Here is a 107,196-nt window from a genome sequence, read left to right as displayed (position 1 = left end):
CCTCCGCCATCGCCTTCACCCTCGGCGGGCTGCTCCCGCTGCTGGCGATCCTGCTGCCGCCGGCGACCTGGCGCGTCCCGGTCTGCGTGGTCGCGGTCCTGATCGCNCTCGGGATCGCCGGCTGGGCCGGCGCCCGCCTCGGCGGCGCCGCCCCGCTCAAGGCGATGCTGCGCGTCGTCATCGGCGGCGGCCTCGGACTCGCCGTCACCTACGGCATCGGCATCGCCCTCGGCACCGCCGTCGGCTGAGCCGACGCGGACGGGGCCGCCGACGCAGCACCGTCGTAGCCGGGACGCAACACCGGCACGATGGGATCCCGGGGTCCTCCTCGCCGAGAGTCGGGAGTCCCCCGTGACCGACGCCGTGACCGACGCCGTGACCGACGCCCCCGCCCCGGCCGACCTGGTCGTCGCCGGTGCCGATCTCGTGGTCCTCTGCGACGACGCCGGCCGCGAACTCCCGGGCGGCTGGGTCGCGATCACCGGGGGCACCGTCACCGGCGTCGGGACCGGCCCGCCCCCACCCGCGGTCGAGACCCTCGACGCCACGGGCTGCCTGGTGACGCCCGGCCTGGTGAACACGCACCACCACCTCTACCAGAACCTCACGCGGAGCCACGGGCCCGCGATCCGCGGCGGCCTGTTCGCCTGGCTCACCACGCTCTACCCGCTGTGGGCGGGTCTCGACGAGGAGGCGTCCTACCTCGCCGCCCGCGTCGGGCTCGCCGAGCTGGCCCTCGGCGGGTGCACGACCACCACCGACCACCTCTACGTGGCCCCGGCCGGCGGCGGGGACCTCTGGGCGGCCGAGATCCTCGCCGCGCGCGAGGCGGGGATGCGGTTCCACCCCACCCGCGGCTCCATGACCCGCTCGGTCGACGACGGCGGGTTGCCACCGCGCTCGGTGGTGCAGGACGACGACGCCGTGCTCGCCGACTCCGAGCGCCTCGTCGCGGCCCACCACGACCCCTCCCCCGGGTCGATGTGCCGGGTCGCGCTCGCGCCGTGCTCGCCGTTCAGCGTCTCCCCCGAGCTCATGACCCGGACCGCGGAGCTCGCCGAGCGGCTCGACGTCCGCCTCCACACCCACCTCGCCGAGGACGCCGACGAGGACGCCTACTGCCTCGAGACGTTCGGGCGCCGCCCGGTGGAGCACTTCGAGGAGGTGGGCTGGCTCGGCGACCGCAGCTGGGTCGCGCACTGCCTGTTCCCCTCCGACGACGAGATCGCCCGGCTCGGCGCGGCCGGGACCGGCGTCGCCCACTGCCCGTCGTCGAACGCCGTCCTCGGGAACGCCCGGATCTGCCCGGTGCCCGACCTGCGGGCGGCGGGCGCCCCGGTCGGGCTCGGGTGCGACGGCTCGGCGTCGAACGACGCGGCGTCGCTGTGGCTGGAGGCGCGGCAGGCCCTGCTCGTCGGCCGGCTCCGGGCCGGTCCCGCCGCGATGAGCGCCCGGGACGTGCTCACCCTGGCGACGCGCGACGGGGCCCGCTGCCTGGGGCGGGCCGGGGAGATCGGGCAGCTCACCGTGGGCGCGGCGGCCGACCTCGTGGTCTGGCCGCGGACCGGCCTCGCATACGCGGGCGCGCTGACCGACCCGGTGGAGGCCTGGCTGCGGTGCGGCCCGACCGCCGCCCGCGACACCGTCGTCGCGGGCCGCTTCGTGGTGCGCGACTCCCGGCCGGTCGCCACCGATCTCGACGACGTCCTGGTGCGCCACCGCCGGGCGGCGGAGCGCATCCAGGGCGTCGGCTGAGCGGCGCGGTCCGAGCGGCGCCGCGTCTCAGGCCCGGTGGCGGGCCACGCCGTCCTCGGACTCCCGCGCGGCGGGCGCCGTTGCCCCCTCGTCGGGCGGCGTGCCCCCGGTGACCGCGCCGGCCTGCACCGCCTCCTCCACGGCCCCCGCGCGGCGGGGGAAGTTCGGCAGCCAGTGGTTGAACACGAGGTTCAGCACGAACACCACGATGACCGTCGAGGTGATGGAGGACCCGAAGATCACCTGGAAGTCGGACGAGAAGTGCTGGTAGAACTTCGGCTGGATCGTCGGGATCAGGCCGATCGAGAACGACACGGCGATGATCAGCAGGTTGTGGTTGTTCGGCCCGCCGAAGGTCACCTTGTGCAGGGTCTGGATGCCGACCGCGGTGACCATCGCGAACATCACCGTGGCCGCGCCGCCCACCACCGGTCCGGGCAGCGCCGCCACCACCGCGCCGACCTTGGGCACCAGGCCGAGGATCACGAGCCCCACGCCGCAGACCGTGACCACCCACCGGCTGCGGACGTTCGTCATGCTCACCAGGCCGACGTTCTCCGCGTAGGCGGTGTCGGGGAACGAGTTCATGAAGCCCGCGAGGAAGGCCGACAGCCCGTCCACGGCGAGGCCGCGGGCGAGGTCGTTCGGGCGGAGGTCGCGGCCGGTCAGCTCACCCACTGCGAGCATGTCGGCGGTCGACTCGACGTAGGTCACCAGCATGACGATGCACATCGAGATGATCGCCGCGGCGGCGAACTTCGGGGGCCCGAAGTGGAACGGCGGGGCGATCCCGAACCAGCCGCTGGAGCCGACCGAGGAGAAGTCGACCAGGCTCATCGGGATGGCGATGATCGTGCCCAGGACGATCGCGATGAGGACCGAGGTCTGGCCCAGGAAGCCCCGCAGGAACCGGGCGAACACCACGATCATGAGCACGACCACGCCGGCGAGCACGATGTGCGAGACCTGGCCGGCGTCGGGGTTGGTGACCATCGCGACCGAGCCGTCGGAGCCGAGGAACGGCTGGCCCGCTGCGTTCAGCTGGGGGATCTGCGGGGTGAAGGTGGAGGTCTTGTCGCCCGCGATGAGCCCGATGTTGGCCCCGATCAGCGAGAGCCCGATCATGGCGATGACCGTCCCCGTCACCAGCGGCGGGAAGTACCGGATCACCATCGAGAACGGCTTCGCGATGATGAGCCCGAAGACGCCGGCGATGATCATCGCGCCGTAGACGTAGGGCAGGCCGTCCCGGCCGCCGTACGAGTTGGCGATGATGATCATCGGGTTGAGGACCGTGAAGGTGGCCCCGGCGACCACGGGCAGCTTCACGCCGAGGATCCGTCCGATGCCGGCGGACTGGATGATCGAGGCGATCCCGCACACCAGCAGGTCCGCGCTGACGAGGATCGCGATGTCGGACTCGTCGAGCCCGACCGCCGGACCGACGATCAGGGGCACCGCGATCGCCCCGGCGTACATGATGAACAGGTGCTGCAGTCCGAGGACGAGCAGCCGTGGCAGCGGCAGCAGCTCGTCCACCGGGTGGACCGGTGGGGTCGCCGGGTCGTCGGTCCGGGTGGGTGAGGCCATGTCGTCTCCCGGTCGCGCCTGAGCACCCGGGTGGTCGGGTGCGCGGACCCCGAACATGACGAGGTGCTGTGACGGCCGTGAGGCGGGCGTGTGTCGAGCGGGGCAGATGTTGCGATCACCGCGCCGATTCGCCGTATTCGTCCGATTCTCGGGTCAGGACGTCGCGCGTGTGCGCGTCGGCCGGGACGAACGATTCGATCGACAGTTCGTCGAGGGTGACGTCGAAGGCCGCGCCGAAATGCGTGATGGTCGAATGGAAGTGCAGGTCGCCGTACTCCGGGTGCCCGAGGTGCAGCGGCAGCATGAGCTGCGCGGCGCGGTCGAGCACCCGTACCGACCCGACCTCGGGGACCCAGGGCCGGACCTCCTCGCGCAACGCGACCAGCCGCGCGTCGCCGGTGAGGTCGACGAGCCGGTCCAGCCGGTGGAGCAGGTGCGCGGACCACGCCGCACGGTTGCGCACGTCGAGCGCGTCGGGGTGCAGGGCGAGGCGGTAGACGTTCAGCGGCGGCGCGAGCCACCGCTCGTCGACCCCCGCGAGGAGCACCCCGACGCCGCGGTTGGTCAGCACCACGTCGCCGCACCGGTCGACCACGAGGGCCGGGTAGGGCTCGTGGCCCCTGAGCAGGTGCGCCAGCGCCTCGCGCACGCCGGAGAGGTCGTCGAGCGCGGACTCGCCGTAGCTGGGCGCGTAGCCCGCGGCGAGCAGCAGCGCGTTCCGCTCCCGCAGCGGGACCTCGAGCCGGGTCGCGAGGTCGAGCAGCAGCGCACGGCTGGCCTGCGCCTTCCCCGTCTCCACGCAGCTGAGGTGACGCGTCGACACGTTCGCCTCCAGCGCGAGGTCCAGCTGGCTCCGACGGCGGCGCGTGCGCCAGCCCCGCAGCATCGCCCCGGCGGTCGTCATGGGAGGCGACGCTAGAAGGCCCCGGTCACGGGTTCCATGACCTCCCGGGTCATGGCCGCACCGTGATGCCGCGCAGGAGGGCGTCGACGAGACGCGTGGCCAGCGCGGCGTCGACGAGTTCCCGGGTGAGCAGGAGCCGGAAGTGGACCGGGCCGACGAGCATCTCGACGGCCAGCCGCGGGTCGACCGTGCCCGGCAGTTCCCCGCGCGCCACGGCCCGGGTGATCATGGCCGTCGAGCCCGCGGCCCGTTCGGTCCAGAAGCGCCCGCGGGCCTCGGCCATGGCGGGCCCGTCGCCGAGCACGAGCACCTGGTCGAGCGCCCGGCCGACCGGCGTGGCGAGGAACCGCGCGAGCGCCGTCGCGTAGGCCACCAGGTCGTCGCGCAGCCGCCCGGTGTCGGGCACCGGCAGGCGCTGCTCGCTCGTCTGCAGGAGGGCGTCGACGAGCAGGCCCTCCCGGGTGCCCCAGCGACGGTAGATCGACGTCTCGTGCACCCCGGCGAGCGTGGCGACCGCCGCGATCCGGAAGTCGGCCAGGCCGCGCGCGAGGAGCACCTCGACGGCGGCGTCGAGGACGGCCGCGCGGACACGGGCCGACCGGCCGCCGGGACGGCGGCGGACCTCCACGTCGCCCATCTCGAGGAGCTTAACGCAAGTCCGATTGTCTTAGCCCCGGTCACGACCCACACTCCGCGCAGGACCCCGACGACCCGAGGGAGCATCAGTGCAGATCGACCGCGACGTCCTCGTCCCCACCCGCGACGGGACCCCGGTCCTCGTCGACGTGTTCCGCCCCGACGACGACGGGCCGGTGCCGGTCATCACCTGCATCAGCCCCTACGGCAAGGGCGTGCACTGGCCCGAGCGCTACCCGCAGTACGAGCACGTTCCCCACCACGAGTACATGGTCTGGGAGACCCCGGACCCGGTGTGGTGGACCGACCGCGGGTACGCGGTGCTGCGCGCCGACACCCGTGGCACTGGCGCGTCGCCCGGTCGCCTCGACCTGTACGGCCCGCAGGACGCCGAGGACTACTACGACGTCGTCGAGTGGGCGGGCACGCAGCCGTGGTCGACCGGGAAGGTCGCCTCCAGCGGCATCTCCTGGCTCGCGATGACGGGGTGGCGGGTCGCCGCCCTGCAGCCCCCGCACCTCGCCGCGCTCGTCGCCTGGGAGGGCTCGACCGACTTCTACCGCGAGTGCGCCTACCAGGGCGGGCTGTATACCCGCGGGTTCATCGACTTCTGGTGGGCCCGCCAGATCGAGCCGCAGCGCACCGGCCCGGAGGGCGAGGACTGGCGCGAGGTGCTCCCGGCCCACCCGCTGTTCGACGACTACCACCGTGCCCGGGCCACCGACCTGGAGAAGATCGACGTCCCGCTGCTCTCCGGCGCGAACTGGGGCGGGGTCCAGCTGCACTTGCGCGGCAACGTCGAGGGCTGGCGCCGGGCCGCGTCGGAGCACAAGTGGCTCGCCGGCTTCACCGGCACCCACATCGACCCCTACTACGAGGACTGGGCGCTGGACCTCCAACGGCGCTTCCTCGACCGCTTCCTCAAGGACGAGGCCGACCGCATGGACGACGTCGCATCCGTCCGGCTCGCGATCCGGCACGGCCGCGACGTCACGTGGCGCGACGCGGCGGACTTCCCGCTGCCGGAGACGGAGTGGCGGGAGCTGTACCTCGGCGAGGGCACCCTCGACTGGGCACCGCCGGCGTCGGAGGCCTCGGTGCCCTACCCGTCGACGTTCGACACGGCGCCGCTCACCGAGCCCCTCGAACTCACCGGTCCGGTCGCGCTGCGGCTCTGGCTCACCGCGGCGCAGGACGACCTCGACGTGCTCGTGCGTGTGCACCACCTCGACGCCGACGGCGTCCCGATCCCCGCCATCGGGCCGCAGGGCCAGGACGTGCCGATGGCGATGGGGTGGCTGAAGGCGTCCCACCGCGAGACCGACCCGGAGCGCTCCGAGCCCTCCCGCCCGTGGCACCCGCACGAGCGGGAGCTGCCGCTGGTGCCGGGCGAGCCGACGCTGCTCGAGGTCGAGATCTGGCCCACCAGCATCGCCCTCGCCCCGGGGGAAACCGTCCGGCTGCAGCTCGTCGTCGAGGACTCCGAGCTCGGCACGATGGCCCACGACCACCCGGACCTGCGTCGCCCGGCCGTCGGTGCCGTCGTGCACGTCGGGGGCGACCGCGCCTCACACCTGCTCGTGCCGGTCATCCCGCCCGCCTGATCGACACCCACCAGCGTTTCCCGTCCGGGCGCAGGGCATGGTTCTCGGGTGACCTCCGTGGACCTGGCCGTCCAGATCGCCGCCGACCCCGACCGGGTGCGCGCCACCCTGCCCGGCGCGGTGGCCACCTGGCTGCGCCCGGCGGGGCTCGAGGCGCGCGCCGACGGCGAGATCGTGGTGGTCACCGCGGACGAGCCGGTCCGGGTGACCGAGCACGACGGCGGGCTCACCACCGAGATCGACGACCCCGACGCCACCATCACCACGGCCTGGACCATCGAGGGCCGGGCCGACCGCACCACCGTGGTGACCTGCCGCTCGACCGGGGCGCCGGACGAGCCGGGCTTCGCCGAGCGCATGACGACGGCGCTGGTGGCGCTGGCGGCCCACCTCGAGCACTTCCCCGACCCGCCCGGCACCGAGGTGCACGCCTGGGGGCCGTCGCGCGGTCGGACGCGGGAGTCCACCCAGGAGCAGGCCCACGCCCGGTTCCTCTCCCAGGTGGGCGTGGTGGCGCCGCGCCAGGAGTTCCACACCTTCCGGGGCCTGCCCGCCATGTCCGGGACCTGCCTGGAGCGGCGCGGCGGCCACCGCCACAGCGCCGCGGTGCTGCTCCTCGACGACCCGATCCCCGGCGTCGCCGTCCTCGCCACCAGCGGCACGCCGCCGGTGCACGAGGTCCGCGCGCTGCTCTTCGGCGACGCGACGGTGGCCGAGCGGCTGCAGGCGCAGTGGGCCGCCTGGCTCGCGGCCGCCTGAGCCGCCACCCGCCGTCAGGACCGTGAGGGGAGGTTCCGGGCGCTCTCGTGGCGCGAGGGTTCCCCTCGCGCCGGCCGGGGGCGACCGCCCGGCAGCCCGAAGCGCACCGAGACGCCTGGTGAGAAGTGCACGAGGTCCGGCTCCCGGCCCGCCAGCTGCGGGAACCCCGCCGCCGCGACCAGCTCGTCGTCGAACGCGGTGAGCTCGGCCCGGCGCAGCGGCCACGGCTCGTGGACGTTGGGCACGTAGAGCGGCAGCCCGAGGTGGCGCTCGTGCAGGCCCCAGCGGGCGGTGAGGAACGTCGTCAGGTCGTCCTCCACCGGCTCCGCGGGCCGGACCCGTACGAGGCTGCGGTGGCCGCCGACCACCGTCGTCGCCCGGTACGTGAACTCCTCGTGGGTGTGCTCGAACGCCATCCGCGCCCAGCGGTAGGGCAGCCCGAACGCCGCCTGCGCCCCCAGCACCACCGCGAGCCGGTTCGCGTCGAGCGACCGGAAGACGATGCCCCGCCGGCCCCGCCCGTCGACGGTGTAGAGCCGGACGTTGGTCTCCAGGAACGTCCCGAAGAACGGGATCGACGGTCCGCGCGAGACACCTGCACCGACCATCCGGAACGGGATCAGCCCGACGTAGGTGACGCCGTCGACCACGTCGGGGAGCACCCTGGGCGGCAGGAACGGGGCCACCTCGTCGGGCGGGAGCGCCCAGTGCAGGAAGGCGGCGTCCTGCCAGGACTGCGTCATCATCGTGGGCCCGCGGAAGGGCGGGGCCGTGGCGTCGACCGGCTCGGGGATCACCGGACGGGAGTGCCCGCGGACGGGTTCGGGAACATCACGATGTGGCCGATACCGACCTGACGTTCCCCCGGGGATTCTTCGACCGCTCCGACGCCCGCGACGACGCCGTCTTCTACGGCCCGCCGCGGCTGGTGCAGCACATCGACGACGCCGCCGTCGCGGCGGTGAGCGCCTTCTACGACGAGGTGGGGGTGGACGGCGACGTCCTCGACCTCATGTCCTCGTGGGTCTCGCACCTCTCCACGCCGCCGCGGCACCTCACCGTGCTGGGGATGAACCACGCCGAGCTGCGCGCGAACACGTGGGCGCACGAGCGGGTGGTGCACGACCTCAACGCCGACCCGACGCTCCCCTTCGCCGACGCCGCGTTCGACACGGTGGTCAACACCGTCTCGGTCGACTACCTCACCCGCCCGGTCGAGGTGTTCCGCGAGGTCGCCCGCGTGCTGCGCCCCGGCGGGCAGTTCGCGATCACGTTCTCCAACCGCTGCTTCCCGACGAAGGCGGTGCGCGGCTGGCTCGCCACCGACGACGCCGGCCACGTGCGCATCGTCGAGGGGTACTTCGCCGCCTCGGGCGCCTTCGCCGAGCCGGTGACCGAACAGCGGCCGTCGGCCGGGGACCCGCTCTTCGCGGTGCGTGCGACACGGTTGTGAGGGGGTGTACGAAGGACCCATGGCCCTGACGCGCTTCGGCGGACCGCTGTCGAGGAACCTCCCCGAGACCCGCACCTTCACCGTCGAGGGCCCGGCGCACTCGCTGCTGCTCCAGCCGTTCCGGCGCCGCGTCCGGGCGGTGGTCGACGACGTGGTCGTGCTCGACACCGTCGGCGGGTCCCTGCTCTTCGAGACCGGACTCGGGCCGCAGCTCTACGTGCCCGAGGCCGACGTCCGGGCCGACCTGCTCTCCCCCAGCGACACCTCCACCCACTGCCCGTTCAAGGGCGACGCCACCTACCGGAACCTGACCGTCGGGTCCCGCACGATCCCCGACGCGGTGTGGGCCTACCCCGACCCGAAGCCGGACGCGGCCTGGCTGGCCGGGCTCGTCGCGCTGCCGATGAGCGCGGCGGACCGGTGGTACGACGAGGACGTCGAGGTGCTGGGCCACCTCCCCGACCCCTACCACCGCGTCGACCTGCGCCCGACGAGCCGGCGTGTCACCGTCACCGCGCCGGACGGGACCGTGGTCGCGTCGACGACGTCGGCGGTCCTGCTCGACGAGACCGGCCTCGACGTGCGGTTCTACGTGGCGCGCGACGACGTGACGGCCGAGCTGGTCGCGACCGATACCACCACGGTGTGCCCGTACAAGGGCGTGTCGAGCTACTGGTCGGTGCGGACCGGCGACACCACCGTCGTCGACGGCGCGTGGTCCTACGAGACGCCGCTGGACGAGTCGCGCGGGATCACCGGCCGGGTGTGCTTCACCGACGACTTCACCGTCACCGTCGAGCGGGCCTGAGTACCGGCCCGGAACCGACCTGGAAGCGGCTCAGTCCTCCGTCGCCAGCAGGAACTCGCGCAGCGCCTGCGCCTGGCCCGCGCGGCGGGCGGTCTCGGTGATGAGGTGCAGCAGGATCCACCGCAGCTCGATGTGGCCGCGGCGGTCGTCGCGGACGGCGTCGTCGAGCGACTCGGCCCCGGCCAACGCGTCGCGGCCCTTCTCGCACACCTCCTGGTAGGCCCCGATCAGGGCCCCGGGGTCGTCGAGCTCGGAGAAGCGGAAGGGCGCGTCGGTGTCGTCGACGTAGCTGAACGTGTAGGCGGCCCGCCCGCCGCGCTCCCCCCAGCGTTCGACCAGCCAGGTGCGTTCGAGGTCGGTGAGCAGCCGCACGATGCCGACCAGGGAGGCGCCCGAGTCGGGCACCCGGCGGCGCAGGGCGCGGTGCGGCAGCCCGTCGAGGCTGAGGACGACCTGGGCCCGAAAGTAGTCGAGCCAGCCCTCGAGCGACTCGCGCTCGTCGGCCACCTGGGGTGGTTGCAGGCGGCGGACCGGCGTCCGGAAGACGATCTCGTCGTCCACCGGGTGGTGGCCTACGGCCGGGACGTCGACGTCCATCGAGGGGTGCTGGGGCTCGTCGATGCTCACCGTGGTCCCGCCGTCCGGGGTCCCGGGCGGTGGGCCCCGGGACGTGATCGCGGCGGCCCAGCATGCCCGGACCGGTCGCGCGCGACAAGACGGCCGGTGGGTGACGGCGTCGTCGCGGCCACGCGGGTCAGGTCGAGGGCAGGGCGACGAGGGCCTCCAGCGCCGGCAGGGCGGCCGCGAGCGCCTCGCGCTGCTCCTCGGGCAGCCGCTCCAGGCGCTCGGCCAGCATTGCCGTGCGCTCGGTGCGCAGCCGGTCGATCATGGCCCGGCCCGCCGCGGAGAGCTCCACCAGCGCCGAGCGCGCGTCCTGCGGGTCCGGCGTGCGGACGAGTAGCCCGGCGTCGTCGAGCGCGGCGAGGACGCGGCTCATCGTGGGCGGCGTGACCGCCTCGCGGCGCGCGAGCTCGGAGAGCCGCAGCGGTTCGTGTTCCTCGAGGGTCACGAGCACCGAGGTCTGCAGCGGGGGCAGGACCGCCCCGGAATCGACCCGGATGCGCCGGTTGAGCCGGCCGACGGCGAGCCGGAGCCGCGCCGGGAGCATCGGGTCGTGAGGATCGATGCGCTCCCCCACACCCAGGGGGGAGGCCGCGAGGTCGGACGAGGTCGTTGCCATACCTCAGCATCCCATCCCGAGCATCCGGAGGTCACCACCGGTCGCGTATTTCCTGCCGCTTTCGTCCGATTCGCCGCTGGCGTAGTAGCCCGATCGGCCGCACCGGTCAGAGTTTGCGCAACCGGATCCGTCGCACGGCGTGATCAGGTCCCTTGGTGAGCACCAGACCGGCCCGTGACCGGGTCGGCGCGATGTTCTCCCGCAGGTTCGGGCCGTTGATCTCGTCCCAGATCTGGGAGGCCCGCTCCCGGGCGGCGTCCTCGTCCATCTCGGCGTAGCGCCGGAAGTACGACGCCGGGTCGCGGAACGCCGTCTCGCGCAGCGCGAGGAACCGCTCGATGTACCAGCGCCGCACGTCGGTGGGGTGCGCGTCCACGTAGATCGAGAAGTCGATGAGGTCGCTGACCGCCAGCGCGCTGGCCCGCTCCCCCGTCTGCGGGGCCGGCTGCAGGACGTTGAGGCCCTCGAGCACGAGGATGTCCGGGCGCGCGACGGGGCGCTGCTCGTCGAGCACGTCGTAGACCAGGTGCGAGTAGACCGGGGCCGGGACCTCGGGCTTCCCCGCCTTGATGTCCGAGACGAACCGGAGCAGTGCCCGCCGGTCGTAGGACTCCGGGAAGCCCTTGCGCGCCATGATCCCGCGCCGCTCGAGCTCGGCGTTGGGGTGGAGGAAGCCGTCGGTGGTCACCAGGGCGACGTTCGGGTGGTCCGTCCATCTGGCGAGGAGCAGCCGCAGCAGGCGCGCGGTCGTCGACTTGCCCACCGACACCGATCCGGCGATCCCGACGACGAAGGGCGTGCGCTCCTCGTCCTGGCGCAGGAACGTCCGGTACGCCTCGAGCAGGCCGGCGCTGGCCCGCACGTGCAGGTCCAGCAGCCGGGACAGCGGCAGGTACACGTCGCGGACCTCGTCGAGATCCACCGGGTCGCCGAGGGATCGCAGCTCCTCCAGCTCGGCCGCGGTCAGGGGGAGGTCGCCGGACTCGTCCCGCAGAGCCGCCCAGGAGGCGCGGTCGAAGTCGACGAACGGGGACCCGCTCATGAGGCGCCATTCTCGTCACGGACACCGGGCCGACCGCCACCGGCTGTCCGCCAGGTCACGGCCTGCATCAATTCCGGTCGGCTCCCCGGTACCCCAGCTGCCGCACCGACTGCACCGCGTACTCCACGACCACCACGTGCGGCGGGAGCCCCAGGACGTGCACCACCCCGGCGGCGACGTCGGCCGGCTCGAGTCCCTGGTCGTGCATCCGCTCGCCGAACTCGCCCGCGTTCTCCTGGCCCGCCACGAGGTCGGTGGCGACGAACCCGGGCGAGACCGTCGTGACCCGGACCCCGCGCGGTCCGGCCTCGAGGCGCAGCGTCTCGGCGACGGCGTGGGCGGCGTGCTTGCTCGCCGCGTAGACGCCGCCGGCGGCCGAGGCGACGCGGCGGCCGGACATCGAGGAGATCACCACGACGGTGCTCCCCGGGCCGAGGTGGGGCAGCACGGCCCGGGCGGCGGTCAGCAGCCCGGTGACGTTGACGTCGAGCACGCTGCGCCAGACCTCGGGATCGGTGTCGGCGACCGTTCCCAGCGCCATGACCCCGGCCGCGAGCACCACGTCGTCGATGCCGCCGAGCTCGGCCGCGACCGACGCCACGGCCGCGCCGGTCGATCCGGCGTCCGTCACGTCCGCCACCGCGACGGCCGCGCCGCCCAGCGAGGCGGCCAGCTCGTCCAGCCGGTCCCGACGACGCGCCACGAGGCCCGGGCGGGCCCCCGCGGCGCCCGCCGCCGTCGCGATCGCGGCACCGATCCCGGACGAGGCGCCGACGACGAGGACCCGGCGACCGGTGAGACTCTCCACCCGTCCAGCCTAGTGAGCGGCGCTGATCACGACGCGGCGTGCGGTGGCCCCCGCCCGTAGGCTGACGTCCGTGGCGAAGACGGCGACGAACGACCGGGTCGGGCGCGAGGAACTGATCGAGTTCCTGCGCTCGCGGCACAAGGCCATCGTGGTGACCCGCCGGGGTGACGGCGGCGACCAGACCTCCCCCGTCACGCTCGGGATCGACGCGGAGGGGCGCCTGCTGGTCTCGACCTACCCGGAGCGCGCGAAGGTCGCCAACATCCGCAAGGAGCCGCACGTCGCGATGTGCGTGCTCTCCGACGACTTCGACGGTCCGTGGGTCCACGTCGAGGGCACCGCCGAGGTGCTCGACCTGCCCGACGCCCTCGACCCGCTCTGCGAGTACTTCCGCTCCATCTCCGGCGAGCACCCGGACTGGGACGAGTACAAGGACGCCATGGCGAAGCAGGGCAAGTGCATCATCCGGCTCACCGTCGAGCACTGGGGTCCGATCGCGACGGGCGGGTTCCCCGCGCGCCTGAACAAGGGGTAGCTCTCCTCGTGGACGTCCTGCTCTCCGTCCTCGGCCTCGTCGGGGTCGTCGCGGTCACCTTCGGCACGGCGGTGTTCGTCGCGGCCGAGTTCTCGCTGACCACGCTCGAGCGCAGCCAGGTCGACCACCACGCCGCGGAGGTGGGTGACCGGCGGGCGAAGACCGTCGCGAAGGCCCACCGCAACCTGTCCTTCGAGCTCTCCGGGGCCCAGCTCGGCATCACGATCACCACGCTGGTCACCGGGTACCTGGCCCAGCCCGCGATCGCGACGCTGATCTCCCCGCTGCTCGAGGACATCGGGCTCCCCGCGGGCGCGGCGGGCGGCACGGCGGCCGTCGTCGCGCTGGTCCTCGCGACCGCGCTGTCGATGGTGTTCGGCGAGCTGGTGCCGAAGAACCTCGCGATCGCCGACCCGCTGCGCACCGCACGGGCCGTGGCGGGCATCCAGGCCGGGTTCTCGAAGGCCCTGGCGTGGTTCATCGGCGGGCTCAACGGCGCGGCGAACTGGATCGTCCGCCGCCTCGGGGTGGAGCCGGCCGAGGAGCTGCGCTCGGCCCGGTCGCCGCAGGAACTCGGGTCGCTGGTGGCGACCAGCGCCGAGCAGGGCACGATCGACGAGGGCACCGCGGCGGTGCTCACCCGCACGCTGCGCGTCGCGGAGCGCACCGCCGACGAGCTGATGACCCCGCGGGTGCGGGTGGTGACGCTGTCGCCCGACGACACCGTCGACGACCTGCTCGCCGCGGCGATCCGCACCGGCTACTCGCGGTTCCCCGTGGTCGACGGCGACCTCGACGACGTCCGCGGCGTGGTCCACGTCAAGCAGGTGTTCGCCGAGCCGCGCTCGCGGCGGGGCCAGCAGTTCCTGCGCAACCTCATGCGCACCGCGACCACGGTGCCCGACTCCCTCGACGGCGACGAGCTGCTCGACCGGCTCCGCGGCACCGGCTTCCAGCTGGCGGTGGTGGTCGACGAGTACGGCGGGGCGGCCGGGATCGTCACCCTGGAGGACCTCGTCGAGGAGATCGTCGGCGACGTCCGCGACGAGCACGACCGCGGCGAGGCCGCCCGGTTCCGCGAGACCGGCGACGACACCTGGATCGTCTCGGGCACCCTGCGCCCGGACGAGCTGGCCGAGGTGGTCGGCTGGTCCTTCCCCGACTCCGAGGTCTACGAGACCCTCGCCGGGTTCCTGCTGGCCGAGCTGGGACGCATCCCCTCGGTCGGCGACACCGTGACCCACGAGGGCTGGCACATGGCGGTCACCCGCATGGACCGGCGCCGCATCGCCGACGTCCGGATCACCCGCCCCTCCGAGGCCGGGACGGCCGAGGCGGAACGGGAGACGGCGGGGACCACGACGTGAACGACTACGTCGCCCTGCTCGCCATGGTCGGCCTGCTGCTGGCCAACGCGTTCTTCGTCGGCGCCGAGTTCGCGCTCATCTCCGCCCGGCGCGACCGGCTCGAGACGATGGTGGACGCCGGGACCTCCGGGGCCGCGACGGTCATGCGGGCCACCGAGCACCTGTCGATGATGATGGCGTCGGCGCAGCTCGGGATCACGATCTGCTCGCTCGCACTCGGGTCGCTCGGCGAGCCGGCGCTGGCGCACCTGCTCGAGGCGGTCTTCGAGCCGGTCGGGGTGCCCGACGCCCTGCTGCACCCGATCGCCTTCGTCATCTCGCTGCTGATCGTCACGGTGCTGCACATCGTCATCGGCGAGATGGTCCCGAAGAACATCGCCATCGCCGGCCCGGAGCGCACGTCGGTGTGGCTGGTGCCGCCGCTGGTCGCGTTCCTCAAGGTCGCCCGGCCGATCATCTACCTGCTCAACTGGATCGCCAACCACGTGCTGCAGCTGCTCCGGGTGGAGCCCCGGGACGAGCGCGAGTCGGCCTTCACGCCGTCGGAGATCGCCGAGATGCTCTCAGAGTCCCGGCGTGAGGGGCTCCTCGACGCGTCGCAGACCGAACGGCTCACCCAGGCCCTGCAGACCGCGGAGCGCACCGTCGCCGACGTGCTGATCCCCCGCGAACGGCTGACCGTGCTCCCCTCGCGCCCCACGGTGGGCGCGCTCGAGGAGGCGGTGGCGAGCACCGGGTTCTCCCGCTACCCGGTGCAGGCGCCCGAGGCACCGGACGCCCACCCGCGCCTCGACAGCCACGCGCTGGAGCCCGGTACCGAGCCGCTGCTGCCCGAGCAGAGCGGGGTCGCGCCGAGCGTGGAGCTGGACGGCTACCTGCACATCAAGGACGTCCTCGACCTGGACGGCGGCCCCGAGCAGGTCGTCCCCGTCGACCGCGTACGGGCCCTGCCACGGGTGACGGTGACCGCCCCCGTCGACGAGGCGCTCGCCTCGATGCGCCGGGAGGGCTCCCACCTGGCCCGCGCGGTCGACGACGACGGCGCGACGGTCGGCGTGGTGGCGCTGGAGGACCTCATCGAGGAGTACGTCGGGACGGTGCGCGACTCCACGCACGCCACCCGCAGCGGCCGCTCCTAGGACCTCGGTCCGGGCACGCATGGCCGAGCCGCCCCGCGGGGACCTGAGCGACATGGTCGACAGCGCGCAGCCCCGCACGGACGTCCTCGTCGTCGGCGGGGGGATCAGCGGGATCGCGTGCGCCCGGGCCCTCACCGCGGCGGGCGTGCCGGTGCGGGTGCTGGAGCGCAGCGGCCGCGTCGGCGGGCGGCTGGCCAGCCCCCCGCTCCCCCGCGGCTCCGCCGACGGCGACGCCCGCCCGGTCGACCTCGGCGCCGCCTACTTCACCGTGAGCGACGACGAGTTCGCCGCCCAGGTCGCCGACTGGGAGCGCCGCGGCCTCGCCCGTCCCTGGACCGACACGCTCCGGGCCTACGGGCCCGACGGGTCGGCGGAGAGCAAGTCGGGTCCGCAGCGGTGGGCCGCGCCCGGCGGGCTCCGCACGCTGGTCGCCGACCTCGCGGAGGGCCTGACGGTCGAGACCCACCGCGAGGTCGCCGCCGTCACCCCCGGCCCGACCGTCGACGGCGAGCCCGCCTGCGCCGTCGTGCTCGCGATGCCCGACCCGCAGGCCGCCCGGCTGGTCGGCGCCCCGTTGCGCGCCGCCGCCGCCGTGGCCGGGCAGGAGTGGGAGCCGGTGATCGCGGTGGCACTCGGCTACGCCGCGCGCACCTGGCCCGACCTGCCCGCCGCCTTCGTCAACGACCACCCGGTGCTCTCGCTCGTCGCCGACGACGGGTCGCGGCGCGGCGACGACGCCCCGGTGCTCGTCGCGCACACCACCGGCGACCTGGCGCGCCGGCACCTCGACGACCCGGACGGCGTGATCGACGAGGTGGTGGGCGCGGTCGGCGACCTGCTCGGCCTGACCGAGGCGCCCCGCTGGACCCACGCCCACCGCTGGACCTTCGCGAGCCCCGCGGAGCCGCACGACACGGCCGAGGACGCCCCGTTCCACCTCGACGACGACCTCGTCGCGGTGGTCGGCGACGGCTGGGGGTCGCCGAAGGTCGAGACCGCCTGGCGGTCCGGCACGCTGCTCGGCCGCGCCCTCGCGGCCCGCGTCACCTGCTGAGACCGCCCCGCTCACCGTCCTGAGCGGCTCCCTGAGAACCCGGGCCCGCTCGTCGCGCCGGCGGGTCCGGCCGTCGTCGTCGCCCTCGATGACCACTGCTCTGGCTCTAGCGTGGGTCAAGGAGAAGTCACGGGAAGGTCACGGCATCGACTCCCCATCGAGCCGTGAGTGGTCCTTCCACGCCGGACCGGCCGACCCCGACGGCCGGTCCGGCGGGCGTCTCCGGACGAGACGGCTCCCCGACCCCGGAAGGTCCTGCGTGTATCGGCACCGCTCCCCGGCGCCGGCGCGTCGATCCCCGTCCCGCTCCCCCGCGGAGCGTGGCGGGGTCCCGACCGCCGACGCCATCTCCTTCGAGCGCGGCGCCGACCCGGACGTGCCGGTTCTGCGGTCCTGCACCTGATCCGTCCGGTGAGGGTGCGCGGATGCCCCTGGCCCCGCCCGCCCACGCCCGGCTGCGCCGCCCACCGACCCCCGGCGCACGGGCGGCGGACCGGTGACGGTGCTGGTGGGGCTCTCGCCGCGGGCGCGGGACGACGCCGGGGGTGCCGTCGGGCTGGGCGCCCGGCTCGCCCGGGCCTGGGACGAGGAGCTGGCCGTGGCCCTCGTCGTCACGCCAGGGACGGACGCCGACGCCACGCCGGCGTGGGCGGCGGTCGCGGGCGTGCTCGCCGCGACCGGGCTCGCGGCGCGGCGGGAGACCGTCCACGGCCGCTCGGTGGCCGAGGCGCTCGTCGCCGCCGCGGGCGCGCAGGACGTCACCGCCGTCGTGCTCGGGACCGACGCCGACCGCTCCGGCCGGATCGCGACGCGCGTCGCCCGCAGCTCCCCGGTCCCGGTGGTGCTCGCCCGCGGCGGCGGCTCCTCGGTGCCCGGGCTGCCGATCGACCGCGTGACCTGCGCGTTCGACGGCACCGCGGCCGCGACGGCGCTCCTCGCCGCCGCGGCCGATCTCGCGCGCCGGTCCGCCGCCTCGCTGCGGGTGGCGTCGTTCGCGGTGCGACGGGGACGGACGATCCCGTCGGAGGTCGGGCCGGACGTCGAGGACCCGGTGCTCGCGGCGTGGTCGGCGCAGATCGCCGCGGCCCAGCGGGAGGCCCTGGCGACGCTGGGCCTCGAGGGCGCCGAGACCGGGGTCCACGTCGGCACCGGATGGGACGCCGCCGTGCACGCCGCGTCCTGGACCGAGGCGGATCTCCTCGTGGTCGGCGGTTCCCCGCACGCCGCCACCCGGTTCTTCCTGGGCGACCGGGCCGGTGCGATCCTCGCGGCCGCCCCCGTCCCCGCCGTGATCGTGCGTCCCTGACGGGGACTTGACGTCGGACGCACCGGCCGTATCAGGTGTCGGTCATGTCGACGACGACGCCGGACACCGCGATCGGGAGACGGACCCTGCGGAAGGTCGCGCTGCGGGTGATGCCGCTGCTGATGCTCCTGTACTTCGTCAACTACCTCGACCGCGTCAACATCGGGTTCGCCGGGCCGAACGGCATGAACCGCGAACTCGGGCTGACCGCGACGGCGTTCGGCCTGGCGTCGGGCATCTTCTTCCTCGGCTACCTGCTGCTGGAGGTCCCGTCCAACCTGGCGCTGCACCGCTTCGGGGCGCGCCGCTGGCTCGCGCGCATCCTCGTCTCGTGGGGGGTGATCGCGACGGCGATGGCGTTCGCCCCCGACGGCACCGTGCTGATCGTGCTGCGCTTCCTGCTGGGCGTCGCGGAGGCCGGCTTCTTCCCCGGGATCATCCTGTACCTGACCTACTGGTTCCCGGCCGAGCAGCGGGCGCGGGCGGTCGCGATGTTCATGGCGGCCGTGCCGGTGTCGACCGCGGTGGGTTCCGTCGTCTCCTCGCTGATCATCTCGGGCGGCGAGGGCGTCCTCGGGCTGTCCGGCTGGCGGGTGATGTTCCTGCTCGAGGGCATCCCTGCGATCCTGCTCGCGGCCGTCACGTTCGTCGCCCTCATCGACCGTCCCCGGGACGCCCGCTGGCTCGCCGACGACGAGCGGGCCTGGCTGACCGAGCGCCTCGAGGCCGAGGCCCGGGACACCGCGGGCGGCGGCCACTGGCCGCTGCGCCGGGCCCTGACCAGCCCGCGCATCCTGGCGCTGGCCTTCGTCTACTTCGGCGTCACCTACGGGCTCTACGCCCTCGGCTTCTTCCTGCCCACGATCGTCGCGGGCTTCGAGCAGCAGTTCGGCACGAAGCTCTCGGTGGTCGAGCGCGGGGCGGTGACCGCCATCCCGTATGTGGTCGCGGCCGTCGTCATGGTGCTCTGGGGGCGGCGGGCCGACACCGCCCGCACCGTCCGGGCCACCGCCTGGTACGTCGCGGCCCCGGCCCTCGTCGGCGGCGTCGCCATTCCGATCGCGCTCTACCTGCACTCGCCGTGGACGGCGATGGCGGCCGTGACGGTCTGTGCGGTCGGGGTGTGCGCGGCGCTCGGCCCGTTCTGGGCGCTGCCCTCGCGGTTCCTCACCGGCGCAGCCGCGGCCGGGGGGATCGCGCTGGTGAACTCGCTGGGCAACATCTCGGGGTTCGCCGCCCCGTACGTGACCGGCTGGCTCTCCGACCTGTCCGGCTCGCAGCGCGCGGGCCTCTGGGTGGTGGGCGTGTGCATGGTCGCCGCGGCCGTCGTGGCCGTGCTCGTCGGCACGCGGATCGCCCGGGAACGGGGCGGGGACGGCCGTGGCGCCGCCGACGGTGTGCCGGCGGGCACCGGTGCTGACCGAAGGGCACCCTCCGTCGAATAGACGGGCCGCAGGCGCCCTTCGCCACCCCGGCCCCACTCGAGCGAAGGGCCCCTCCGGTCGATCTATCCGACCGAAGGGGCCCTTCGCTCGAGCACGGGGCGGTCAGGCCTCGGCCAGCTCCTCCAGGGGCGGGCAGGAGCAGACGAGGTGCCGGTCGCCGTGCGCGGAGTCGATGCGCCGGACGGGGACCCAGATCTTGTCGGGACGACCCGCCGGCGGGAAGGCCGCCTCCTCGCGGGTGAACGGGTGCGTCCACTCGTCGACGAGCACCGAGCGGGCCGTGAACGGGGCGTGGACCAGCGGGTTGTCGTCCGCGGGCCAGTCCCCCGCCTCCACGCGCGCGATCTCGGCGCGGATCGCGATCATCGCGTCGCAGAAGCGGTCGATCTCGGCGAGGTTCTCCGACTCGGTGGGCTCCACCATGAGCGTGCCGGCCACCGGGAACGACATCGTCGGGGCGTGGAAGCCGTAGTCGGCGAGGCGCTTGGCGACGTCGTCGACGGTGACGCCCGAGGACTTCGTCAGCGGCCGCAGGTCGAGGATGCACTCGTGGGCGACGAACCCGCCCGGGCCGGTGTAGAGCACCGGGAAGGAGTCACGGAGCCGGGCCGCGACGTAGTTCGCCGCCGCCACCGCGGTGAGCGTCGCGCGACGCAGGCCGTCGACGCCCATGAGCCGGACGTAGGCCCAGGAGATCGGCAGGATCGACGCCGAGCCCCAGGGCGCGCCCGCGACCGGGCCGATCCCCGTCTCCGGTCCGGCCGACGGCTGGGCCGGGTGGTTCGGCAGGAACGGCGCGAGGTGCTCGGCCACGCCGATCGGCCCGACGCCGGGCCCGCCGCCACCGTGCGGGATGCAGAAGGTCTTGTGCAGGTTCAGGTGGCTGACGTCGGCGCCGAAGCGGCCCGGCCGGGCGAGCCCGACGAGCGCGTTGAGGTTGGCGCCGTCGACGTAGACCTGGCCGCCGGCGTCGTGCACGGCGGCGAGCACGTCCCGCACCCCCGGCTCGTACACGCCGTGCGTCGACGGGTAGGTGATCATGATGGCGGAGAGCTGCTCCCCGACCTCGCCGATCACGCGCTGCAGGTCGTCGAGGTCGACGTCGCCCCGCTCGGTGGTCTTCACGACCTTGACCCGCATGCCCGCCGAGATCGCCGACGCGGCGTTGGTGCCGTGAGCCGAGGACGGGATGAGGCAGACGTCGCGGTGCAGGTCGCCGCGGGAGTGGTGGTACGCCCGGATGGCGAGGAGCCCGGCGAGCTCGCCCTGCGAGCCGGCGTTGGGCTGCAGCGACACGGCGTGGTAGCCGGTGAGGTGCACCAGCCAGGCCTCGAGGTCGTGGATGACCTGCAGCATCCCCGGCGCGTCCGACTCGGGGGCGAACGGGTGCAGGTTCGCGAAGCCCGGGTAGGTGATCGGCTCCATCTCGGCCGTGGCGTTGAGCTTCATCGTGCAGGAGCCCAGCGGGATCATGCTGCGGTCGAGCGCCACGTCCTTGTCGGAGAGCGCGCGCAGGTAGCGCAGCAGCGAGGTCTCGCTGCGGTGGCGATGGAACACCGGGTTCGTCAGGTACGACGACGAGCGCACGAGCCCCGCCGGCACGGCGTCCTCGGTGGCGGCGTCGAGATCGGGGATCTCCACCTCGCCGGCCCCGAACGCGCGCCAGAGCGCGGTGAGGTGCTCGCGGGTGGTGACCTCGGAACAGGACACGCCGACGTGGTCGGCGTCGACCTCCCGGACGAGGACCCCTTCCCGACGACAGGCGCCGGTCACCTCCGCCGCCTGCCCCGGCACGCGGACGAGCACGGTGTCGAAGAAGTCGCGGTGGACGACCTCGACGCCGCCCTTGACCAGCCCCGCCGCGAGGACGGCGGCCATGCGGTGGGTGCGCCGCGCGATGTCGGCCAGCCCCGACGGGCCGTGGTACACGGCGTACATCGAGGCAATGACGGCGAGCAGCACCTGCGCGGTGCAGATGTTGCTCGTGGCCTTGTCGCGGCGGATGTGCTGCTCGCGGGTCTGCAGGGCGAGCCGGTGCGCGGGGTTGCCGTCGGCGTCGATGGAGGTGCCGACGAGCCGGCCCGGCAGCTGGCGGGCGAGCTGCTGGCGGACGGCGAGGAACCCGGCGTGGGGTCCGCCGAAGCCCAGCGGCACCCCGAAGCGCTGGGTGGAGCCGACGGCGACGTCCGCGCCCTGGTCGCCGGGCGGGGTGACCATCGTGGCGGCGAGCAGGTCGCACGCGACGACGACCTGGGCCTTGCGCTCGTGGGCGGCGGCGATGATCGCGGTGTGGTCGCGCAGCGCGCCCGACGACCCGGGCGCGGCGAGCAGGAGCCCGAAGAAGTCGCCATCGGGGAGATCGGCGGTCGCGTCGACCAGCTGGATCGTGATGCCGAGCGAGTCGGCCCGGGTCCGCAGCACGGCGATGGTCTGCGGCAGCGTGTCGGCGTCGACGAGGAAGCGGTCGCCCTGCTTCTTCACCACACGGCGCAGCAGCATCATGGCCTCGACGGCCGCGGTGGACTCGTCGAGCATGGAGGCGCCGGCGACGTCGAGGCCCGTGAGGTCACAGACGACGGTCTGGAAGTTCAGCAGCGCCTCGAGCCGGCCCTGGCTGATCTCGGGCTGGTACGGGGTGTAGGCGGTGTACCAGGCCGGGTCCTCGAGCATGTTGCGGCGGATCACCGGCGGGGTGATCGTGCCGTGGTAGCCCAGCCCGAGCATCGGCACGAGGGTGGTGTTCGACCCGGCGAGGGTCCGCAGCTCATCGAGGACCTGCGCCTCCGTGGCGGCCGGCGGCGGCACCTGGTCCCGCGTGCCGCTGGTCTCCCAGTCGGCGGGGTCGGTGCGGATCGACGTCGGCATGGCGGCGTCGGCCAGCTCCTCGAGCGAGCCGACGCCGACGGTGTCGAGCATCCGGGCCAGCTCACCGGCGTCCGGCCCGATGTGGCGCTCGGAGAACGGCCGGCCGTGCTCGAGGGCGGCGAGGGAGAGACGGTCACTGCTGGGGCTCACGCGGGGCCTCCCGGCATCCGGCGGTCAGGGTCACCCCGGCACGCGCCGCGACGGGCGCACCGGGATCCCTCCCCCTCTGCCACTGCCCACCTGGGTCCTGCGCGGGCGCCTGAGAGCTTCACCGGACCTCGACCCCGACGTCGGGCGTCGGGCCGGCTTGCACCATCGGCGGGCGGGCACCGTCATCGCTGACGGAACCCACCGCTTTCCAGAGGCGGTCTGACCCACGCGGTACGGGATGCCTGAGAGATTCCGGGGAGGAGTTGCTCCTTCGGCGCCTGCGTCCAGAGGCTTCTGACTGCAGGACTCTCCCGCGTGGGGTGAGCGACCAACGGAGCCGAGGTTACCGTCGCGGCTACGCCGTGTCAGCCCACCGGTGGCGTGAGGTCTAGCCCGCCGTGCGGGCGCCGCGGGCGCGCCGCGAGGCCAGCTCGTCCTCCGGGGCGTGCTCGACGACGGCCGCGCCGGCCCCCGCGCGCTCGGCCGGAAAGTGCGCGATCGAGCCGGACAGCTCCCGCATCGCCCCGCCGACGGCGATCCCGAAGACGCCCTGCCCGCCTTGGAGCAGGTCGACGACCTCCTCCGGGGAGGTGCACTCGTAGACGGTGACGCCGTCGGAGAACAGCGTGATCCGGGCGAGGTCCCGCACGCCGTGGCGGCGCAGCTGCTCGACCGCGGTGCGGATGTTGTTCAGCGACACCCCGGTGTCGAGGAGGTTCTTGACCACCTTGAGCACCGCGAGATCCTTGAAGGAGTACAGCCGCTGCGAGCCCGACCCGGTGGCGGTGCGGATGCTCGGCACCACGAGCTTGGTGCGGGCCCAGTAGTCCAGCTGGCGGTAGGTGATCCCGACGATCTGGCAGGCGGCGGGGCCGCGGTACCCCAGCACGTCGTCGTTCGGGCCCTCACCGAAGAGCTCGTCGGGGAACAGCGATCCCTGCTCCCCCGCGGGGCCCAGCGGCTGCAACGAGGCACCCTGCTCGGGCCGCTCATCGGCTCCCGCCACACTTGCCTCCTCGACCCCGTCGGCCGGCTTTCCGGCCCTGGTCAGAGACCGTACGAGGGGCGTCCGCAGGGGTCAACGCGACGCGCGGTCAAGTCTCTACCTGAACTTCACGGTGAGACGAGCGGCGCGTCGGGGGCGACGCGCCGTCCGTGCCACCGCCACGGAACCCGGTGGTCGAGCTCCGCTGCTCGGTCTCCTACGTGCCGGCGAAGTCCTCGGGCGACACGGTGTCGAGGAACTCGCGGAACTTCTCGACCTCGTCCTCCTGCTCGTCGGGGATGACGAGCCCGGCCTCCGAGAGCACACCCTCCTCGGCGTGGATCGGCACGCCCACCCGCAGCGCGAGCGCCACGGAGTCGCTCGGCCGGGCGGAGACCCGCACGTCGCCGTCGAAGACGAGCTCCGCGTAGAAGGTTCCCTCCTGCAGGTCGGTGATCCGCACCTGCTCGAGCCGCCGGTCCAGCGCTCCCAGGACGTCCTTGAGCAGGTCGTGGGTCAGCGGCCGCGCCGGCTTGACACCCTGCTGCTCGAGGGCGATCGCGGTGGCCTCGACCGAGCCGATCCAGATCGGCAGGTAGCGGTCACCGTCGGACTCCCGCAGGAGGAGGATCGGCTGGTTCGCAGGCAGTTCGACCCGTACGCCCACGACACGCATCTCACTCATGCGTCTCGCCTCCTGTTCGGCCGTGGTGCGTGAGGGACGCACCGTGATCTCCGAAGATCGCCCCGGCAGCAGCGACCGGAGTCGACGGCGCGAACGCTACACGCTCCGGGGCCTCCCGGGGCGGTGACGAACGGCCGTCCGGCGACTGGCCGGGAGGCGTCGCGGCGGTGGCCCGGGAGAGCCGCGCCGCGACGTGCGGTCAGCGACGCAGGCCGTGCCGCAGCCCGGAGCCCACCAGCAGGGCGTGCAGCCGCCCGGAGAGCGACGCCAGTTCGCCGGAGAGGTCGTGCGCCCGCCGGGCGGCCTCGGGGGCCCGGCTGCGCGCGACGGGGGTGACGAGCTGGGTGAGCAGGCCGACCTCGCGGTCCGCGCCGGCGCGCAGCCCGCGCAGCAGCCGGGGCTCGACACCGAGGGCCGCGAGTGCCGCCGCGGTCCGGGCGATGACCGGCGCCTCCGGCTCGTAGCGTCCGGACACGTCGGGTCGCAGGATCCCGTGGTGCTCGAGGGAGGTCAGCAGCGCCTCGTCGACGCCGTCCTCGGCCAGCACCGTCTCGCGGTCGACGCCGTCGCCCGCCGTCGCGGCCGCACCGGCGGACACCGCGCCGAGGGTGCGGTCCGGGTCGTCGTCGGCGGGGCCGACGGCCGTCATCGGGCCGACGGCGCTGAGCGACCGCGGCCGGGGCACCGTGCCGAAGCGGCGCCCGAAGCCCTCGTCGCCCCCGCCGCCCGGTCCGCCACCGCCGGGGCCGCCGGTCAGCGGCGCCATCGTGTCGGCCGGGCTCACCGCGTCGGCCGGCGGCGCGGTCAGCACCGGGCCGTCGGGGGTGGGCGAGGCGTCGAACTCCTCGAGCTTCGCCCGGATGACCTTGAGCGGCAGGTAGTGGTCACGCTGGGCCGAGAGCACGAAACGCAGCCGCCGGATGTCCGCGTGGGAGAACTGGCGGTAGCCGCTCGGGGTCCGGGCCGGCGAGATCAGCCCCTCGGACTCGAGGAACCGGATCTTGGAGATCGTGATCTCGGGGAAGTCCCCGCGCAGGGCGTCGAGGACGGCGCCGATGGAGAGCGCGCCCCGGGAGTCACCCTGGGGCAGACCGGCCGCCGTCACGCGATCCCCCTCGCCGCGCTCGCCCCGCTCACGAGTACTCCCCGGCCCCCTGACCGGCGGAACCGGCGTCGCGCGGCCCCGTCAGGAAGACCAGGCGGAACTTGCCGATCTGCACCTCGTCGCCGTTGGCGAGCACCGCGGTGTCGACCGGCTCGCGGTTGACGTAGGTGCCGTTGAGGCTGCCCACGTCGACGACCACGAACTCCGCGCCGTCGCGGCGGAACTCCGCGTGGCGCCGGGAGACCGTGACGTCGTCGAGGAAGATGTCGCTGTCGGGGTGCCGGCCGGCGCTCGTGGTGTCGCGGTCCAGCAGGAAGCGCGAGCCGGCGTTGGGGCCACGCTTGACGACCAGCAGGGCCGACCCGGCGGGCAGGGAGTCGACGCCGGAGACGCCACCGCGGGACTCCTCGCCGGTCTCGGCGAGGAAGTCGGCCCGGAAGACCGACGTCGTCTCACCCTGACGCTCGGGGGGGACCGCGCCCGGACCTTGGCTCACCGTGCTCCTCCGTCGATCACGTCGATGTCGTCTGTTCGGTCGATCCTCGCGTGCCGCTGGGCGCGCCGGTCCCGGGGGACCCTCGTCCGGGTGCGTCACCCGGGCGGGCCACCCCCGCGGCGCCCGGTCGGGACCACGGGGAGGAGGCCGCCGTCACGGTACCGTGCGTCACCATCACGCCGTGGGTCGGTCCCGCTTCGATGTGCCCCACTGATGACAACGCGCCGTGACCGGATCGGTCGCGCACCGTCGGGTGGAATTCAGGCCCCGTCGACGACGGCCTGGTACGCCTCCGCGTCCAGGAGCTCGGACCGCTCGCCCGCGTCCGAGAGGCGCAGCTCGAACATCCATCCGGAGCCGTACGGGTCGGAGTTGACCTGCTCCGGGGTGTCGCCGAGGTCGGAGTTCACCGCGGTGATCTCACCCGCCAGCGGGGCGTAGATCTCCGAGACCGACTTCGTCGACTCGACCTCGGCGATCGAGTCGCCGGCGGTGACGGTGTCGCCGACGGTCGGGAGCTGGACGAACACGACGTCGCCGAGCTGCTCCTGGGCGAAGTCGGTGATGCCGACGCGCACCACGTCGTCGTCACCGGCCGAGGCGATCCACTCGTGCTCCACCGTGTACTGCAGACCCTCGGGGACCACGACGACTCCTCCTGCTGTGTTCGGGTGAACGGGCCGGGGGAGCCTAGCGTGCGGGGGTGCGGGCCAGCTGGACCACGTAGAGCGCCCCCGACCAGAGGTGCAGCGCGATCCCCCAGGCCGTGAACGCGTACGCGACGGGCCGCGCGAGGTCGGCCCCCGGCCAGTCCATCTGGGCGAGCAGCAGCAGCGGGAAGGCGTACAGCAGGCACAGCGTCGCCGCCTTGCCGACGTAGAGCACCGGGAACGCGAGGTAGCCCTTGCGGCGCAGCAACGGCAGGGCGGCGGAGACCACGACGTCGCGGCCGACGATCAGCACCACCACCCACCACGGCACGATGTCGCGGACCACGAAGGCGACGAGTGCCGCGAGGACGTAGAGCCGGTCGGCCAGCGGGTCGAGGGCCTCCCCCAGCTTGGAGTACTGGTCCAGCCAGCGGGCGAGCTTGCCGTCGAGCCAGTCGGTGATCCCGGAGATCACCAGCACGACCAGTGCCCACCCGTCGGCCTGCGGCCCGAGCAGCAGCCACAGGAAGACCGGCACCCCGGCGAGCCGGACCGCCGACAGCAGGTTCGGGACCGTCAGCCACCGCTCGGACGCGATCTCCCGGATGGTCACGGCCGGAGTCTCCCAGCTCGCGGGCGGCCGGGCTCAGCGCGCGGTCCACCCCATGTCCATCGTGACCGGCACGCCGGTGAACGTGGACCCGGCCGGGGTGGTGAGGAAGGCGACCACGTCGGCGACCTCGCTGGGCTCGATCAGCCGCTTCACGGCGTGCGGGGTGAGGATGACCTCCTCGATGACCCGGTCCTCGCTGATGCCGTGCGCCTTCGCCTGGTCGGCGATCTGCTTCTCGACCAGCGGCGTCCGCACGTAGGCCGGGCAGACCGCGGCCGCCGTGACGTTGTGGGGCGCCCCCTCCAGCGCGAGGGTCTTCACCAGGCCCATCACGCCGTGCTTCGCGCTGACGTACCCGGCCTTGAACGGGCTCGCGGCGAGGGCGTGCGCCGAGGCGATCGGGATGAAGCGGCCGCCGCGCGGGGCCTCGACGAGCGCCGGCCACGCGTACTTGGCGAGCAGGAACGGGCTCGTCAGCAGGATCTGCAGCAGGGCGTCCCAGCGGTCCTCGGGGAATTCCGCGACCGGGGAGACGTGCTGGAACCCGGCGTTGGGCACGACGAGGTCGATCCGGCCGAACGCCTCGAGGGCGGCGTCGACGGCCGCGCGGTTGCCCTCGCGGGTGGTCAGGTCGGCGCCGAGGGTCTCCGCGCCCTTGAGGTCGTCGGCGGCCTCGAGGTCGACGCCGAGGACCTGCCAGCCGTCGGAGACGAGGCGCTCGACGACGGCGCGGCCGATCCCGCTGGCCGACCCGGTGACGACGGCGGCCCGGTCTTCTCCTGGGGTGCTCACGGACCCGACGGTAGGTGGCCCGCGCCACCCGCGGTAGGTGAGGTCCACACCACGCGCGCGAGGGTCGGTGTGGCCCGGCCACACCCGCTCGGCGCGCCCGGTGTGCCACCGGCCGTCCGGGGAGGTGGCACGCGCGTCGATTCGGGCACCACGGGCTCGTGACTGCCGTGGTGACCACCCCTGCCGTCGGGGCTCCCGCCCTCGGCGTGCCCGCCGATCCGGCTCCGCTCGTGCCGGACGTCCGCCGACTCGCGATCCTGCGGGCGAACGGGCTGGGCGATCTCGTGGTCTCCGAGCCCGCGCTGTCGGCGGTGCGCGCGGCGTACCCGGACGCCGAGATCACGCTGCTCGGCCAGCCGCACCACGAGGCGCTGCTCGCGGGGCGCCCCTCCCCCGTCGACCGGGTCGTGTTCGTCCCGCCGGTGCCCGGGGTGCGGGTCGGTCCGGGCCCGGACGCCCCCGCGGACGTCGTCGAGGCCTGGGCCGCCGGGCAGCGCGCGTACGGGTACGACCTCGCGATCCAGATGCACGGCGGCGGTGGGAACTCCAACCCGTTGCTCGCCCGCCTCGGCGCCCGCGTGACGGCGGGGACGGCCGCGCCCGGTGCGCCGCGTCCCGACCGCTGGGTGCCCTACACGCCCTACCAGCACGACACGCTGCGGTGGAACGAGCTCGCGGCGACCGTCGGGGCGCTCACCCCGCGGATCGAGCCGCGCCTCACGGTGACCGACGCCGACCTCGCGGCCTCCCGGGAGGTGGTCGCCGAGACCGACGCGCCGCTCGTCGTCGTGCACCCCGGCGCCACCGACGCCCGCCGCTGCTACCCGGAGGACCGCCTCGGGGCGGTCGCCGCGTCGCTCGAGGGCGCGCGGGTCGTGGTGGTCGGCGGCGGATCCGAGGGCGACCGGGTCGCCGAGGTGGCGCGCGGCTACGCGGCCGTGGCGGGTCGCGAGCCGGAGACGGTGGTGGGTGGCCTGACCCTGCCGGGGCTCGTCGGCCTGCTCGCCCGCGCCCGGCTGATGATCGGCAACGACTCCGGCCCCCGCCACGTGGCCGGCGCGGTCGGCACCCCGACCGTCGCGGTGTTCACCTACGCCAACCTCGCCGACGTCGCCCCGCTGACCCGGGTGTGGCACCGGGTGCTCGTGTCCTGGCACGGCGGCTGCGCGGTGTGCGGGCGCCGGGTGCTCGAGGGCTGGTGCGGCCACCACGCGTCGGCGACCCACGACGTGCCGGTCGACGACGTCCGGGACGCCGCGCAGGACCTGTGGGCGCAGCCCATGTGAGCACTTTCCGTCGTGATGGCCACGGAAAGTGCTCACATGAGGCGAAGCCTCACCCCGTCGTCGGGAACGAGCTCGCCGATCACCGGGTGCCCGGGGAGCTCCCCGACGAGGAGCAGTCCGCCCGAGGTCTGCGCGTCGGCGAGGAGGATGCGGTCCTCCTCGGTGGCCCCGTCGAGGTCGGACTCCGGCGCGACCCAGTCCAGGTTGCGCCGGGACCCGCCGGGCACGAAGCCCTCCCGGACCGCCTCGCGGGCGCCGTCGAGGTAGGGCACGGCGGCGGCGTCGATCACGGCGGTGACCCCGGAGGCCCGGGCCAGTTTGAAGGCGTGGCCGAGCAGGCCGAAGCCGGTGACGTCGGTCCCGGCGACGATGCCCGCCTCGACGGCCGCGCGGGAGGCGGCGGCGTTCAGCGTCGTCATCGTCTCGACCGCGCCCGCGTGCACCTCGCCAGTGACCTTGTGCCGGTTGTTCAGGACGCCGAGGCCCAGCGGCTTGGTCAGCGTCAGCGGCAGGCCGGCGCGCCCGGCGTCGTTGCGGATGAGCTTCGCGGGGTCGGCGGTGCCGGTGACGGCCATGCCGTACTTGGGTTCCGGGTCGTCCACCGAGTGGCCGCCCGCGACGTGACAGCCGGCCTCGTCGGCCACCGCGAGCCCGCCGCGCAGCACCTCGGCGGCCATCTCGTAGGGCAGCACGTCCCGGGGCCAGCAGAGCAGGTTGAGCGCGACGACGGGTCGGCCGCCCATCGCGTAGACGTCCGAGAGCGCGTTCGCGGCGGCGATGCGGCCCCAGTCGTAGGGGTCGTCGACGACGGGGGTGAAGAAGTCGGTGGTCGCGATCAGGGCGAGGCCGTCGCGGATCGTCACCGCGGCCGCGTCGTCGCCGTCCTCCAGCCCGACGACGAGCTCCCCGACCCGCTGGGCCGTCGGCGCCGGGGCGAGCGTGCGGACGAAGGACTCCAGCTCCCCGGGCGGGATCTTGCAGGCGCACCCGCCGCCGTGGGCGTATCCGGTCAACCGCTTGTCCGCCACCGCCGTCATGACCTCATCCTGCGTCAGACCGGGACGTCCAGCACGACCGGATCGCCGACCGCCCCGGCGCCGTACCCGCCGGTCAAGGCGGCCCGGCATCCCTACAGCCCGTGCAGCCCCCGCAGCACGCGCGCCATCATCTCGCGGTCGGGACCGTGCTGCGGTCCTGCGGCGGCGGTCGGGTGGATCCGCACCGACCCGTCGTCGGCCATGTCGCCGATGAGCACGCGGGCGACGCCGAGCGGGACCCGCATCAGGGCGGCGACCTCGGCGACCGAGCGGGGCGCCGCGTCGCAGAGGTCGCCGATGACGACGTGCTCCGGGTCCTCCAGCGGCGGCCGCGGGCGGGGCAGTGAGATCAGGGTCTCGACCCGCAGGTCGGGACGCGCCCTCGTCCGGCCGCGGGTGCGTACGTAGGGGCGGACCGACACCCGGGACTCGTACCCCTCCGCCCGGTTCTTCAGTTCGGCGAGGTGCAGCGGTGCGGTGGGCGACTCGTCGGGGCACGGGTGGACCGGGTCGTACCGCTCCTTCTCCCGCAGCGGCACCGCCTGGACCGGGACCACCGCGTCCTCGGCGGCCTGCTGCTCGAGGGCGCGGCGGATCTGGCGCGCGCGGGACCCGAAGCGGGCCCCCGTCCGACCGACCATCGTTCCCGACGGCGGGTCGCTCCCAGTGGCCACCTCGACCGGCGGTGCGGGGTCCGGCCCGCCGGCCGCCTGCGCGACCGTCCGGGGGAAGCGGGCCCCCGTGCGACCGACGACTGGTCCCGACGGCGGATCGGTACCGATGAGGGGCACCTCGACCGCCTCGAGCACCTGCTCGGCCGGCTCGACGGGTGGTTCGACCGTGCGGGGGAACCGGGCTCCGGTGCGCCCGACCGTCTGCCGTCGCCGGAGTCGACCGTGCCGCGCCTCTCCCCCGCGCTCCTCGGTCACGCTCCGCACCCGCTCTCCGTGCGCTCCGTATCGAAGCGGCCGATCCGGACAGGCACGTCACGCTACGGCACATCTCGGTCGGGCACGATGTGACGCTCGGTCCCTGACGTGACGATCTCGTGACATCGGACGTCGCGGACGGAGTAGGAGATTCGTCCACCCGTGACCCGACGGGACGACCGGGCGGGAGGTCGCGGAACCGGGCCCGGGACCGCGATCGGACCGCTTTCCGAGCGCTCACCGACCGCTGACGGACCGTCGTCGGACCGCTCCGATCCGGGCGGGATTCGGCCGTTCCGGTGGTCCCTGAGCGTCTCCGTCACCCGTCCGGTCGGAGGGGCCCTAAGCTGGTGTCGGCCCTACCTTCGACCTCTCGGTAGGGCTCATCTCGGCGGAACCCGGGGGTCGTCGTCGTTCCACCCGGTTCGCCGGGACGGCACCTCCGGGTTTCGTTGCATACGCAAAAGATCAGGGCCGCTCCGGTGCCACGACCCGGGCCCGTTCCCCACCGAACGCCACGACGTCACCGTCGGCGAGCTGGCGGCCGCGGCGCATCTCGGCCCGCCCGTTGACGGTCACGTCACCCGACGCCACGACGTCCTTCGCGTCCGCCCCGTGCTCCACGAGGCCCGCGAGCTTGAGGAACTGGCCGAGCCGGATCGTCCCGGTCACCTCGACCGCCCTCACGTCTGCCATCCCGTGATCTGATCACAGCCGTGACGACGACGCTGCTGCTCGTGCTCGCGGGCGTGGCGGCGGGGCTGTCGGGGTCGATGGCCGGGCTCGCGTCCCTGTTCTCCTACCCGGCGCTGCTGGCGACGGGCCTGCCACCCGTCGTCGCGAACCAGACCAACACGATCGCGCTGGCGATCTCGAGCTCCGCGTCGATCACGTCGTCCCGGCGGGAGCTGCGCGGGCAGCGCGAGCGGGTGCTGCGGCTGATCCCGCTGACCGTGCTCGGCGGGATCGTGGGCGGTGCGCTGGTGCTCGTCACGCCCTCGGACACCTTCGCGCTCATCGTGCCGTTCCTGGTCGCGTTCGCCTCGCTCGTCCTGCTGCGTCCGCCGCGGGCGGCGGCGGCCGCGGAGGGACGCCGGGACGGCCGGCCGAACGCCGCGACGGTGGCCGGCGCGATCGCCATCGGCGTCTACTCCGGCTACTTCGGGGCCGCCGCGGGTGTGCTCATGCTCGCCCTGCTGTCCCACCTGCTCGCCGACACGCTCGTACGGGTCAACGCCGTGAAGAACGTGCTCCTCGGCGCGTCGAACGCCGTCGCGGCGGTCGGTTTCATCGTGTTCGGCACGGTGGTGTGGAGCGCGGCCCTGCCGTTGCTGGTCGGCCTGCTCGCCGGCAACTACGCGGGCCCGGCGATCGCACGTCGCCTGCCGCCGCAGGTGCTGCGGGTGGGCATCGCGGTCGCCGGGCTGGTCCTCGCGGTCGTGCTGTTCGTCCAGGCGGTCACCTGACGGTGCGCCCGTCCCGGGTCCGGTGCCGGCGCCGCGGCCGACCCGCCGTCAGGACGAGAGCTGGCGCTTCACCTCGGTCGAGACGCGTCGGCCGTCGGCCCGCGAACCCACCTGCGGCTGCACGACCTTCATGACCTGGCCCATCTGCCTGGGCCCTTCCGCGCCGGTCTCGGCGATCGCGGCGGCGACCAGCTCGGTGAGTTCGGCGTCGGTCAGTGGCTGGGGCAGGTACTCGGCGAGGACCTGCTCCTCGGCGCGCTCCCGGTCGGCCAGCTCGGCGCGCCCGGCACCGTCGAACGCCTCGGCGGACTCGCGGCGCTTCTTCGTCTCCTTGGTGAGCACCCCGAGGACCTCCTCGTCGGAGAGGTCGTGGTGCTCGGTGCCCGCGGTCTCGGCGTTCGTGACGGCGGTCAACGCCATGCGCAGTGTCGAGACCCGGACCTCGTCGCGGGCCTTCATGGCGGTGGTCAGGTCGCTGCGGAGCCTCTCCTTGAGCACCCGTCCAGCTTAGGCGCCGTCGTCCACCCGGAATCGGTGGTGGGACCGCGGGGGCCAGGACAGGCGCGGCCTCCCGGCGCACACTGCGATCATGACCTCGGAGTTCGGGCGCACGGTGCGCCGCTGGCGTGACCGGCTCGAGCCCGCGGCGGCCGGGCTGCCCGCGGGGCAGCGACGGCGCGCGGCAGGGCTGCGGCGCGAGGAGCTCGCCGGGATCGCCGGCATCTCCGCCGACTACCTCACCCGACTTGAACAGGGCCGGGCCACCTCGCCGTCGGCGCAGGTCGTGGAGGCGCTCGCCCGGGCGCTGCGGGTGTCCGACGCCGAGCGCGACCTGCTGTTCGGCCTCGCCGGGCACGCCGCCCCGGGGCGCGACGTCGTCCCGACGCGGATCACCCCGAGCGTCCAGCGGCTGCTCGACCGGCTCGGCCACACGCCCGTCGCGGTGTTCGATGCCTCGCTGACGCTGCTCGTCGCCAACGCGCCCTACGACGCGCTGATGGGCGACACGACGCGCTGGCAGGGATGCGAGCGCAACGTCCTGTGGCGCCACTTCGTCGGCCCCGGCGGGAGGGTCGCGTACACCCCGGAGAGCGCGACGGTCTTCGAGGAGACGACGGTCGCCACCCTGCGGTTGACGGCCAGCCGCTATCCCGACGACCGGTCGCTGCGCCACCTGGTCGACCAGCTCGCCTCCCGGAGCCCGCGATTCGCCGAGCTGTGGGACGCCGACCTGCCGGACCCGATGGCGGAGGCGTCGAAGCACAAGACGATCGAGCACCCGACGATCGGCCCGATCACCCTCGACTGCGACACCCTCGTCGTCGCCACCGACGACGTCCGGATCATGGTGTACACCGCGGCGCCGGGGACGCCCGACGCCGAGCGCCTCGAGCTCGCCGTCGTCCTCGGGACGCAGGCGCTGGTCGAATAGCCACGTCAGGTCAGGTCAGGTCAGGGCGCGGACCAGTGGCATCGGCATCACGCGCAGCGCGGGGCCGAGCAGCGACCACGGCCAGCGCGGCGCGTAGGCGTGGCCGGGACGGCGCTCGATCGCGTCGACCATGGCCCGCACCCCGGTGGACGTGTCGACCCCGAACGGCATCGACATGCCCTCGTTGAGGTCGGTGCGGATGTAGCCGGGCGCGAGCTCGGTGACGGCGATGCCGGTGCCGTGCACGTCGGAGCGCAGCCCCTCGGCGAAGGTCGACAGGCCGGCCTTCGCGGCCGCGTACACGGTCTGGGCGCCGCGCAGCCCCCGGTCGGCCGCGACCGAGGTGACGAGCACGAGGTGCCCGGAACCCTGCGCGCGGAAGATCTCCATCGCGGCCTCGGCCTGGGCGATGGCCGCGACGAAGTTGGTCCGGGCGGTCCGCAGGTTCGCCTCGGGCCTCCCCGAGCCGACCTTCCGGCCGTCCCCGATCCCGGCGTTCACGATCATCCGGTCCAGGCCCCCGAGCTTGCCCGCGACCTCGGGGACCACCCGCGCCACGGCCTCGTCGTCTGTGACGTCGAGCTGCGCCGTCACCACCTGCGCGGAGCCGGGCCGCGCCGCCAGCTCCGCCGCGAGCGCCTCGAGTCGGTCGGTGCGCCGCGCGACGAGCGCCAGCTCGTGGCCCCGGGCCGCGAACTCCCGCGCCATGCCCTCGCCCAGCCCGCTCGACGCCCCGGTGATCAGTGTCCGCACGGGCCCCACTAGATCACGCCTCGTGGTGCTCCAGGATGTTCACCACGACACCTCCCGGGGTCCGCACGAAGAACCGCCGCACGCCCCACGGCTCGGTGGTCATCGGGTGCACGATCTCCAGCCCGGCGTCGACCATGCGCCGGTACAACGGCTCGTGCTCCGCGGGCTCCACGGCGACCGAGAGCACCGGGTCGACGGGGGCGCTCGCGTCGTGGGTGAGCAGCTGGACCTGCGGTACCTGCGCGATCCCGGTCGCGCTGTGGTTCACCACCCAGCCCTGGTCCATGGGCGTGTCCAGGCCGAGCAGCTCGGTCCAGAACGCGCGGTCGGCGGTCGGGTCGGCCATCGCGACGTCGGCGATGATCCTGCGCACGGGGCTCGTCATAGGGAGGGAGCCTTCCCGACGCCGGGTCGGTCCGCCTTGGACGGATCCGCCCGTCGTCGGCACGGGGTGACCGGCGTGGGGAGCCACCTGCCGTCGCGCGCGGCGGCGCCCGGCGCGTAGAGGCGCAGGATCAGGTAGAAGTCGCCTTCCGGGCAGGGCAGCCACGGCCCCTCCCCCGGGTCCTCGTGGGCGATGGTCATCGCGACCGGCCCGCTCGTCCCGAGCGACGCGCTCCCCAGGCCGTAGCGGTCGAGGACGTTGGCGTACAGCCGCCCGGTCTCGACGTGGTCGAGCGTCAGGCTCCAGAACGCGTCCGCGGGCGGCGGGGTGTCGAAGGCCAGGCGGTAGGGACCGCGCCGCCCGCGGAGCCGGTCGCCGGTCGCGTCGACGTGGGTGTTGAACGAGGTGTTCTCGGCGGTCAGGTTGGCCTCGAGGCCGACGTGGTTCATCACCGCGCGGGCCAGGAAGTTGTGCCCGTGCGCGCCCTTGTCGCGGACCCGGGTCCACCCCGTCCCCGTCGACTCCCCGAGCTGCGGCCGGCTCGCCCGCAGGACGGCCTGGGCCGCGGCGAACGAGTCCGCGAGCGCGTCCGCCGTCGCCTCGTCGAGCGCCGCCGGGTCCCACGGCCCGGGTCCGAGCAGGCCGAGCGCCGCGAACGGCCGGACGTGGGCCCACTCCGACTCGGGTACGCCACCGAGCCGCAACGCGGCGTCGAGGGCCCGGTAGAACACCCGCCAGTCCGTCTCGACGGCCTCGGGGTCGACCGCCGGACCGAGGTCGTCCACCACGGGCGGAGCGCTCAGCCGGACCGCGTCCTGGAGCCGGTGCACGGCGGCGACGTCGTCGTCGAGGACCTGGATCCGCAGCAGCAGCCACGCGAGGTCGGTGCCCACCCGCACCACCGCCGCGTCCGCCGGGACCTCACCGTCCCACCGCGTGGACACCAACCAGAAGCGGGAGACGCCCGGGTGCGTCCGCGAGTTGAGGTTGGTGGCGTTGCTGTGGGCGTCGAGCACCTGCACGGTGAGGTAGCGGTCGTCGACCTCCGGCAGTCGGAGCTCTGCGGGCCCACCCCGCAGGTCCAGCCAGGCGTTCGAGTACAGGGTGTCGACGTTCGGGGCGCGGAACCCCCGGAACTCCGGGCCCGCCGGGGTCCGCTCGTGGACGAACTCCGCCAGGCGCCCCGGCGCGCCGGGGGCGAGGATCTGCTCCGAGAACTGCGCGTACTGCAGGGCGGCGGGCGTGCCGTACACGACGGCCGCCGTCCCGAGGGCGGTGCACCACGTCCGCCGGGCGTCCGGATCGCGCGGGACCAGGTCGTCGTGCGGGGAGGCGACCACGTCCGTCGCGGTGGTGTCGTGGGTGCGGACGTTCATGGGACTCCCTCGTCAGGTCGCGTGGTAGCCGCCGTCGACGGGCACCGTGAGGCCGGTGATCCGGGCGGCGTCGTCGGAGAGCAGGAACGCGATGACGGCGGCGACGTCCTCGGGCGTGCCCATGCCGGGCAGGGGTGACTGGGATTCCATCCGCTGTTCCATCGCCGCTGGGTCGGGCGCCGCCCGGATGTGGGCCTCCACCAGCGGGGTGCGGACGGCGCTCGGGGCCACGGCGTTGACCCGGATGCCGTGGGCGGCGTACTCGACCGCCGCCGTCCGGGTCAGCCCGACGATGCCGGCCTTGGAGAAGCCGTAGGGCGCCAGGTTCGGCTTGCCGGACAGCCCGGAGGAGGACGACATGTTCACCACGGCACCGCGCCCCGCGGCGACCATCACCCCCAGGGCCGCCCGGAGGACGAAGAAGGCGCCGTCGGCGTTGACCCGCATCACGGCAGTCCACGTCGCGTCCGGGGTGAGGTGGATCGGCAGCTGCTCACCCACCACCCCGGCGTTGTTGACCAGCGCGTCGAGCGTCCCGTGCCGCGCGGCGAGGTGGTCGAAGGTCGTGCTGACGGCCCGGGCGTCGGTGACGTCGAGCTCGTAGGCGGTGGCGCCGGGCAGCTCCGCGGCGGCGTCGTGCGCCGCCACCGCATCGCGGTCCAGCAGCAGGACCTCGGCCCCCTCGTCGGCCAACCGGCGGGCCGCGGCCCGGCCCAGCCCGGAACCCGCGCCGGTCACCACCGCCACCCGTCCCCCGAAGCGTCCGGTGATCACCGTCGTCAGGCCCGGACCGCGCGCAGCTGGTCGGCGAGCTTCGCGGCGTCGGACCGGGAGAGCTTCCCGACCCGGTTCTGCGGGAGGCCCTCGACCCGGAACACGTACTCCGGCCACTTGCCCTTGGTCAGTCCGAGGTCGGCGAGGTGGCGCTGCAGCTCGGGGAGGTCGAGGTCGTCGCGGGCGGTGACGAGCAGGACCGCGACCCGCTCGCCGAGGACCTCGTCGGGCACCGGGACCACGCAGACCTGGTCGACGTGCGGGTGCCGCGCGACCGCGGACTCCACCTCGGTGACGTCGATGTTGCGCCCGCCGCGGATGATGATGTCCTTCTCGCGCCCGCGGATCGACACCGTCCCGTCGGGGGCGACCGCGGCGAGGTCCCCCGTCGGCAGGAAGCCGTCCGCGGTGAGCGCCGGCGGGACCACCTCGCCGTCCCGCGCGTACCCGACGAAGAGCGACGGGCCGCGGACCTGGGCCCGACCCGTCGTCCCGGCGGGCAGCGTCGTTCCGTCCTCGTCGACGGCGCGCAGCTCGGTGCCGGGGAAGGGCATGCCGTCGGTCCCGAGTCGCGTCACCGGGTCGTCGTCGGGCCGCGAGGTCGTGTGGCCGAGGCACTCCGACATCCCGAAGACCCGCAGGAACCGTGTGCCGAGCCGCTCCTCCGCCCGCCCGAGCGCGCCGGCGTCCATCGGTCCGCCGCCGATGGTCATGGCGGTCATGGCGGCGAGCTCGCCGCCGCGCCGTGCCGCGGAACCCATCTGCAGCGCCATGGTCGGCACGCACATCGTCCAGCGCGTGTCGTGGGAGGCCATGAGGTCGACGGCGGCCGCGGGGTCCCAGCGGTCGAGCAGCAGGACGCGACCCCCGAGCAGGAGCGGCAGGTAGAGCCCGAAGCACACCGCCGCGGCCGAGGACAAGGGCACGAGCGCGGCCACGGTGTCGCCGGGACGGAGCCCGACGGCGTCGATGGTGGCCCGCCCCGCGTACCGCAGCGCGGCCTCCGATTGGACCACGCCCTTCGCCCGGCCCGTGGATCCCGAGGTCAGGCCGATGACGGCGCCGCCGCGCCAGCGCCCGCCGCCCCGGGCCGTGCGGGCGGTGAGGCGCCAGCCGTCGAGGACCTCCGCGTCCGCCTCGCCCGGGGCGATCTCCGCGGCCACCGCGGGTGCGAGGACGACGGCGTCCGGGTCGACGTCCTCGCAGGCGGCCGTGAACTCCTGGGCGGTCGTGTGCCGGCTGAGCAGCGCCAGGGTGCCGTCGAGCCGGCCGACGGCGAGCGCGGCGACGAGGGTCCGCCACGAGTTGTCCGCCTGCACCATCACGGTCGGCCGGGGACCGGTCCGGGCCTCGACCGTCGCAGCCAGGTCGTCCGCCCGCGCCAGGACGTCCGCGACCCGGTGGGCCCCGTCGGCGTCTATCGCCACGACGTCGTCGGGCGCGGCGGCCGCCCGGCGCACCAGATCGGCGTGGAGCTCCCTCACCGGGTCGCCCCGAGCATCTCGACCTCGTCGCCGAGCAGGGCGATGCGCCGACCCTTCATCGACCCGACGTGCCGCACGGCCGCGGCCCACTCCTCGCTGGCCAGGGCCGCACGGGCGGACTCCTCGTCGTCGAAGCTCAGGATCGAGACCCCGTCCCAGCCCTCCGAGCGGGGCTCGAGGGCGCTGGACACGGCGGTGTGACGCCAGGCCCGCAGGCCGGGCAACGGGTAGGTCATCTCCGCGTGCTCGCCGCGCCACCAGTCGATGAACTGCTCGTGGGTCCACTCCGGCGGGCGCGCGGCCAGCAGGACGAGGTTGAACACGGTGGTCTCCTGTCGCGAGGGCGGGGTGTCAGTGGGCGTCGACGTCGAGCTCGGGCGAGCGGCCGATCATGAGATCGGTGACGCGCCCGTCGGCGGCGAGGCGGGCCGCGGCGACGAACGTGGACTCGAAGGCGCCCCCGCGGCGGGCCTGGCCGAGCACGAGTTCGTCGGCGTCCACCGTCGAGGCGGACAGCACGTGGTGGGTCAGGGCGCCCTTCTCGCGCTGGGCGAGGTAGCCCACCATCGCGTCGCGTCCGCCCGCGAAGTCCTGGGCGGCGCCGCCACCGGTCCCGAACACGATCGAGAAGCGGAAGTCGGGCGCGATCATCCCGAGGATGTCGTCGGGCGACTCCCCGTCGAGGCTCGCAAACCAGCGGCGCAGGAAGGGTGCCGCGATGGCGGCTGATCCCTCGTCGTTCTCCACGGACGACCGTCCCCTCTGACGGATCCACTCGAGCCTCACCCGAGTTGAGTTCAGTTTGCCCACCTCCACCCTAGGCAGGCCGTTGCCGCCCCGGCAAGCATTCCGCCGTGGACTCCTGAACTGACTTCAGTTAATTTCTGGCGAGGCGATGCCGCCTCGACCTCCCGACCGACCGGAGCACCCCATGTCCTTCGTCCTCATCCACGGCGCCGGCTACGGCGCGGCCTGCTGGGACGAGCTCGTCCCCCGACTGACGCACGAGGCCCTCGCGGTCGATCTGCCGGGCCGCGGGAGCCGGGCCGACGTCGACGTCCGGAAGGTCACCCTGCAGGACTGCGCCGACGCCGTGCTCGCCGACGTCGACGCCCGGGGGCTCGACGACGTCGTCCTCGTCGGACACTCCTTCGCCGGCGTCACGGTGCCGCGGGTGATGGGACCGCTCGGTGACCGTCTCCGCCGCGTCGTCCTGCTCTCCGCCGTCGTCCCGCCGGACGGCACCCGCGTGCTCGACCAGATCGACCCCGGTGTCCGGGAGGCCGTCGAGGCGTCGCTCGCCGGCGGGGTCTACAGCCAGGGACGCGAGGCGGCCCACGCCATGCTCTGCAACGACATGGACGACGCGACGGCGGCGTCCGCCCTCGACCGGATGGTGGACGACTCCGCGGCGCTGCTCTCGGAGGTCGTGGACCTGTCCGGCTACCGCCTCGACGTCCCGCGCACCTACGTCCGCCTGGCCGCGGACCACTGCTACACCCCCGACCTGCAGGAGCGTTCGGTGGCGCTCACCGGCGCCGACGTGGAGTGGATGGACACCGGCCACCTGCCCATGATCAGCGCGCCGGACGACCTGGCCGCCCTGCTCGACCGCCTCCACACGTGAGACCCAGGCGACGGCGGACCGCGGCCGTCGTCGCCGGTGGACCGGCCCGACCGGCCCCTCAGCGGGCCGCGAGGCCGCGGACGTCCGGGGCGGACGGGAGGCTCTCGTCCCACCCGTCCACGTGCAGGACGTCGTCGACGGCGGGTCGGCGGGCGCGGCCGAACCGCTCCCCCACCGTGTAGGCCACCGGCGTCAGACAGACCTGCTGGACCCGGTCGTACGGGATGCCGAGCAGCTCGGCCGCCTCGCGCTCGCGGGCGAGGTGCATCGTCGTCCAGCAGGTGCCCAGGCCGCGGGCCCGGGCGGCGAGCATGAAGCTCCACGTCGCCGGCAGCACGCCGCCGAGCAGCGACGCGCTCGCCATCGCGGAGGCGCCGTCGAGCCGTGCGCCCTCCAGGCAGGCGATGAGGATCGTGTCGACCTCGTGCAGGGCGGTCGCGAGCGCGTCGGCCGAGCGCGTCGTGCGCTCCTGCGTGCGGGCCGCTCCGGCGTCCTCGGTGGCCACCCGGCCGATGTAGCCCTCGGACCCGCGATAGGTCCCCTCGTAGACCGCGGTGTAGAGGTCCGCCAGCCCGGCCCGCAACGCGGGGTCCCGGACGACGACGAAGCGGGTCCGCGGCAGGTTGGACCCGGCCGGGGCCTGCAGCGCCACCTCGACGCACTCCCGGATCACGTCCAGCGGGACGGGGCGGGTGGGGTCGAGGCGGCGCCGGACCGCCCGGGTCGTCGTGAGGACCTCGTCGGCGTCCACCTCAGCCGCCCACGGGCAGGTCGAACATGCCGAAGTCGGGGCGGAAGAACGCCTGGTAGCGCCGGACGAGCCCGTCGGTGACGAGGGCGGTCGCGGTGAACGACCCGGTCCCGCGGCCGTCCGCCTCGGTGACGATGCCGTGCACCATCTCGAGGTCGCCGTCGACGGCGCGCCGGCGGACGTGGTGGCGACGCCCCACGGGCGGACGACCCACCACGTACGCCTCCAGGTCGGCCCGGCCGGAGCCGCGGACGTCCCGCCCGGGGATCGCGATGAGGAACTCGACGTCCGGGGCGACCAGGTCGAGCCCGCTCAGCGGGTCCGCCCCGTCGAGCCGTCCGTAGTACTCCTCGATGATCATCTGCCGTCCTCCTCGACGGTCACGGGTTCCTCGGCGGCGACCATGCGGGCCGCGCAGCCCGCCATGAAGGTCGCGATGTCGTCCAGGTCGAGCGCCCCGTCCGGGCGGTACCACCGCCACACGCCGGTGATCAGCCCCAGCAGGCTGCGCGCCATGATCACCGGGTCGCGGTCGGGGAACTCGCCGTCGGCGATGCCGCGCTCGATCAGCTCGACCCAGTTGCGCTCCACCCGCACGACGAGGTCGCGGGACGCGAGGCGTTCCTTCTCCTCCCGCTCGGAGGACCGCGGCGTCGCGAGCAGACCGATGTTGGCGACGAGGATCCGGTTCTGCTGGACCTCCTGCGGGGAGAGCGCGTAGGCCGCGCCGACGGCGGCGCCCAGACCGGCGAGGGCGGTCGGCGCGTCGGCCGTCGCCGCGTGGAACGCGGTCTCGGAGTTCCGCAGCCCCAGGCGCATGACGGTGAGCAGGCAGTGGGCCTTGGACTCGAAGTAGTGGTAGAGCGCGGTCTGCCCGATCCCGACCCGGTCCGCCACCGCCGACCACTTCGTGCCCTCGTACCCGGCCTCCCCGAAGCACTCCACGGCCGCGGCCAGGATCGCGGGACGCTTGGACCGCGGGCCGTCGTCGGTCTCGGTGAGTGCGGCGATGCTCATGGGCGGCCCTTTCGGCAGATGGGTCGCCCTCACCCTAGTCAGCGCCTGAACCGGGTTCATGCGCTCGGGAACCCGATCGCCGCGAGCAGCGCCTCGTCGTGGCCGGCCCCGAGCAGCACCGCGTCGGTGGCCGCGCGCCGGACGTGGAGGTGGGCCACGTGCTCCCAGGTGAAGCCGATCCCGCCGTGGACCTGGACGGTCTCGGCCGCCACCCAGGCGTAGGCCTCGCCGCAGACCAGCGCGGCCGTCGCCACCGCGGTGGGCGCCTCCGACGAGGCCTCGGCAAGGGCGGCCGCGGCCCACCACGACGCCGAGCGCGCCGCCTCCACCCGGACCGCCATGTCCGCGCAGCGGTGTTTGATCGCCTGGAACGTCGCGATCGGGCGGCCGAACTGGACCCGGTCCGCGGCGTAGGCGACCGAGAGCTCCAGCGCGGCCGCCGCCCCGCCGGTCTGTTCGCAGGCGAGCGCGGCCCGCCCCCGCTCGAGGACCCGGGCGACCACGTCGCGGGCGTCGCCGGGCTGCCCCACCCGCTGTGCCGGCACCCCGTCGAGCAGGACGTCGGCGAGCTGCCGATTGGGGTCGAGCGCCCGCAGCGGCGAGCGCACCAGGCCCTCGGCCGCGCCGTCGACGACGAACACCGCCGGCTCGCCCTCGACCGCGGCGACCACGAGCAGCACGTCCGCGGTGGCACCTTCGACGACCTGGAGCTTCGCGCCGTGCAGGCGCCACCCGCCGTCGTCGTCGCCCTCGGCACGCGTCGTCAGGCGGTCCGGATCCCAGCCGTCGTGGTCCTCGCGCCAGGCGAAGGCCGCCGTCCGTTCCCCGCTCGAGAGGTCGGTCAGGAGGTCACGACGGAGGTCGTCGGTGCCGCTCAGTGCGGTGAGGGCACCGACCGCGAGCACGGCCGTGGAGAACCAGGGCAGCCGCACCGGCCGACGGCCGAGCTCCTCGGCGACCACGGCGACCTCGCGGAAGCTCGCGCCGGCGCCGCCGAACTCCTCGCCCACGTCGAGCGCGGCGACCCCGAGCTCGGCGGCGAAGCGGCGCCACAGGTTGCGGTCCCAGGTCGGGTCGGGGTCGCGGGACGGTTCGGTGCGCCGCTCGAGGAAGTCCCGGACGACCGCGCGCAGGTCCTCGGCGTCGGCGTCGGGGGTGAGGCGCAGGCTCACGGGGTCTCCCCGTCGTCGGCCGCGGCGGCCAGCACCTCGGCGTAGCGCTCCCGGGACTCCGCGCGGCGGGTGGGCAGGATGTAGGGCGGGAAGAGCCCGTCGTCGGGCTCGGTCCCGCGCAGCAGGGCCTGGGCGAGGTTGACCTTGTGGATCTCGGTGGCGCCGTCGGCGAGACCCATGTGGTACGACTCGAGGACCCACTTGCCGAACGGCAACTCCTTCGAGATGCCGAGCGAGCCGTGGATCTGGATGGCGCGCCCGGCGGCGTCGGCGAGCACCTTCGGCATGGCCGCCTTCACCGCGGCGATGTCGGCGCGGACCTTGCGGTAGTCCTGGTAGCGGTCGATCTTCCACGCCGTCTGCAGCACGAGCAGGCGGAACTGCGTGAGCTCGATCCAGGTGTCGGCGATCATCGCCTGGACGAGCTGCTGCTCGGCGAGCCGACGCCCCCTGCTGGTCCGCGACACCGCCCGCCGCTTCATCATCTCGAAGGCCGCGGTCACGAGCCCGACCGTGCGCATGGCGTGGTGGATGCGGCCGCCGCCGAGGCGGGTCTGGGCGACGGCGAAGCCCTCGCCACGCTCCCCCAGGATGTTCTCGGCCGGGATGCGGACGTCGTGGTAGCGCAGGTACTGGTGGGTGCCGACCGGCTCGTCGTGCCCCCAGACCGAGGTGTCCCGCACCCGCTGGATCCCGGGGGTGTCCGCCGGGACGACGAACATCGACATCGACCGGTGCGGCTCAGCGTCCGGTTCGGTGACGGCCATGACGATGAGGAACTCCGCGAACAGCGCGTGGCTGGAGAACCACTTCTCGCCGTTGATCACCCACTCGTCGCCGTCGAGGACGGCGGTGGTGCGGAACCCGGTCGGGTCGGAGCCGCCGTGCGGCTCGGTCATGGAGAAGCTGGAGACGATGTCGCCCGCGATCAGCGGCTCCAGGTAGGTCTTCTTCAGGAAGTCGGTGCCGTAGTGGGCGAGGATCTCGGCGTTGCCGGAGTCGGGCGCCTGGCAGCCGAACACGACGGGGCCGGAATGGGTGCGGCCGAGCTTCTCGTTGAGCAGCGCGAGGCGCAGCTGGCCGTACCCCTCCCCGCCCAGCTCCGGGCCGAGGTGGCACGCCCAGAGCCGACGCTCCTTGACCTTCTCCTGCAGCGGCCTGATGAGCGCGTTGCGCACCGGGTCGCGCGGGTTCCACGCGTGCTCGACGACGAGGTCGACGGGCTCGATCTCGTCGCGGACGAACGCCTCGACCCACTCCAGTTCCGCGGCCACCTCGGGCTCGGACTCGAATCCCCAACTCATGACCGCTCCTCGCGGGTCAGCACGGTGCAGGCGGAGATGCCCGGCGCGCCGTAGACGTGGGTGAACCCGACCTGCGGGTCACCCGGGATCTGGTGCTCGCCGGCGTCGCCGCGCAGCTGGAGCACGTTCTCGTGGACCTGGCGCAGACCCGAGGCGCCGATCGGCTCGCCGTTGGCCAGGCACCCGCCGTCGGTGTTGACCGGCAGCCGGCCCTCGATCGCGGTGGCGCCGGAGAGGATCAGCTCCTCCTGCTCGCCGTGGGCACACAGCCCGGTCTCGGCCATGTGCATGAGCTCGGCGCCGGACTCGGTGTCCTGGATCTGGGCGACGTCGACCTCCGACGGCGCGAGCCCGGCCGCCGCGAACGCCGCCGCGGCGGCCTCGACGGTCGGCGACTCGGCGCGGTCGAGGGCGAGCCACGGCGAGAAGACCTCGAACGACCCGTAGCGGCGGCTGCGGAACGTCGCGGCCGCCAGGAACACGGGCCGGTCGGTGTAGTGGTGGGCGTCCTCGGCACGGCAGAGCACCAGCGCGACGGCGCCCTCGGCCGGCGAGCAGTACATGTACTGCGTCAGCGGGTGGGAGATCATCGGCGCGGCGGCGATCTCCGCGGCGGCCATCTCCTTCCGCCGCCAGGCCATCGGGTTCCGGGCGCCGTTGCGGAAGGCCTTGGCGGCGACCTCGGCGAGCACGTCGGGCTTGATCCCGTGGTCGTGCAGGTAGCGCTGGATCTTCATCCCGAAGAACTGGGTCGTCACCATCATCCCGGTCTCGCCGTACCAGGACCCGATCCCGTGGTCGGCCGGATCCGTGTCGAAGGCGCCGCGCGGGTGCTTGTCGAACCCGATGACGATCCCGAGGTCGTGCGTCCCGGAGCGGATCGCGGCGTCCGCGGCGATGAGGGCCGAGCCGCCGGTCGCGCACCCGTTCGCGACGTTGATGAACGGCAACCCGGTGAGCCCGAGTTCGGAGACGAGCGTGTCCGCGTCCCCGGCGGAGTGGGAGCCCCCGAAGCCGAACTGCATGTCGGAGAACCGCAGCCCGGCGTCGTCGAGCGCCCGGCGGGCGGCGTGGACGGCCTGGGCGCGTCCGGACACCCCCTCGGTGCGCCCGAACCGGTGCATGCCGATCCCGACGATCGCGACGCCGCTCATGGCGTCCTCCTCACGAACGCGAACGTGTGCACGGGGCCGTCCGGGTCGTCCCGGAAGGGCACCAGGGCGAGCTCGACGGGCATCCCGATCTCCAGGCGGTCCGGGTCGGCCTCGACGAGCCGGGTCTCGACGAGCAGCTGTCCGGGCAGCTCGACGTAGCCGACGGCGTAGGGCTCGTGGGCCTCGGTGCCGGTGTAGGGCGGCTTCGGCCGGAATCCCTGGGTGGTGAAGGACCAGAGCGTCCCGGTCCGGGAGAGGACGACGTCCGCCATCCCCGCTCCGGTGCACCGCGGGCAGCCGCCCTGGCGCGGGAAGGTGTGGGCGCCGCAGTCGGTGCACCGGCTGCCGAGCAGGGCGGGCCCCTCCTCGGTGTCGCTGAGCAGGGACGGGTCGACGAACCTGGGCGCGGTCACGGCGCGGCCAGCCGTCCGCCGTCGACCGCCAGGAGCGCGCCGGTGGTGTAGCTCGCGCCGGGCCCGCAGAGGTGCAGGGCCGCGCCGACGATCTCGCCGGGCTCCCCCACGCGCTGCAGCGGCCAGTCCTGCGCCATCCGTGCCACCGCGTCCGGGTCCCACGACCGGCTGATGTCGGTGGCGAAGGGGCCGGCGAGGATCGTGTTGACCCGCACCGCCGGGCCGTACTCCTGCGCGAACCCGGCGGTCAGCGTGTTGAGCGCCGACTTCGCCGCGGTGTAGGGCAGGTCGCCCGCCGTGGGCCGCCCCGAGCCCATCGACGAGATGTTGAGGACCACACCACCACCGCGCTGCACCATCCGCGCCCCCGCCAGCGCCGTGAGCCGGAACGGGCCCTTGACGTTGACCGCGAAGACCTTGTCGAAGAGTTCCTCGGAGACCTTGTCCAGCGACGGGTAGGTCGGGGCGATGCCGGCGTTGTTCACCAGGACGTCGACCGGCCCCAGCTCCGCCTCGACCTCGTCGAGCAGGGCGTCGACCTCGTCCCAGTGCCCGACGTGGACGCCGTGGGCGGTGACCCGACGGCCCGTGGCCGCCGTGAGCTCTCCGGCCAGCTCGACGCAGGCCTCCTTCTTGCGCGAGGCGATCGCGACGTCCGCGCCCGCCGCCGCGAACGCGATCGCGATCTCGCGCCCCAGGCCACGGGACCCGCCCGTGATCAGCGCGGTCCGACCGCCGAGGGGCTGCGGGTCCGGGCGGGCCGCCGCGACGGCGTCGGCCACCGGGGTACTCACCGTGTCCGTCATCGAGGGATGTCCTTCCAGGCCACCCCGCGGTCGGCGCGAGGTTCCGGCGGCAGGCCCAGCAGGCGCTCCGCGATGATCGTGCGCTGGACCTCGTCCGACCCGCCGGCGATCCGGTAGCCCGGGGCGCCGAGGACGTGCTCGGTCCAGCGGAAGCTGCCGTCCCCGGCGTCGGCGATCAGCCGGGTCCCGAGGACGGCGGCGGCGGCCCGGGAGACGAGCGAGAGGCGCTCGGTCCACGCGAGCTTGCGCAGCGACCCGATCGCGCCGTTCTCCTCGCCGGCCAGGCGGGCCTCGCGGTCGCGCTGCGCGGAGGCTGCCGCGACCCGCTCCGCGGCGTACACGGCGGCGAGGAGGCGGCGGACCTCGGGATCGCCGGTCCGCCCGAGGCGCCGGGCGTCCTCGACGAGCTGGTCGAAGCCGCCGCCGAGGTCGGCGTTGGCGCCCGAGTGGCCGCGCTCGAAGCCCAGGGTCGCGAGCGTGACGCCCCAGCCGCCGCCGACCTCGCCCAGGCGCCAGGCGTCGGGGATGCGGACCTCGTCGAGGAACACCTCGCAGAACGAGGTCCCGCCCGACATCTGGCGCAGCGGCCGGACGTCGACGCCAGGGGTGTCCATGCGCAGCAGGAAGGCGGTCAGGCCCTGGTGCTTGGGCACGTCGGGGTCGGTCCGGCAGATCAGCTCGCCCCAGTCGGCGAACTGCGCCCCCGAGCTCCAGACCTTCTGCCCGGTGACGACCCAGTCGTCGCCGTCGCGGACGGCCTTCGTGGCGAGGCCCGCGAGGTCGGAGCCCGCCGCGGGCTCGGAGAACAGCTGGCAGGCGGTGAGGTCGCCGCGCAGGAGCGGGCGGACCAGCGCCTCGGTCTGCGCCGGGGTGCCGAACAGCTGCACGGTGGGCGCGACGAGGGCCGTCGACACCGAGGTCAGCTCGTGCTGACCCGGCGTCGAGAACTCGCGCTCGACCTCGGCGAACGCCTCCTCGTGCAGCCCGGACAGCCCGGCGCCGTGGTGCTCCACGGGCCAGGAGAGGGCGCCGTACCCGGCGTCGAACCTCGTCCGGAGCCAGCCGCGGATGCGATCGAGGAGAGCGCGCTCCTCGTCGAACGGGAGGTCGTGGAAGACCGCCACCGAGCGGCGGTCGTCGTCCCCGCGCGGAGGCACGGTCTCCGCGAGCCACTCCCGGGCCCGCTCGGTGAACTCGTCGAGCTCGGTCTCGCTGACGGTGGTCATCGTGCCGTCCACCCTCCGTCGACGGTGAGGATCTGTCCGGTGAGGTAGCTGCTGGCCGGCGAGCACAGGAAGAGCAGCGCGGTGTCGAGCTCCGCGGGCTCCCCGGCGCGGCCGAGCATCGTGTTGCGGCCGATCCAGCGCACCGAGCGCTCGTCGGCGAACAGCTCGTCGTTCATCTCGGTGCGGAACCAGCCGGGGGCCAGGGCGTTGACCCGGACCCCGCGGCGGCCCCAGTGGCCGGCCAGCTCGCGGGTCAGCCCGAGCAGCCCGGCCTTGGACGCGGCGTAGCTCGCCCCGCCCAGCGGCGCGGCCGACACCAGCCCGAGGATCGAGCTGACGTTGACCACGGCCAGGCCCTGCTCCCCCGCGGCCTCGGCGGCCATCCGGGCGAGGTGGAACGGGCCCACGAGGTTGGTGCCGAGGACCTCGGCGAAGCGCTCCGAGGTCTCGTCGGCGGGCTTCGCGCCGCTGTCCACCCCGGCGTTGTTGATCAGCAGGTCGATGGTGCCCGAGCCCGCCCGGACGGTGTCGATCACCGTGCGCCGCCCGTCGTCGGTCGAGAGGTCGGCGGCGACGGGTCGGAACAACGGCTGGTCGGCGGCGAGCTCGTGCAGCCGGTCCTTGCGGCGGGCGGTGGTCCACACCGTGGCGCCGGCCGCCGCGAGCACGGCGGCGAAGCGGGCCCCGAGGCCCGACGAGGCGCCGGTGACGACGGCGGTGCGGCCGGTGAGGTCGAACAGCTCGGCGGGTGACGGGACGGTCATGACGCCCCCTCCAGCAGACCCCGCGCGGAGTCGATGAGGGCCGCGATGGTCGGCGGGAGCTGCTCCTGCACCGGGTCGTGGTGGCGGCCCTCGCGATGGCGACGCAGGTTGTGCCCCATGATCGCGGCCATCTTCGTGCGGGCCAGCGCGCGGAACCACGCCGTCTGCGGCACCGTCCCGCCCGCCGCGCGGTAGAGCTCGCCCAGCTCGTCCTCGGACGGCAGGCCCGGGACGACCCCGCCGACGCCGGGGAAGAGCGTGCCGTCCGTGAACACCCCGAACCAGCCCAGGTCCACCCGCGGGTCCCCGATACCCCAGATCTCCCAGTCCACGAGGGCGGTGGGCTGGACCCCGGCGCACAGCAGGTTGCCGAGGCGGAAGTCGCCGTGGACCAGCACGGGCGCCACGGGCTCCGGGACCGTCGCGTACAGAGCGGCGAGGAGTTCGTCCGAGCCCGGCCGGAGTTCGACCGGGACCGCGTGCATCGTCTCCTCCCAGCGGAGGAGCTCGTCGCCCGGCGTCGCGGGGTCGGGCAGGGCGCCACCCGCCGTCCGGACCCCGTCCGCGAGACGGTCGAGCGGCACGGCGTGCAGCGCGCCGAGGACCCGGGCCGCCCGCGTCATGCGCTCGCGCGCCAGGTCGGGCGCCAGGCCGGCCGCGACGTCGAGCACGGGCTCGACGGCCTCCCCCGCCGCCAGCTCCATCGCGAACCAGGCGGGGACGTCCTCCTCCCGGGCCGTCACGGCCGGGACCGGCAGGCCGTACCCGGCGAGCGCGGAGAGCACGTGCGACTGGCGGAGCACGTCGTGGCGGCCCCTCGCCGGCCGCCCCGGGGGGACGGCCTTCACCACGTGGCCCGACCCGCCGTCGTGCAGGACGTACGTCAGCCCGGACCGGCCGCCCTCGAGGACGGTCAACGGCCCGGCGTCCGGGGCGCCCAGCGCCGTCCGGACGCGGTCCGCGAGGGCGGGGTCCGCATCGTCGGTGCGCGCCGGCACCGTCTCCTGCGTCATCGGGTTCCTTCCCACCGGATCGTCGTCGGCCCGGGCGGACCCGCCGACGGCCCGGGCGGGCCGTCGGCGTCGATCACGACCGGCTCAGCGGCCGGTCCACTTCGGGTCGCGCTTCTCCAGGAAGGCGGACACGCCCTCGGCGGCGTCGTCGGAGTTCAGCGTGACCCCGACCGCGAGGTGCTCGAGGACCATCAGCGACGCGATGTCGGCGTCCAGACCGCGGTCGACGGCCATCTTCGTGAGCTTCATCTGGAACGGGCTCTTGTCCGTCAGGTGGGAGACGAACTCCTCGACCGTCGCGTCCAGCTGGTCGGCCGGCGCGCTGGCGTTGACGAGGTCGAACGCTGCGGCCTCCTGGCCGGTGAGGAGCTTGCCGGTGAGCATGAGCTCCTTGGTCTTGCGGATGCCGATCATGCGGGGCAGCCGGTAGATCGGGCCGGCGCCGCCGAACAGGGCCCGGCGGATGTGGAAGTCGCCGATGAGGGCGGCATCGTCCGCGATGGCGAAGTCGCACGAGATCATGACCTCGAAGCCACCCGCGGTCACGTAGCCCTCGAGGACCGCGACGGACGGCTTGGACATGTTGTAGAAGCGGTCGCACACCTTCGCCGAGACGACGGCGACGTCCATCGCGGTGCTCGAGCCGATGAAGTCCGACTGCAGGCTGTCCAGGTCGAAGCCCGAGGAGAAGGTGTTGCCGCGGCCGCGGACCACCACGGCCCGGATCTCGTCGTCGGACTCGATCTCGGTGATGATCTCGTCGAGCCGGTGCAGCATCGGCACCGTGATGCAGTTGCGCTTGTGCGGCCGGTTGAACCAGACGCGGGCGATGTGCCCGTCGCGCTCGAACTGGATGTCGTCCTCGACTGCCATCAGGCCTCCCAAGTTGAACTGAGTTCAGGTCGAAGCTTGAGCCGAACCCAGTTCGATGTCAACCCTGGCGGCGGCGGAATCGGGACTTGAACTGATGTCAGTTCAGTGTCTACCGTCACGTCCCGTCGGAGGACGACGGGTCCCCGGCGCCGGAGCGCGAAGGAGCGCCACATGACGACGAACACCCGGACCGACCGGGAGGTGGTCGCCCGCCGGGCCAGCACGGCCGCGGCCGTCGGCACCGCCATCGAGTACTACGACTTCGCGATCTACGGGTCCCTCGCGGTGGTCCTCGCGAAGCTCTTCTTCCCGGCCACCCAGGGCTTCGTCGCCCTGCTGTCGACCCTCGGCGTGATCGCCGGGGCGTACGTGATCCGGCCGGTGGGCGGCCTGATCTTCGGTCGCCTCGGTGACCGGAAGGGCCGCCGCACGGTGCTCCTCGCGACGGTCGCGCTCATGGGCGTCGCGACGGCGCTGACCGGACTCCTCCCGACCTACGCCTCCATCGGCGTCGCGGCGCCCGTCCTGCTGACCGTCCTGCGCCTGCTGCAGGGACTCTCGGCGGGCGGGGAGGTCGGCGGCGCCGTCTCGCTGTCCACCGAGTCCTCCCCGTCGAAGCGACGGGGCCTGTTCGGGTCCGCGACCTCGATCGGCGTCGCGATCGGCCTCGCCGGCGCCGCCGCCGTCGTGGGCACCGTGAGCGCCCTGACGACCGCCCAGCAGATGGCCAGCTGGGGCTGGCGCATCCCGTTCCTCCTCGCCGCGCCGCTGCTCGTGGCCGCCGTGATCTACCGGCTCAAGGTGGAGGACTCGCCGCTGTTCCTGCAGATGGTCGAGGAGGCGGCCCCGCCGAAGGCGCCGGTCACGGAGGTCGTCCGTGAGCACAAGGGGAGCCTGCTGCGGCTCATCGGCCTGGCGTACTCCACGCTGACGACCGGTGCCCTCGCCTCGGTCTACCTCGTGGTGCACCTCTCGGGGGTGCTCAAGTACCCGCTGTCCAGCAGCCTGTGGCTGACGGTGCTGATCATCGTCCTGCCGATCGGAGTCATCCCGTGGGCCGGCGCCCTCTCCGACCGCTTCGGCCGCAAGCGGGTGGCCGCCACCGGCATGCTCGGCTTCGTCGTCCTGTCCGTGCCCTGCTTCTGGCTCATGCAGCAGGGGTCGCTCCTGCTCGCGATCGTGGCCGCCCTCGTCCTCAACGTGCCCTTCGCCATCCAGCAGGGCGTCGTCTACACGATGTACGCCGAGCTGTTCCCGACGCGGGTGCGCTACTCGGGGGTGTCCCTCGGCTTCAACATCGGCGGCATCGTCGGGACCGGGACCGCCTCCCTCGTGGCGGCCGCGCTCGTCGCGGCCACCGGCGTCACCCTCGCCCCGGCCTTCTACGCCGTCCTCGCCGCGGCCGTCGGGCTCCTGATGCTGCTCACCATCCGGGAGAGCGCCGGGGAGCGGCTCGCCAACGGCTTCCACGCCGAGGACGCCGGGACACCCCCCGTGCCCGCGGAGCGCTGACCCCGATGCGCGGACTCGAGGGGCGCCGGGTCGTGCTGACCGGCGCCACCGGAGGTCTCGGGACGGCGATCGCCCGACGGCTCGTCGAGGAGGGCGCCTCGGTGGCGCTCACCGACGTCGACGAGGGGGCCCTGAAGGACCTCGCGGACGCCCTCGACGGCGACACGCTCGTCGCCGTCCTGGACGTCGCCGACGCCGACGGCTGGTCCCGCACGGTCGACGCGTGCGCGACCGGTGGGGCGGTGCGCACGGGCTCGTCAACAACGCCGGCATCGGGAGTCTCGGCACCGTCGAGACCGAGACCCGCGAACGCTGGGACCAGGTCGTGGCGGTCGACCAGCTCGGCACCTGGCTCGGCATGGCGCACGTCGGCCCGCTCATCGAGGACAGCGGCGGCGGCGCGATCGTCAACGTCGCCTCGATCCTCGGGACGACCGGCGGGCTCGCGAACAGCTTCTCCTACGCGGCCGCCAAGGGGGCCGTGCGGGCGATGACGATGAACGCCGCGCTGTACTGGGCCCAGCGCGGGGTGCGGGTCAACGCCGTGGTGCTCGCCTTCATCGGCACCGCGCCCCTCCTGGAGCGGTTCGAGGGCACCGACCGGCACCGGGCGATGCTCGACAACACCCCGATGGGCCGGCTCGGTCACCCGGAGGAGGTGGCGGCCGCCGTCGCGTTCCTCGCGAGCGACGACTCCGCGTACACCACCGGCTCGGAGCTCTACGTCGACGGCGGCTGGGCCGCCCGCTAGATCCCTGCCGGGACCAGGACCGCGCGTCCGAGCAGCCGCCCCTCGCGGAGCTGCGCGAACGCGCGGTCCGCGTCGGTGAGGGCGAAGGTCGTGGTCCGGGGCGTGAGGGCGCCGCCCCGGGCCGCTCCGACGACCGCCGTGAGCTCCGGCCGGGAGCCCCAGAACGGGACGCGCACCACCGCCCCCGAGGGCAGCACCCCCGGCTTCGACACGGTCACGGCGCCGCCGCCGCTCCCGACGACGACGAGCTCCCCCGCCGTCCGCAGCAGGGAGACCGCCAGGTCGAGGCTGCTCTGCGCGCCCGCGAAGTCGAACACGACGTCGGCCCCACGCGACGGGACCGTTCCCGACGCGTCGGCCGGGAGCACGGCGGCGTCGGCCCCGCACTCCCGGGCCAGGCCGAGCGCCTCCTCCCGGGTGTCGACCGCGACGACCGTCGTCCCGAGCGCGCGCAGCAGACCGATCGCGAGGTGCCCGAGGCCGCCCACGCCGATCACGACGGCGAGCGGGTCCGGTCCGGCGAGCGCCTCCCGGCTGCCGTGCACGGCGTGGTACGACGTCAGGCCCGCGTCGGTCAGCGTCGCCGCCACCACCGGGTCCAGGCCCTCGGCGGACACGAGCCGGACCCGGTCGACGACCATCGCCTCGGCCATGCCGCCGTCGATGCCGAGCCCCAGGCCCGCGGCGGGCAGCGTCGCCCGCTCGTCGCAGTCGTTGGTCCGGCCCATGGCGCACCGCGGGCAGTGCCCGCACCCGAACGGGGCGTGCACGACGACCTGCTCCCCCACCGCCAGGTCCCCGACGCCCTCCCCGAGGGCCGCGACCCGTCCGCAGACCTCGTGGCCGAGCGTGAACGGCAGGGTCCACCGTGCGGCGGCCCCGCCGTGGAGGACGGCGAGGTCGGAGTGGCAGACACCCGCGGCGAGAACCTCGAGGCGCACCTGTCCGGGGCCGGGCTCGGCCGGCGGCACGTCGACCAGCTCGGCCGATCCGGGGGCGGTCATCCGATACGCGAGCACGCGACCTCCTCGTCGAGAGTTGAACCGAGCTTAGTTCAGGTTGGAGCCCGCCGTGGTCGGGAGTCCGGGCGGCCACCTACCCTGCTGTTCCGTGATCCGTCGGGTGGTCCTCCTCGCCCTCCTGGCCTGCTGCGCCGGGTGCGGCGCCACGACGGGACCGGACGCCGCGGCGGACGCCTGGGCGCCCGTCGTCGCGGTGGTCGCCGACCGGCTCGCGACCGCCGACGCCGTCGCCGCCTCGAAGTACCTCTCGAAGGGCGCCGTCGAGGACCCGCCGCGGGAGCAGGTCGTCCTCGACGCCGCGACCGCGGCCGGCGCCGCCCGCCGGCTGGACCCGGCGGTGGTGACCGCGGTGATGGGCGACCAGATCGCGGCGAGCAAGGTCGTGCAGTACGGCCTGCTCGAGGCCTGGACCGACCGCCCGGCGACCGCGCCCCGCACCTCCCCCGACCTGGCCGGCGTCCGCACCACCCTCGACGCCGTGACCCCACGCCTCATCGACGCCCTGGCCGCCGCACAGCCCGTGCGCACCGGTCCGGCCTGCCGGGGCGCGGTGACCTCCGCGGCGGTCCGGGTCGCGGCCGCGCGCTCGCTCGACACGCTGCACCGCCGCGGTCTCGAGCGGGCCGTCCGCTCCCTCTGCGGCTGAGTCCACCCTCAGGAGCGGCACCGTCGTGCTCAGCGGACCCGCTCGAGGGTCATCGCCGGCGCGCCGGGCAGGGCGCGCGCCCGCTGCATGGTCACGAGCCCCTGGGTCCCGAGGCCGACCGCGATGAACAGCAGGATGCTCGAGGAGTTCAGGGTCGCCGCCGACGGCGCGACCACGCCGGCCAGGGCGTCCAGTCCCACGTGCACGCCGATGCCGAGCAGCCACAGCGCGGCGGTGACCCAGTGGCCCTGGGTGAGGACCCTGCCGTCGGCGACCCACAGGTTGACCGTCGCCGCCCGCAGCACGCCGAGCACCGCCCCGACGACGAGGCCGGTCGCCAGGAGCGCCCACCCGAGGGTGGACACCTGCGCCACCCCGGTGGCCTGCGCGATCTCGACCACGCCGACGATCCCGAGGACGCCCGCGATGCGCACCCGCCGCGGCGTGAACTCCCGGACCCGCACCTGGTTCCAGATCACCCAGCCCAGCACCGCGACCCCGATGACCGCCGAGAACGCCCCGTTCATGTCCCGCCCCTTCCGTCCGTGGTGGGGACCAGCGTCGTCGGGCGGCGTCCCCGGGGCGTCGACCCCCGGGTGGAGGGAGGGTGGAGACCACGGGCCCTCCGGCGGTCACGGCGGGGCCGTCGGACCGTGGTCCTCGCGGCGCGCCGGCGGTGGACTGCCGCGCATGATCGAACGTGACCTCGCGGTGCCGGCCGGGATCGACGCCGTCCGCGCCGGTGCCCCCGCCACGACGGTCGGGAGGTCGCGGTGCCCGCCCTCGACCGCGGCGGTCTGACCCTCGCCGACGGGACGACGTTCTGCGTCGGCGACGCGTCGGGCGACCTGCTCACCGACCGTCCGCACGGGTTGTTCGTCCGCGGTCTCCGCGTCGTCAGCCGCTGGACGCTGCGGGTCGACGGGCGCGCGGGCGACCCGGTGCACGCCGGGACCGAGGACCCGGCGTCGGGAACGGTGCTCCTGCGCGTACCACCCGACGGCGTGGGCGGGCCCGCGCTGCTGCTCGTGCGTCGGCGCCGGGTCGACGAGGGGATGCACGAGGAGTTCTCGCTGCGCAACGGGACCGCGCACGCCCGGCGCTGCACGGTCACCCTGGCCGTGGGGGTCGACCTCGCGGACCGGTCCGCGGTGAAGGCCGGGCACGACCGTCCCGCGGAGGAGGCCACGGCGGTCGACGGCCCGGGCCACCTGCTCGTCCGCGGCCACCGGCACGGGCACGAGCACCGGGTGGAGGTGTGGGGGCACGGCGGTGCCCTGGCGCGTCCCGGTGTGCTCGAGTGGCACGCGGAGGTCCCCGCCCGCGGGCGGTGGGACGCGGCCGTCACCGTGCACGTCGTCGTCGGCGACCGTCGGCTCCTCGCGACCCGGCCGTCGGGCGCGCCGGCCCGGCGCCCGGCCCGGCCCGTGCGGTCGACCGTCGCCACGCCCCGGATCGAGACGGCGGACCGCGACCTCGCGAGTGCGCTCGCCCGCGGCATGGCGGACCTCGCCGCGTTGCGCATCGTCGACCCCGCCCACCCGGGGCGGACCCTCCTCGCCGCCGGTGTCCCCTGGTCAATGACGCTCGTCGGCCGCGACGCGCTGCTGACGGCGCACATGCTCCTGCCCGTCGACCCGGAGGTGGCCCTCGGCACGCTGCGCACCCTGGCCGACCACCAGGGCCGCCGCACCGACCCCGGCACCGAGGAGCAGCCCGGGCGCATCCCGCACGGGATCCGCTTCGCGTCCTCCGGCCCCGTCGCCCCCGTGGCCGGCGACACGGACTACGGCACCGCGGACGCCACGGCGCTCTTCGTCGTCGTCCTCGGCGAGCTCGCGCGGTGGACGGGGATGACGACCGAGATCGAGGCGCTCGTCCCGCACGCCGACCGGGCCCTCGCGTGGACCGGGGACGACGGCGACCCCGACGGGGACGGGCTCGTGGAGCACCGGGCCGCGTCCCCCGAGGGAGGACGCCACGGGGGCTGGAGGGACTCCGACGGCGCCGTGTGCTTCGCGGACGGCCGGCCCGCCGAGCCGCCGATCGCCCTCGCCGAGGTGCAGGCGTACGGCTACGCGGCGCACCGCGCCCGCGCGACGCTGGCCGACGCCCTCGGCGAGACGGGGGTCGCCCGCGACCAGCGCGAGCGGGCCCGCGCCCTGCGCCGGCGGTTCAACGAGCGGTTCTGGTTACCCCGGCGGGGCTGCTTCGCGCTCGCCCTCGACGGCACGAAGCGGCCGGTCGACGCCATGGCCTCGACCATGGGCCACGCCCTGTGGACCGGGGTCGTCGACGAGGAGCACGCGCGCGCCGTCGCCGACCACCTGCTCTCCCCCGCGATGTTCTCCGGCTGGGGCATCCGGACCCTGGCGAGCACGATGGGCGGCTACGACCCGACGAGCTGCCACAACGGCTCGGTCTGGCCCCACGACACGGCGCTGTGCGTAGCCGGTCTGGTCCGGTACGGCTTCGTCGCCGAGGGCCGTCGGCTGGCCCGGGCGCTCCTCGATGCCGCCACGGTCCTCGACCACGGGCTCCCCGAGCTGTTCTGCGGGTTCGACCGGTCGGAGTTCGGTGTCCCGGTCCCCCACCCGACCTCGTGCCGGCCGCAGGCGTGGGCGGCCGCGGCGCCGGTGGCGCTGGTCCGTGCGCTGCTGCGGCTCGACCCGGACGTGCCGGCGGGTGCCGTGCGCTGCGGCCCCGTGCTGCCCGCCGAGCACCTCCCGTTCGCCGTCCGGGGCGTGCGGATCGGGGACCACCGCGTCGACCTCGCCGTCGAGGCCGGTGGCTGGTCGGTCGCGGGGCTCCTCGACGACGGCCTCCGGGTCGTCCCGGTCGACTGATCCCTCACCGGCCGCCGACGCCACCCGGCACGGGGCACGGGCGCGTCGCCACCGGGCCCGGTCGCGGGGCCTCCCGGGCGCCCACGTGGCGGCGGACGGCCTCCGTGGCCGCGTGCAGCGCCCGGAGCCGGGCCGCGTCGCGTTCCGGCCGCCCGAGTCCGTGGACCGCGAACATCACCCGGAGGTACGCGTCGTCCAGCCCGGTCCCACCGACCGCCCGGGCGACCGCCCGCAGCCACGGCCACCGCGGACGACGGGCGAGGCGTGCCCGCGCCCGACGCCGCACCCGCGCCGCGACCCGGTCGCCCGGAGCGAGCTCGAGGGCGACCTCGGCGACCGCGGCGACGACGACGTCGGCCGCCGAGCGGCGGCCGACCGCCCCGACCAGGCGGGGCGCCAGCTCGGCCAGCGCCGGACGCGCGTCGGCGCGCACGTCGTCGTTGACCCGCCAGGCGAGCTCCGCGAGCGTGCGGTCGGTGCAGCGCGGCCGATCGCCCCACGGCATCCCCGCGAGCACCGAGACGTACTCCATCACGCAGGAGCCGCGGTCCGGGCTGCGATGGCGGCCCGCCGCGAGGACCGGGAGGCCCTCCGGCACCGTGCTGGTGTGTCGCTCCCCGTCCATCGCGGGCACCTCCGAGGTCGCCGTGGTCGTCGCGGTGACATGTCACCACCGCGACCACGCCCGGCGGGCGGGGCGCCGGTCCCCGGTCGGCGGGCCGTTGGACCCGCCGTCGGGACTCAGAGGCCGCGCGCGCCGCAGACCGGCCAGGCGCCGATGCCCTGGCCCGCGAGGACCCGGTCGGCGACCGCGATCTGCTGTTCCCGCGACGCGTCCTGCGGGTTCCCGCTCCCGCCGAAGGCCTGCCAGGTGGAGGAGGTGAACTGCAGTCCGCCGAAGAAGCCGTTCCCGGTGTCGGCGGCCCAGTTGCCGGACGACTCGCACTGGGCGACGGCGTCCCAGTTCACGGACGGGGCGGCCTGGGCGGCGGGGGCGGCGCCGAGGGCGACGGCGGCGGACAGGGCGGCGCCGCCGAGCACGGTGGCGGTGGCGCCACGCAGGCGCGTGCGGACGGACAGGGGCGTGCGGGGCATGGGAGGACCTCTCGTCATCGCGGACCGAGGTCGATGCCGACCCCGGGCGACGGCGACCGCGGTGGGGCGGGAGCGGTTCCACGCGCTCCGACCGGGCGGTCGTCGTCCGGGCCGCGACGCTAGGCAGGGCGCGCGACGGCGACGGCGGGGCTGAGTCCCGGACGGCGACGGTCGGGCCGGGGCGCGCCCGCGACGCGACGAGCGGGCCCACGCGGGCGTGATCGCGCAGGCCGCTGGGCCACCTGCGAGCACGGCTCTCAGGTCGGTGTGGGCCGCCGCGCGTCGGTCACGCCGGGCGGGCGCCGCGAGCGGTCGGGCGGTCCGCCGGGCGACCCGCGCCACACCGGGCCGGAAGGACGTTCGACGAGGCCACGACACCGCCGGGCGACAGGTACTTCGGGGAACGGATCGTCGTCATCCGACGCGCACGAACAGGGCACGCGACCGCGGTCCGCCCGGGGCGGCGGGAGCGACCGTCCGGGTGCGGATCGACTGCCGGGATGATGGTCGCCGGAGGCCGGGTGCAGCGGCGCCGCCTCGGGGTCAGCCGTGGTGCGGGTCCGGAGGTCCTCCCGCCGCATGGTGTGGGCCGAGGGACGAACCGCGCCGGACGCAGCGCGAAGATCGGCCCGGCAGGACAGCCCCGGCGAGCCGTGACCGCTCCACGAGGTCGTTGTTCCGGGTCGATCGGGACTGCCACGGTCTCCGGACGGCCAGGAGGGGCGCGGACCCGGAGACCACAGCGGCCGCGACGTGATCGGGGGGGCGGTGACGCAGGCCGACGGGATGACGGTCCGACCGGTGAGGCACGGCGTCCGACGGACGTCGTCCACCACGATCGACTTCGACCAGGCACGGACGATCCTGGCCCGCGCCTACGGCGACCTGAGCGCCCGACTGCTCGGGCCGAGCCGACGGTTCGTGGTCGACTCCTCCTCGGTCGACCTCGACGGCGTGCCGGGCGAACTCGGGCCGGTGGGCCTCGACCGGCTCTACTACGGCTCCGAGAACCTCAACCGGCTCACCCTGCCCGACGACGGGCTGGTGATCATCCTGCTGCGCGGCGGCTCGCTCGCGGCCGACGACGGCCGCGACGAGGCCCGGCTCGGACCCGGCGACGCCTATCTCCTCGCCCCCGACCGCGTGCATCGCATGCGCACCACCGATCTCGCCGAGCGGGTGGTCCGGCTCGGCGGGACGACGCTCGGACGGGTCGCCGCCGACGCCACCGGGATCGCCCCCGAGCGGCTGGTCTTCCACCGGTCACGTCCCGTCTCCCCGGCGCACGCCCGCCACTGGGCCGCCAGCCTCCGCGCGGCCGTGGCCACCGTCCGCGCCCTCGACGGGGCCCGCGACCAACCGTTGCTGCGGGCCCAGGTCGTCCACGGTCTCTCCCTGGCGGCGCTGGCGGTCTTCCCGAACTCCGCCCTCGACGCGGTCACCGACCCGGCACGGCGGTCCCCGGGCTGGACCGCCCCGGCCTCGGTGCGGCGCGCCATCGGCCACATCGAGGCGCACGCCGACCGGGCCCTGTCGATCCGGGAGATCGCGGACGCGGCCGGCGTGAGCCCGCGGGCCCTCCAGGTCGCCTTCCGCCGCCACCGTGACCAGACGCCGTCGGACCACCTGCGCGAGGTCCGGCTCCGTCGGGCCCACCGGGATCTGCAGCAGGCGGACCCCACCGCCGGTGCCACCGTCGCCGAGGTCGCGGCGCGCTGGGGCTTCGCGCACAGCGGGCGGTTCGCCACCGCCTACCGCCGCGCCTACGGGGTCTCGCCCGCCCACACCCTGCGCGCATGACGGCCGCACCCTCCGACCGCGTCGTCCGACCGCCCTCGACCGTCGGTGGGCAGGACTCCCCATCACGGCCCGGTCAGGCTGCGGACCCCGTGCGCATCCTGCGGTCCGCGGCGAGGATCGCGAGCCGGACCCGGCTCGGCGTCCCGAGCTTCGCGAGCAGATCCGAGACGTAGTTCTTGATCGTCTTCTCGGTGAGGTGGAGCCGCGTCCCGATCTCGCGGTTGGTGAGCCCCTCCCCCACGAGCGCGAGGACGCTGCGTTCCCGCTCGGTCAGCGAGGCCATCGGGTCCGGGTTGGCCGCGTCGTTGCGCAGCCGGTCCATCACGATCGTCGCGGCCCGCTCGTCGAGCACCGAGCGTCCGGCGGCCGCCTCGCGGACGGCCTCGACGATGCGGTGGCCGCGAACGGTCTTGCCCAGGAACGCCGAGGCGCCGGCGAGGACCGCGTCGAGCACGTCCGCCTCGTGTTCGAAGCCGGTGAGCACCACCGTCGCCGGCGGCCGGTCGAGGTCCCGGACCTCGGCGCACAGGTCGATCCCGTTCCCGTCGGGCAGGCGGACGTCGACGACCACCACCTCCGGGCGCAGGGCCGGGAGACGGGCCCGGGCGGCCGCGAGATCGTCCGCCTCGCCGACGACCTCGAGGTCCTCCTCGCGTTCCAGCAGGTGTCTGACCCCCCGACGGGCCACCTCGTGGTCGTCGACCAGGAACACGCGGACCACGCACGTCACCTCCCGACCCTCCCGTCGCCGGGGCCGAGCGGCCCGTGGCGTCAGTCAGTCTGGACCCGGCGATCCGGTCGCCGATCCGTCCGACGGGCGCAACCGATTCCTGCCGGAGTCCTTTCGGGACGGGGGGTTCGCCTGCCGGACCGGCGGTGCGCCGGATGACCCGCGATGGTCCGCCGCATTGCGCACGCCCGATCAACGGGGTCGTGAAGCGCATCCACTGTTCATCCTGCGAACGAGGCGCTGTGGATCGTTGCCCCGCGCGCATCGCGGATCCCAGAATCACCCCTTCGGACGGACCCGCCCGCTCCTCGACGTCGAGGAGGACCCGGCCCAGATCGGCCGACCGGGCGAGTCGTTCGCCGTCGGGGACCCGGGGGGCGGGATGGAGCGACCGGAGATGGACGATCAGCGACCTCCGGCGCCCGCGGCCGTCCGCCGCGAGTTCTTCACGACCACCGACGTCGGTCGGGCCAGGACGCACCTCGCCCGGGACTACCCGGACGTGACGTTCGACCTGACCGGGCCGTCGCGCCGGTACGTCCTCGACATCACGTCGTTGTCCGTGGGTGCCCTGGGGATCGATCGCATCTACGCCGGGTCCTCGCACCTGACCCGCATCCCGGGGACCGGCGGCGGCGTGTGGATCGTCCACCCCGTCCGCGGTCGCTACCGCCTCGAGGACGGTCGGCACGACGTCGCCGTCGAGGGCTCCGTCCCGCTGTGTGTCCGGCCGGGCACGTCGCACACCGTCGGGACCGAGGACGTCTCGTTGCGGGTGGTGCGGCTGGACCTCGCGGTCGTCGCCGAGGCGGCGGCCGCCGTCGCGGGCATCGCCCCGGAGTCCGTGCGGTTCCACGCGCCGCACGCGATCTCGCCCGCCCTCGCGCGGTACTGGACCGCGACGCTGCAGCAGGTGGTCCACGAGGTCCTCGCCGACGACGACCTGCTCGCCGAGCCCCTCGTCCGGATCCAGGCGGTGCACGCGTTGGCGGCCGCGGCGGTCGCGGTGTTCCCGAACAGCGCCCTCGACGCCGTGTCCGACCCGGGGGCGCCGACGGCCGGTGTCACCGCTCCGGTGACCGTGCGGCGGGCCGTCGCGTACATCGACGAGCACGCCGCCGAACCCATCACCCTCGGTGACATCGCGGCGGCGGCGCGAGTCGGCCCCCGGGCCCTGCAGATCGCCTTCCGCCGCCACCGGGACGAGACACCCCTCGACCACCTGCGCCGGGTCCGCCTGCACCGCGCCCACCTCGACCTGCAGGCGGCCGACCCGACGGGCGGCGACACCGTCGGCCGCATCGCCGCTCGCTGGGGGTTCACCCACAGCGGACGGTTCTCCGCCGCCCACCGACGGACCTACGGGACGTCGCCCAGCGCGGTCCTCCCCCGCTGAGCACGGGTCCATCCAGCGCACGGCCCGGCCACCAGACGCACGTCCGACGCCCCGCGCCCGTGACGGCGGGTGTCGGCCCGGCGCGCAGCTGGCCACCATGAGGCCCGGTGCGCGAGACGGGAGGGCCGCGTGGACGACCCAGCGGAGCGCCGGAGGGACCCAGCGCAGCCGTCCGGCCCGTCCCTGACCGGCTGGCAGGCGATCGCCGACCTCCACGACGTCGTGGTGCCCCGGATCTCGCTCGTGGGCTACGGCCTCGCCGGCCTCGCCTCGGACCTGCGCGGGGACGCCCGACGCCGCGCGATGCAGCTCATCGACGACGTCGACGACATCCTGCGGGACACCCGTGCCGCCGTCCTGGACCGGCTGGCGGACCGCGACGACGGGATCGACCTGGGCACCCATCTCCGGGCCGTGACCGTGCGTGCGGCGGACCCGCACCGTCTGGCCAGCTCCTTCGACGTCCACGGCGACCTCACCCGCCTCGACGCCTCGACCGCCCGACACCTGCGCGCCGTGGTGCTCGAGGCGGTCGGCAACGCCGCACGGCACGCCCGCGCCCGCGCGCTGCGGGTGACGATCGAGGTCGGCGACGAGCTCCGCCTCGAGGTGCACGACGACGGCGACGGTCTCCCCGAGGTGCCCCCCGCCGGACTGGGACTCAGCACGATGGCGGCCCGGGCGCGGGTGTTGGGGGGCACCTTCGACGTGCTGCGGGCCTCGCCGACCGGCACGATCGTGCGCTGGACCGTCCCGCTCGCCCCGGACGGTGCGACGTCGTGACCGGCCTCGACGGGACGGACCCGACCGTCACGGGCTTCGACACCACCGACGCCGCAGTGGCCGAGGACTTCATCCGCGCGGTCTACGTCGACCAGCGGATGCGGCTGGCGGGCGGGCAGGGCCGCTTCCGGTTCAGCCACCGCTCGCGCAGCGCCGCCGGCGTGCGGTCGGGCGGCGTCGCCGTGAACCGCATCGTCTCGAGCGCGACCCTGCGGTTCGACCTCGCCCCCGTGGACGACCGGCTCATCATCAACCGGATCCGGACCGGTCACCTGGGCTTCCGCGGGAGCGACGCCGGGTTCGACGCGGTCCTCGGCGCCCCGGGCGACGTGGTGCTGGTCCCGCCGTCGGGACGCTCGCTCGGCGTCATGGCGGCGGGTGACGCGGCGGTCGAGATCGAGACCGTCGTCCTCGGGCTGTCGGAGACCGCACGGCACGCGGCGGTGTGTGGCACCGCCCCGGACAGCCTGCGCTTCACCGGGCTGGAGCCGGTGGACCCCACGGTCGGTCGGCGCTGGAGCCGGCTCGTCGCGCACGTGTGCGACGAGGTCCTCGGGAACCGGGAGGTGGCGACCAACGCGCTCGCCGTCGCGGGCGCCGTCGCCACCCTCGGACGCGCCGCCCTGCGCACCTTCCCCAACACGGCGCTCGCGGCGGCGCAGGAGCCCGAGGTGCGGGTCGTCCGGGGCCGGATCGCGGCGCCGGTGCTGCGCGGGGCCGTCGACCACCTGCGCGCCCACGCCGCCGTGCCGGTCGACCCGTGCGCGGCGGCCGACGCCGTCGGGGCCGACCCGCACGAGCTCGAGGTCGCCCTCCGGCGACGCGGGACGAGCAGCGTCCGCGAGCGATGGATCGCCCGTCTGGAGGGCGCCCGGCGGGACCTCGGCGCGGCCGCCGCCGGGTCGGTGACGGTGGCGGCCGTCGCGGTCCGCTGGGGATTCGTCCGGGTCGACCGTTTCACCGCGGCGTACCTGCGACGCTTCGGCGAGAGCCCGCACCGCACACTCGCACGGTGACCCCGGCCCGTGCGCGCTACGCGACCCGGGCCCGGGCGGCGGGAGTGCACGTGGACGCGCAGGCCATCACCGTGGCGCCGGTGGCGTGCGCCCGTCCGACCGGGACGGGCGGGTACTCGTAGCCGACGACGTAGCTGTGGCCGCAGATCACGCAGGCACGACCGTCGGCCTGGGCGGGCTCGAGCCCGACCCAGGTCGGGGGGATGGGGCGGTACGACGACGTCGGGGACGACATCGGGGACGACATGGCGCTCCACGGGGCTCGAGGACGAGGCGTCGCCATCGAATCGCCGGGTGGCCGCGGTGCCCACCGACACAGGGCCCGTCCGGCCCGGGACCTTCGGCCCCCGTCCGCAGCGTCACCGCCCGGTCACCCGGATCGGCGGACACCCTCGGGTGCGGTCACCCGGGCGCTCGGCGGGACGACGGCCACCGGGCACCGGGCGCGCTCGACGACCGCGCGACCGGTCCGACCGAGCCCGCCGAGCACGAGCAGCCCGGTGCACGGGCCCACCAGCGCGACGAGCGCGACGGTCGGGTCGCCGTGCCCGAACACCTCGTGCACGGCGACGTGCGGTCCGGCCTCGGTCGCGCAGGCGTCGAACGCCCGCCGCGCCGTCGCGGCGTCCGGGTGCGCCGCCGGGCCGACCACCGCGACCAGGAGCGGGCGCCCCCACCGGGAGGCCGTCGCGGCCCCGACGGCCAGCGTGCGCCGCCGCACGTCGTCGTCGCCGGCCGGGTCGACGGCGACCACCACCTCGCCGCCGTGCCGGCGTGGATCGCAGGTGGACGGCACGACGACGACGGGACCCGCCGCGGCCGCCAGGAGCGGCCCGAGCTCCGGGACGTCCGACGGCCCGCACCCGACGACGAGGGTCGGACCCCCGCGAGCGATGTCCCGCAGCTCCCGCTCCGGGACGACCGGGTCCGACGTGACGAGCCGGACCGACGTCCGGCGCAGCGCGGCCTCGCGAGCCGCCCACGCCGCGGCGCCGCGGGTGGCCGGACGGTCGTCGACGAGGACGACGAGGGGCGCGGACGACGTGCTCATGGGACCTCCTGACGACGGGTGCACGACCGTCGCCGACCGACACCACCGGGCGGCAGGGCCGAACGCCCCGGGCCCGGCCGACCGGGCACCGGTCGGCCCCGCCGCGGTGGCCGGAGGCGCGACGGCAGGTCCGAGCCGCCTGCCACCACGGACCACCCGGCCCGGGCACCTCGGGACCGCCGGCCCTGTCCGGACACGGGAACCGGGTGGTGTCCTTCGACGCGGCGGGCCCCCGAACCCCCCACGAGGGCCCGCCGCTCCCTCCGTGCGGCGCGGTCGCCAGGCGGCTCGCCGCACCGGGGGGTGTCCTCCGGGGCCGGACGGCCCGGTCGGGTCCTCCCGGCCGGCCGGGCCGTCCTCCGCCGGGGGCGTGTCCGGTGGGTGGCGGCCCGTTCGTCGGCTCGGCGCGGAGTCGGCGGGCGGGCTCGCCCCGGCGCCGTGCACGGCGGTCGGCGGTCGGCGCACGGCGGTCATGGAGGCACGACGGCATCCCGGTCGTGGCGCGGGACGACCCACTCCACCACCGTGCCGATCGCCTCGCCGGAGTGCACCGAGGCGTGGCCGCCGCGGCGCTTCGCCCGGTCGGCCATGCTCGGGAGGCCCTGGCCGCGGGGCCGCCCGTCCCCGGTCGCGGGCAGGCCCATCCCGATGCCGTCGTCGGACACCCGCAGCGACACGTGCTCGTCGTCGGCGACCAGCGCCACCGCCGCCGTGCGCGCCCGCGCGTGCCGGGCGACGTTCGACAGCGACTCGCGCAGCACGGTGAGCAGGTCGACCGCGGCCTCGTCGTCGAGCGCGCCGGCCAGGTCGCCGCGCACCTCGAGCGTCGGGGTGAACCCGAGCGCCCGGGCGCTGTCCCGGGTCAGGTCGAAGACCTGCTCCCGCAGCGTGGCCGCGGTGACCGAGGTGCGGACCAGCCCGAAGATGAGCGCCCGCAGTTCCCGCATGGCCTCGTCGAGCTCGTCGACCAGCGGGTCGAGGCGTTCCCGGACCCGGGGCTCGGAGGCCGCGACGGCGTCGAGGGCGAGGCCGAGCGCGAACAGCCGCTGCACGGTGTTGTCGTGGACCTCGGCGGCCAACCGGTCGCGGGCGTCGCGCATCGCGAGCTCCAGCTCGGCCGACACCACCCGCTCCCGGCGCCCGAGCATCGCGGTCCGCATCGTGTCGACGTCCGCGGCGATCGTCTCGATCTCCCAGGGGCCGCTCACCTTGATGGGCAGGTGGTCCGCCCCGTCGGCCACCGCGCGCGTCTGGTCGGCCAGCCGGTCCAGTGGCCGGGTCAGGCGCGCCCGGACGACCCAGGGGGCGACCGCGGCGACGAGCAGGGCCACCACGGCGACGAGGACGGCGGTCAGGTCGGCGCGGGACTGCGCGGCCGCGACCACGGCGATCGACGCGGTCTCCCGCGTCGCGAGATGTCCCTGCAGCGTCGCCACGGTCGACCGCACGGTGTCGAAGAGCTCCTTGCCGACGAGCGCCTCGGCCCCGGTCACGGCGGGGGTGACGGCGGCCGCGCGACGGGCCGCGATCTGCGGCTCCGCCACCTCCGCACGCCACCGTGCCGCCGCGTCGCCCACCCGGGTGAGCGCGTCACGCCCCGCGGGATCGGAGGCGAGCAGACCGCCCAGCAGGGCCTCGGCCGCGGCGGCCCGCACCGTGCCGTCGTCGTAGGGCTGCAGGAACCGCGGGTCGCCGGTGAGGACGAACCCGCGTGCGCCGGTCTCCTGGTCGACGAGCGCCGTGCCCAGTTCCTGCGCCGCGGACCGCGCCGGTTCGACCCGGGTGGTCATGTCCCCGACGGCGTCCCGGACCGTCATCCGGGCCAGCGCACCGGCCGCCGCGACCAGCACGATCAGCGTCACAGGGATCAGGACCAGCACCCGGACGGTGGTACGGAGGGTCACCGGTCCACCGTGGTCGCCGCTGGTCCCCGCCGACAGGGACGGCCGGGCGGCACGATCCGGGACCTTCGGCCCTGGGCCGGTCGACCTCACCAGGAGCGGTCCGGCACGACGGCGACCGGACACGGCGGGTCGCGCAGCAGCGCGACCGTGGGCGAGGGCGTGAGCCAGCCGCGCCACGGCCGCCGGGACGTGCGCCCGACGACGAGCAGCGCCGCTCCGCGCGCCCGCTCCCGCAGGGCGGTCACGGGATCGGCGTCCAGGACGTCGACGTCGACCGCCACCTCGGGTCGGACCAGCCGCCACGCGGCGAGGTCGTCCCGGCAGTCCTGGTGCGCGCGGTCGTCCCCGGCCCGCACGACGCACAGCGGTGCGCCGGCGTCCGCCGCGACGTCGAACGCCAGGGACACCGCCGCCTGTCCGGTGCCGGGACCGAGGCCCAGGACGACGGGGGCGTGCCCGCGGGCGAGCGGCCGGTCCGGCACGACGACGACCGGCTCCGGGGCGGCGGCGACCACCTGCTCCAGGTCCGGCAGCGTCGCGGGCACGACCAGCAGACGCACCCCGGCGGCGGCGCCGGCCAGCCGCACCGCCAGCCCGCGCAGCGACGGCAGCGGGAGGAGCTCGAACGCCCGTGTCCCGAGGTCCCAGGTGGTCTCGAGGAGCAGTCCCAGCGTGCTCCGGACCGACCGGTCGGGCTGTGGGGGCTCGTCGACGAGGACCTGCAGGTCGGCGCCCGCGTGGTGCGCGTGGCGGGCGGCCCAGCGCAGGACCGCCTCCCGCGGGAGGTGGGCCGGCGCGTACACCCGGACCCCCACCGACCGCACGCGGCCGACCCGGTCGAGGGCGTGGGGATCCGACGGGCCACGGAGGGCGACGACCTGCATCACGCCGGGTGACCCTTCCGGGCGGCCCGGGCCGCACACCAGGGCCGGAGGTCCCGACCCGGGGCGAGCCGGACCCGTCGTCGGGACCAAGGTCGCGCGATCGCCCGCCGCTCGGCCCTCGTTCCCCGTCGCCGTCCCGACGATCGTCGGGACGGGCGGAAGGAGGGCCCGATGCCCGTGGAGACGACCGCGACGGGGCGGCCGGTGCGGGTGGTCATCGTCGGGGACCACCCCGCGGTGCGGGAGCACCTGCTCGACCTGGTGGGCGCGGCCGGGCTCGACGTCGTGGCGACCGCCGTCGGCGTCGCGTCCGGCTACGACGCGGTCCGCCGGACGCGACCCGAGATCGCCGTGATCGACAACCGCCTCCCGGACGGGCGCGGGGTGGAGCTCTGCGAGGTGCTCGCGCGAGAGATCCCGGAGACCGCCCTCATCGTCCACTGCGGGGTGGTGACCGCGGAGGAGACCGAGCGGGCGCGCGCCGCAGGGGTGCGGGCCGTGGTCCCGAAGTCGCTGCGCGGCAGCGAGCTGCTGCAGGCGCTCGACGCCGCGGTGCGGGTGTGCCGACCGTGCTCCCGGCGCCTCGCGGGTCCCCGGGAGATGGGGACCAACGACCCTGTCGACGGGGTCGGCGCGGCCGAAGGATGACGTTCATGTCACGACGAGGTCGAGGGGAGGCATCGATGGACGGCACGGGCTTCATCGGATCGATGGTCGAGGCCGGCGAGGGTGTGCTCCTGCTGCGGGGCGCGCTGCCCGCCGACGTCGGCGCGCGGGTCCGCGAACACCTCGACGACCTGCTGGGTGCGGGGGTCCGCCACGTGCGGGTCGACGCCCGGGAAGCCGTCGGCGTCGACGAGCAGGTGCTCCGCGCCCTGACCGCGGCGCAGGACCGGTTGGCGCCGCGCCGCGGCATGGTCAGCATCGTCGGGCTCGACGTCGCCGGGGTCCGCGCGACCGTGTCGACGTCGGCGGGGGTCGCCGCGGCCTGATGCGCCCGGCGCCGGAGGTCCCGACCCGCCGACGCCGGTCAGCCCCGGGGGGCGGACTGCCCCTTGACCTGGTTCGCGAGGACGGCCGCCTGGACCCGGCGCTGCATGCCGAGCTTCGCCAGCAGCGCCGACACGTAGTTCTTCACCGTCTTCTCGGCGAGGAACATGCGCTGCCCGATCTCGCGGTTGGTGAGCCCCTCGCCGATGTAGCCGAGGACGTCGCGTTCCTTCTCGGTCAGCTCCGCCAGCGGGTCGACCGCCTCCGAACGGTCCCGGAGCCGGCTCATCAGCGCGGTCGCCGCGCGACCGTCGAGCAGGGAGCGCCCGGCGCCGACCTCACGCACCGCGTTGACGATGTCGTTCCCGCGGACGTCCTTGATGACGAAGCCGCCGGCGCCCGCGAGGACGGCGTCGAACATGGCCTGCTCGTCGGTGTAGGAGGTGAGCATCAGGCAGCGCAGCGCCGGCATCCGCGAGCGCAGCTCGCGGCAGAGCTCCACGCCGCTGCCGTCGGGCAGGCGCACGTCCAGCACGGCGACGTCGGGGGCGAGCGCCGGGATGCGGGCGAGCGCCTCGGCGACGCTGCCGGCGTCGCCGATCACGGTGAGATCCTCGTGGGCGCCCAGCAGGTCGGCCACCCCCCGCCGCACCACCTCGTGGTCGTCGACCAGGAACACCGTCGTCATCGGTCTCGTCCTCTTCTCTCAGGATTCGGTGGGTGTGGGGTCGAGCGGGACCCACCACGTCATGCGGGTCCCGGGACCGACCGTGCGGCGTCCGACCCGCGCGTCACCGCCGGCGGCGCGGGCCCGGGCCGCGAGGTTGGCGAGACCACTGCGGGCGACGGCGTCGGGGATGCCGACCCCGTCGTCGCTCACGTCGACGACCAGCTGCGAGTCCGCGGCGACGGTGACCGTCACCGTCGACGCGGCGGCGTGGCGGACCACGTTGCTGACCGCCTCCCGGACCACGGCCTCGACGGCGACCGCGAGGTCCTCCGGCACCGTGGCGACCGCACCGGAGAGCCGCACCACCGGCTCGATGCCCGACTGCGCGGTCATCTCGGCGACGACCCCCCGGACCCGCACCCCGAGGTCGTGCTCCCCCGCGGTGTGCAGGTCGAAGATGGACGTGCGGATGTCACGGATGATGCCGTCGATCTGGTCCACCGCCTCGTCCACCCGCCGTGCGCCGTCCGACGCGGGCAACCGGGCGTGCGCGGCCTGCAGGCCCAGGCCGAGGGCGAACAGCCGCTGCAGCACGTGGTCGTGGAGATCGGCGGCGATCCGCTCCCGGTCGGTCACGACGTCGAGCTGACGCCGCGCCCGCTGGGACTCCGCGAGCCGGAGCACGAGCGCGGCCTGGTCGGCGAACGACGCCACGACGGCGAGCCCGTCGTCGTCCGCGGTCCCCGACCAGCCGTCCACCCCGGCCACGACGAGGACACCGCTCAGGTCCTCCCCGCTGCGCAACGGGACCGCGAGGCCCGGACCGAGACCCTCGCCGTCGGGGAGCAGCCGGAGGTCCGCGACGACGTGCGGTGCGCGCGTCCGCGCGACCGCGTCGAGCACCGTGCCCGCGATCGCGACACGGCTCCCGGGCGGGTGACGGTCCTCGAGGCCCACGCAGACCGTGACCCGGACCGGCGGTGGGGTGTCGTGGTCGGCGGTCGCCTGGGGCGGCGTCGTGATCAGGGCGCCCGCGGCGCCGGTCAGCTCGGCGGCCCGCTGTGCCACCAGGGCCAGCGCCTCGCCCGGGTCGGCGCCCGCGAGCAGGTGCGTGGTGATCTCCCCCGCGGCCTCGACCCACTGCTGGCGCCGCATCGCCTCGGCGGCCAGCCGCCGGGTCCGGTCGTGCAGCCGGGCGTTCTCCACCGCGACCCCGGCCACGGCCGCGAGCGCGCCGGTGGCGTCCTCGTCGTCGACGGTGAAGGGACCGCCCCGCTTGTCGGTGAGGTAGAGGTTGCCCACCACCCGTTCCCGCACGCGCACCGGCACCCCGAGGAACGAGCGCATGGGCGGATGACCGGCCGGCACACCGACCGACGCGGGGTGGTCGCGCAGGTCGTCCAGCCGCAGCGGCACGGGGTGACGGATCAGCTCGCCGAGGAGGCCGTGCCCGCGCGGCGGCGACCCGAGGCCCGACCTGGTCGTCTCGTCGATCCCGGCGGTGACGAACCGGGCCAGGGCGGTCCCGGCGTCGTCGAGCAGCGCCAGGGCCCCGTAGCGGGCGTCGACCAGCTCGATCGCCTCGCGCACGACGCGGACGAGCGTCTCCTCCAGGTCGAGCCCGTCGGCCACCGCGACCACCGACCGCAGCAGGTCGTCGGCCCGTCGCGCGACGCCCTGCGGGTGCACCGGGCGCTCCACGGTCCCTTCGATGATGACGGTCCCCCCACGGAACGGTTCGAGACAGGTGCGACGACACCCGAAGTCCTCCATCTTCGGGGTGGCGGGGCCCCCGGACCAGGGACGAAGGTCCCTCGATCCGGGCGTGTACCGCAGCACGGGGGCCGCCCGGTTGACAGGTCCGTCGTGGCCACCACTATGGCAGCGGGAGGTTCGTCCGATGTCCAGCGAGCACGTGGGGAGTCCACGGCTGTCGTCCGGTCTGGTGTTCCCGGGGGCGGTCCGGCTGGAGCTCGACGACCTCCTCGACCAGGTCATCGCCCGGGCCGGCGAACTCAAGTCCGTCCAGGGACGGTTGCGCAGCCTGCTCGCCGCGACGCAGTACGTGGCCGAGCGGCTCGAGCTCGACGAGCTGGTGCAGCGCCTCGTGGACAGCGCCCGGGCCCTGGTGGGCGCGCGCTTCGCCGCCCTCGGCGTCGTCCGCGACGGTCGGGTGGTCACGTTCGTGCGCAGCGGCGTCCCCGCGACGGACGTCGCCACGTCCGGGGACCTGCTGCGCGGTGACGGCGTCCTGGCGACGCTGTTCGACGACCCGCGGCCGCTGCGGCTGCGGGACCTCGCCGAGCACCCGTCGTCGCTCGGGCCCACGCCCGACGGTGCCTCGCCGCACTCGTTCCTCGGGGCGCCCCTGCAGGTGGGCGGCACCGTCTACGGCGTCCTCTACCTCACCGACAAGGAGGAGGCCCCGGAGTTCGGCCGGGACGACGAGGAACTCGTCACCGCCCTCGCGGCCGCGGCGGGCGTCGCGGTGGAGAACGCACTCCTGCTGGAGGACGCACGACGGCGGGCCCGGTGGCAGACCGCGTCGGCCGAGCTCGGGCGCCGGCTGCTGGCCGGTTCGCTCGACACCGCCGACGGTCTGCGGCACCTGCTCGAGGAGGCCCTCCACCTCGCCGACGCGCAGGGCGCCGCGGTGACCAGCGAGACCGCGGCCGAGTCCGACCGCATCGACATCCCCTGCGCGACGGGCGACCTCGCGCCGCTCGAGGGCCGGAGCCTCGAGGACGACGGCACGGTGACCCGGGCCGCCCTCGACGGCGACGGCCCGATCGTCGTGGCGAGGGTCGGCGAGGACGACGAACGCGGCACCGTGCTGCGCGCCGTCGCCCCGCAGGTCGGCAGCGCCCTCGCCATGCGCCTCGCCGACGGCGTCGCCGGGGACGGCACGCGCGCCGTCCTCGTGCTGGTGCGCGATCGCGAGCACCCCGCCTTCGGGGAGGCGGACGTCGAGATGGTCGAGGGCCTCGCCGCGCAGGCGTCCGCGACCCTCGCCCTGGCCCGCAGCCGCGCCGACCGCGAGGCGCTCCGTCGGGTCGAGGACCGCGAGGCGCTCGTGGCCGACCTCAACGCCCAGGTACTGCAGCGTCTCCTGCGGGTCGGGTCGGCCCTCGCCGGGGCCGCGGCGGCCGCGGACGGTGCGGTGCGGGCCCGGGTGCTCGACCAGATCGACGAGCTCGACGACCTGGTGCGGGGGCTGCGCCGCACCGTGTGGGCGGCGCCCGCCCCCGACGAGATGGCGGGTCGGGGCCGGTAGGCCCGACACGTCGGGAGAGCGGCCCATCACGGGACCTTCGGCGGGTGCGCAGGGACCGGAGGTCCCGCCCGTCGTGACGGTCCGGAGCGGCACGATCACCGCGTGCCCACCGCTGCGTCGCCGATCGGTTCCCCGCCCGCCCGTCGGACGCGCCCGCGCATCGTGCTCGTCGAGGACCACGTCCGCGTGCGTGAGCACCTGACGATGCTGTTGGAGACGGCGGGTTTCGACGTCGTCGCGAGCGCGGCGACGTACCTGGACGGCTACCGCGCGGTGCTCGCCGAGCGACCGGCCCTCGCCGTGGTGGACAACCGGCTCCCGGACGGTCGTGGGATCGACCTCGCGGCGGTGCTGCACCGCGAGGCCCCGGAGGTCGGGGTCGTCATCCACTCCGGGGCCATCACCCGGGAGGAGGCCGACCTCGCGCTGCGCTGCGGCGCCCTCGAGGTGGTCACGAAGGACGTCCGCGCCCGGCCGCTGGTGGCGGCCCTGCAACGGCACGCCACCCCGGTGCCCCGTCGGCACCGGTAGGCGGGCCCGCGTCACCGGGCCGGGTTCAGGGCGCCGGCCGGATGTTGTGGTTGCGACGGAAGACGTTGTCCGGGTCGTACCGACGCTTGATGCGGGCCAGCCGCTCGTAGGTGTCCGCCCCGTAGGCGGCCCGGACCCGCTCCTCGTCGATCTCGGTCTGGAAGTTGAGGTAGCTGCCGGCGTTGCCCGACCAGCGCATGAGCTGGTGCCAGACCCGCCGGGCCCACGCACGCTCGGCCGCGAGCAGTTCGGCCGTCGGCGCGACAGCGTTGATGTTGCAGACGAGGTGCGGTCGGCGGGAGCCGCCGAAGGCCGTCGACCCGGGCTCGGGGCGGCAGTACGCCCCGTGCAACGGGAAGATCGGGAGGAACGACATCGGGGAGGACTTCTTGCGGGCGGCCTCCGCGATCACCTCGATGGCGCCGTCGGTGAGCTCCGGGAGGTCGGCGGCCTTCTCGTAGGCACGGATGCCCCAGGGCGCCGAGTCGTCGAGCATCTGCTGCAGGGCCGGGTACGGGATCGGCGTCACGAACTCCCACAGCGGCGGCGGCCCCTCCCGCACCGGGGCCACCGTCGCCGCGTGCTCCTCGGCGGTCCCGAGCCCGACGACGAGCAGGGCGTGTCCGAGCGCGAGGTGGTGACGCTCCGGGACGAAGGGCGCCGGCGGGGCGCACAGTCCGGCGGCGATCAGCACCCCGGCGTCGTCCGGGAGCCCGGCGACGACGTCGCGGCAGTGCCGCAGGGCCGCCTCGCCGTCGTCGACGCCCCAGAAGAACAGCCCCAGCTGCAGCTCGGGCGGGATCGGGTGCAGCGCGAAGGTGAACTCGGTGACCACGCCGAAGTTGCCGCCGCCGCCGCGGATCGCCCAGAACAGGTCGGGCTCGGTCGTGGCGTCCGTGACCACCACGCGTCCGTCGGCCAGGACCACCTCCGCGGCCACGACGTTGTCCAGCGCCAGCCCGAAGGCGGCGGTCAGCCAGCCCATCCCGCCGCCGAGCGTCAACCCGCCGACCCCGGTGTGGCTGATGACCCCGCCCGGCACGGCGAGCCCGTACGTCGCCGTGGCGGCGTCGAGGTCGGCCATCGTCGCTCCCCCGCCGACCGCGGCGGTGCGGGCCTCGGTGTCGACGATGACGCTGCGCAGGTCCCGGAGGTCGATCACCAGTCCGCCGTCGACGGTCGCCAGTCCGCTGTAGCCGTGCCCGCCGCCCCGGACGGCGATCGGGAGGCGCTCCGCGCGGGCGTGGGCGATCGCCGCCGCGACGTCGTCGCGCGTCGCGCACCGGGCGATGGCGGCGGGCCGGCCGTCGACGTCGCCGTTCCAGAGACCGCGGAGCTCGTCGTACACGAGGTCCGACGGTTCGACGAGGGGTCCGGTCAGCACGGCCCGCAATGCTTCGAAGTTCCTGCCCACCATGGTGCTCATCGGCCCCGCCTCCGTCTGGACGTCACGTCTGGGAGCCGGCCACGGTGGCCCCGTCGGCCCGGGGCGAGCAGGGCCGTTGGTCCCGCCCGCACCCGGGCCGACGGTCCGCTCGCCGTGCTCGGCGGAGGCGGGCACGAGACGCCGCGCGATCGGGTCGGGGGCCTCGACCGTCTCCCGACCCGTCGTCGGGACCTCGCGGTGTCTCGTGCCCCAGGGCCCGAGGTCCCGGTCGCGCGCTCCGATCGACCCGTGCGGTCACGGCAGGGTCGGAGTGCACTCGACCCGAGCGCGCGAGGAGGTGCAGGACATGACCGGAGCGCCCGTGACAGTGGGCGTCGCCTCCGAAGCACGCGGCCGGGCGGCCGTCGGCTGGGCTGCGGCCGAGGCCCGCGAGCTGGGCACCCGCCTGGTCCTGGTGCACGCCCTCGACGTGCCCCACGGGTGCGCGCTGGGCGAGCTGGCCGCCGTGATCGCGCCCGGCCTGCGCACGATGGCGGAGCGCGACATCGAACAGCTGGTCCACACCGCCCACGCGGTGGTCCCGGACATCACGGTGGACGGCGACGTCGTGGAGGGGCCGGTGGTGCCCGTGCTGCGGGCGCGGGCACGGGGCACGAGCCTGCTGGTGCTGGGCGGCGGCGGGCTCGGGCCGGTGGCCGACCTGATGTTGGGAGATGTCGCGCGAGCCCTGTGCGGCCGTGTCCCGGTCCCCGTGGTCGTCGTGCCGGACCGGGTCGACGCCCGGGTCCGGGAGCGGGCGGGCGGGCACGCGCCCGTCGTCGTCGGGGACGACGGGAGCCCGGCGGTCCGCACCGCCCTGCGCCTGGCCGCCGCCCGGGCGCGGACACGGGGCGCGCCGCTGGTGGTCGTGCGCGCCGGGGACCGCGACGCGCGTCCCTTCGCCCCGCCGGACCTCGGCCCGGACGCCCCGCGCACCCGGGTGGTGGTCGCGTCCGGCCGGGCCGACCTCGTCCTGGCCGAACAGGCCGAGACCGCCGAGATCGCCGTGGTCGGGATCGGCGAGCACGGCTGGTGGCACCACCGCGCGGGGATCCGCACCCGGCTCGTGGCCCGGACGACCTGTCCCGTGCTGATCGCCCCGCCGGACGCCGCGCCGCGTCCGGCGACCACCGCAGCCGGCGGACCGGGACGGCGGCGCTGACTCCCGTCGGCTCAGGGATGCAGGTGCACGAGCGCCTGGACGTGGCCGCCGCGGGCATCGAGCCGCCGGCCCCAGGCCGCGCGTGCCGCGGCCGTCCGGAGCGGATCGGTGTGGACGTCCGCGCGCAGGCCGCGCAGCGCCGCCGTCACCACGGCCCGGTGCGCGGCCACGCCGCCCGTCACCTGGTCGGCGACCTCGTTGCCGTGGGTGCAGACGGCGAGGACGGGGTCGCGCCGCCAGGGCAACGCCACGTCGGTCGCCTCGGGGACCGGCGTCCCGGGCGTGCGCCACGAGGGCGCGCCGTCGTGGGAGGGCCCGTTCGCGAGCACCGCCCACGCGCGAGTGGTGCTCGTCCCGTGGGCGACGTCGACGACCTGGGCGAGCTCGGGTCGGCCGCGTCCGTACACCGTGCCCTCCCGCAGCCGACGGTCGATGCGGTGCCGGGCGAGGGCCAGCGGGATCGCCGCGCGGCGCCGGGCGGCGCGGACCGTGATCAACGGGGTGACGCCGGGGTCGTCGGCGACCTCGCGCCGGGGCTCCCAGCCCAGGCTGCGCATGGCGATCTCCAGGCCGGCCGCCAACCGACCGGCTGCCACCAGCGCGCCGTGGGCCGGGGACGACTCGTCGTCGTGCAGGGCGGTGATCTCCACGACCCGGTCCCGGACGGCGACCGAACCGTCGGGCGGGGTGGGCCCGCTCAGCGGCTCGACCGCCTGGAGCAGGACCGCCAGCTCGGCCGGACTCCAGGGCTCGGGCCGGGTGCGGGTCACGCGTACGACCACCACGATGCCTCCCGACTCCCGCGTCGGCGGCGGGGTCGCCACGGACGGTCCCGACGACGGGCGCCCGCCGACCAGGGGCGTGCGGCATCCGGCGACGTGCCGTTCGGCCCGACGGCGGGAGGTGCGGACCCGCGGGCGGAACGTCCCCGCACCGCACGACGGCGCCGCCGACCGGGACCCTCGACCCGGTCGGCCGTCCCCGCGGGTCGGGTCCCGCGACCCTGCCGTGCGGGACCGGGCCCGGGTTCGGTACACGGGGTCGACGCGACGAGGAGGCCCCATGCAGGTGCGCGACGTCCCCGGCCGGTCCGTGGTCCGCGCCCGGACCGGGACGGACGACGGGACCGTCGGCACCCCGACGGAGGCGGTCGTCCGGGATCCGCCCGTGACCGCGTTCGCCGCCTCCCGGGTCGTCCCCCGGTGGTGGCTGGACGAGCCGGTCGTCCGGCCGCGGCGCGGCGTGGTGAACCCGGTGCCCGCGACGCAGGAGGACGGACGGCTGACGGTGCGGGTGGCGCCCGACGCCACGCCCGGCGATCTGCGCCGGGTGGTGTCGCTCGCCGCCTCGCGCCCCGCCTGCCACACGGTGGCCCTCGACCTCGACCGCATCCCCCGGGACGCCGTCCTCGCCCGCGCGATCGCCGCGACCCGCGTCCGTCTCCTGGTCCGCGGGCTGCGGGTGGAGCTCGTCCACGCCCCGGCCGACGTCGTGGCCGCGGTCGGGCCGGACGCACCGGACCGCTACCGGGTCGTCGACGGCCCCGCTCCGCGGCGCCGGACCGGGGCCGTACGCCCGGCACCACGCGGACGTCGGGGCACCGACCCGCGCGGGTGAGCCGTCCCCGGGACCTTCGGGCAGCCCCCGCGAGGAGCAACGACCCTGACCTGCGAGCGAGCTCCCGGCCTAGCGTCCGTACCCGAGGAGCGCGGCACGCGAGGGGGACTCGATGGGGGAGATCGGCATCGACCTGGGCACGGCGACCACCGTGGTCTGCCATCCCCGCGACGGGGTCCTCCACGACCAGCCCAGCGTCCTGCTCGCCGGGTTCGGGGAACGCCGGTCCGGGGTCCTCCTCGGCACCGAGGCCGCGGCGCTCGTCGGCCGCGTCCCGGACCGCGTGCGGGTCGGGCGCCCCGTGCAGGGCGGGGTGGTCACCGACCTCGCCCTCGCGCGGACCTACCTCGCCGCGCTCGTGCGCCGGGCGATCCCGGGTCCGTTCGCCGCCCGGCGGACGCGTGCCGCGATCGGCGTGCCGGCGGGCGCGACCCCGCTGGAACGCCGCGCGCTGCTCGAGGCGGCCCGGGAGGCGGGCCTGGCCCGCGTCGATCTCGTGCCGGCCGGTCTCGCCGGCGCGACCGGGGCCGGGGTGGACGTCGCGGAGGCCCGCGTCCGGGCGGTCGCCGACGTCGGGGCGGGCCACGCCGAACTCCTCGTCCTGTGCCGGGGGGAGGTCCTGGCGCGACGGTCGTGCACCCGCGGGGGCGACGAGATGACGGCGGCGGTGCGGTCCCACCTCCGCGAGGTCCACGGCCTGCACGTCACGACGGAGGTGGCCGAGCGCCTCAAGTGCTGCGCGTCGTCGCCCGACGGTGAGGGGCTCGTCGCCGAGGGCCGCGACCTCGCGACCGGGCGCCCCCGCATCGCGGGGGTCGACGCGGCGGAGGTGGCCCGCGCGATCGCGCCCACCCGCCGGGCGCTCGTGGCCGCCCTCGCCGACGGGCTGGACGACCTGCCGGTCGCGGCGGTGCCGGACCTGCTCGCCGAGGGCGTCCTCCTGCTCGGCGGCGGCTCCCTCACCACGCGGCTCCGGGACGATCTCGAGGAGACGCTCGGCCTCCCCGTCAAGGTCCCCGAGCGCCCGACGACCTGCGTGGCCGAGGGACTCGCGCTGCTGGCCCGGCGACACGGGGCCGTCCCGGCGTTCCCGGTGGGAGCCGGTCGGTGACGACCCTCCCGCCGCGCGACCGGGCCCTCCCCCCGGACCGCGTCCTCGCGGCACCCGTCTTCCCCCCTCCCCCGACCCGACCCGGCGTCCGGACCTCGTTGCGGCGGGGCTGGCGGCGGACCTGGCCCTGGCTGGTGGCCCTCCTGGCCGTCGTCGTCGTGGTGGGCGCCGAGCTCGGTCTGCTCCGCGGACGGATCGCCACCGATCTCGCCCGGCTGGCGGCGGCGGGCGCCGCCCCGACGGCCGTCCCGACGACGGGTGGGCTCCCGCCGGTGCCGCGTCCCGCGCCGGCCGCCGCGGGCGACGTGTCGGGTGTCCGGCTCCGGGTCCTCGCCGGGCCCTGCGAGCCCGCCCGGCCGTGCACGGTCGCCGTCGGGGTGGACCGGCGCGACGGCACGGCGCCGACGGCCACGCCGTGGACCGTCGTGGTCGTCGACCGCTGCCGGGGGCTCACCACGACGTCGCCCGGGGCGACGACGCCTCCCGGGTCCGGGACCTACGGGGTCACGACGGTGCCCCTGCCGGACTCGCCCGCGATCGCCCTGCTCGCGGTGACGGACGGGGCGGACCGGGCGGCCTCCGCGGCCACACCGGTGGGCGGCGGGCCGTGCTGACCGGGGACGGGTCGGGCGACTGGGAGGAACCGTTGCCCGACCCCCGACCGCCGTGGGGGGACGACGGCCGGCCGACGCGGCGCTCGGGTCGCGCGGCCCGGCGGGCCGATCGGGCGGACCGCGCCGAGGAGCGCCGACGGGAGGCACGACGCGACCACGACCGCCCCGAGCCGCGCGGGCAGGTCCTCGCGGACCTCGTCGCGGTCGCCGCCGCCGTCGTCCTCGTCGCGCTCGGCGCGCTCAACCTCGTCGCCGCGGGCGAGCCGGCACAGGCGCGGGACAAGGTCGTCACCGCCGGGGTCGGGATCGCCGTCATGCTCGCGCTCGCCGCCCGGCGGCGGCCGGTCTCCACGGTGCTGGCCCGGGCGACGTACGGCGTGACGGTGGCCCTGCTCCTCCTCGTGCTGGTCGCCGGGCTGGAGGTCAACGGGGCCCGTCGCTGGCTCGGCGCCGGGGCCCTGACGATCCAGCCGTCCGAACTCGCGAAGATCGCCGTGCCCCTCGTCCTCGCCGCGGTGCTGGGCGTCGGGGCCCGTTCCTGGCGGCGGTTCGCGGCGGCCGTGCCCCTGGCCGGGCTCCCGATCGTGCTCGTGGCCGTCCAGCCCGACCTGTCGACCGCGGCCCTGCTGACGGCCACGGCCGTGGCCGTGCTCGTGCTCGCGCGGGTCCCGGCCCGCCACCTGCTGCCCGTCGTGGCGGGCGCGGTGGTGGCCGCTCCCCTGGCCCTCGGCCTCATGCACGACTACCAGCTCGAGCGCCTCGGGACCTACCTGTCGGGCTCGCAGTCCGCGGCGGGTCCCGGTTGGGCCGTCCGCCAGGCCCGCCTCGCGATGGCCCGGGGCGGCTGGTTCGGGGACCACGCCGACCCGGTCCACGCCCTCGCCGCCACCTACCTCCCCGAGCGGGACACCGACCTCGCCCCCGCCTCGCTGGTGGCGGGCTGGGGCCTGGTGGCCGGGCTGCTCGCCCTCGGGGCGGGGCTGGTGATCGTGTGGCGGTGTGCCCTCGGCGCCCGCGCCCCCCGCAGCTCGGCGGGGACCCTGCTGAGCGGTGGCTTCGCCGTGCTGCTCGGCGTCGAGCTGGTCGTCTCGCTCGGCGGGAACCTCGGGGTGCTGCCGGTCGCGGGGGTGCCCTTCCCGATCCTGTCGGCCGGCGGGACCTCCACGGTCGTACACCTCGCCGCGCTCGGCCTGGTCCTCGGGGCCCGCCGGGACGGCGCGCACCGGCGGCTCTGGGCGCCGGCAGCGATCACCCGCCCACGCCTCGTCCGGACGGCCGTCGTCACCGTGACCGTCGTGCTCCTCGGGGTCGCGGGGTACGGCGCGGGCGCCCTCGCCGCGGACCGGCCGGCCCTCGTCGTGGCCGGGACCGACCAGATGACCCGGTGCGTGACCGTCCCGGCACCCCGGGGCACCGTCGTCGACCGGCACGGCGCCGTGCTCGCGGCCGACGCGGGGGACGTCGACGTCCGCGTGGCCCCGGCGCTGCTGATGGAGGCCCCGGAGGCCGTGGACCGGCTCCGCGGTCTCCTCGGCCGCTCCCCCGCCGAGCTGCGCCGGCAGCTCGAGGCGGCTCCGGCGACGACGGTCGATCTCGACGTCGGGGTCGTCCCCGGTCCGACCGGGACGGCGATCGGGCGCGCCGCGCTCCCCGGCGTCGTGGTCGTCCCCGCGCCGCGCCGGAACTACCCGACCGGCCCGGTGCTCGCCCCCGTGCTCGGCTGGGTGGGCGCCGCGACCCCGGTCGAGACCGCCCGCGCCGGCGATCTGGACGCCCGCTCCGTCACGGGGCGGGCCGGGGTCGAGGCCTCCTACGACGGCGTCCTGCGCGGGGTCGACGGGGAGCAGTGCTACTGGGTCGACCCCGGGGGGCGGCCGGTCGCGACCGGGTCCACGCGGCCAGCCGTCCCCGGGGCCACCCTGACCCTGACCATCGACCTCGTGATGCAGCAGCGTCTGGTCGCCGACGTCGCCACGTCCCTGCAGGGCGGCCCCCGGGGCGCGGTCGGCGCCGCGGTGGCCCTCGACCCGCGCTCCGGCGCGGTCCTCGCCCTCGCGAGCTGGCCGAGCCACGACGACGCCCTCTACGGCCCGCCGCTCGACATCGCCGCCCTGCAGGCGACGGCGGACGCGCCCGGGAGCCCCCTGCTGGACCACGCCATCGCGTCCGCGGTGCCGCCCGGGTCGACCTTCAAGCTCGTCAACGCGACCGCCTCGGTGACCCACCCGGTCGTCCCGGCCGACGAGGTGGTCGAGACCGGCGGGTCCTACGTCGACGCCGGGCACGTCTTCAACAACTGGCGGGTGCTCCCGCCGCAGAACCTGGTCGACGCGATCGCCTGGTCCAACGACGTGTACTTCTACAAGCTCGCGGTGGCCCTCGGGCCGGAGACCATGATCGGGACCGCGCACGCGCTCGGCGTCGGGAGCCCCACGGGCATCGACCTGCCCGGCGAGAGCGCCGGCTACCTGGGGACCCCGGAGAGCGTCGCCGCCGCCGGCGGGACCTGGTACCGGGGGTCGACGATCATCCTCGGCATCGGGCAGGGCCCGGTGCAGGTGACACCGCTCCAGGACGCGCGGTGGACCGCCGCCGTCACGACCGGGGCGCTCGCGACGCCGTTCGTCGGGATGAGCGTGGGGCCGACACCCCTGCCCCACCCCCCGCCAGTGGCGCTGCCCTTCGCCGACCGCCTGGGTCCGGTCCGGGACGGCATGCGCGCGATGGTCACCCGCGGGACCGGGCGGGGCCTGGACGGGCTCGGCGTGCCGGTCGCCGCCAAGTCGGGGACCGCGGAGGACCCCTCGGTGCCGGGCGGCGGGGTCGACGACTGGATGACCGCGGCCGCGCCCGCCGACGCCCCGTCCGTCGTCGTCACCGCCTGGGCACAACGACCCGATGTCGGGACCTCGCGGACCGCGGCCGCCGTCGCGGACACCCTGCGGACGTTCGGCGGCGGATCATGAGCCCCGGCCTCAGGCCGCCTCGCCGGCCTCCTGCGGCAGGCACGGCGCCGTGTGCACGAAGCACACCAGCCGTGCGGTGAAGGTCGGGCCAGAGACGTGCACCGGGGTCCGGCGGGCGGACTCGCCGGGTCGGATCGGGAACCAGCAGCGCTCGCACAGGTGCGGGACCGTCGGGTCGTCACTGGCCACGAAGCCGTGGAACGGCGGGTCGTCGGAGCTCACGCGGGCACCGCCGCCGGTCGGCCGCACACGGCGCGGGCCGCGCCGTGCCACTCGAGGAACATCCGTGCTCCCGTGATCGGGGAAGGGGGGCCGCCGATCGGGGTGCGTGCGGCATCCCCGACGCTAGGGATCCCCGGTCGCGGCGCGCAGGGACCGCGCGGCGTATCCGATCCCGACCATCCCCGTCGCGAGTAGTCCGATCCTCGAAGCACCGCCCCGGGTCGGGGAGCCGGACGCCGGCGGACCGGGGACGGTACCGGCGGCGCCCGGCCCGGACCGGAGCGGGCGGGGTGCCAGGCGTGCACCGGACGCCGGGCGGAGGGTCTCGGCCGCCGCGGCCGCGTCCGGCCGAAGTGGCAGACCCGTCGGCGTCGACCTCGCGCGGTCGTGCTCCGCGTGGGTTCCCGGGGCTCCGGGTGGACCGGGGCGAGGGGACGGCACATTTCACCCGTGCCGACCGTGACCCGAACCGGTCCGGTCACGACGATGCCGCTCCCGGCGGTACCGGGGGAAGGGCCGGAGGTCCCGTACCGCAGCGGTCAGGCGTCGGCCGGGCGGACGACGACGGTCCGGGGCCGGACGGCGGCGCCCGGAGCGTGCCAGGGGCACCGGCTCCGCCGGGTGGTGTCCACCGACGCCACCCCCGGGACGTCGCGGGCCACCAGCGTCGCGATGTGCTGCTCCACCGGGTCGTCGACGTCGTCGCAGAGCACGACCCGGCCGCCGGCGACGTGCACCGCCCAGCGCGGCCACCCGACGTAGTTCTCCAGCCGGCGCGCGACCGCCACGGCGACGGCGGCGTCCGACCGTCCCCGTGGGCCCTCGTCCCCGTCGACCATCGCCCTCTCCTCCGTGTCGTCCCTCCCTCTCCCCCGTTCACCCTCGTCGTCCGCGTCCGCCCGGCCGAGGGCCGCCCGGTCCGTTCCGTCGGGTACCTCGACCCGGGCCCCGCCGGTCCCGGGGCCCTCGGTCCTGCCCGTCTGCGGTCCTTCGCCCCTGATCAGCGGCATGGGAGCCGCCGACACTCGGCCGTCCAGGACGCCCGGAGGGAGCGCTCGACCGTGACGACCATCGGGGTGCACCTCGCCTGCCCACAGGATCACGGCACCGTGCTCGCCGGTCGCTACGCCGTCGGTGCCCTCCTCGCCACGGGCGCCGCCCACTGCGTGCACGAGGGGCGCGACGGCGTCCTGCGACGCCCGGTCCTGCTCACGCTCGCGGTCGGGCGGGGCGCGCCGCCGGACCCCGACCGGCTCCCCCTGCCCCCGAGCGTCCGGCTCGGCCGCGGGCCGGGGCTGGGCGAGGTCTTCGACGGCGGCCGGGACGAGGACACGCTCTACCTCGTCGCCCAGCGCCCGGAGGGCGACACGCTCACCGTCCAGCTCCGCGCCGGTCCGCTGCCCGCCGAGTCGGTGCGGGAGATCGGCACGCGGGTGGCCGTCGCGCTGCGACCCCTGCACCGTGCGGGCACCGCCCACGGCGCCCTCGGCCCGCAGGTGGTGACGTGGGGCCCGTCGGGAGTGGTGGTCGGCGGGGTCGGGACCGGCGAGTGGCTGGCGCGGTGGGCGGGCGCGGTGACCGTGCCCCCCTTCGCCGCCCCCGAGACGGTCCGAGGTGCGCCCCCCGAGCCGGCCGCGGACGTCTACGCCCTCGGCCGCACGCTCACCGCCGCGATCGGGCCGTCGCGGGACGACCCCGACCTGCGCCGGACGCTCCGCGCGATGACGGCCCGCGATCCCGCGGCCCGCCCCGACCTCGACGCCGTCGTCCGGCGGTTGGGTGCACCGCCGCCGCCCGATCACGGGTTCCACCGTCCCGCCCGCCGACGGACGGCCCTCGCCTCCGCGGTGATCTCGTTCGTATGCGCCGCGTCCCTCGCGATCGCCGGACCCCGCCTCGCCGCGGGCCACGACGCCGCCGGGATCGCCACGCTCGGGATCGACGTGGCCGGGATCGACGGGGCCGGGATCGCCCTGCCGGTCGAGGCGATCCTCCCGGTCGTGGCCGTGCCCGACCCTCCGGGCCCGGTCACCACGACGGCCGCACCGCGCCCGGCCCGAGCGGCCCTCGTCGTGGGGTCGCGGATCCCGGCCCCGGAGCACGGCGCCATGTCGCCGCCGGCCACGCCCCCCGCGTCGGTGCGGCCCCGGCCGGCGACCACGAGGACCGCACCGGACCCGAGGGCGAGCTCCGCACCGGACCCGAGGGCGAGCTCCGCCCCGCACCCCATCGCCGCACGGACCGTCACGCCGACCGTCACGCCGTACAAGGACCCGGACCCGGCGACCGACCCACCGGTCGACTCCCCCGCCGGCTCCCCCACCACGACGGCGCGAGCGACCACCGGCGGGGACCCTCCGGTCACGTCGACGACCCAGGCGCCCCCGACCACCCGGCACACCCCCACCTCCCGCCACCGCACGAGGCCGTCGACCCGGGCCCGCATTTCGACCCGCTCGGCCACCCAGGGCCCGCGGTGACCGCCGACGCCGCCGTGCGGGACGCCCTGCGGACGGCCCTGGGCGACGCCGTGTTGGCCCCGTCCGAGGAGAACACGCAGCCCTGGCGGTGGCGGCTGCACGGCGAGGTCCTCGACCTGCGGGCCGACCACGCCCGTCGGCCGCCCGCCGCCGACGGCCGGTCCCTCGGACTGTTCCTGGGCTGCGGCGCGGCGCTGGCCCAGCTGCGCATCTCGCTCGCCGCCGCCGGCTGGTGCGCCCGGGTCCGCCACGGCTCCGACCGCGACGAGGACCATCCCCTGGCCCGGGTGACGGTGTCCGCCGCCGACGGTCCGGTCGATCCGCGCCTGCGCCGTTGGGCCGCCGCCATCCCGACCCGCCGGACCGACCGGCGCCGCTTCTCGGGCCGGGAGGTCGCCCCCGACGACGTCGAGCTGCTCATCGAGGCCGCCCGGCCGTTCGGCGGCACGCTGCACCTCATGATCGGGGCGGCGCGCCGCGCGGTCCTGGACGCCGCCCGTCGCGCCGACCGCGCGCAGCTCGCGCGCGACGAGTACGCGGGCGAGCTGCAGCGCTGGACGCACCGGCTCGCGGGCGCCCGGGACGGGAACCCGGGCGCTCCGGCCCCGCACCCCCGGGACCTGCGGACGTCCGCGCACGCGATCCTCGACCAGTACGACGCCGCGCAGGTGTTCCTGCTCGCCGCCCAGGCCGACGACCCCGTGTCCGTGGTCCGGGCCGGCGAGTCGCTGGGCGCGGTCCTGCTCGAGGCGGAGTCGTTGCGGCTCGGCGTCACGCCGTTCACCCACGCGCTCGAGGTGGCGGGCGTCCGGGTGCGGCTCCAGCGGCTCGCCCTCGGTGCCCACCGGCTCCCGGTCGTCGCGCTGCGCGTCGGCCGCCCCCTGCCGCACGCGGCACCGATCCCCGCGACCCCGCGGCGCCCGCTCGAGCAGGTGCTCGTCGAGGAGCCCTGACCGTCACCGCGTCACCCCGTCACCCCCCGGTCGCGGCCGCGGTGGAAGGCCAGCCAGTCGGCGTCCCACTGCCGCAGCCGCCTCCGGTCGAGCCACCACCGCAGCACGGCGACGAGCCCGGACAGGACCGCCGCGGCGGTGCCGAGCAGGAGTGCGACGAGGACCAGCCCCTGCACCACGGCGTCCGCCTCCGAGGCCGGGTTCCGGACGCGGTGGCCCGCCCCGTCGACCCACATCGGCCAGCGGCGGCCCGGCGCGGTGCCGACCGAGGTGACGTCGCCGGTCGCGTGGACCGACCCGTCCGGCTCGGTCCAGGCCACCGTCACGTCGAGCGCCCCGGACGACGCACCGTCCGGGGACCGGGAGGCTCGCTCCCGGACGGCCGTCACGGTGCCGACGACGTGGTGCGCGACGGCGCGGGCGTGCGCGGCGTCGTCGCGCACGCCCTGGCTCCGGGAGCTCCCGGCGACGAGGACGAACGGCACCGCGAGGGTGAGCAGGGCCAGGGCGATCCAGCGCGCCGCCGTCTCGACGCAATCCGACCGGCGCCGCAGGGCGCTGCGGCGCGGCAGGAACGCCGTCCTGACGCGGTCGGGCCACCTGCCCCGCCCCGAGGTCCTCATCCCCGTCTCCCCTCGCACCGTCCCGGCGCCAGCCTGGCGTGAGGACCGGGGGCGGCGGCAGGGCCCAGGGTCGCGCTCCGACGGGACGCCCGGCCCCCGTGGCCGCCGCGGGGATTCGTGGAGATCCGCACGGCGCCGCGCCGCCCGCTTCGGGACGTCCGGCCCTGGCCCGGTCCGGCGGGCGGGGCGATCATGCGCTCCCCGCACGAGGAGGTGACCCGTGGAACGCCTCGCCCGGCAGGTCCGCGAACTCATCGTGGCGGCGGACCACTACCGCCAGACCATGGCGGCCGGCCTGCACATCGGCATCAGCGAGTCGGCCGTGCTCGGCCACCTGCTCCACAACGGTGCCCAGACCCCGTCGCTGATCGCCGCGCGTGTCGGGCTCACGGCGGCGAGCACCACCGCCCTGCTCGACCGCCTCACCGGAGCCCGGCTGGTGCTGCGCCTGCCCAACCCGACGGACCGGCGCAGCGTCCTCGTCGAACTCACCGACCTCGGCCGGGCCGCGATCGAGGAGATGTACACGATGTTCGCCCTCGACATCGACAGCGCCCTCGAGGAGGCCGATCCCCGGCTGCGGGACGACCCGGACCTGCGCGGCGTCGTCGGCGACCTGCTGGGCCGGATGGCGGCGGCCCTGCGCGAACGCAGCGGGGACCGACGCGGGATCGAGGAGTCGCTGCGCCGCAGCCGGGAGCACGACGGCGAGCCCGGTCCCGTCGAGCCCGCCGGCGGATAGCCGCGACATCGGATGATTTCGCGTCGTGCGGCCGAACGGCAGGCGCCGCGGCGGCCTCCGAGGTCCTACCGTCGGGGACGGTCGAGGTGGTCGACTCTCCCCCCGGGTTCGCGCCGCGACCGCCGCCGGCCGTCCTGACCGTGCTCGTCCTCTCGCCGGGACCCCCGGTCAGGGCGGCCCCGCGGCGTCCGGTCCCGACGGCGACGTCCGGAACCCGCGCAGCGCCGTCTCCACGCCGAGCCGGTCCCCCGCCCGGCGCCGCAGGCTCGCCGCGATCGCGCCGAGCAGCCCCCCGACCGCGGCGCGCAGCGTCGGGTCGTCCTGCAGGCGGGGGTCGGCGCGCTCCAGCGCGTTCCCGATGTCCTCGGCGAACAGCAGGTAGAGGCAGAGCACCACGTCGAAGCCGCCGTCGGTGAGGGCGACGAGGACGCTGCGCCGGTCGGTCGGGTGCGGCTGCCGGGCCACCCACCCGGCGTCGGCGAGCCGGTCCACCAGCGCCGTCGTGCTGGTGCGGGAGAGCCCGGTGCGCGCGGCGACGAGGCTGGGCGGGCGGGGCCCGTTGTGGAGGAGGAACTCCAGCGCGGACGCCTCGACCGGTGACAGGCCGGCGACCGCCGACACGCTCTGGCGGTAGCGGTCGGCCGCCACGACGAGGTCCCACACGTGAACCGTCAGTGTCTGCACCGCCACCCCCGCCAGGTCCGCCCGGACCCCGACGAGCGTGGCCCCACGACCGGCCGGGCGCCAGGGTCGGACGGCCCCGCGCGCGGCCCCCGCAGCTCCGCCGTCGGGTGGAGACAGGGTGGAGACGGGTGGAGACCGGGTGTCCCGCACGGCGTCGGGGTCCAGACTCGGGGGCGTGACCGCCACGACCACCGCCCGTCGGGAGCCGCCGCCCCGCACGGCGTTCTCGACCGCGGGCGTGCCGCGCGTCGACGACGACGCCCGGGCCCGCCTCGGGGAGCGACTCCGCCCCCTGCTGTGGCTCGGACTGGTGGCCGGCACCGTCTGGCCGCTGACGGCCGCCTCGACCGTCGCCGCCGTGCTCGTCCTCGTGTGCGCCGCCTGTGCGGTCGCCGCCGCCCGCGATCCCCGCATCACCACGGAGGCCGCCGAGGGCGACCGGTGGCGGACGGCGCTGCTCTCGCTGTGCGCCGTCGTGGGCCTCGTCGCCACGGCGCTCGTCCCGGTCGGCGCGGCGTACGCGACGGTGTTCGTGGCCGCCGGGCTCATCGGGCGCATCGTCCTCGACGCCCGGCTCGTCCACGGCTTCGCCGCCGTGTTCGGCGTGGCGCTGTCGGTCGTGTTCGCGCTCACGGTCGGGTCCTGGTGGGGTCTGTTCCTCGGTCTGGTGGTCCCGGTCCTGGCCTCCCAGGCGCTGAACCGGGCCCGGCTGCACCGCGAGCACGCCCGCGTCGTCGCCCTCCTCGCCGAGCGCGACGCCCTGCGGGAGGCCGAGCTCGTGGGCGCGGCCGCGCAGGAGCGCGCCCGCATCGCCCGCGACCTGCACGACGTCCTCGCCCACAGCCTCTCCGGGCTCTCCCTGCACCTGCAGGCGATCCGGGCGGTGCTGGCGAAGCGGCTCGGGCCCGACGACGCCGTGCTGACCTCGGTCGACACCGCCGCCGACCTCGCCCGGTCCGGGCTCGCCGAGGCCAAGCAGGCGGTCGCCGCACTGCGCGCGATGCCGGCCCCGACCGCGGCGGACCTGCGCTCGCTCGCCGACGGCCACGGTGCCGCCCTCACCGTCACCGGCGACCTCGACGCCGTCGGGGAACGCCTGCGCGAGGCGGTGTACGCCACGGCCCGCGAGGCCCTGACCAACGCCGCCCGCCACGCACCCGGGGCGCCGGCGGCCGTCACCGTCGAGGTCGCCGACGACCTCGTCCTGGCCGTGACCAACGCCCACCCGCACCCGGCGTCGGGAATCGGTGGCGGCGGCGGGAACGGGCTGGTCGGGCTGCGCGAACGCGCGGCCCTCGTCGGGGGGACGCTCGCGGCCGGTCCCGACGACGACGGGTGGCGGGTGACGCTGCGCGTCCCGCTCCCGGACCGGGTGGCAGGGTGAGCCCGTGATCCGGATCGTGCTGGCCGACGACCAGGCGGTGGTCCGCGACGGCCTGTCGATGCTGCTCGGTGCGGCGGACGACCTCGAGGTGGTCGCGACCGCGAAGGACGGGACCGAGGCCGTCACCGCGGTCGTCCGGGAGCGGCCCGACGTCGCCCTGGTCGACCTGCGGATGCCGGGCCTCGACGGCGCGGCGGTGACGGGCGAGGTCGCCGCGCAGGCGCCCGACGTGCGGGTGCTCATCCTGACCACCTACGCCGAGGACGACGCCGTGCTCCCCGCCATGCGCGCCGGGGCCGCCGGGTACCTCACGAAGGACACCACCGGCGAGGCGTTGTGCGCCGCGATCCGCACCGTCGCCGCCGGCGGCTCCGTCCTGGACGCAGCCGTGCAGCAGCGGCTGGTCGCGCTCGCGGGCACCCCGCCGTCCGCCCCGGTGATCCCCGACGGGCTCACCGCCCGCGAGGTGGACACGCTGCGCCTGGTCGCGCAGGGGCTGTCCAACCAGCAGGTCGCGTCGAAGCTGTTCGTCAGCGAGGCGACGGTGAAGACGCACGTCAACCACCTCATCTCCAAGCTCGCCGTCGACGGCCGCCCTGCGCTCGTCGCGTGGGCGTGGCGCAACGGCGTGACCTGACGCGGTGTTCCCACCGTCGTGACCGGGACCGCGACCGACCTGCGCGCCGCCCTCGTCGACGACCTCGACGACGGGTTCGCGGCCGTCGTGCGCACCTACCAGGGTCTGCTCCTCGGCACCGCGCTGCGGCTGACCGGCGACCGGCCCGCCGCGGAGGACCTCGCCGCCGAGGCGTTCCTCCGGGCGTTCCGGGCGTTGCGCGACTACGACGCCGGACGGATCGCGGCCCTCGAACTCCGGGGCTGGCTCGTCACCGTGCTGCTCAACGAGCACCGCAACACGATCCGGACCGCGACCCGGCGCCCGGCGCTGTCCGGGGTCCCGGTCCCGGAGCGGGCCGCGCCCGACCCGGGTCCGGCCGACGTCGCGACCCGTGCCGACCCGGCCCTCGCGGCCGCCCTCGCGGCGCTGCCCGCCGTCCAGCGGGACGCCGTGGTGCTGCGCCACGTCGCCGACCTCGACGTCCCCGGCGTCGCGGCGGCCCTCGGCGTCGGCGAGGGCACGGCCCGGTCCCACGTCTCCCGCGGGCTCGCGCGCCTGCGCACCCTGCTCGCCCCTCCCGATCGGAGCGCCCCATGAGCGACCCCCTGCTCGCCCGCCTCGACCCACCCGACGTCGGGAAAGACCTGACCCCGCGGGTGGTGGACACCTTCGCGACGACGAGGGGGCCGCTCGGCGAGGTGCTCGTCGCCCGGTCCGCCGAGGGCGTGACCTACGTGCGCCCGGTCGACGACGACGCCGACCACACCGGCTTCCGCGCCGAGTACCGGCGCCGGCTCGGCCGACCGCTGCTCCCCGACGACGGCCCGGTGCCGGCGATCGACGCCCGCACCCGGGTCGACCTGCGCGCCTGCTCGCCGTTCGAGCGGGACGTGCTCGACGTGACCGCCTCGATCCCCGCCGGGCAGACCCGGCCCTACGGCTGGGTGGCGCGGGAGGTCGGGCGGCCCGCGGCCGTCCGTGCGGTCGGCACCGTCCTCGCCCGCAATCCGGTGCCGCTGATCGTGCCGTGCCACCGGGTGACGAAGGCCGACGGCTCGCTCGGCCGCTACATGCTCGGCGAGGCGGCGAAGGCTCGCCTGCTCGCCGCCGAGGGCGCGGACCTCGGGCGCCTCGCCGCCTTCACGACGGCGGGGGTGGTGCTGATCGGGAGCGACACGACCGGGATCGCGTGCCTGCCGTCGTGCCACCACGCCCGCCGGATCACCGACGCCCACCGGGTGCCGTTCCGCTCCGCGGCCGCCGCCCGGGAGGCGGGCTACCGGGGCTGCCGCGTGTGCCGACCCGGCGTCTGAGCCCGCACCGGTTGTTCACGTTCGCCCCGCACCATCACCGGCTTCGCGACCTTCGACGTCGACCCCGGGACCGCAGGCGGGCAGACGTCGATCGCCGTCACCTACCAGGCGGTGGTGGGGCCGTACGGGCGCACGGTCCCGGTCGACCGGTTCGAGCTGCGGAAGGCGCGCGCGTAGCCCGGCCCGTCAGAGGGTGGCGCCGCCGTCGACGGTGAGGGTCTGTCCGGTGATCGCCCGGGAGGTCACGAACCCGACGACGGCGGCCGCGACGTCCTCGACGGTGGTCTCGCGGCCGACGATCGCGCTGGTGGCGAGCTTCCGGCCCTGCTCCTCCTTGCCGGCCCACCAGCGCGTGATGACCAGGCCGGGCCACACCTCGTTGACCCGCACGGGCGCGAGGGCGTTGGCCAGGGCACGCGTGAGCCCGGACAGGGCCGCCTTCGAGACGACGTAGGGCACCGAGGAGCCGCGGCCGGAGTCCACCGAGGCGCTGCCGACGTTGACCACGCACCCGTCGTCCGCGGCCCGCAGGTCCTCCGCGCACGCCGTCACGCAGTGCCACGCCGACAGCGTGTTGAGGCGGAAGAGCCGTTCGAAGATCTCATCGGTCGCCGCGTCGAGGTCGGTCAGCGGGATGTGCTCGGTACCGCCCGCGTTGTTGACCAGCACCGTGACCGGCCCGAGTGCCGCGCGGACGTCGGCGGCCGTCGCGCGCACGGACGCCTCGTCGGTCACGTCGGCGCGGAACGCCCGGGCCTCACCACCCGCCGTCGTGATGGCGTCGACGGTCGCCTGCGCGTCGTCGGCCGAGCGGCTGTAGACCACGGCGACCGGGTGGCCGAGACGCGCGAGCGCCTGCGAGATCGCCCGCCCGATCCCCGTCCCGCCGCCGGTGACCAGTGCCGTCATGGGCCCTCCCCGTCGCTCCGCCCGCCTCGACGCGATGATCGTGGCGTGCCCGTGACGATCCGACCAGCCGAACCCGCCGACGTCCCCACCCTCGTCCGCTTCGTCCACGAGCTGGCGGCGTACGAGCGCGAACCGGAGTCGTGCCTGCTCACCGGGGACCAGCTGCACGACGCGTTGTTCGGGGACGCCCCCGCCGTGTTCGCGACCGTCGCGGTGCAGGGCGACGGGCTCGCGGGCGCCGCGATCTGGTTCCTCACCTACTCGACGTGGACCGGGGTGCACGGTGTCCACCTCGAGGACCTGTACGTCTCCCCCGACCACCGCCGCCACGGGGTGGCCCGGGCGCTGCTCGCCGACCTCGCCCGCACCTGCGTCGACCGGGGATGGGCGCGCCTGGAGTGGGCGGTGCTCGACTGGAACACCCCGGCGCTGGACTTCTACGCGACGCTCGCGTCGGAACCGCTGGACGGTTGGACCACCCACCGCGTCGACGGGGCGGCCCTCACGGCGCTCGCGGGACGTTAGCCCGTCCACCGCAGGGAGCATCGGCGATCGTCCGCCCCGACACCGCCGGACGTCCGTACTCGACACCGCCGGACCACCCACATGGGTTCGCCTCCGCGGAACCCGGGCACAGGAATTCCGCGAGGTCGGTGGAGGGAGTCTGTGGTGGACGGGACCGTGCTCACGATCGTCATCATCGCCGTGGTGGTGATCGTGCTCGGCGTGGTGCTGCTCGTCGTCGCCCGCTACCGGGCGCGGGCGACCACCGCGAAGCTGCGCAGCCGGTTCGGCGAGGAGTACGACAAGGTGGTCTCCGAGTACGGCAAGCGCGACGGCGAGAAGGAACTGCGCGCCCGGCTCAAGCGCCGCCAGGAGCTGGAGCTGCGCGACCTCGGGGCCGACGAGCGCGACCGGTACGCCCGGGCGTGGGAGAGCGCGCAGGCGACCTTCGTCGAGAACCCGCCCACCGGGCTGCGGGACGCCGACCTGCTGGTCCAGCAGGTGATGCGCGACCGCGGCTACCCCTCGGAGCGGTTCGAGGAGCGCGAGAAGCTCGTGTCGGTCGACTACCCCGACCTCGTGGAGCACTTCCGCTCCGCCCACTCCGTCGCCGTCGCCGACGAGCAGACCGACCAGTCCCTCGAGGACCGCCGCCAGGCCATGGTCGACCACCGCTACCTGTTCGACGCGCTGCTCGGCGGCGGTGACGCCCAACGGACGCGACGGCTGTGACCCGGCCGTTTACCTCCGAACACGACGGCGCGGCGGACCCCGTCGTCCTCGGTGACCGCTACGAGCTCGTCGAGCTGGTCGGGCGGGGCGGCATGGCGGAGGTCCACCGGGCCCACGACCGTGACCTCGGCCGCGTCGTCGCGGTCAAGCTGCTGCCGGAGGACCGGCGCGGCGACGACACCGACGCCCGGCGCCTGCGCGACGAGGCCCGGGCGGCCGCCGTGCTGAACCACCCGCACGTCGTCGCCGTGCACGACGTCGGGACGTCCCCGCACGGCGTGTACGTCGTCATGGAGCTCATCACCGGCCGCACCTGGGGCGCCGCGGTGCGGGACGGGGAGCGGCCGGGACTCGTCGAGGCGGCACGGGTGGGCGCGGCCGTCGCGTCCGCGCTGGCCCACGCCCACGAGCACGGGATCGTCCACCGCGACGTCAACCCCGAGAACGTCATGCTCCTCCCCGACGGCACACCCAAGCTGATGGACTTCGGCATCGCGAAGACCGAGAACGTCCCGGGGCTCACCGAGACCGGCAAGGTGGTCGGCACCGTCGCCTACATGTCGCCCGAGCAGGTCCGCGGCGAGCGCCTCGACGGCCGCTCCGACGTCTACTCGCTGGGATGCTCGCTCTACGAGGTGCTCACCGGTCAGCCCCCGTTCCGCGGGGTCGGCGCCGCCGAGGTGGCCGCCCAGCGGCTGCGCCAGCCCCCGGTCCCGCTACGTCAGCTGACCCCGTCGATCCCCGTCGGGTTCGAGGACGTGGTGCTGCGCGCGATGGCGCTCGACGCCCGCGATCGGCCGGACGCCGCCGCGCTGGCCGACACCCTGGGCGACCTCGCCGAGCGCTACGCCGCCCCGGCGCCGGAGGCGACCACGGAGGTCATCGACGCCGAGCCGCACGACGCGTCCGGGCGGACCGACGACACCGCAACCCCGTCCCCCGACACCCCCTCGCGGGGTTCGGGGCTCCGGACGGCCGGCGCGATCCTGGTCGTCCTGGGCGTCCTGGCGCTCCTCGCCGTCGGGGTCCTGCTCGCGACGCGCTGAGCGCCGGTCACCGCAGCGAGATCTCGCGGGCGAACACGACGGTGTTGTCGCGGTAGCTGCGCACGGCCTCGTCGAAGGAGCCGCTGCAGGTGATGAGGCGCAGTTCGGGCCCGGCGGTGCCGGCGTAGACCTCGGTCGTGGGGAAGGCGTCCTTCGGGAACGCGCGGGTGGCGTACACCGCGAACGTCGCGGTCCGCCCGTCCTCCCGGGTCACCGCGACCGTGTCCCCGGGAGCCAGCGCGCCGAGCCGGAAGAACACCGACGGCCCGTTCTCCGCCGAGTCGATGTGCCCGATGATCACCGACGGTCCCTGCTGACCGGGGGTCACCGAGTACCGGTACCAGGCCGCGAGGTCGTACAGCGGTCCCTTCGCGGGGACCTCCATCGTCCGGTCGGGGTTCAGGCCGACCGACGCCACGCGCGAGTCGACCCCGATCTTCCCGACGACGATGCGCACGGGCGGCGACGGTGGCGGCCCGGCCGGGGTGGTGGGCGTGGCCGTGACGGAGCTGGGCGGCGGGGCCGGCAGCGCGCCCGCGTCCTGCTCGACCGGGGCGTGCTGCTGCAGCGCCACGCCCGCGATCACGGCCCCGATCCCGACGACGGCGAGCAGCGCCGCCACCACGAGCAGCACCACCCGCCGTCGGGGGGTGGACGGCGCCGACGCCGCGGCGTCGGCACCGTCCGGTCCGGTCGTCAGGCCCGGTCCCGGGCACGACGACGGGTCGCGGCCACCGTGACCCCGCCGGCCGCGAGCAGCGCCACGCCGCCGAGTCCGAACAGCTCGGGGTGCTCGACCCCGGCCGTGCTGCCGCCACCGGTCTGCACGCCCCCGGACGGCGTCTGGCTCGGCGCCCCACCGGAGCCGTTCGAGCCGCTGCCCGAGCCGGTCCCGGACCCCGAGCCACTACCCGAGCCACTACCCGAGCCACTACCCGAGCCGCTGGTTCCGCCCTGGCCGTTCGTGCCGGCGCCGGTGCCGCCCGCGGCACCCCCCGAGGCCCCGCCGGCTGCACCGCCCGCGGCGCCCGGCTGCCCCGGTGCGGGCGACGCCCCGGGCTGAACCGGAGCGGCCGGCTGCGCCGGAGCCGCGGGGGCACCCGACGAGGCGGGGGCGGACTGGCCGGGGGTCGGCGCTCCCGGCGTCGCAGCGGGTGCGGACCCGCCCCCGGAACAGGCGGTCAGGGCCCCGATCGACAGTGCGGCAGCGGCGGCGGTGTAGCCGATGCGTCGTCCCGTCATGCGCGACATGGCTCCTCCTCGATCTCGGTCGGATCACGATCGGGAGCTTCATACCCACTTCACGCGCCGATACCCGACGAGGAACACGAATGTCGGGCAACCGATCGGCCCCGGTCGGTCAGCGGTCGCTCTGCTCCCCCGCCTCGACCGCGACGTCGAGGACGTTGTCCGCCGGCGGCAGCGGGCAGGTGGCGAACGCGGTGAGCGCGCAGGGCAGGTTGACCGTGCGGTTGAAGTCGAGGACGAGCGTGCCGTCGGCGCCGGGGTCGCCGGTCCGCAGGATGCGGCCGCCGCCGTAGGTGCTCACCCCGCTCGTCGCGTCGCGGAAGTGCAGCGAGAGCCCCGCGCCCTTGCCGGCGAGCGCGACCAGGCGCTGCTCGGTGCCCTCGAGGGTGAAGGTGACCGTGCCGACGGCGGTCGGGAAGTGCTGCAGCCCGTCGACGACCGCGCCGACCGTGATCCGCTGCGGCTCCGGGTAGGCCTCGAACCGCCCCGTGACCACCCAGCGCTCCTCGACCGGGAAGCTCGGGACGCCGGTGAACGCGTGCCGGGTGGACGCCTGCGGGTCACGCACGCGCAGCGCGTAGGAGTCGGTGCGCCGGGCCAGCTCGACGACCCGCTCCCCCACGCCGACCAGCACCCCGGGCGCCCCGTCGACCGGGGTCACCGTGGCCGTGCCGTCGACGGTCGCGCCGTCGACCACGACCCCGTCCGCCGCCGAGGCCGTGATCTGCACGGTGCCGTCGCCCGGCGCCCGCCACGTGCCCGGGAGATCGGTGATCACCTGTTCCGAGTCGTCCAGCCACTCCAGCGCGGTCAGCGAGAGCCAGCCGTGCGGCTCGCGCAGCGTGGCCTCGCGCTCGTCGTGCCAGCGCTGCCAGTCGGTGGTCAGGTCCTCTGCGACGCTCGTCATACCGGGTGCAACCTCAGGCCGGCGACGACGATTCCGCGCGCCGAGGCTTCCCGTCGCTCCGCTCGCCCGTCATCCCTTCCCGTCGCTGCGCTCGCCCGTCATCCCTTCCCGTCGCTGCGCTCGCCCGTCATCCCTTCCCGTCGCTCCGCTCGCCCGTCATCCCTTCCCGTCGCTGCGCTCGCCCGTCATCCCTTCCCGTCGCTGCGCTCGCCCGTCATCCCTTCCCGTCGCTCCGCTCGCCCGTCATCCCTTCCCGTCGCTGCGCTCGCCCCGCAGCCGCGCGATCGTGCCGCCGGCCAGGAGGGTCGCCCGTTCGCGGGGCGCCAGCCGCAGCCGCAGCCGCACCTCGCGCCCACCGTCGACGGTCGCGGTCACCTCCTCGGCGCCCGACTCCACGGCGTCGCGCAGCCCCTCGACGGTCCAGATCTGGTCGTTCTCCGCCCGACCGTGGTCCTCGGCGTCGACGAACTCGAGCGGCACGATCCCCTGCGCGATGAGGTTCGCCCGGTGGATGCGCGCGAAGCTCGCCGCGATCACGGCGCGGGCCCCGAGGTACAGCGCGGCCTGGGCCGCCTGCTCGCGGGACGACCCCTGCCCGTAGTTGTGGCCGCCGACGATCACGCCGTGCTCGCGCTGCAGGGCCCGGTCGTGGAACTCCGGGTCCTGGCGCAGGAACATCGAGCGGGCGCACTCCGGGATGTTCGACCAGTCGCTCATGCCCATGCCGTCGGGCGCCATGTCCCCGGTGGAGACGTCGTCACCGACCACGATGAGCACCGGGTCGTCCAGCCGGTCGGGCACCTGGGCCCCGGCCGGCGGCGACACGATGTTCGGCCCGCGGACCACCTCGACCTGCGCCGCCTCGTCGTCGGGAAGGGGCGCGAGGATCTGGTCGTCGACCCGCCGCGGGTTCATCGACGGCGGGTCGACCGTCGGCACCTCGCCCAGCTCGCGCGGGTCGGTGATGACCCCGTGCAGGGCGGTCGCGGCGGCGGTCGGCGGCGAGCACAGGTAGACCTCGTCGCCCGCGGTGCCGCTGCGGCCGGGGAAGTTGCGGTTGAACGTGCGCACCGACGGCTTGCCCGCGCTCGGCGCCTGGCCCACCCCGATGCACGGGCCGCAGACCGGCTCGAGCATCCGCGCGCCCGCCGCGACCAGCTCCGCGTACACCCCGCCGCGGGCGACCCGGTCGAGGATCTGGCGCGAGCCCGGCGTCACCGTCATCTCGATCGCCGGGTGCACGATCTCCTCGCGCAGCACCGCGCCGACGATCGCGAGGTCCTCGTAGGAGGAGTTCACCGACGACCCGACGCACACCTGCACCACCTCGGTGCCCGCCACCTCGCGCACCGGGACCACCGACCCCGGCGACGACGGGCACGCGATCAGCGGCTCCAGGTCGCCGAGCTCGATCACCTCGTGCTCGTCGTAGACCGCGTCGGCGTCCGCGGCCACCTCGGCGAAGTCCGCCTCGCGCTCCTGCGCCCGCAGCCACGAGCGCACCTGCTCGTCGGCGGGGAACACCGCGGCCAGCGCACCGAGCTCGGTGATCATGTTGCAGATCGAGCCGCGCTCGAGCACCGACAGCGCCGCTGCACCCGGGCCCGTGAACTCATAGGCCCGACCCTGCCCGCCGCGCACCCCGTGCCGTCGCAGCAGCTCGAGGATCACGTCCTTGGCCGCCACCCACGGCGGCAGCTCGCCGCGGAGCTCCACGTTCACGACGGCGGGTGCGGCGGTCGCGACGCCGTGCCCGGCCATCGCGACGGCCACGTCGAGCCCGCCCGCGCCGAACGCGACCATCCCGACCGCGCCCGACATCGTCGAGTGCGAGTCCGCCCCGAGCAGCAGCGCGCCGGGCCGGGCGAAGCGCTCCAGGTGCACGTAGTGGGAGATGCCGTTGCCGGGCCGGGAGAAGTGCAGGCCGTAACGGGCCGCGAACGTCCGCAGGTAGCGGTGCTCGTCCATGTTGCGGCCGTCGATCTGCAGCACGTTGTGGTCGACGTACATGACCGACGGCGACACCGCGACGCGGTCGACCCCGAGCTCCTCGAACTGCAGCGCACACATCGAACCCGTGGCGTCCTCGATGAGGACCTGGTCGACGTCGAGGACGATCTCCGCGCCCGGCGTCAGCTCCCCCTCCCGGAGGTGGTCGGCGAGGATCCGCCTGATCAGGTTCTCCGGCACGACCGCTCCTTCTCGACGACACTGCCGACATGACCGACCCCGCCGCGCGGCGCCTCGTGGTGGCGGGTGCCCTGCGGCTGCACGTGATGCGGCGGATCGGCCCGGTCGGGCTACCCCGGGATGCCGATCACGACGCGCTGCTGGGGGCCGCGCGCGCCCTCGCGGAGGGGGTGGACACGGTCGCCGGACTGCAGCGGGTCGGGTTCGACCCGGCCTACCCCGGCGACGGCGTGCCCGAGCGGGTCCGCCACGGGAGCCGCCTCGTGCTGCGCAGCCGGGTGGTCGACCACCTGGCCCGGGACGACGACGGCACCACGCTCGGCGTCGTGATGACCGTCCTCATCCCGGGGCGGGAGCCACAGGTGCAGATCAGCCCCGAGTTCGGCCCCGAGATCGGCCCAGGACTCAGCCCAGGGTGAACGGGTCGCGCGTGCCGCCCGTGAGCTCCACCCACACCGACTTGGTCTCGAGGTAGGGCTCCAGGCCGGCGTGGCCGTTCTCGCGCCCGAGGCCGGACATCTTGTAGCCGCCGAAGGGCACGCTCGGGGCGACCGCGCGGTAGGCGTTGATCCAGACCGTCCCGGCCCGGATCTTGCCGGCGACCCGGTGCGCCCGGTGCACGTCCTTGGTCCACACCGCACCCGCGAGCCCGTAGGGCGTGTCGTTGGCGAGCTTGATCGCCTCCTCCTCGTCGGTGAACGTCACCGCCGAGAGGACCGGGCCGAACACCTCCTCGCGGAAGACGGTGTCGCTCGGCTTGACGGTGAGCACCGTGGGCTTCACGAAGTAGCCGCCGAGCGCCTCCTCGGCCGACCCGCCGTACTGGATCGTGGCGCCCTCGTTCCGCGCGGTCTCCAGGTAGCCGAGCACCTTCTCGTACTGCGGCTTGTTCGCGACCGGACCCATCTCGGTGTCCTCGCCGAACGGGTCACCCAGCTTGATCTGCCCGGCGCGCTCGGCGACGAGACGGACGAGCTCGTCGTGGACGTCGGCGTGCACCACCAGGCGCGACCCGGCCATGCAGGTCTGGCCGGTCGCGGCGAACACCCCGGCGACGAGGCCGTTGGCGGCGGCCTGCAGGTCGGCGTCGGCGAACACCACCTGCGGCGACTTGCCGCCCAGCTCCAGGGTGACCGGGTTGAGGTTGTCCATCGCGGCGTGGCCGACCTTGATGCCGGTGGCGGTGGACCCGGTGAACGCCACCTTGTCGACCCCGGGGTGCGCCGCCAGGTGGCCGCCGACCTCGCCGCGCAGCGTCGTGACGACGTTGACGACGCCCGCCGGGATGCCGGCCTGTTCGATCAGTTCGGCGAATCCGAGGGTGGAGCCCGGCGCGTGCTCGCTGGGCTTGACGACGACGGTGCAACCTGCGGCCAGCGCCGGTGCGACCTTCCAGCTCATCAGCAGCAACGGGGAGTTCCACGGCGTGATGCAGGCGACGACGCCGACCGGCTCCCGCCGGGTGTAGACGAGGTAGTTCGGGTTCGGCGACGGCGGCTGCGCGCCCTCGATGGCCGTCGCGAGGCCCGCGTAGTAGTGGTACCAGCTGCCCAGCGCGTTGAGCTGGCCGAGCATCTCCCGGTAGAGCTTCCCGGAGTCGTTCACCTCGAGCCGGGCGAGCCGCTCGGCGTTGGCGGTGATGAGGTCGCCGAGCTTGCGCAGGCACGCCGCGCGGCCGAACGCCGTCATCGAGCCCCACTCGCCCTCGAAGGCGGAGCGGGCGGCCGCGACGGCGGCGTCGATGTCGTCGGTGTCGCCGTCGGGGATCACGGCCCAGCTCTGGCCCGTGTACGGGTTCTGCGACTCGAAGGTCTTCCCGGAGATCGCGTCGACGGGCTTCCCGCCGATCAACATGCGCAGTGTCTCGAGCTCGCTCACGGGGGCCTCCGGGTCGGCGACGACGTTGGAGGCGACTCTGCCAGCACCCACCGACAGTGTCGCCCCCGAAGACGGCGCGGACCGACGCCCCACCCTCCGTTCGGACGGGGTCGCGTGCCGGGGCCGTACGAGCCCGCTACCCGGGACGATCAGAGTGCCGTCCGCACCGCGTAGAGCTCGGGGAAGAACGTGAGCTCGAGGGCGCGCCGCAGGAACCCCGCGCCGCTCGACCCCCCGGTCCCGGTGCGGAAGCCGATGGTGCGCTCGACGGTCTTGAGGTGGCGGAAGCGCCAGAACTGCACGTTCTCCTCGATGTCGACGAGCTCCTCGCACGTCTCGTAGAGGTCCCAGTACCGGTCCGGGTCGGCGTAGATCGTGCGGAACACGTCGACCAGGCCCGCGTTCTCGACGTGCGCCTTCGTGAGGTCCCGCTCGAGCAGCTCCGGCGGGACCGGGTGGCCGCGCCGGGCGAGCAGGCGCAGGAACTCGTCGTAGAGGCTCGGCCGTTCCAGGGCCGCGGTGAGCACCTGCTGCGCCGTCGGGTCGTCGGCGAAGAGCTCGAGCATCGCGGCGTTCTTGTTGCCGAGCACGAACTCCACGGCGCGGTACTGGTAGCTCTGGAACCCCGACGACGTCCCCAGGAACCCGCGGAACTCGCCGTACTCGCTCGGCGTCAGGGTCGCGAGCACCGACCACTGCTCGATGAGCTGGCGCTGCACGTGCTTCACGCGTGCGAGCCGCTTGAGCGCCAGCGGGAGGTCGTCGTGGGCGAGGTCGTCGCACGCCGTCGACAGCTCGTGCAACGCCAGCTTCAGCCAGAGCTCCGAGGTCTGGTGCTGGATCACGAACAGCATCTCGTCGTGGTGCTCGCTGCGCGGGTGCTGGGCGGTGAGCAGCTCGTCGAGGTGCAGGTAGCGCCCGTAGGACAGGTTCTCGGTGAAGTCCCGGACGATCCCGTGCTCGAGGTCGCGCGTGTTGTCCCGCGTCATCGCTCGATCTCCTCGCCGCAGCGCGGGCAGGTTCCCGACGCCGGGTCGTCGGGATCGGGCATGGCCCCGCACGCGGGGCACAGCAGGTGGGCCCAGCAGACGGGGTCGCCGCCCTGATCCTCGGACATGGCACCCAGGGTGCCCCAGCACCGGTGGTCGGGAACGGGAAGACTCCCCCGCGTGCGCCTGGAGACACTGCTCCCGCTCGGCAAGGTCGACCCCGGGCTGCGGGCCCCGGAGACCCCGCTGGACCTGCACGCCGTCGCGGACACCGCCCGGTTCCTCGAGGACATCGGCTACGGCGGCATCGCCGTGGAGGAGACGAAGGACGACCCGTTCGTCGTCCTCGCGCTCGCTGCTGCGGCGACGCAGCGGCTCCGGACCACCACCGCCGTCACGATCGCCTTCCCCCGCAGCCCGACGGTGATGGCGCTGCAGGCGTGGACCCAGCAGAAGCTCTCGGGCGGGCGGTTCACCCTCGGGCTCGGCACCCAGGTGCGCGGGCACATCCGGCGGCGGTACGGCATGGAGTGGCACGCCCCGGCGCCGTGGATGCGGGAGTACGTCCAGGCCGTCCGCGCGGTGTGGGACACCTGGCAGCACGGGACGCCACTCGCCTTCGACGGCGAGCACTACCGGCTCGATCTCATGGTGCCGCTGTTCGACGCCGGACCGATCGAGCACCCGGACATCCCGATCCACCTCGCCGCGGTCAACCCGTACATGTGCGCCGTGGCCGGCGAGGTGGCCGACGGGATGCGGCCGCATCCGGTGTGCACTTCCAGCTACATCGCCGAGGTGATGCTGCCGGCGGTCCGGCGCGGGGCGGCCCGCTCCGGGCGGTCGCTCGAGGAGTTCCGCGTGTGCATGAAGCCGCTGGTCGCCTCGGCGCGGACGCCCGAGGAACTGGCGCGCAAGGTGGAGGACGCCCGCGCGCGGATCGCGTTCTACGCCTCGACGCCGGGCTACCGGGCCGCGTTCGACCACCTCGGGCTCTCCGACCTCGCCGGCGAGGCGAAGGAACTGTCGAAGGCCCAGCGGTGGGAGGACCTGCCGCGCATGATCGACGACGCGACGCTGGACCGGTTCGTGGTGATCGGGCTGCACGACGAGATCGGCGGCCGGCTGCTCGAGCGGTACGCCCCGGTGGTGACGGACGTGGAGTTCTCGATCGCGGTGCAGGACGACGCGGACCGCGAGACGCTGCGGTCGGTGGCCGCCGTGGTGCAGGGTGCCGACGACGCCGCGGCGCGGGCCGCGATCCTCGGGAAGGGAACCACCAGTGTCCGATGAGGTGCGGGTCGAGACGGCCGACGGCATCACCGTCATCACCCTCGACCGTCCGACGGCGTTGAACGCGATCAACTCAGTGGTCGCGACGGGGCTCGGCCGGGCCCTGCAGGCGGCGGACGACGACGAGGCGGTGCGCGCGATCATCGTGACCGGTACCGGGCGCGCGTTCAGCGCCGGCGCCGATCTCAAGGCGGTCGCCCAGGGCGACACGCTGTCCGACCCCGACCACCCCGAGTGGGGGTTCGGCGGGTTCGCGCAGCACGCGGTCGCCACCCCGACGATCGCCGCGGTCAACGGCCTGGCCTTCGGCGGCGGCTGCGAGCTCATGTTGTCCTGCGACCTCGCGATCGTCGACGAGAACGCCCAGCTCGGACTGCCCGAGGTCACCCGCGGCCTCGTCGCCGCGGCGGGCGGCCTCCTGCGGCTCCCCCAGCGCATCCCGCGCGCGGTCGCCCTCGAGATCGCGATGACCGGCGCGCCGATCACCGCCGCCCGCGCCTACGAGCTCGGCCTCGTCAACCGCGTCGCGCCGTCCGGGACCGCGCTGGAGGCGGCCCGGGCGATGGCCGCGACCATCGTCGGGAACGCGCCGCTCGCCGTCCGCGAGTCCAAGGCGCTGATGATCGCCGCCGCCCACCACGACGAACTCGGCGAGGCGGCCTGGGCAGCCAACGCCGAGACGCGCAAGCGGATCTTCGTCAGCGAGGACGCGAAGGAGGGCCCGCGCGCCTTCGCCGAGAAGCGCGCCCCGGAGTGGACCGGCCGCTGAGTCTCCCGCTCCTGCCGGCCCGGCCGGATCGTCCCGACCGTGCTGCGGTGGATGAACGTGATCGGGTCGGCTGTGGTCGGCGGTCGGCATCGCGGTGATCGTCGAGCGGGGCTAGCGTCGCCGTCCGTGCCCTCGGACCTGCCGTCGTTCGCCGCGTCGCGGGCGCTCGCCGAGACCCTGCTCGCGGACCGGCGGCCGGAGTGGTGGTGGCACACGCAGGCCGCGGCCCGGGAGGCGGTCCGGCTGGCGGACCTGCCGGGGGTGGACCGGGAGTCGCTGCTCCACGCCGCGGTTCTGCTCGACGTCGGCCGCTCCCCCGCCGCGGCGCGCACCGGGTTCCCGCCCCTGGACGCGGCCCGTTTCCTCCGCGCACGCAGCTATCCGGCGCGGGTGCTCGGGCTGGTCGCCCACCAGCTGGCCGCCGACGTCGAGGCCGAGCAGGTCGGGGTGGACCTCGAGGCGTTCGAGCGGGAGGACTCCCCCACGGTGGACACGCTCTGGTGGTGCGCCCTCGTCGCGGACGCTGCGGCCGCGCCCATCGATGCCTGCGACGGTCGGACCGACACAGAGGGCCGACGTCGGGACGCGACCCGCGGCGCGGTCGCCCGGACCCGCGCACGGATCGACGCCGCGGGGTGGCCCGTCGTCGCCTGAGCGGATCAGGCGACGGGGACGACCGGGCCGTCGAACCGGCCCCCGCGACCGGTCGCGTCCAGCGACGCCCGGTTGCCGTCGTGCGGAGTCCCCAGCTCGGGTGCGCTGCGACGGTCGAGCTCGTCGACCTGTTCCGGTGTCAGCGTCAGGGTCAGCGCGGCCAGGTAGTCCTCGAGGTGCGTGAGGGAGCGCGGACCGACGATCGGGAACGCGGGCGTGGCGAGGCGTCGGGAGCGTCCCAGGACCCACGCCGTCGCCACCTGCGCCGGGGTGCGGTCGAGTTCCCCCGCGAGCCGGATCACGGTGTCGAGCACCGCGGTGGTGCGGGCCGAGGACTCGGAGTGCACGAGCATCCCGAGTTCGGAGGCCCGCCCGAAGCCGTCGTGGCGGTACTTGCCCGTCAGCAGCCCGCCCCCGAGCGGGGACCACAGCGCCACGCCCAGGCCCAGCGCCTCGGCCATCGGGAGCAGTTCCCGATCGGCTCCGCGCTCGACGAGGCTGTACTCGGTCTGGATCCCCGCGACCGGCGGCCACCCGCGGACGTCCGCCAGCAGCGACGCCCGCGCCACCCGCCACGCCGGGAAGTTGGAGAAGCCGATGTGCAGGACCTTGCCCGCGTCGACCAGACCCGAGAGCCCGCGCAGCACCTCGTCGACCGGGGTCGACGCGTCCGGCCCGTGGACCCAGAGGACGTCGAGGCGGTCCGTGCCGAGCCGCCGGAGGCTGCCCTCGACCGCCGACCGCAGGCTCGCGCGCCCGTTCCCCGACGACGGCCGGGTCGGGTCGGCGCCGAACCCGAACTTCGTGGCGATCACGACGTCGTCCCGCATCGGCCTGACGATGTCCCCGACCAGCTCCTCGGACTGTCCGCCCTGGTAGACGTTCGCGGTGTCGATGACCGTGCCGCCCGCCTCGACGAACCGGTCGACGATGCGCCGCGCCTCGTCTGGTTCGGTGCCGTGTCCCCACCGGTGCCGAAGGTCCCGGTGCCGAGCGCAATTCGGGAGATCGGCAGCCCGGTCCTGCGGCCGAAGGTGGTGTAGCGCATGGGGAACTCCAGGGTCGAGCCGGTGCACGGTGTGCCGGCGAGCCTCGGCGCCCGAACTTGGCGTGCACTTGGCGTCCGCCTGCCGCCGCCGAACCCGCTGCGCGGCGTGATCTGCCCGCCCTCCGGGTGACATCGCCTCGTCACGACCCCGGCGAATGCTCCTCGCCCATGACCGCCGCACCCGAGCCCGTCGAGCTCGTCGTCACCGACACCACCACGGCCGCCTGGGAGGACTTCCCGGTCCCCGCGATCGACGCCGTCCTCGAGCACGTGCCGCTCCTCGACGACCCCGAGACCGGCATGATGCTGGTCAAGATGGTGTACCGGGCAGGGTTCACGAACCCGTGGCACACGCACCCCTGCGGGCACGGGATCTACGTGCTCTCCGGGACGTTGCGGACCCACCAGGGCACCTACGGGTCGGGCAGCTTCGTGTGGTTCCCCGAGGGTGGGTCGATGGAGCACGGCGCCACGGACGACGCCGACTGCACGTTCCTGTTCGTCACGAACAAGCCCTTCGACATCCATCACCTGCACCCGACGAACTGACGGTCAGACGAGCTGCCACGGCCGGTTGTGTCGTGGTGTTCGGGTGTGGTCGAGCCACTGCGGTGGGGTGAACCAGGGCTGGCGGTCGACCATCGCGACGGTCCAGCCGGCGTGGTGGACCAGGTCGTGGTGATAGCGGCACAGGCACACGAGGTTGTCGGGCGTGGTGTCGCCGTGGTCGGCCCAGTGGACGATGTGGTGGATCTCGGTGGTGTGGGCGCGTCGTCGGCAGCCGGGGAACGCGCAGTGCCGGTCGCGGTGGATGACAGCCCGTGCGGTGGCGGTGGGGATGGCCCGGGTCTTGCGGCCGACGTCGAGGACCTCGCCGTGGGAGCCGAGGACCATCGGGATGACGTCGGCGTCGCACGCCAACCGTCGGGCGGTCTCGGGCCGGATCCAGGTGGAGTCCCCGAGCAGCGCCAGAGTCTGGCTGGTGTCGGTGAGTTGGTGGCGCAGCGTGTCGTAGTCCAGTGTGACGGTGAGGGTGACCCGTTCGCGGCCGGGCAGGGTCATCGCCCCGGCGTCCGGTGGCGTCCACGGCGGGGGCGGCGGCGGATCGGGGTCAGCGCTGCCGGGCTCGGGTGGCGGGTCGGCGGCGTCGTCGACCTCGTCGGGCTGGACGTCGTCGTCGTCCGGCTCGGGTGCCGCGGGCCCGAAGGTGGCGGGCTCCGCCTCCCCGTCCCCGTCGAAGGCGTCTCCGGTGTCGGTGGGTTCGCGGTGGGCGGGAGCGCCGTTGCCGGGGAGGTCGTCGTCGGGGCCGGTGTCGTCGTGGTCGTCGAGGTCCGGGAGCGGCATCGACGCGGTGGGGCTGCCGGGGTGTTGTTCGGACTCGGGG

112 protein-coding genes, 2 pseudogenes and 1 riboswitch are annotated in these 107,196 nt (G+C 75.2%); of the genes and pseudogenes, 48 read left to right on the top strand and 66 right to left on the bottom strand.

What is annotated here, in order from left to right; genetic code table 11:
* The first annotated feature begins 8 nt into the window (after positions 1-8).
* Together A3CO_RS0111140 and A3CO_RS0111135 are read left to right on the top strand one after the other, a co-directional pair.
* A complete protein-coding gene (locus tag A3CO_RS0111140) occupies positions 9-248 on the top strand; it encodes a VIT1/CCC1 transporter family protein (protein WP_084681724.1) in 240 nt (79 codons plus the stop codon).
* A gap of 103 nt (positions 249-351) precedes the next feature.
* Complete coding sequence (locus tag A3CO_RS0111135) at positions 352-1,755, top strand: 8-oxoguanine deaminase (protein WP_018332323.1); 1,404 nt, start codon at positions 352-354, stop codon at positions 1,753-1,755.
* 27 nt (positions 1,756-1,782) lie between these two features.
* On the opposite strand, the gene A3CO_RS0111130 is transcribed toward A3CO_RS0111135, so the two are convergent.
* The 3 genes from A3CO_RS0111130 to A3CO_RS0111120 all read right to left on the bottom strand — a co-directional run bounded on the left by A3CO_RS0111130 (position 1,783) and on the right by A3CO_RS0111120 (position 4,886).
* Entirely contained in the window at positions 1,783-3,345 is a 1,563-nt protein-coding gene (locus A3CO_RS0111130; protein ID WP_018332322.1) for a nucleobase:cation symporter-2 family protein, read from the bottom strand.
* A 115-nt stretch (positions 3,346-3,460) separates the two neighbouring features.
* Positions 3,461-4,249 (bottom strand): helix-turn-helix transcriptional regulator, encoded by a 789-nt coding sequence (locus A3CO_RS0111125; RefSeq protein WP_018332321.1) that lies wholly within the window; start codon positions 4,247-4,249, stop codon positions 3,461-3,463.
* A 49-nt stretch (positions 4,250-4,298) separates the two neighbouring features.
* The gene (locus A3CO_RS0111120) at positions 4,299-4,886 is read right to left on the bottom strand and encodes a TetR/AcrR family transcriptional regulator (protein ID WP_018332320.1); all 588 of its coding nucleotides are present in this window, start codon (positions 4,884-4,886) and stop codon (positions 4,299-4,301) included.
* An 88-nt stretch (positions 4,887-4,974) separates the two neighbouring features.
* Between A3CO_RS0111120 and A3CO_RS0111115 the strand changes: the two genes are divergently transcribed.
* Both A3CO_RS0111115 and A3CO_RS0111110 read left to right on the top strand, forming a co-directional pair.
* Positions 4,975-6,489 (top strand): CocE/NonD family hydrolase, encoded by a 1,515-nt coding sequence (locus A3CO_RS0111115; protein ID WP_018332319.1) that lies wholly within the window; start codon positions 4,975-4,977, stop codon positions 6,487-6,489.
* Between the two features lie 48 nt (positions 6,490-6,537).
* Positions 6,538-7,248, top strand: a complete 711-nt coding sequence (locus tag A3CO_RS0111110; RefSeq protein ID WP_018332318.1) for a hypothetical protein — start codon at positions 6,538-6,540, stop codon at positions 7,246-7,248.
* 14 nt (positions 7,249-7,262) lie between these two features.
* Here the strand turns inward: A3CO_RS0111110 and A3CO_RS31555 are convergent, their stop codons facing one another.
* Positions 7,263-8,045, bottom strand: a complete 783-nt coding sequence (locus A3CO_RS31555; protein ID WP_018332317.1) for a YqjF family protein — start codon at positions 8,043-8,045, stop codon at positions 7,263-7,265.
* Between the two features lie 41 nt (positions 8,046-8,086).
* Here A3CO_RS31555 and A3CO_RS0111100 point away from each other — a divergent pair, with 41 nt between their 5' ends.
* The gene (locus A3CO_RS0111100; protein WP_018332316.1) at positions 8,087-8,701 is read left to right on the top strand and encodes a class I SAM-dependent methyltransferase; all 615 of its coding nucleotides are present in this window, start codon (positions 8,087-8,089) and stop codon (positions 8,699-8,701) included.
* A 19-nt stretch (positions 8,702-8,720) separates the two neighbouring features.
* Positions 8,721-9,509: a DUF427 domain-containing protein gene (locus A3CO_RS0111095; RefSeq protein ID WP_018332315.1), complete on the top strand. Its 789-nt coding sequence runs from the start codon at positions 8,721-8,723 to the stop codon at positions 9,507-9,509.
* Between the two features lie 30 nt (positions 9,510-9,539).
* Here the strand turns inward: A3CO_RS0111095 and A3CO_RS0111090 are convergent, their stop codons facing one another.
* The 4 genes from A3CO_RS0111090 to A3CO_RS31550 form a co-directional block, all read right to left on the bottom strand.
* Complete coding sequence (locus tag A3CO_RS0111090; RefSeq protein ID WP_018332314.1) at positions 9,540-10,136, bottom strand: mycothiol transferase; 597 nt, start codon at positions 10,134-10,136, stop codon at positions 9,540-9,542.
* A gap of 127 nt (positions 10,137-10,263) precedes the next feature.
* On the bottom strand, positions 10,264-10,749 hold the full coding sequence (locus A3CO_RS0111085; protein ID WP_157647414.1) for a MarR family winged helix-turn-helix transcriptional regulator: 486 nt from the start codon (positions 10,747-10,749) through the stop codon (positions 10,264-10,266).
* A gap of 106 nt (positions 10,750-10,855) precedes the next feature.
* A complete protein-coding gene (gene coaA, locus A3CO_RS0111080) occupies positions 10,856-11,791 on the bottom strand; it encodes a type I pantothenate kinase (protein ID WP_018332312.1) in 936 nt (311 codons plus the stop codon).
* 67 nt (positions 11,792-11,858) lie between these two features.
* Positions 11,859-12,599: an SDR family oxidoreductase gene (locus A3CO_RS31550; protein ID WP_018332311.1), complete on the bottom strand. Its 741-nt coding sequence runs from the start codon at positions 12,597-12,599 to the stop codon at positions 11,859-11,861.
* Positions 12,600-12,669: 70 nt separating this feature from the next.
* Between A3CO_RS31550 and A3CO_RS0111070 the strand changes: the two genes are divergently transcribed.
* From A3CO_RS0111070 to A3CO_RS0111040, 6 genes are all read left to right on the top strand, one after another.
* Positions 12,670-13,134 carry a PPOX class F420-dependent oxidoreductase gene (locus A3CO_RS0111070; RefSeq protein ID WP_018332310.1) on the top strand — a complete coding sequence of 155 codons (465 nt, stop codon included), beginning with the start codon at positions 12,670-12,672 and terminating at the stop codon, positions 13,132-13,134.
* 8 nt (positions 13,135-13,142) lie between these two features.
* Positions 13,143-14,501 carry a hemolysin family protein gene (locus A3CO_RS0111065; RefSeq protein ID WP_018332309.1) on the top strand — a complete coding sequence of 453 codons (1,359 nt, stop codon included), beginning with the start codon at positions 13,143-13,145 and terminating at the stop codon, positions 14,499-14,501.
* Complete coding sequence (locus tag A3CO_RS0111060; RefSeq protein ID WP_018332308.1) at positions 14,498-15,640, top strand: hemolysin family protein; 1,143 nt, start codon at positions 14,498-14,500, stop codon at positions 15,638-15,640. Before A3CO_RS0111065 ends, A3CO_RS0111060 begins: the two co-directional genes overlap by 4 nt.
* A gap of 19 nt (positions 15,641-15,659) precedes the next feature.
* Positions 15,660-16,694 carry an NAD(P)/FAD-dependent oxidoreductase gene (locus tag A3CO_RS0111055; RefSeq protein ID WP_018332307.1) on the top strand — a complete coding sequence of 345 codons (1,035 nt, stop codon included), beginning with the start codon at positions 15,660-15,662 and terminating at the stop codon, positions 16,692-16,694.
* 496 nt (positions 16,695-17,190) lie between these two features.
* Positions 17,191-18,000 (top strand): universal stress protein, encoded by an 810-nt coding sequence (locus A3CO_RS31545; RefSeq protein ID WP_018332305.1) that lies wholly within the window; start codon positions 17,191-17,193, stop codon positions 17,998-18,000.
* 44 nt (positions 18,001-18,044) lie between these two features.
* Positions 18,045-19,445: an MFS transporter gene (locus A3CO_RS0111040; protein WP_051085919.1), complete on the top strand. Its 1,401-nt coding sequence runs from the start codon at positions 18,045-18,047 to the stop codon at positions 19,443-19,445.
* Positions 19,446-19,547: 102 nt separating this feature from the next.
* On the opposite strand, the gene gcvP is transcribed toward A3CO_RS0111040, so the two are convergent.
* The 8 genes from gcvP to A3CO_RS0111000 form a co-directional block, all read right to left on the bottom strand.
* Positions 19,548-22,460 carry an aminomethyl-transferring glycine dehydrogenase gene (gene gcvP, locus A3CO_RS0111035; RefSeq protein WP_018332303.1) on the bottom strand — a complete coding sequence of 971 codons (2,913 nt, stop codon included), beginning with the start codon at positions 22,458-22,460 and terminating at the stop codon, positions 19,548-19,550.
* A 219-nt stretch (positions 22,461-22,679) separates the two neighbouring features.
* Positions 22,680-22,784: riboswitch (glycine riboswitch) on the bottom strand.
* 64 nt (positions 22,785-22,848) lie between these two features.
* Entirely contained in the window at positions 22,849-23,466 is a 618-nt protein-coding gene (locus A3CO_RS0111030) for a MerR family transcriptional regulator (RefSeq protein ID WP_018332302.1), read from the bottom strand.
* Positions 23,467-23,662: 196 nt separating this feature from the next.
* The gene (locus A3CO_RS0111025; RefSeq protein WP_026204493.1) at positions 23,663-24,130 is read right to left on the bottom strand and encodes a bifunctional nuclease family protein; all 468 of its coding nucleotides are present in this window, start codon (positions 24,128-24,130) and stop codon (positions 23,663-23,665) included.
* Between the two features lie 199 nt (positions 24,131-24,329).
* Positions 24,330-25,235, bottom strand: coding sequence for a MerR family transcriptional regulator (locus A3CO_RS0111020; protein WP_018332300.1), 906 nt, complete (start codon positions 25,233-25,235; stop codon positions 24,330-24,332).
* A gap of 28 nt (positions 25,236-25,263) precedes the next feature.
* Positions 25,264-25,731, bottom strand: coding sequence for a glycogen accumulation regulator GarA (gene garA / locus A3CO_RS0111015; RefSeq protein ID WP_018332299.1), 468 nt, complete (start codon positions 25,729-25,731; stop codon positions 25,264-25,266).
* A 260-nt stretch (positions 25,732-25,991) separates the two neighbouring features.
* The gene (gene gcvH / locus A3CO_RS0111010) at positions 25,992-26,378 is read right to left on the bottom strand and encodes a glycine cleavage system protein GcvH (protein ID WP_018332298.1); all 387 of its coding nucleotides are present in this window, start codon (positions 26,376-26,378) and stop codon (positions 25,992-25,994) included.
* 43 nt (positions 26,379-26,421) lie between these two features.
* Positions 26,422-26,994 carry a cardiolipin synthase ClsA gene (gene clsA / locus A3CO_RS0111005; protein WP_018332297.1) on the bottom strand — a complete coding sequence of 191 codons (573 nt, stop codon included), beginning with the start codon at positions 26,992-26,994 and terminating at the stop codon, positions 26,422-26,424.
* A gap of 33 nt (positions 26,995-27,027) precedes the next feature.
* Entirely contained in the window at positions 27,028-27,786 is a 759-nt protein-coding gene (locus tag A3CO_RS0111000; protein ID WP_026204491.1) for an SDR family NAD(P)-dependent oxidoreductase, read from the bottom strand.
* 158 nt (positions 27,787-27,944) lie between these two features.
* Between A3CO_RS0111000 and A3CO_RS0110995 the strand changes: the two genes are divergently transcribed.
* Entirely contained in the window at positions 27,945-29,072 is a 1,128-nt protein-coding gene (locus A3CO_RS0110995; RefSeq protein ID WP_211214445.1) for a glycosyltransferase family 9 protein, read from the top strand.
* 32 nt (positions 29,073-29,104) lie between these two features.
* On the opposite strand, the gene selD is transcribed toward A3CO_RS0110995, so the two are convergent.
* The 3 genes from selD to A3CO_RS0110980 form a co-directional block, all read right to left on the bottom strand.
* On the bottom strand, positions 29,105-30,109 hold the full coding sequence (gene selD / locus A3CO_RS0110990) for a selenide, water dikinase SelD (protein ID WP_018332294.1): 1,005 nt from the start codon (positions 30,107-30,109) through the stop codon (positions 29,105-29,107).
* A gap of 92 nt (positions 30,110-30,201) precedes the next feature.
* On the bottom strand, positions 30,202-31,038 hold the full coding sequence (locus A3CO_RS31540; RefSeq protein ID WP_245561481.1) for a DUF742 domain-containing protein: 837 nt from the start codon (positions 31,036-31,038) through the stop codon (positions 30,202-30,204).
* Positions 31,039-31,506: 468 nt separating this feature from the next.
* Positions 31,507-31,734, bottom strand: a complete 228-nt coding sequence (locus tag A3CO_RS0110980; protein ID WP_026204490.1) for an RNA-binding S4 domain-containing protein — start codon at positions 31,732-31,734, stop codon at positions 31,507-31,509.
* A gap of 20 nt (positions 31,735-31,754) precedes the next feature.
* Between A3CO_RS0110980 and A3CO_RS0110975 the strand changes: the two genes are divergently transcribed.
* On the top strand, positions 31,755-32,504 hold the full coding sequence (locus tag A3CO_RS0110975; RefSeq protein ID WP_018332292.1) for a sulfite exporter TauE/SafE family protein: 750 nt from the start codon (positions 31,755-31,757) through the stop codon (positions 32,502-32,504).
* Between the two features lie 48 nt (positions 32,505-32,552).
* On the opposite strand, the gene A3CO_RS0110970 is transcribed toward A3CO_RS0110975, so the two are convergent.
* Positions 32,553-33,002: a GatB/YqeY domain-containing protein gene (locus A3CO_RS0110970; RefSeq protein ID WP_018332291.1), complete on the bottom strand. Its 450-nt coding sequence runs from the start codon at positions 33,000-33,002 to the stop codon at positions 32,553-32,555.
* 91 nt (positions 33,003-33,093) lie between these two features.
* On the opposite strand from A3CO_RS0110970, the gene A3CO_RS0110965 reads away from it, so the two are divergent.
* The gene (locus tag A3CO_RS0110965; protein WP_018332290.1) at positions 33,094-33,936 is read left to right on the top strand and encodes a helix-turn-helix transcriptional regulator; all 843 of its coding nucleotides are present in this window, start codon (positions 33,094-33,096) and stop codon (positions 33,934-33,936) included.
* A 15-nt stretch (positions 33,937-33,951) separates the two neighbouring features.
* Here the strand turns inward: A3CO_RS0110965 and A3CO_RS0110960 are convergent, their stop codons facing one another.
* The 7 genes from A3CO_RS0110960 to A3CO_RS0110930 are packed head-to-tail and all read right to left on the bottom strand — an operon-like array spanning position 33,952 to position 39,455.
* Complete coding sequence (locus A3CO_RS0110960) at positions 33,952-34,698, bottom strand: SDR family oxidoreductase (RefSeq protein WP_018332289.1); 747 nt, start codon at positions 34,696-34,698, stop codon at positions 33,952-33,954.
* Between the two features lie 4 nt (positions 34,699-34,702).
* The gene (locus A3CO_RS0110955) at positions 34,703-35,062 is read right to left on the bottom strand and encodes a VOC family protein (RefSeq protein WP_018332288.1); all 360 of its coding nucleotides are present in this window, start codon (positions 35,060-35,062) and stop codon (positions 34,703-34,705) included.
* An 8-nt stretch (positions 35,063-35,070) separates the two neighbouring features.
* Positions 35,071-36,450 carry a DUF1254 domain-containing protein gene (locus tag A3CO_RS0110950; protein WP_018332287.1) on the bottom strand — a complete coding sequence of 460 codons (1,380 nt, stop codon included), beginning with the start codon at positions 36,448-36,450 and terminating at the stop codon, positions 35,071-35,073.
* A gap of 12 nt (positions 36,451-36,462) precedes the next feature.
* Positions 36,463-37,224 (bottom strand): SDR family NAD(P)-dependent oxidoreductase, encoded by a 762-nt coding sequence (locus A3CO_RS0110945; protein WP_018332286.1) that lies wholly within the window; start codon positions 37,222-37,224, stop codon positions 36,463-36,465.
* 5 nt (positions 37,225-37,229) lie between these two features.
* Positions 37,230-38,708: a class I adenylate-forming enzyme family protein gene (locus A3CO_RS0110940; protein WP_018332285.1), complete on the bottom strand. Its 1,479-nt coding sequence runs from the start codon at positions 38,706-38,708 to the stop codon at positions 37,230-37,232.
* Positions 38,705-39,031 (bottom strand): EthD domain-containing protein, encoded by a 327-nt coding sequence (locus A3CO_RS0110935; RefSeq protein ID WP_018332284.1) that lies wholly within the window; start codon positions 39,029-39,031, stop codon positions 38,705-38,707. The genes A3CO_RS0110940 and A3CO_RS0110935 overlap by 4 nt, the downstream gene beginning before the upstream one ends.
* 28 nt (positions 39,032-39,059) lie before the next feature.
* A complete protein-coding gene (locus A3CO_RS0110930; protein WP_018332283.1) occupies positions 39,060-39,455 on the bottom strand; it encodes a hypothetical protein in 396 nt (131 codons plus the stop codon).
* Positions 39,456-39,639: 184 nt separating this feature from the next.
* Here A3CO_RS0110930 and A3CO_RS0110925 point away from each other — a divergent pair, with 184 nt between their 5' ends.
* Positions 39,640-40,335: an alpha/beta fold hydrolase gene (locus A3CO_RS0110925; RefSeq protein ID WP_018332282.1), complete on the top strand. Its 696-nt coding sequence runs from the start codon at positions 39,640-39,642 to the stop codon at positions 40,333-40,335.
* A gap of 58 nt (positions 40,336-40,393) precedes the next feature.
* Here the strand turns inward: A3CO_RS0110925 and A3CO_RS31535 are convergent, their stop codons facing one another.
* From A3CO_RS31535 to A3CO_RS0110865, 12 genes are all read right to left on the bottom strand, one after another.
* Positions 40,394-41,086: a nitroreductase family protein gene (locus tag A3CO_RS31535; RefSeq protein ID WP_018332281.1), complete on the bottom strand. Its 693-nt coding sequence runs from the start codon at positions 41,084-41,086 to the stop codon at positions 40,394-40,396.
* 1 nt (position 41,087) lies between these two features.
* Entirely contained in the window at positions 41,088-41,447 is a 360-nt protein-coding gene (locus tag A3CO_RS0110915; RefSeq protein WP_018332280.1) for a nuclear transport factor 2-like protein, read from the bottom strand.
* Positions 41,444-42,103, bottom strand: a complete 660-nt coding sequence (locus A3CO_RS0110910) for a TetR/AcrR family transcriptional regulator (protein WP_018332279.1) — start codon at positions 42,101-42,103, stop codon at positions 41,444-41,446. The genes A3CO_RS0110915 and A3CO_RS0110910 overlap by 4 nt, the downstream gene beginning before the upstream one ends.
* Before the next feature lie 56 nt (positions 42,104-42,159).
* Positions 42,160-43,275, bottom strand: a complete 1,116-nt coding sequence (locus A3CO_RS0110905; RefSeq protein ID WP_018332278.1) for an acyl-CoA dehydrogenase family protein — start codon at positions 43,273-43,275, stop codon at positions 42,160-42,162.
* Positions 43,272-44,579 carry an acyl-CoA dehydrogenase family protein gene (locus tag A3CO_RS0110900; protein ID WP_018332277.1) on the bottom strand — a complete coding sequence of 436 codons (1,308 nt, stop codon included), beginning with the start codon at positions 44,577-44,579 and terminating at the stop codon, positions 43,272-43,274. The genes A3CO_RS0110905 and A3CO_RS0110900 overlap by 4 nt, the downstream gene beginning before the upstream one ends.
* The gene (locus A3CO_RS0110895; RefSeq protein WP_018332276.1) at positions 44,576-45,733 is read right to left on the bottom strand and encodes a thiolase family protein; all 1,158 of its coding nucleotides are present in this window, start codon (positions 45,731-45,733) and stop codon (positions 44,576-44,578) included. The genes A3CO_RS0110900 and A3CO_RS0110895 overlap by 4 nt, the downstream gene beginning before the upstream one ends.
* Positions 45,730-46,146 (bottom strand): Zn-ribbon domain-containing OB-fold protein, encoded by a 417-nt coding sequence (locus tag A3CO_RS0110890; protein WP_018332275.1) that lies wholly within the window; start codon positions 46,144-46,146, stop codon positions 45,730-45,732. Before A3CO_RS0110890 ends, A3CO_RS0110895 begins: the two co-directional genes overlap by 4 nt.
* Entirely contained in the window at positions 46,143-46,952 is an 810-nt protein-coding gene (locus tag A3CO_RS0110885) for an SDR family NAD(P)-dependent oxidoreductase (protein WP_026204486.1), read from the bottom strand. The genes A3CO_RS0110890 and A3CO_RS0110885 overlap by 4 nt, the downstream gene beginning before the upstream one ends.
* On the bottom strand, positions 46,949-48,178 hold the full coding sequence (locus A3CO_RS0110880; protein ID WP_026204485.1) for an acyl-CoA dehydrogenase family protein: 1,230 nt from the start codon (positions 48,176-48,178) through the stop codon (positions 46,949-46,951). Before A3CO_RS0110880 ends, A3CO_RS0110885 begins: the two co-directional genes overlap by 4 nt.
* Positions 48,175-48,942 carry an SDR family NAD(P)-dependent oxidoreductase gene (locus tag A3CO_RS0110875; RefSeq protein WP_018332272.1) on the bottom strand — a complete coding sequence of 256 codons (768 nt, stop codon included), beginning with the start codon at positions 48,940-48,942 and terminating at the stop codon, positions 48,175-48,177. The genes A3CO_RS0110880 and A3CO_RS0110875 overlap by 4 nt, the downstream gene beginning before the upstream one ends.
* Positions 48,939-49,955 carry a phosphotransferase family protein gene (locus tag A3CO_RS0110870; protein ID WP_018332271.1) on the bottom strand — a complete coding sequence of 339 codons (1,017 nt, stop codon included), beginning with the start codon at positions 49,953-49,955 and terminating at the stop codon, positions 48,939-48,941. The genes A3CO_RS0110875 and A3CO_RS0110870 overlap by 4 nt, the downstream gene beginning before the upstream one ends.
* 84 nt (positions 49,956-50,039) lie before the next feature.
* Complete coding sequence (locus A3CO_RS0110865) at positions 50,040-50,828, bottom strand: enoyl-CoA hydratase/isomerase family protein (RefSeq protein ID WP_018332270.1); 789 nt, start codon at positions 50,826-50,828, stop codon at positions 50,040-50,042.
* 171 nt (positions 50,829-50,999) lie between these two features.
* On the opposite strand from A3CO_RS0110865, the gene A3CO_RS0110860 reads away from it, so the two are divergent.
* On the top strand, positions 51,000-52,340 hold the full coding sequence (locus A3CO_RS0110860; RefSeq protein ID WP_018332269.1) for an MFS transporter: 1,341 nt from the start codon (positions 51,000-51,002) through the stop codon (positions 52,338-52,340).
* Between the two features lie 5 nt (positions 52,341-52,345).
* Positions 52,346-53,091: pseudogene (locus A3CO_RS34955) on the top strand (SDR family NAD(P)-dependent oxidoreductase).
* Here the strand turns inward: A3CO_RS34955 and A3CO_RS0110850 are convergent.
* Positions 53,088-54,110 (bottom strand): arabinose dehydrogenase, encoded by a 1,023-nt coding sequence (locus tag A3CO_RS0110850; protein ID WP_026204483.1) that lies wholly within the window; start codon positions 54,108-54,110, stop codon positions 53,088-53,090. The pseudogene A3CO_RS34955 and the gene A3CO_RS0110850 overlap by 4 nt on opposite strands.
* Positions 54,111-54,201: 91 nt before the next feature.
* Between A3CO_RS0110850 and A3CO_RS0110845 the strand changes: the two genes are divergently transcribed.
* A complete protein-coding gene (locus A3CO_RS0110845) occupies positions 54,202-54,759 on the top strand; it encodes a chorismate mutase (protein ID WP_018332266.1) in 558 nt (185 codons plus the stop codon).
* 29 nt (positions 54,760-54,788) lie between these two features.
* Here the strand turns inward: A3CO_RS0110845 and A3CO_RS35695 are convergent, their stop codons facing one another.
* The gene (locus tag A3CO_RS35695) at positions 54,789-55,286 is read right to left on the bottom strand and encodes a hypothetical protein (protein ID WP_018332265.1); all 498 of its coding nucleotides are present in this window, start codon (positions 55,284-55,286) and stop codon (positions 54,789-54,791) included.
* 246 nt (positions 55,287-55,532) lie between these two features.
* Between A3CO_RS35695 and A3CO_RS0110830 the strand changes: the two genes are divergently transcribed.
* A complete protein-coding gene (locus A3CO_RS0110830; RefSeq protein WP_018332263.1) occupies positions 55,533-57,605 on the top strand; it encodes an amylo-alpha-1,6-glucosidase in 2,073 nt (690 codons plus the stop codon).
* A 4-nt stretch (positions 57,606-57,609) separates the two neighbouring features.
* Here A3CO_RS0110830 and A3CO_RS35690 read toward each other — a convergent pair whose 3' ends face one another.
* Positions 57,610-58,230 carry a hypothetical protein gene (locus A3CO_RS35690; RefSeq protein ID WP_018332262.1) on the bottom strand — a complete coding sequence of 207 codons (621 nt, stop codon included), beginning with the start codon at positions 58,228-58,230 and terminating at the stop codon, positions 57,610-57,612.
* 122 nt (positions 58,231-58,352) lie between these two features.
* Positions 58,353-58,718: pseudogene (locus tag A3CO_RS39990) on the bottom strand (transglycosylase family protein); the annotation flags it as partial.
* 783 nt (positions 58,719-59,501) lie between these two features.
* Here A3CO_RS39990 and A3CO_RS39010 point away from each other — a divergent pair.
* Complete coding sequence (locus tag A3CO_RS39010; RefSeq protein ID WP_211214443.1) at positions 59,502-60,500, top strand: helix-turn-helix transcriptional regulator; 999 nt, start codon at positions 59,502-59,504, stop codon at positions 60,498-60,500.
* Positions 60,501-60,573: 73 nt separating this feature from the next.
* Here A3CO_RS39010 and A3CO_RS0110810 read toward each other — a convergent pair whose 3' ends face one another.
* The gene (locus A3CO_RS0110810; protein ID WP_018332259.1) at positions 60,574-61,221 is read right to left on the bottom strand and encodes a response regulator; all 648 of its coding nucleotides are present in this window, start codon (positions 61,219-61,221) and stop codon (positions 60,574-60,576) included.
* A 406-nt stretch (positions 61,222-61,627) separates the two neighbouring features.
* Between A3CO_RS0110810 and A3CO_RS35680 the strand changes: the two genes are divergently transcribed.
* The 3 genes from A3CO_RS35680 (at position 61,628) to A3CO_RS0110795 (ending at position 64,425) form a co-directional block, all read left to right on the top strand.
* On the top strand, positions 61,628-62,626 hold the full coding sequence (locus A3CO_RS35680) for a helix-turn-helix transcriptional regulator (RefSeq protein WP_157647410.1): 999 nt from the start codon (positions 61,628-61,630) through the stop codon (positions 62,624-62,626).
* Between the two features lie 129 nt (positions 62,627-62,755).
* Entirely contained in the window at positions 62,756-63,409 is a 654-nt protein-coding gene (locus A3CO_RS0110800; RefSeq protein ID WP_018332257.1) for a sensor histidine kinase, read from the top strand.
* Positions 63,406-64,425 (top strand): helix-turn-helix domain-containing protein, encoded by a 1,020-nt coding sequence (locus tag A3CO_RS0110795; protein WP_018332256.1) that lies wholly within the window; start codon positions 63,406-63,408, stop codon positions 64,423-64,425. Before A3CO_RS0110800 ends, A3CO_RS0110795 begins: the two co-directional genes overlap by 4 nt.
* Before the next feature lie 16 nt (positions 64,426-64,441).
* On the opposite strand, the gene A3CO_RS31500 is transcribed toward A3CO_RS0110795, so the two are convergent.
* The 4 genes from A3CO_RS31500 to A3CO_RS0110775 form a co-directional block, all read right to left on the bottom strand.
* Positions 64,442-64,672: a hypothetical protein gene (locus tag A3CO_RS31500; protein WP_018332255.1), complete on the bottom strand. Its 231-nt coding sequence runs from the start codon at positions 64,670-64,672 to the stop codon at positions 64,442-64,444.
* A 123-nt stretch (positions 64,673-64,795) separates the two neighbouring features.
* Entirely contained in the window at positions 64,796-65,476 is a 681-nt protein-coding gene (locus tag A3CO_RS0110785; protein WP_018332254.1) for a hypothetical protein, read from the bottom strand.
* A gap of 470 nt (positions 65,477-65,946) precedes the next feature.
* A complete protein-coding gene (locus A3CO_RS0110780) occupies positions 65,947-67,380 on the bottom strand; it encodes a CHASE3 domain-containing protein (protein ID WP_018332253.1) in 1,434 nt (477 codons plus the stop codon).
* A gap of 86 nt (positions 67,381-67,466) precedes the next feature.
* Positions 67,467-68,264 (bottom strand): universal stress protein, encoded by a 798-nt coding sequence (locus A3CO_RS0110775; RefSeq protein WP_245561482.1) that lies wholly within the window; start codon positions 68,262-68,264, stop codon positions 67,467-67,469.
* Positions 68,265-68,435: 171 nt separating this feature from the next.
* Here A3CO_RS0110775 and A3CO_RS35675 point away from each other — a divergent pair, with 171 nt between their 5' ends.
* Both A3CO_RS35675 and A3CO_RS0110765 read left to right on the top strand, forming a co-directional pair.
* The gene (locus A3CO_RS35675; protein ID WP_018332251.1) at positions 68,436-68,912 is read left to right on the top strand and encodes a response regulator; all 477 of its coding nucleotides are present in this window, start codon (positions 68,436-68,438) and stop codon (positions 68,910-68,912) included.
* Between the two features lie 35 nt (positions 68,913-68,947).
* Positions 68,948-69,256 (top strand): STAS domain-containing protein, encoded by a 309-nt coding sequence (locus A3CO_RS0110765; RefSeq protein ID WP_018332250.1) that lies wholly within the window; start codon positions 68,948-68,950, stop codon positions 69,254-69,256.
* 38 nt (positions 69,257-69,294) lie between these two features.
* On the opposite strand, the gene A3CO_RS0110760 is transcribed toward A3CO_RS0110765, so the two are convergent.
* Both A3CO_RS0110760 and A3CO_RS31490 read right to left on the bottom strand, forming a co-directional pair.
* Positions 69,295-69,942 (bottom strand): response regulator, encoded by a 648-nt coding sequence (locus tag A3CO_RS0110760; protein ID WP_018332249.1) that lies wholly within the window; start codon positions 69,940-69,942, stop codon positions 69,295-69,297.
* Positions 69,943-69,960: 18 nt separating this feature from the next.
* Positions 69,961-71,625 (bottom strand): sensor histidine kinase, encoded by a 1,665-nt coding sequence (locus A3CO_RS31490; protein WP_169510936.1) that lies wholly within the window; start codon positions 71,623-71,625, stop codon positions 69,961-69,963.
* A gap of 199 nt (positions 71,626-71,824) precedes the next feature.
* Between A3CO_RS31490 and A3CO_RS38025 the strand changes: the two genes are divergently transcribed.
* Both A3CO_RS38025 and A3CO_RS35670 read left to right on the top strand, forming a co-directional pair.
* Positions 71,825-73,198 carry a GAF domain-containing protein gene (locus tag A3CO_RS38025; protein ID WP_026204481.1) on the top strand — a complete coding sequence of 458 codons (1,374 nt, stop codon included), beginning with the start codon at positions 71,825-71,827 and terminating at the stop codon, positions 73,196-73,198.
* Positions 73,199-73,300: 102 nt separating this feature from the next.
* Positions 73,301-73,729 carry a response regulator gene (locus A3CO_RS35670; RefSeq protein ID WP_018332246.1) on the top strand — a complete coding sequence of 143 codons (429 nt, stop codon included), beginning with the start codon at positions 73,301-73,303 and terminating at the stop codon, positions 73,727-73,729.
* A gap of 25 nt (positions 73,730-73,754) precedes the next feature.
* On the opposite strand, the gene A3CO_RS0110740 is transcribed toward A3CO_RS35670, so the two are convergent.
* Positions 73,755-75,155, bottom strand: coding sequence for an FAD-binding oxidoreductase (locus A3CO_RS0110740; RefSeq protein ID WP_026204480.1), 1,401 nt, complete (start codon positions 75,153-75,155; stop codon positions 73,755-73,757).
* Between the two features lie 307 nt (positions 75,156-75,462).
* Between A3CO_RS0110740 and A3CO_RS38020 the strand changes: the two genes are divergently transcribed.
* A complete protein-coding gene (locus A3CO_RS38020) occupies positions 75,463-76,317 on the top strand; it encodes a universal stress protein (protein WP_157647405.1) in 855 nt (284 codons plus the stop codon).
* 11 nt (positions 76,318-76,328) lie between these two features.
* Here the strand turns inward: A3CO_RS38020 and A3CO_RS0110730 are convergent, their stop codons facing one another.
* Entirely contained in the window at positions 76,329-77,141 is an 813-nt protein-coding gene (locus A3CO_RS0110730) for a hypothetical protein (protein ID WP_018332243.1), read from the bottom strand.
* 238 nt (positions 77,142-77,379) lie between these two features.
* On the opposite strand from A3CO_RS0110730, the gene A3CO_RS0110725 reads away from it, so the two are divergent.
* From A3CO_RS0110725 to A3CO_RS31470, 4 genes are all read left to right on the top strand, one after another.
* The gene (locus A3CO_RS0110725) at positions 77,380-77,934 is read left to right on the top strand and encodes a hypothetical protein (RefSeq protein ID WP_018332242.1); all 555 of its coding nucleotides are present in this window, start codon (positions 77,380-77,382) and stop codon (positions 77,932-77,934) included.
* Between the two features lie 112 nt (positions 77,935-78,046).
* Positions 78,047-79,045: a rod shape-determining protein gene (locus tag A3CO_RS31475; RefSeq protein ID WP_018332241.1), complete on the top strand. Its 999-nt coding sequence runs from the start codon at positions 78,047-78,049 to the stop codon at positions 79,043-79,045.
* Positions 79,042-79,659, top strand: coding sequence for a hypothetical protein (locus A3CO_RS38675; RefSeq protein WP_026204479.1), 618 nt, complete (start codon positions 79,042-79,044; stop codon positions 79,657-79,659). The genes A3CO_RS31475 and A3CO_RS38675 overlap by 4 nt, the downstream gene beginning before the upstream one ends.
* Positions 79,653-82,625 (top strand): FtsW/RodA/SpoVE family cell cycle protein, encoded by a 2,973-nt coding sequence (locus A3CO_RS31470; protein WP_018332240.1) that lies wholly within the window; start codon positions 79,653-79,655, stop codon positions 82,623-82,625. Before A3CO_RS38675 ends, A3CO_RS31470 begins: the two co-directional genes overlap by 7 nt.
* Positions 82,626-82,634: 9 nt before the next feature.
* Here the strand turns inward: A3CO_RS31470 and A3CO_RS0110705 are convergent, their stop codons facing one another.
* Entirely contained in the window at positions 82,635-82,847 is a 213-nt protein-coding gene (locus tag A3CO_RS0110705) for a hypothetical protein (RefSeq protein ID WP_157647403.1), read from the bottom strand.
* Positions 82,848-83,386: 539 nt separating this feature from the next.
* Entirely contained in the window at positions 83,387-83,686 is a 300-nt protein-coding gene (locus tag A3CO_RS37470; protein WP_018332238.1) for a hypothetical protein, read from the bottom strand.
* A 222-nt stretch (positions 83,687-83,908) separates the two neighbouring features.
* Between A3CO_RS37470 and A3CO_RS37465 the strand changes: the two genes are divergently transcribed.
* Entirely contained in the window at positions 83,909-85,327 is a 1,419-nt protein-coding gene (locus A3CO_RS37465; protein ID WP_026204478.1) for a serine/threonine-protein kinase, read from the top strand.
* Complete coding sequence (locus tag A3CO_RS0110690) at positions 85,324-86,280, top strand: Acg family FMN-binding oxidoreductase (RefSeq protein ID WP_018332237.1); 957 nt, start codon at positions 85,324-85,326, stop codon at positions 86,278-86,280. Before A3CO_RS37465 ends, A3CO_RS0110690 begins: the two co-directional genes overlap by 4 nt.
* 11 nt (positions 86,281-86,291) lie before the next feature.
* Here A3CO_RS0110690 and A3CO_RS35660 read toward each other — a convergent pair whose 3' ends face one another.
* Positions 86,292-86,903, bottom strand: coding sequence for an Rv1733c family protein (locus A3CO_RS35660; protein WP_018332236.1), 612 nt, complete (start codon positions 86,901-86,903; stop codon positions 86,292-86,294).
* A 220-nt stretch (positions 86,904-87,123) separates the two neighbouring features.
* Between A3CO_RS35660 and A3CO_RS35655 the strand changes: the two genes are divergently transcribed.
* Positions 87,124-87,645: a MarR family winged helix-turn-helix transcriptional regulator gene (locus A3CO_RS35655; RefSeq protein WP_018332235.1), complete on the top strand. Its 522-nt coding sequence runs from the start codon at positions 87,124-87,126 to the stop codon at positions 87,643-87,645.
* Positions 87,646-87,813: 168 nt separating this feature from the next.
* On the opposite strand, the gene A3CO_RS39435 is transcribed toward A3CO_RS35655, so the two are convergent.
* A complete protein-coding gene (locus A3CO_RS39435; RefSeq protein WP_157647401.1) occupies positions 87,814-88,329 on the bottom strand; it encodes a MarR family winged helix-turn-helix transcriptional regulator in 516 nt (171 codons plus the stop codon).
* 175 nt (positions 88,330-88,504) lie between these two features.
* Between A3CO_RS39435 and A3CO_RS35645 the strand changes: the two genes are divergently transcribed.
* Genes A3CO_RS35645 through A3CO_RS0110655 form a run of 4 tightly spaced genes read left to right on the top strand, consistent with a single transcriptional unit; the run spans position 88,505 to position 91,645 of the window.
* Entirely contained in the window at positions 88,505-89,713 is a 1,209-nt protein-coding gene (locus tag A3CO_RS35645) for a sensor histidine kinase (protein WP_018332233.1), read from the top strand.
* A 4-nt stretch (positions 89,714-89,717) separates the two neighbouring features.
* A complete protein-coding gene (locus A3CO_RS0110665; protein ID WP_018332232.1) occupies positions 89,718-90,350 on the top strand; it encodes a response regulator in 633 nt (210 codons plus the stop codon).
* A gap of 18 nt (positions 90,351-90,368) precedes the next feature.
* Positions 90,369-90,929: an RNA polymerase sigma factor gene (locus tag A3CO_RS0110660; RefSeq protein ID WP_018332231.1), complete on the top strand. Its 561-nt coding sequence runs from the start codon at positions 90,369-90,371 to the stop codon at positions 90,927-90,929.
* Positions 90,926-91,645 (top strand): methylated-DNA--[protein]-cysteine S-methyltransferase, encoded by a 720-nt coding sequence (locus tag A3CO_RS0110655; protein WP_018332230.1) that lies wholly within the window; start codon positions 90,926-90,928, stop codon positions 91,643-91,645. Before A3CO_RS0110660 ends, A3CO_RS0110655 begins: the two co-directional genes overlap by 4 nt.
* A gap of 186 nt (positions 91,646-91,831) precedes the next feature.
* On the opposite strand, the gene A3CO_RS0110650 is transcribed toward A3CO_RS0110655, so the two are convergent.
* On the bottom strand, positions 91,832-92,554 hold the full coding sequence (locus A3CO_RS0110650; protein ID WP_018332229.1) for an SDR family NAD(P)-dependent oxidoreductase: 723 nt from the start codon (positions 92,552-92,554) through the stop codon (positions 91,832-91,834).
* A 45-nt stretch (positions 92,555-92,599) separates the two neighbouring features.
* On the opposite strand from A3CO_RS0110650, the gene A3CO_RS0110645 reads away from it, so the two are divergent.
* The 3 genes from A3CO_RS0110645 (at position 92,600) to A3CO_RS31440 (ending at position 94,836) form a co-directional block, all read left to right on the top strand.
* Positions 92,600-93,079, top strand: coding sequence for a GNAT family N-acetyltransferase (locus A3CO_RS0110645; RefSeq protein ID WP_018332228.1), 480 nt, complete (start codon positions 92,600-92,602; stop codon positions 93,077-93,079).
* 144 nt (positions 93,080-93,223) lie between these two features.
* Positions 93,224-93,790, top strand: a complete 567-nt coding sequence (locus A3CO_RS0110640; protein ID WP_157647399.1) for a hypothetical protein — start codon at positions 93,224-93,226, stop codon at positions 93,788-93,790.
* The gene (locus A3CO_RS31440; RefSeq protein WP_018332226.1) at positions 93,787-94,836 is read left to right on the top strand and encodes a serine/threonine-protein kinase; all 1,050 of its coding nucleotides are present in this window, start codon (positions 93,787-93,789) and stop codon (positions 94,834-94,836) included. The genes A3CO_RS0110640 and A3CO_RS31440 overlap by 4 nt, the downstream gene beginning before the upstream one ends.
* Positions 94,837-94,843: 7 nt before the next feature.
* Here the strand turns inward: A3CO_RS31440 and A3CO_RS0110630 are convergent, their stop codons facing one another.
* From A3CO_RS0110630 to A3CO_RS0110615, 4 genes are all read right to left on the bottom strand, one after another.
* Positions 94,844-95,473 carry a class F sortase gene (locus A3CO_RS0110630; RefSeq protein ID WP_018332225.1) on the bottom strand — a complete coding sequence of 210 codons (630 nt, stop codon included), beginning with the start codon at positions 95,471-95,473 and terminating at the stop codon, positions 94,844-94,846.
* A 59-nt stretch (positions 95,474-95,532) separates the two neighbouring features.
* Positions 95,533-96,087 (bottom strand): hypothetical protein, encoded by a 555-nt coding sequence (locus A3CO_RS38010; protein ID WP_157647397.1) that lies wholly within the window; start codon positions 96,085-96,087, stop codon positions 95,533-95,535.
* 109 nt (positions 96,088-96,196) lie between these two features.
* The gene (locus tag A3CO_RS0110620; protein WP_018332223.1) at positions 96,197-96,991 is read right to left on the bottom strand and encodes a DUF1684 domain-containing protein; all 795 of its coding nucleotides are present in this window, start codon (positions 96,989-96,991) and stop codon (positions 96,197-96,199) included.
* Between the two features lie 243 nt (positions 96,992-97,234).
* Positions 97,235-99,181, bottom strand: coding sequence for an aconitate hydratase (locus tag A3CO_RS0110615; RefSeq protein WP_018332222.1), 1,947 nt, complete (start codon positions 99,179-99,181; stop codon positions 97,235-97,237).
* Positions 99,182-99,210: 29 nt separating this feature from the next.
* On the opposite strand from A3CO_RS0110615, the gene A3CO_RS35640 reads away from it, so the two are divergent.
* Positions 99,211-99,600 carry a hypothetical protein gene (locus A3CO_RS35640; protein WP_018332221.1) on the top strand — a complete coding sequence of 130 codons (390 nt, stop codon included), beginning with the start codon at positions 99,211-99,213 and terminating at the stop codon, positions 99,598-99,600.
* Here A3CO_RS35640 and A3CO_RS0110600 read toward each other — a convergent pair.
* From A3CO_RS0110600 to A3CO_RS39985, 3 genes are all read right to left on the bottom strand, one after another.
* A complete protein-coding gene (locus A3CO_RS0110600) occupies positions 99,587-101,059 on the bottom strand; it encodes an aldehyde dehydrogenase (protein ID WP_018332220.1) in 1,473 nt (490 codons plus the stop codon). The genes A3CO_RS35640 and A3CO_RS0110600 overlap by 14 nt on opposite strands.
* Positions 101,060-101,208: 149 nt before the next feature.
* On the bottom strand, positions 101,209-102,048 hold the full coding sequence (gene kynA / locus A3CO_RS0110595) for a tryptophan 2,3-dioxygenase (RefSeq protein WP_018332219.1): 840 nt from the start codon (positions 102,046-102,048) through the stop codon (positions 101,209-101,211).
* Positions 102,045-102,176, bottom strand: coding sequence for a hypothetical protein (locus tag A3CO_RS39985; RefSeq protein WP_281167687.1), 132 nt, complete (start codon positions 102,174-102,176; stop codon positions 102,045-102,047). Before A3CO_RS39985 ends, kynA begins: the two co-directional genes overlap by 4 nt.
* Positions 102,177-102,228: 52 nt before the next feature.
* On the opposite strand from A3CO_RS39985, the gene A3CO_RS0110585 reads away from it, so the two are divergent.
* The 3 genes from A3CO_RS0110585 (at position 102,229) to A3CO_RS31430 (ending at position 104,764) form a co-directional block, all read left to right on the top strand.
* On the top strand, positions 102,229-103,341 hold the full coding sequence (locus tag A3CO_RS0110585) for a TIGR03617 family F420-dependent LLM class oxidoreductase (RefSeq protein ID WP_018332218.1): 1,113 nt from the start codon (positions 102,229-102,231) through the stop codon (positions 103,339-103,341).
* On the top strand, positions 103,331-104,110 hold the full coding sequence (locus A3CO_RS0110580) for a crotonase/enoyl-CoA hydratase family protein (RefSeq protein WP_018332217.1): 780 nt from the start codon (positions 103,331-103,333) through the stop codon (positions 104,108-104,110). Before A3CO_RS0110585 ends, A3CO_RS0110580 begins: the two co-directional genes overlap by 11 nt.
* Positions 104,111-104,236: 126 nt before the next feature.
* On the top strand, positions 104,237-104,764 hold the full coding sequence (locus A3CO_RS31430; RefSeq protein ID WP_018332216.1) for a hypothetical protein: 528 nt from the start codon (positions 104,237-104,239) through the stop codon (positions 104,762-104,764).
* Between the two features lie 5 nt (positions 104,765-104,769).
* Here the strand turns inward: A3CO_RS31430 and A3CO_RS34950 are convergent, their stop codons facing one another.
* Entirely contained in the window at positions 104,770-105,945 is a 1,176-nt protein-coding gene (locus A3CO_RS34950; protein WP_245561480.1) for an aldo/keto reductase, read from the bottom strand.
* A 35-nt stretch (positions 105,946-105,980) separates the two neighbouring features.
* Between A3CO_RS34950 and A3CO_RS0110565 the strand changes: the two genes are divergently transcribed.
* Positions 105,981-106,361 (top strand): cupin domain-containing protein, encoded by a 381-nt coding sequence (locus A3CO_RS0110565; RefSeq protein WP_018332214.1) that lies wholly within the window; start codon positions 105,981-105,983, stop codon positions 106,359-106,361.
* Positions 106,362-106,364: 3 nt separating this feature from the next.
* On the opposite strand, the gene A3CO_RS31420 is transcribed toward A3CO_RS0110565, so the two are convergent.
* On the bottom strand, positions 106,365-107,196 hold an 832-nt coding region (locus tag A3CO_RS31420), incomplete at its 5' end, for an HNH endonuclease signature motif containing protein (protein WP_211214440.1).

Origin of the sequence: Actinomycetospora chiangmaiensis DSM 45062 (assembly GCF_000379625.1) — a bacterium.
Taxonomy (GTDB): Bacteria; Actinomycetota; Actinomycetes; order Mycobacteriales; family Pseudonocardiaceae; genus Actinomycetospora; species Actinomycetospora chiangmaiensis.
The sequence above is the reverse complement of the archived record's forward strand: the minus strand, read 5'-3'. Positions and strand labels throughout refer to the sequence as shown.

What these genes read in the sequence shown, in the direction of transcription:
- A3CO_RS0111130 (WP_018332322.1), bottom strand. Translation starts at nt 3,345, where the DNA reads ATGGCCTCACCCACCCGGACCGACGACCCGGCGACCCCACCGGTCCAC.
- A3CO_RS0111125 (WP_018332321.1), bottom strand. Translation starts at nt 4,249, where the DNA reads ATGACGACCGCCGGGGCGATGCTGCGGGGCTGGCGCACGCGCCGCCGT.
- A3CO_RS0111120 (WP_018332320.1), bottom strand. Translation starts at nt 4,886, where the DNA reads ATGGGCGACGTGGAGGTCCGCCGCCGTCCCGGCGGCCGGTCGGCCCGT.
- A3CO_RS0111095 (WP_018332315.1), top strand. Translation starts at nt 8,721, where the DNA reads ATGGCCCTGACGCGCTTCGGCGGACCGCTGTCGAGGAACCTCCCCGAG.
- A3CO_RS0111085 (WP_157647414.1), bottom strand. Translation starts at nt 10,749, where the DNA reads ATGGCAACGACCTCGTCCGACCTCGCGGCCTCCCCCCTGGGTGTGGGG.
- coaA (WP_018332312.1), bottom strand. Translation starts at nt 11,791, where the DNA reads ATGAGCGGGTCCCCGTTCGTCGACTTCGACCGCGCCTCCTGGGCGGCT.
- A3CO_RS0111055 (WP_018332307.1), top strand. Translation starts at nt 15,660, where the DNA reads ATGGCCGAGCCGCCCCGCGGGGACCTGAGCGACATGGTCGACAGCGCG.
- A3CO_RS0111040 (WP_051085919.1), top strand. Translation starts at nt 18,045, where the DNA reads ATGTCGACGACGACGCCGGACACCGCGATCGGGAGACGGACCCTGCGG.
- A3CO_RS0111025 (WP_026204493.1), bottom strand. Translation starts at nt 24,130, where the DNA reads ATGAGTGAGATGCGTGTCGTGGGCGTACGGGTCGAACTGCCTGCGAAC.
- selD (WP_018332294.1), bottom strand. Translation starts at nt 30,109, where the DNA reads ATGACGGCGGTGGCGGACAAGCGGTTGACCGGATACGCCCACGGCGGC.
- A3CO_RS0110980 (WP_026204490.1), bottom strand. Translation starts at nt 31,734, where the DNA reads ATGGCAGACGTGAGGGCGGTCGAGGTGACCGGGACGATCCGGCTCGGC.
- A3CO_RS0110965 (WP_018332290.1), top strand. Translation starts at nt 33,094, where the DNA reads ATGACCTCGGAGTTCGGGCGCACGGTGCGCCGCTGGCGTGACCGGCTC.
- A3CO_RS0110950 (WP_018332287.1), bottom strand. Translation starts at nt 36,450, where the DNA reads ATGAACGTCCGCACCCACGACACCACCGCGACGGACGTGGTCGCCTCC.
- A3CO_RS0110925 (WP_018332282.1), top strand. Translation starts at nt 39,640, where the DNA reads ATGTCCTTCGTCCTCATCCACGGCGCCGGCTACGGCGCGGCCTGCTGG.
- A3CO_RS0110915 (WP_018332280.1), bottom strand. Translation starts at nt 41,447, where the DNA reads ATGATCATCGAGGAGTACTACGGACGGCTCGACGGGGCGGACCCGCTG.
- A3CO_RS0110910 (WP_018332279.1), bottom strand. Translation starts at nt 42,103, where the DNA reads ATGAGCATCGCCGCACTCACCGAGACCGACGACGGCCCGCGGTCCAAG.
- A3CO_RS0110900 (WP_018332277.1), bottom strand. Translation starts at nt 44,579, where the DNA reads ATGAGTTGGGGATTCGAGTCCGAGCCCGAGGTGGCCGCGGAACTGGAG.
- A3CO_RS0110895 (WP_018332276.1), bottom strand. Translation starts at nt 45,733, where the DNA reads ATGAGCGGCGTCGCGATCGTCGGGATCGGCATGCACCGGTTCGGGCGC.
- A3CO_RS0110885 (WP_026204486.1), bottom strand. Translation starts at nt 46,952, where the DNA reads ATGACGGACACGGTGAGTACCCCGGTGGCCGACGCCGTCGCGGCGGCC.
- A3CO_RS0110880 (WP_026204485.1), bottom strand. Translation starts at nt 48,178, where the DNA reads ATGACCACCGTCAGCGAGACCGAGCTCGACGAGTTCACCGAGCGGGCC.
- A3CO_RS0110875 (WP_018332272.1), bottom strand. Translation starts at nt 48,942, where the DNA reads ATGACCGTCCCGTCACCCGCCGAGCTGTTCGACCTCACCGGCCGCACC.
- A3CO_RS0110870 (WP_018332271.1), bottom strand. Translation starts at nt 49,955, where the DNA reads ATGACGCAGGAGACGGTGCCGGCGCGCACCGACGATGCGGACCCCGCC.
- A3CO_RS0110865 (WP_018332270.1), bottom strand. Translation starts at nt 50,828, where the DNA reads ATGGCAGTCGAGGACGACATCCAGTTCGAGCGCGACGGGCACATCGCC.
- A3CO_RS0110860 (WP_018332269.1), top strand. Translation starts at nt 51,000, where the DNA reads ATGACGACGAACACCCGGACCGACCGGGAGGTGGTCGCCCGCCGGGCC.
- A3CO_RS35695 (WP_018332265.1), bottom strand. Translation starts at nt 55,286, where the DNA reads ATGAACGGGGCGTTCTCGGCGGTCATCGGGGTCGCGGTGCTGGGCTGG.
- A3CO_RS35690 (WP_018332262.1), bottom strand. Translation starts at nt 58,230, where the DNA reads ATGGACGGGGAGCGACACACCAGCACGGTGCCGGAGGGCCTCCCGGTC.
- A3CO_RS35680 (WP_157647410.1), top strand. Translation starts at nt 61,628, where the DNA reads ATGGACGATCAGCGACCTCCGGCGCCCGCGGCCGTCCGCCGCGAGTTC.
- A3CO_RS31500 (WP_018332255.1), bottom strand. Translation starts at nt 64,672, where the DNA reads ATGTCGTCCCCGATGTCGTCCCCGACGTCGTCGTACCGCCCCATCCCC.
- A3CO_RS0110785 (WP_018332254.1), bottom strand. Translation starts at nt 65,476, where the DNA reads ATGAGCACGTCGTCCGCGCCCCTCGTCGTCCTCGTCGACGACCGTCCG.
- A3CO_RS0110775 (WP_245561482.1), bottom strand. Translation starts at nt 68,264, where the DNA reads ATGCAGGTCGTCGCCCTCCGTGGCCCGTCGGATCCCCACGCCCTCGAC.
- A3CO_RS35675 (WP_018332251.1), top strand. Translation starts at nt 68,436, where the DNA reads ATGCCCGTGGAGACGACCGCGACGGGGCGGCCGGTGCGGGTGGTCATC.
- A3CO_RS0110765 (WP_018332250.1), top strand. Translation starts at nt 68,948, where the DNA reads ATGGACGGCACGGGCTTCATCGGATCGATGGTCGAGGCCGGCGAGGGT.
- A3CO_RS0110760 (WP_018332249.1), bottom strand. Translation starts at nt 69,942, where the DNA reads ATGACGACGGTGTTCCTGGTCGACGACCACGAGGTGGTGCGGCGGGGG.
- A3CO_RS38025 (WP_026204481.1), top strand. Translation starts at nt 71,825, where the DNA reads ATGTCCAGCGAGCACGTGGGGAGTCCACGGCTGTCGTCCGGTCTGGTG.
- A3CO_RS0110740 (WP_026204480.1), bottom strand. Translation starts at nt 75,155, where the DNA reads ATGAGCACCATGGTGGGCAGGAACTTCGAAGCATTGCGGGCCGTGCTG.
- A3CO_RS38020 (WP_157647405.1), top strand. Translation starts at nt 75,463, where the DNA reads ATGACCGGAGCGCCCGTGACAGTGGGCGTCGCCTCCGAAGCACGCGGC.
- A3CO_RS0110725 (WP_018332242.1), top strand. Translation starts at nt 77,380, where the DNA reads ATGCAGGTGCGCGACGTCCCCGGCCGGTCCGTGGTCCGCGCCCGGACC.
- A3CO_RS31475 (WP_018332241.1), top strand. Translation starts at nt 78,047, where the DNA reads ATGGGGGAGATCGGCATCGACCTGGGCACGGCGACCACCGTGGTCTGC.
- A3CO_RS37470 (WP_018332238.1), bottom strand. Translation starts at nt 83,686, where the DNA reads ATGGTCGACGGGGACGAGGGCCCACGGGGACGGTCGGACGCCGCCGTC.
- A3CO_RS35660 (WP_018332236.1), bottom strand. Translation starts at nt 86,903, where the DNA reads ATGAGGACCTCGGGGCGGGGCAGGTGGCCCGACCGCGTCAGGACGGCG.
- A3CO_RS0110655 (WP_018332230.1), top strand. Translation starts at nt 90,926, where the DNA reads ATGAGCGACCCCCTGCTCGCCCGCCTCGACCCACCCGACGTCGGGAAA.
- A3CO_RS0110650 (WP_018332229.1), bottom strand. Translation starts at nt 92,554, where the DNA reads ATGACGGCACTGGTCACCGGCGGCGGGACGGGGATCGGGCGGGCGATC.
- A3CO_RS38010 (WP_157647397.1), bottom strand. Translation starts at nt 96,087, where the DNA reads ATGTCGCGCATGACGGGACGACGCATCGGCTACACCGCCGCCGCTGCC.
- A3CO_RS0110620 (WP_018332223.1), bottom strand. Translation starts at nt 96,991, where the DNA reads ATGACGAGCGTCGCAGAGGACCTGACCACCGACTGGCAGCGCTGGCAC.
- A3CO_RS35640 (WP_018332221.1), top strand. Translation starts at nt 99,211, where the DNA reads ATGACCGACCCCGCCGCGCGGCGCCTCGTGGTGGCGGGTGCCCTGCGG.
- kynA (WP_018332219.1), bottom strand. Translation starts at nt 102,048, where the DNA reads ATGACGCGGGACAACACGCGCGACCTCGAGCACGGGATCGTCCGGGAC.
- A3CO_RS39985 (WP_281167687.1), bottom strand. Translation starts at nt 102,176, where the DNA reads ATGTCCGAGGATCAGGGCGGCGACCCCGTCTGCTGGGCCCACCTGCTG.
- A3CO_RS34950 (WP_245561480.1), bottom strand. Translation starts at nt 105,945, where the DNA reads ATGTCACCCGGAGGGCGGGCAGATCACGCCGCGCAGCGGGTTCGGCGG.
- A3CO_RS0110565 (WP_018332214.1), top strand. Translation starts at nt 105,981, where the DNA reads ATGACCGCCGCACCCGAGCCCGTCGAGCTCGTCGTCACCGACACCACC.